This window comes from Bordetella holmesii, assembly GCF_020735985.1.
Lineage (GTDB): Bacteria > Pseudomonadota > Gammaproteobacteria > Burkholderiales > Burkholderiaceae_B > Bordetella > Bordetella holmesii.
On sequence record NZ_CP085973.1, the window covers coordinates 3,473,917 to 3,586,588 of the forward strand.

The 112,672-nt window shown below is 62.9% G+C and carries 103 protein-coding genes, 7 pseudogenes and 2 riboswitches (1 of these 112 cut by a window edge); of the genes and pseudogenes, 61 read left to right on the top strand and 49 right to left on the bottom strand.

Annotated features, from left to right (window positions below; all coding sequences use genetic code 11):
• Positions 1-155 precede the first annotated feature (155 nt).
• The gene (gene katG, locus LK440_RS16745; RefSeq protein ID WP_005017175.1) at positions 156-2,411 is read left to right on the top strand and encodes a catalase/peroxidase HPI; all 2,256 of its coding nucleotides are present in this window, start codon (positions 156-158) and stop codon (positions 2,409-2,411) included.
• 138 nt (positions 2,412-2,549) lie between these two features.
• Here katG and yidC read toward each other — a convergent pair whose 3' ends face one another.
• The 4 genes from yidC to rpmH form a co-directional block, all read right to left on the bottom strand.
• A complete protein-coding gene (gene yidC, locus LK440_RS16750) occupies positions 2,550-4,238 on the bottom strand; it encodes a membrane protein insertase YidC (protein WP_005017172.1) in 1,689 nt (562 codons plus the stop codon).
• A 41-nt stretch (positions 4,239-4,279) separates the two neighbouring features.
• The gene (yidD, locus tag LK440_RS16755; RefSeq protein ID WP_005017170.1) at positions 4,280-4,567 is read right to left on the bottom strand and encodes a membrane protein insertion efficiency factor YidD; all 288 of its coding nucleotides are present in this window, start codon (positions 4,565-4,567) and stop codon (positions 4,280-4,282) included.
• Positions 4,564-4,935 (bottom strand): ribonuclease P protein component, encoded by a 372-nt coding sequence (locus LK440_RS16760; RefSeq protein ID WP_005017168.1) that lies wholly within the window; start codon positions 4,933-4,935, stop codon positions 4,564-4,566. Before LK440_RS16760 ends, yidD begins: the two co-directional genes overlap by 4 nt.
• Before the next feature lie 121 nt (positions 4,936-5,056).
• Positions 5,057-5,191: a 50S ribosomal protein L34 gene (rpmH, locus tag LK440_RS16765; RefSeq protein WP_005017166.1), complete on the bottom strand. Its 135-nt coding sequence runs from the start codon at positions 5,189-5,191 to the stop codon at positions 5,057-5,059.
• 545 nt (positions 5,192-5,736) lie between these two features.
• On the opposite strand from rpmH, the gene dnaA reads away from it, so the two are divergent.
• The 6 genes and pseudogenes from dnaA (at position 5,737) to LK440_RS16795 (ending at position 13,339) form a co-directional block, all read left to right on the top strand.
• On the top strand, positions 5,737-7,194 hold the full coding sequence (dnaA, locus tag LK440_RS16770) for a chromosomal replication initiator protein DnaA (protein WP_005017163.1): 1,458 nt from the start codon (positions 5,737-5,739) through the stop codon (positions 7,192-7,194).
• Positions 7,195-7,196: 2 nt separating this feature from the next.
• Positions 7,197-8,306 carry a DNA polymerase III subunit beta gene (gene dnaN / locus LK440_RS16775; RefSeq protein WP_005017160.1) on the top strand — a complete coding sequence of 370 codons (1,110 nt, stop codon included), beginning with the start codon at positions 7,197-7,199 and terminating at the stop codon, positions 8,304-8,306.
• Between the two features lie 79 nt (positions 8,307-8,385).
• Positions 8,386-10,839 carry a DNA topoisomerase (ATP-hydrolyzing) subunit B gene (gyrB, locus tag LK440_RS16780; RefSeq protein WP_005017157.1) on the top strand — a complete coding sequence of 818 codons (2,454 nt, stop codon included), beginning with the start codon at positions 8,386-8,388 and terminating at the stop codon, positions 10,837-10,839.
• A gap of 550 nt (positions 10,840-11,389) precedes the next feature.
• On the top strand, positions 11,390-11,620 hold the full coding sequence (locus LK440_RS16785) for a BLUF domain-containing protein (RefSeq protein ID WP_017685324.1): 231 nt from the start codon (positions 11,390-11,392) through the stop codon (positions 11,618-11,620).
• A complete protein-coding gene (locus LK440_RS16790) occupies positions 11,611-12,159 on the top strand; it encodes an EAL domain-containing protein (RefSeq protein WP_131285635.1) in 549 nt (182 codons plus the stop codon). Before LK440_RS16785 ends, LK440_RS16790 begins: the two co-directional genes overlap by 10 nt.
• Positions 12,160-12,216: 57 nt before the next feature.
• Positions 12,217-13,339: pseudogene (locus LK440_RS16795) on the top strand (IS3 family transposase).
• Between the two features lie 212 nt (positions 13,340-13,551).
• Here the strand turns inward: LK440_RS16795 and ribB are convergent.
• The 3 genes from ribB to LK440_RS16815 all read right to left on the bottom strand — a co-directional run bounded on the left by ribB (position 13,552) and on the right by LK440_RS16815 (position 16,389).
• The gene (gene ribB / locus LK440_RS16805; protein ID WP_005017154.1) at positions 13,552-14,220 is read right to left on the bottom strand and encodes a 3,4-dihydroxy-2-butanone-4-phosphate synthase; all 669 of its coding nucleotides are present in this window, start codon (positions 14,218-14,220) and stop codon (positions 13,552-13,554) included.
• Positions 14,221-14,318: 98 nt separating this feature from the next.
• Positions 14,319-14,464, bottom strand: a riboswitch (FMN riboswitch).
• A gap of 151 nt (positions 14,465-14,615) precedes the next feature.
• Positions 14,616-15,836, bottom strand: coding sequence for an ISL3 family transposase (locus LK440_RS16810; RefSeq protein WP_005011985.1), 1,221 nt, complete (start codon positions 15,834-15,836; stop codon positions 14,616-14,618).
• Between the two features lie 25 nt (positions 15,837-15,861).
• Positions 15,862-16,389, bottom strand: a complete 528-nt coding sequence (locus LK440_RS16815; RefSeq protein ID WP_005017145.1) for an SET domain-containing protein — start codon at positions 16,387-16,389, stop codon at positions 15,862-15,864.
• Positions 16,390-16,505: 116 nt separating this feature from the next.
• Between LK440_RS16815 and LK440_RS16820 the strand changes: the two genes are divergently transcribed.
• The gene (locus LK440_RS16820) at positions 16,506-17,432 is read left to right on the top strand and encodes a bestrophin family protein (RefSeq protein WP_005017142.1); all 927 of its coding nucleotides are present in this window, start codon (positions 16,506-16,508) and stop codon (positions 17,430-17,432) included.
• Here the strand turns inward: LK440_RS16820 and LK440_RS16825 are convergent.
• On the bottom strand, positions 17,420-17,899 hold the full coding sequence (locus tag LK440_RS16825) for an Lrp/AsnC family transcriptional regulator (RefSeq protein ID WP_005017139.1): 480 nt from the start codon (positions 17,897-17,899) through the stop codon (positions 17,420-17,422). The two genes, LK440_RS16820 and LK440_RS16825, sit on opposite strands and share 13 nt — an antisense overlap.
• 101 nt (positions 17,900-18,000) lie before the next feature.
• On the opposite strand from LK440_RS16825, the pseudogene ilvB reads away from it, so the two are divergent.
• A pseudogene (gene ilvB, locus LK440_RS16830) lies at positions 18,001-19,828 on the top strand (biosynthetic-type acetolactate synthase large subunit).
• Positions 19,829-19,862: 34 nt separating this feature from the next.
• On the opposite strand, the gene LK440_RS16835 reads toward ilvB, so the two are convergent.
• Entirely contained in the window at positions 19,863-20,627 is a 765-nt protein-coding gene (locus LK440_RS16835; RefSeq protein ID WP_101558050.1) for an SDR family oxidoreductase, read from the bottom strand.
• Between LK440_RS16835 and LK440_RS16840 the strand changes: the two are divergent.
• Positions 20,627-21,480: pseudogene (locus tag LK440_RS16840) on the top strand (IS3 family transposase). The gene LK440_RS16835 and the pseudogene LK440_RS16840 sit on opposite strands and share 1 nt — an antisense overlap.
• A 94-nt stretch (positions 21,481-21,574) precedes the next feature.
• On the opposite strand, the gene LK440_RS16845 reads toward LK440_RS16840, so the two are convergent.
• The 7 genes and pseudogenes from LK440_RS16845 to LK440_RS16875 form a co-directional block, all read right to left on the bottom strand.
• Positions 21,575-23,002 (bottom strand): aldehyde dehydrogenase family protein, encoded by a 1,428-nt coding sequence (locus tag LK440_RS16845; protein ID WP_005017132.1) that lies wholly within the window; start codon positions 23,000-23,002, stop codon positions 21,575-21,577.
• An 88-nt stretch (positions 23,003-23,090) separates the two neighbouring features.
• Positions 23,091-23,891 (bottom strand): SDR family oxidoreductase, encoded by an 801-nt coding sequence (locus tag LK440_RS16850; RefSeq protein WP_005017130.1) that lies wholly within the window; start codon positions 23,889-23,891, stop codon positions 23,091-23,093.
• Positions 23,888-24,449: pseudogene (locus tag LK440_RS16855) on the bottom strand (ABC transporter permease). Before LK440_RS16855 ends, LK440_RS16850 begins: the two are co-directional and overlap by 4 nt.
• A gap of 9 nt (positions 24,450-24,458) precedes the next feature.
• Complete coding sequence (locus LK440_RS16860) at positions 24,459-25,229, bottom strand: ABC transporter ATP-binding protein (protein ID WP_005017126.1); 771 nt, start codon at positions 25,227-25,229, stop codon at positions 24,459-24,461.
• Entirely contained in the window at positions 25,229-26,284 is a 1,056-nt protein-coding gene (locus LK440_RS16865) for an ABC transporter substrate-binding protein (RefSeq protein ID WP_005017123.1), read from the bottom strand. Before LK440_RS16865 ends, LK440_RS16860 begins: the two co-directional genes overlap by 1 nt.
• A gap of 78 nt (positions 26,285-26,362) precedes the next feature.
• A complete protein-coding gene (locus LK440_RS16870) occupies positions 26,363-27,583 on the bottom strand; it encodes an ISL3 family transposase (RefSeq protein ID WP_005017122.1) in 1,221 nt (406 codons plus the stop codon).
• A gap of 129 nt (positions 27,584-27,712) precedes the next feature.
• Positions 27,713-30,349: a DNA topoisomerase III gene (locus LK440_RS16875; RefSeq protein WP_005017120.1), complete on the bottom strand. Its 2,637-nt coding sequence runs from the start codon at positions 30,347-30,349 to the stop codon at positions 27,713-27,715.
• Positions 30,350-30,412: 63 nt separating this feature from the next.
• Between LK440_RS16875 and LK440_RS16880 the strand changes: the two genes are divergently transcribed.
• The 3 genes from LK440_RS16880 to LK440_RS17925 all read left to right on the top strand — a co-directional run bounded on the left by LK440_RS16880 (position 30,413) and on the right by LK440_RS17925 (position 32,322).
• Entirely contained in the window at positions 30,413-31,120 is a 708-nt protein-coding gene (locus LK440_RS16880) for a DUF2157 domain-containing protein (RefSeq protein ID WP_005017119.1), read from the top strand.
• An 81-nt stretch (positions 31,121-31,201) separates the two neighbouring features.
• Positions 31,202-32,152, top strand: coding sequence for an IS481-like element IS481 family transposase (locus LK440_RS16885; RefSeq protein ID WP_005016594.1), 951 nt, complete (start codon positions 31,202-31,204; stop codon positions 32,150-32,152).
• A 41-nt stretch (positions 32,153-32,193) separates the two neighbouring features.
• Positions 32,194-32,322: a hypothetical protein gene (locus LK440_RS17925; protein WP_256374646.1), complete on the top strand. Its 129-nt coding sequence runs from the start codon at positions 32,194-32,196 to the stop codon at positions 32,320-32,322.
• Here LK440_RS17925 and LK440_RS16890 read toward each other — a convergent pair.
• The 8 genes and pseudogenes from LK440_RS16890 to LK440_RS16925 all read right to left on the bottom strand — a co-directional run bounded on the left by LK440_RS16890 (position 32,286) and on the right by LK440_RS16925 (position 41,474).
• Complete coding sequence (locus tag LK440_RS16890) at positions 32,286-34,223, bottom strand: polysaccharide biosynthesis protein (RefSeq protein WP_005017117.1); 1,938 nt, start codon at positions 34,221-34,223, stop codon at positions 32,286-32,288. The genes LK440_RS17925 and LK440_RS16890 overlap by 37 nt on opposite strands.
• Positions 34,224-34,609: 386 nt before the next feature.
• Positions 34,610-35,203, bottom strand: coding sequence for a sugar transferase (locus tag LK440_RS16895; RefSeq protein ID WP_005017115.1), 594 nt, complete (start codon positions 35,201-35,203; stop codon positions 34,610-34,612).
• Positions 35,200-36,387: a DegT/DnrJ/EryC1/StrS family aminotransferase gene (locus tag LK440_RS16900; RefSeq protein WP_005017113.1), complete on the bottom strand. Its 1,188-nt coding sequence runs from the start codon at positions 36,385-36,387 to the stop codon at positions 35,200-35,202. The genes LK440_RS16895 and LK440_RS16900 overlap by 4 nt, the downstream gene beginning before the upstream one ends.
• Before the next feature lie 4 nt (positions 36,388-36,391).
• Positions 36,392-37,645 carry a glycosyltransferase family 4 protein gene (locus tag LK440_RS16905; protein ID WP_005017111.1) on the bottom strand — a complete coding sequence of 418 codons (1,254 nt, stop codon included), beginning with the start codon at positions 37,643-37,645 and terminating at the stop codon, positions 36,392-36,394.
• Between the two features lie 24 nt (positions 37,646-37,669).
• Positions 37,670-38,752: a non-hydrolyzing UDP-N-acetylglucosamine 2-epimerase gene (gene wecB, locus LK440_RS16910; RefSeq protein WP_005017108.1), complete on the bottom strand. Its 1,083-nt coding sequence runs from the start codon at positions 38,750-38,752 to the stop codon at positions 37,670-37,672.
• Positions 38,749-39,842: pseudogene (locus LK440_RS16915) on the bottom strand (DegT/DnrJ/EryC1/StrS family aminotransferase). The gene wecB and the pseudogene LK440_RS16915 overlap by 4 nt, the downstream one beginning before the upstream one ends.
• Before the next feature lie 7 nt (positions 39,843-39,849).
• Complete coding sequence (locus tag LK440_RS16920) at positions 39,850-40,422, bottom strand: acyltransferase (protein ID WP_025341272.1); 573 nt, start codon at positions 40,420-40,422, stop codon at positions 39,850-39,852.
• Between the two features lie 5 nt (positions 40,423-40,427).
• A complete protein-coding gene (locus LK440_RS16925) occupies positions 40,428-41,474 on the bottom strand; it encodes a Gfo/Idh/MocA family protein (protein WP_005017099.1) in 1,047 nt (348 codons plus the stop codon).
• 523 nt (positions 41,475-41,997) lie between these two features.
• Here LK440_RS16925 and LK440_RS16930 point away from each other — a divergent pair.
• From LK440_RS16930 to LK440_RS16950, 5 genes are all read left to right on the top strand, one after another.
• Positions 41,998-42,669 carry a response regulator transcription factor gene (locus LK440_RS16930; RefSeq protein WP_005017097.1) on the top strand — a complete coding sequence of 224 codons (672 nt, stop codon included), beginning with the start codon at positions 41,998-42,000 and terminating at the stop codon, positions 42,667-42,669.
• Positions 42,656-45,145 carry a sensor histidine kinase gene (locus tag LK440_RS16935; RefSeq protein ID WP_005017095.1) on the top strand — a complete coding sequence of 830 codons (2,490 nt, stop codon included), beginning with the start codon at positions 42,656-42,658 and terminating at the stop codon, positions 45,143-45,145. The genes LK440_RS16930 and LK440_RS16935 overlap by 14 nt, the downstream gene beginning before the upstream one ends.
• A gap of 115 nt (positions 45,146-45,260) precedes the next feature.
• A complete protein-coding gene (locus LK440_RS16940; RefSeq protein ID WP_005017092.1) occupies positions 45,261-46,370 on the top strand; it encodes an ABC transporter substrate-binding protein in 1,110 nt (369 codons plus the stop codon).
• A gap of 14 nt (positions 46,371-46,384) precedes the next feature.
• On the top strand, positions 46,385-48,154 hold the full coding sequence (locus LK440_RS16945) for an ABC transporter permease (RefSeq protein WP_005017089.1): 1,770 nt from the start codon (positions 46,385-46,387) through the stop codon (positions 48,152-48,154).
• Positions 48,147-49,220 (top strand): ABC transporter ATP-binding protein, encoded by a 1,074-nt coding sequence (locus LK440_RS16950; RefSeq protein ID WP_005017086.1) that lies wholly within the window; start codon positions 48,147-48,149, stop codon positions 49,218-49,220. Before LK440_RS16945 ends, LK440_RS16950 begins: the two co-directional genes overlap by 8 nt.
• Positions 49,221-49,277: 57 nt before the next feature.
• On the opposite strand, the gene LK440_RS16955 is transcribed toward LK440_RS16950, so the two are convergent.
• Entirely contained in the window at positions 49,278-51,449 is a 2,172-nt protein-coding gene (locus tag LK440_RS16955) for a malate synthase G (RefSeq protein ID WP_005017084.1), read from the bottom strand.
• Positions 51,450-51,660: 211 nt separating this feature from the next.
• On the opposite strand from LK440_RS16955, the gene glcC reads away from it, so the two are divergent.
• Positions 51,661-52,419, top strand: a complete 759-nt coding sequence (glcC, locus tag LK440_RS16960; RefSeq protein WP_032826921.1) for a transcriptional regulator GlcC — start codon at positions 51,661-51,663, stop codon at positions 52,417-52,419.
• A gap of 143 nt (positions 52,420-52,562) precedes the next feature.
• On the opposite strand, the gene LK440_RS16965 is transcribed toward glcC, so the two are convergent.
• The 3 genes from LK440_RS16965 to LK440_RS16975 all read right to left on the bottom strand — a co-directional run bounded on the left by LK440_RS16965 (position 52,563) and on the right by LK440_RS16975 (position 55,476).
• Positions 52,563-52,943 carry a DUF4148 domain-containing protein gene (locus LK440_RS16965; protein ID WP_025341271.1) on the bottom strand — a complete coding sequence of 127 codons (381 nt, stop codon included), beginning with the start codon at positions 52,941-52,943 and terminating at the stop codon, positions 52,563-52,565.
• Positions 52,944-53,277: 334 nt separating this feature from the next.
• Positions 53,278-54,201 (bottom strand): 4-hydroxybenzoate octaprenyltransferase, encoded by a 924-nt coding sequence (ubiA, locus tag LK440_RS16970; RefSeq protein ID WP_005017078.1) that lies wholly within the window; start codon positions 54,199-54,201, stop codon positions 53,278-53,280.
• 75 nt (positions 54,202-54,276) lie between these two features.
• Entirely contained in the window at positions 54,277-55,476 is a 1,200-nt protein-coding gene (locus LK440_RS16975; RefSeq protein WP_005017076.1) for an aminotransferase-like domain-containing protein, read from the bottom strand.
• A 141-nt stretch (positions 55,477-55,617) separates the two neighbouring features.
• Between LK440_RS16975 and LK440_RS16980 the strand changes: the two genes are divergently transcribed.
• From LK440_RS16980 to clsB, 9 genes and pseudogenes are all read left to right on the top strand, one after another.
• Entirely contained in the window at positions 55,618-56,106 is a 489-nt protein-coding gene (locus LK440_RS16980; protein ID WP_005017074.1) for a GAF domain-containing protein, read from the top strand.
• Between the two features lie 274 nt (positions 56,107-56,380).
• Positions 56,381-57,188 (top strand): annotated as a pseudogene (locus LK440_RS16985) (dihydrodipicolinate synthase family protein).
• 170 nt (positions 57,189-57,358) lie between these two features.
• The gene (locus LK440_RS16990) at positions 57,359-58,981 is read left to right on the top strand and encodes a GMC family oxidoreductase (RefSeq protein ID WP_005017068.1); all 1,623 of its coding nucleotides are present in this window, start codon (positions 57,359-57,361) and stop codon (positions 58,979-58,981) included.
• Positions 58,982-59,074: 93 nt separating this feature from the next.
• Positions 59,075-60,355, top strand: a pseudogene (locus LK440_RS16995) (putative Na+/H+ antiporter).
• 176 nt (positions 60,356-60,531) lie between these two features.
• Positions 60,532-60,846, top strand: coding sequence for an FmdB family zinc ribbon protein (locus tag LK440_RS17000; RefSeq protein ID WP_005017066.1), 315 nt, complete (start codon positions 60,532-60,534; stop codon positions 60,844-60,846).
• Between the two features lie 2 nt (positions 60,847-60,848).
• Positions 60,849-61,484, top strand: coding sequence for a DUF502 domain-containing protein (locus LK440_RS17005; protein WP_005017064.1), 636 nt, complete (start codon positions 60,849-60,851; stop codon positions 61,482-61,484).
• A 41-nt stretch (positions 61,485-61,525) separates the two neighbouring features.
• Entirely contained in the window at positions 61,526-63,316 is a 1,791-nt protein-coding gene (gene aspS / locus LK440_RS17010; protein WP_005017062.1) for an aspartate--tRNA ligase, read from the top strand.
• Between the two features lie 115 nt (positions 63,317-63,431).
• On the top strand, positions 63,432-64,292 hold the full coding sequence (locus LK440_RS17015; RefSeq protein WP_005017059.1) for an endonuclease/exonuclease/phosphatase family protein: 861 nt from the start codon (positions 63,432-63,434) through the stop codon (positions 64,290-64,292).
• The gene (gene clsB / locus LK440_RS17020) at positions 64,289-65,500 is read left to right on the top strand and encodes a cardiolipin synthase ClsB (protein ID WP_005017054.1); all 1,212 of its coding nucleotides are present in this window, start codon (positions 64,289-64,291) and stop codon (positions 65,498-65,500) included. Before LK440_RS17015 ends, clsB begins: the two co-directional genes overlap by 4 nt.
• Before the next feature lie 5 nt (positions 65,501-65,505).
• On the opposite strand, the gene LK440_RS17025 is transcribed toward clsB, so the two are convergent.
• The 4 genes from LK440_RS17025 to LK440_RS17040 all read right to left on the bottom strand — a co-directional run bounded on the left by LK440_RS17025 (position 65,506) and on the right by LK440_RS17040 (position 69,750).
• Entirely contained in the window at positions 65,506-66,378 is an 873-nt protein-coding gene (locus LK440_RS17025) for a DMT family transporter (RefSeq protein WP_005017051.1), read from the bottom strand.
• A gap of 10 nt (positions 66,379-66,388) precedes the next feature.
• Complete coding sequence (locus LK440_RS17030; protein WP_005017050.1) at positions 66,389-67,741, bottom strand: MFS transporter; 1,353 nt, start codon at positions 67,739-67,741, stop codon at positions 66,389-66,391.
• Between the two features lie 87 nt (positions 67,742-67,828).
• Complete coding sequence (locus tag LK440_RS17035; RefSeq protein WP_025341269.1) at positions 67,829-68,398, bottom strand: SRPBCC family protein; 570 nt, start codon at positions 68,396-68,398, stop codon at positions 67,829-67,831.
• Between the two features lie 107 nt (positions 68,399-68,505).
• Complete coding sequence (locus tag LK440_RS17040; RefSeq protein WP_005017044.1) at positions 68,506-69,750, bottom strand: O-antigen ligase family protein; 1,245 nt, start codon at positions 69,748-69,750, stop codon at positions 68,506-68,508.
• A 217-nt stretch (positions 69,751-69,967) separates the two neighbouring features.
• Here LK440_RS17040 and rfbB point away from each other — a divergent pair, with 217 nt between their 5' ends.
• From rfbB to LK440_RS17070, 6 genes are all read left to right on the top strand, one after another.
• Positions 69,968-71,026: a dTDP-glucose 4,6-dehydratase gene (gene rfbB, locus LK440_RS17045; protein ID WP_025341268.1), complete on the top strand. Its 1,059-nt coding sequence runs from the start codon at positions 69,968-69,970 to the stop codon at positions 71,024-71,026.
• A complete protein-coding gene (gene rfbD / locus LK440_RS17050) occupies positions 71,023-71,922 on the top strand; it encodes a dTDP-4-dehydrorhamnose reductase (protein ID WP_005017039.1) in 900 nt (299 codons plus the stop codon). The genes rfbB and rfbD overlap by 4 nt, the downstream gene beginning before the upstream one ends.
• Positions 71,919-72,800: a glucose-1-phosphate thymidylyltransferase RfbA gene (rfbA, locus tag LK440_RS17055; protein ID WP_005017035.1), complete on the top strand. Its 882-nt coding sequence runs from the start codon at positions 71,919-71,921 to the stop codon at positions 72,798-72,800. The genes rfbD and rfbA overlap by 4 nt, the downstream gene beginning before the upstream one ends.
• Positions 72,797-73,369 (top strand): dTDP-4-dehydrorhamnose 3,5-epimerase, encoded by a 573-nt coding sequence (rfbC, locus tag LK440_RS17060; protein ID WP_005017033.1) that lies wholly within the window; start codon positions 72,797-72,799, stop codon positions 73,367-73,369. Before rfbA ends, rfbC begins: the two co-directional genes overlap by 4 nt.
• A 78-nt stretch (positions 73,370-73,447) precedes the next feature.
• Positions 73,448-74,452, top strand: coding sequence for a lipopolysaccharide heptosyltransferase I (gene waaC, locus LK440_RS17065; protein WP_005017030.1), 1,005 nt, complete (start codon positions 73,448-73,450; stop codon positions 74,450-74,452).
• 72 nt (positions 74,453-74,524) lie between these two features.
• Positions 74,525-75,736 (top strand): 3-deoxy-D-manno-octulosonic acid transferase, encoded by a 1,212-nt coding sequence (locus LK440_RS17070; RefSeq protein ID WP_005017029.1) that lies wholly within the window; start codon positions 74,525-74,527, stop codon positions 75,734-75,736.
• Positions 75,737-75,744: 8 nt separating this feature from the next.
• Here LK440_RS17070 and LK440_RS17075 read toward each other — a convergent pair whose 3' ends face one another.
• Genes LK440_RS17075 through LK440_RS17085 form a run of 3 tightly spaced genes read right to left on the bottom strand, consistent with a single transcriptional unit; the run spans position 75,745 to position 77,534 of the window.
• The gene (locus LK440_RS17075; protein ID WP_005017028.1) at positions 75,745-75,909 is read right to left on the bottom strand and encodes a hypothetical protein; all 165 of its coding nucleotides are present in this window, start codon (positions 75,907-75,909) and stop codon (positions 75,745-75,747) included.
• Positions 75,910-75,921: 12 nt separating this feature from the next.
• Positions 75,922-76,710, bottom strand: coding sequence for a type III pantothenate kinase (locus LK440_RS17080; RefSeq protein ID WP_005017027.1), 789 nt, complete (start codon positions 76,708-76,710; stop codon positions 75,922-75,924).
• Positions 76,707-77,534 (bottom strand): biotin--[acetyl-CoA-carboxylase] ligase, encoded by an 828-nt coding sequence (locus LK440_RS17085; RefSeq protein ID WP_005017025.1) that lies wholly within the window; start codon positions 77,532-77,534, stop codon positions 76,707-76,709. The genes LK440_RS17080 and LK440_RS17085 overlap by 4 nt, the downstream gene beginning before the upstream one ends.
• Positions 77,535-77,665: 131 nt before the next feature.
• On the opposite strand from LK440_RS17085, the gene LK440_RS17090 reads away from it, so the two are divergent.
• The 10 genes from LK440_RS17090 to lipA all read left to right on the top strand — a co-directional run bounded on the left by LK440_RS17090 (position 77,666) and on the right by lipA (position 86,204).
• Positions 77,666-78,754, top strand: coding sequence for an MlaE family ABC transporter permease (locus LK440_RS17090; RefSeq protein WP_005017024.1), 1,089 nt, complete (start codon positions 77,666-77,668; stop codon positions 78,752-78,754).
• Positions 78,754-79,581, top strand: a complete 828-nt coding sequence (locus LK440_RS17095) for an ABC transporter ATP-binding protein (RefSeq protein ID WP_005017022.1) — start codon at positions 78,754-78,756, stop codon at positions 79,579-79,581. Before LK440_RS17090 ends, LK440_RS17095 begins: the two co-directional genes overlap by 1 nt.
• The gene (locus tag LK440_RS17100) at positions 79,568-80,494 is read left to right on the top strand and encodes an MlaD family protein (protein WP_005017020.1); all 927 of its coding nucleotides are present in this window, start codon (positions 79,568-79,570) and stop codon (positions 80,492-80,494) included. Before LK440_RS17095 ends, LK440_RS17100 begins: the two co-directional genes overlap by 14 nt.
• A 4-nt stretch (positions 80,495-80,498) precedes the next feature.
• Positions 80,499-81,089, top strand: a complete 591-nt coding sequence (locus LK440_RS17105; protein ID WP_227944746.1) for an ABC-type transport auxiliary lipoprotein family protein — start codon at positions 80,499-80,501, stop codon at positions 81,087-81,089.
• A gap of 31 nt (positions 81,090-81,120) precedes the next feature.
• The gene (locus LK440_RS17110) at positions 81,121-81,768 is read left to right on the top strand and encodes an alpha/beta hydrolase (protein WP_005017017.1); all 648 of its coding nucleotides are present in this window, start codon (positions 81,121-81,123) and stop codon (positions 81,766-81,768) included.
• Positions 81,769-81,904: 136 nt separating this feature from the next.
• Entirely contained in the window at positions 81,905-83,176 is a 1,272-nt protein-coding gene (locus LK440_RS17115; protein WP_025341266.1) for a D-alanyl-D-alanine carboxypeptidase family protein, read from the top strand.
• Between the two features lie 95 nt (positions 83,177-83,271).
• On the top strand, positions 83,272-84,138 hold the full coding sequence (locus LK440_RS17120) for a D-amino acid aminotransferase (protein ID WP_005017012.1): 867 nt from the start codon (positions 83,272-83,274) through the stop codon (positions 84,136-84,138).
• 54 nt (positions 84,139-84,192) lie between these two features.
• Positions 84,193-84,468 (top strand): YbeD family protein, encoded by a 276-nt coding sequence (locus LK440_RS17125; RefSeq protein ID WP_005017011.1) that lies wholly within the window; start codon positions 84,193-84,195, stop codon positions 84,466-84,468.
• Positions 84,469-84,477: 9 nt separating this feature from the next.
• Positions 84,478-85,149, top strand: coding sequence for a lipoyl(octanoyl) transferase LipB (gene lipB / locus LK440_RS17130; protein ID WP_005017008.1), 672 nt, complete (start codon positions 84,478-84,480; stop codon positions 85,147-85,149).
• 53 nt (positions 85,150-85,202) lie between these two features.
• Positions 85,203-86,204 (top strand): lipoyl synthase, encoded by a 1,002-nt coding sequence (gene lipA, locus LK440_RS17135; protein ID WP_005017005.1) that lies wholly within the window; start codon positions 85,203-85,205, stop codon positions 86,202-86,204.
• Positions 86,205-86,251: 47 nt separating this feature from the next.
• On the opposite strand, the gene LK440_RS17140 is transcribed toward lipA, so the two are convergent.
• On the bottom strand, positions 86,252-86,815 hold the full coding sequence (locus LK440_RS17140) for a cob(I)yrinic acid a,c-diamide adenosyltransferase (protein WP_005017004.1): 564 nt from the start codon (positions 86,813-86,815) through the stop codon (positions 86,252-86,254).
• Positions 86,816-87,001: 186 nt separating this feature from the next.
• On the opposite strand from LK440_RS17140, the gene LK440_RS17145 reads away from it, so the two are divergent.
• Positions 87,002-87,307 (top strand): copper-binding protein, encoded by a 306-nt coding sequence (locus LK440_RS17145; RefSeq protein WP_005017000.1) that lies wholly within the window; start codon positions 87,002-87,004, stop codon positions 87,305-87,307.
• 62 nt (positions 87,308-87,369) lie between these two features.
• On the opposite strand, the gene hslU is transcribed toward LK440_RS17145, so the two are convergent.
• From hslU to LK440_RS17170, 5 genes are all read right to left on the bottom strand, one after another.
• Complete coding sequence (hslU, locus tag LK440_RS17150; RefSeq protein ID WP_017685724.1) at positions 87,370-88,704, bottom strand: ATP-dependent protease ATPase subunit HslU; 1,335 nt, start codon at positions 88,702-88,704, stop codon at positions 87,370-87,372.
• Between the two features lie 11 nt (positions 88,705-88,715).
• On the bottom strand, positions 88,716-89,270 hold the full coding sequence (gene hslV / locus LK440_RS17155; RefSeq protein WP_005016994.1) for an ATP-dependent protease subunit HslV: 555 nt from the start codon (positions 89,268-89,270) through the stop codon (positions 88,716-88,718).
• A 152-nt stretch (positions 89,271-89,422) separates the two neighbouring features.
• Positions 89,423-89,887: an RNA polymerase-binding protein DksA gene (dksA, locus tag LK440_RS17160; RefSeq protein WP_005016992.1), complete on the bottom strand. Its 465-nt coding sequence runs from the start codon at positions 89,885-89,887 to the stop codon at positions 89,423-89,425.
• Between the two features lie 121 nt (positions 89,888-90,008).
• Complete coding sequence (locus LK440_RS17165; RefSeq protein WP_005016990.1) at positions 90,009-91,118, bottom strand: CobW family GTP-binding protein; 1,110 nt, start codon at positions 91,116-91,118, stop codon at positions 90,009-90,011.
• A 359-nt stretch (positions 91,119-91,477) separates the two neighbouring features.
• Positions 91,478-91,978 carry a Fur family transcriptional regulator gene (locus tag LK440_RS17170; RefSeq protein WP_017685723.1) on the bottom strand — a complete coding sequence of 167 codons (501 nt, stop codon included), beginning with the start codon at positions 91,976-91,978 and terminating at the stop codon, positions 91,478-91,480.
• Positions 91,979-92,195: 217 nt separating this feature from the next.
• Between LK440_RS17170 and LK440_RS17175 the strand changes: the two genes are divergently transcribed.
• The 6 genes from LK440_RS17175 to LK440_RS17200 all read left to right on the top strand — a co-directional run bounded on the left by LK440_RS17175 (position 92,196) and on the right by LK440_RS17200 (position 98,487).
• Positions 92,196-92,909 carry a metal ABC transporter ATP-binding protein gene (locus LK440_RS17175; protein WP_169512618.1) on the top strand — a complete coding sequence of 238 codons (714 nt, stop codon included), beginning with the start codon at positions 92,196-92,198 and terminating at the stop codon, positions 92,907-92,909.
• Complete coding sequence (locus LK440_RS17180; protein WP_005016979.1) at positions 92,906-93,781, top strand: metal ABC transporter permease; 876 nt, start codon at positions 92,906-92,908, stop codon at positions 93,779-93,781. The genes LK440_RS17175 and LK440_RS17180 overlap by 4 nt, the downstream gene beginning before the upstream one ends.
• A 2-nt stretch (positions 93,782-93,783) precedes the next feature.
• Complete coding sequence (locus tag LK440_RS17185) at positions 93,784-94,791, top strand: metal ABC transporter substrate-binding protein (RefSeq protein WP_005016977.1); 1,008 nt, start codon at positions 93,784-93,786, stop codon at positions 94,789-94,791.
• On the top strand, positions 94,752-95,417 hold the full coding sequence (locus tag LK440_RS17190; RefSeq protein ID WP_005016975.1) for a DUF1007 family protein: 666 nt from the start codon (positions 94,752-94,754) through the stop codon (positions 95,415-95,417). Before LK440_RS17185 ends, LK440_RS17190 begins: the two co-directional genes overlap by 40 nt.
• On the top strand, positions 95,414-96,355 hold the full coding sequence (locus LK440_RS17195; RefSeq protein WP_005016972.1) for a nickel/cobalt transporter: 942 nt from the start codon (positions 95,414-95,416) through the stop codon (positions 96,353-96,355). Before LK440_RS17190 ends, LK440_RS17195 begins: the two co-directional genes overlap by 4 nt.
• Positions 96,356-96,441: 86 nt before the next feature.
• Positions 96,442-98,487, top strand: a complete 2,046-nt coding sequence (locus tag LK440_RS17200; protein ID WP_005020238.1) for a TonB-dependent receptor domain-containing protein — start codon at positions 96,442-96,444, stop codon at positions 98,485-98,487.
• Positions 98,488-98,492: 5 nt separating this feature from the next.
• On the opposite strand, the gene xerC is transcribed toward LK440_RS17200, so the two are convergent.
• The 5 genes from xerC to LK440_RS17225 are packed head-to-tail and all read right to left on the bottom strand — an operon-like array spanning position 98,493 to position 102,824.
• Positions 98,493-99,461 (bottom strand): tyrosine recombinase XerC, encoded by a 969-nt coding sequence (gene xerC / locus LK440_RS17205; protein WP_005016969.1) that lies wholly within the window; start codon positions 99,459-99,461, stop codon positions 98,493-98,495.
• Positions 99,462-99,467: 6 nt separating this feature from the next.
• Entirely contained in the window at positions 99,468-100,136 is a 669-nt protein-coding gene (locus tag LK440_RS17210) for a DUF484 family protein (protein WP_005016967.1), read from the bottom strand.
• 24 nt (positions 100,137-100,160) lie between these two features.
• Complete coding sequence (gene dapF, locus LK440_RS17215) at positions 100,161-101,057, bottom strand: diaminopimelate epimerase (protein ID WP_005016964.1); 897 nt, start codon at positions 101,055-101,057, stop codon at positions 100,161-100,163.
• Between the two features lie 22 nt (positions 101,058-101,079).
• Positions 101,080-101,973: a lysophospholipid acyltransferase family protein gene (locus tag LK440_RS17220; protein WP_005016962.1), complete on the bottom strand. Its 894-nt coding sequence runs from the start codon at positions 101,971-101,973 to the stop codon at positions 101,080-101,082.
• On the bottom strand, positions 101,970-102,824 hold the full coding sequence (locus LK440_RS17225) for a lysophospholipid acyltransferase family protein (RefSeq protein ID WP_025341263.1): 855 nt from the start codon (positions 102,822-102,824) through the stop codon (positions 101,970-101,972). The genes LK440_RS17220 and LK440_RS17225 overlap by 4 nt, the downstream gene beginning before the upstream one ends.
• A 278-nt stretch (positions 102,825-103,102) precedes the next feature.
• On the opposite strand from LK440_RS17225, the gene metK reads away from it, so the two are divergent.
• Positions 103,103-104,266, top strand: coding sequence for a methionine adenosyltransferase (gene metK, locus LK440_RS17230; protein WP_005016955.1), 1,164 nt, complete (start codon positions 103,103-103,105; stop codon positions 104,264-104,266).
• Positions 104,267-104,320: 54 nt separating this feature from the next.
• Here the strand turns inward: metK and map are convergent, their stop codons facing one another.
• Positions 104,321-105,085 carry a type I methionyl aminopeptidase gene (gene map / locus LK440_RS17235; protein ID WP_005016952.1) on the bottom strand — a complete coding sequence of 255 codons (765 nt, stop codon included), beginning with the start codon at positions 105,083-105,085 and terminating at the stop codon, positions 104,321-104,323.
• On the bottom strand, positions 105,082-105,294 hold the full coding sequence (locus tag LK440_RS17240; RefSeq protein ID WP_005016951.1) for a ParD-like family protein: 213 nt from the start codon (positions 105,292-105,294) through the stop codon (positions 105,082-105,084). The genes map and LK440_RS17240 overlap by 4 nt, the downstream gene beginning before the upstream one ends.
• 226 nt (positions 105,295-105,520) lie before the next feature.
• On the opposite strand from LK440_RS17240, the gene LK440_RS17245 reads away from it, so the two are divergent.
• From LK440_RS17245 to metF, 5 genes are all read left to right on the top strand, one after another.
• Complete coding sequence (locus LK440_RS17245; protein ID WP_005016949.1) at positions 105,521-105,742, top strand: DUF1289 domain-containing protein; 222 nt, start codon at positions 105,521-105,523, stop codon at positions 105,740-105,742.
• Positions 105,743-105,809: 67 nt separating this feature from the next.
• A complete protein-coding gene (locus tag LK440_RS17250; RefSeq protein ID WP_005016947.1) occupies positions 105,810-106,853 on the top strand; it encodes a glycosyltransferase family 4 protein in 1,044 nt (347 codons plus the stop codon).
• A gap of 54 nt (positions 106,854-106,907) precedes the next feature.
• A riboswitch (S-adenosyl-L-homocysteine riboswitch) is annotated at positions 106,908-107,015 on the top strand.
• A gap of 98 nt (positions 107,016-107,113) precedes the next feature.
• Positions 107,114-108,535 (top strand): adenosylhomocysteinase, encoded by a 1,422-nt coding sequence (gene ahcY / locus LK440_RS17255; RefSeq protein ID WP_005016945.1) that lies wholly within the window; start codon positions 107,114-107,116, stop codon positions 108,533-108,535.
• A gap of 62 nt (positions 108,536-108,597) precedes the next feature.
• Positions 108,598-108,933: a phage holin family protein gene (locus tag LK440_RS17260; RefSeq protein ID WP_005016943.1), complete on the top strand. Its 336-nt coding sequence runs from the start codon at positions 108,598-108,600 to the stop codon at positions 108,931-108,933.
• The gene (gene metF / locus LK440_RS17265) at positions 108,933-109,775 is read left to right on the top strand and encodes a methylenetetrahydrofolate reductase [NAD(P)H] (RefSeq protein ID WP_005016941.1); all 843 of its coding nucleotides are present in this window, start codon (positions 108,933-108,935) and stop codon (positions 109,773-109,775) included. Before LK440_RS17260 ends, metF begins: the two co-directional genes overlap by 1 nt.
• Before the next feature lie 53 nt (positions 109,776-109,828).
• On the opposite strand, the gene LK440_RS17270 is transcribed toward metF, so the two are convergent.
• Positions 109,829-110,818, bottom strand: a complete 990-nt coding sequence (locus LK440_RS17270; protein ID WP_005016939.1) for a tripartite tricarboxylate transporter substrate-binding protein — start codon at positions 110,816-110,818, stop codon at positions 109,829-109,831.
• A 276-nt stretch (positions 110,819-111,094) separates the two neighbouring features.
• Between LK440_RS17270 and LK440_RS17275 the strand changes: the two genes are divergently transcribed.
• The 4 genes in view from LK440_RS17275 to LK440_RS17290 are tightly spaced (at most 35 nt apart) and all read left to right on the top strand, a layout consistent with a single transcriptional unit that may run on beyond the window.
• Entirely contained in the window at positions 111,095-111,352 is a 258-nt protein-coding gene (locus LK440_RS17275) for a hypothetical protein (protein WP_005016938.1), read from the top strand.
• A gap of 35 nt (positions 111,353-111,387) precedes the next feature.
• The gene (locus tag LK440_RS17280; RefSeq protein WP_076879514.1) at positions 111,388-112,152 is read left to right on the top strand and encodes a DUF692 domain-containing protein; all 765 of its coding nucleotides are present in this window, start codon (positions 111,388-111,390) and stop codon (positions 112,150-112,152) included.
• Positions 112,116-112,388, top strand: coding sequence for an HvfC/BufC family peptide modification chaperone (locus LK440_RS17285; protein ID WP_005016932.1), 273 nt, complete (start codon positions 112,116-112,118; stop codon positions 112,386-112,388). The genes LK440_RS17280 and LK440_RS17285 overlap by 37 nt, the downstream gene beginning before the upstream one ends.
• Positions 112,351-112,672, top strand: partial view of a DoxX family protein gene (locus LK440_RS17290; RefSeq protein WP_005016929.1) — the 5' portion only. It continues 158 nt past the right edge of the window; the window shows 322 of its 480 coding nt (coding positions 1-322); it begins with the start codon at positions 112,351-112,353; the stop codon falls past the right edge of the window. The genes LK440_RS17285 and LK440_RS17290 overlap by 38 nt, the downstream gene beginning before the upstream one ends.

A 112,672-nucleotide genomic window follows, 5' to 3' on the forward strand; every position in this document is an offset into this window, starting at 1 on the left:
ATAGTCAGCCGCATGCGAGATGTCCGATCGTAAATTCAGGTCGGACCTGGCACATCGCGGTCGTCCTTGCTCGCACGGCATGATCTGCATGCCTGGCGTCCAGCAGGATGCGCGTAGTTTCCAGCGGCAGATGCTATTTTTCTGAAGGAGTGAGCATGTCAAACGAGGCAAAGTGTCCTTTCAAACATACCGCCGGGGGCGGTACGACGAATCAGGACTGGTGGCCGAAACGACTTCGCCTGGAGTTGCTCAGCCAACATTCCGAGAAATCCAATCCCATGGACCCGGGCTTTGATTATGCCCAGGCGTTCAAGAGCCTTGACCTAGCGGCAGTGAAGAAGGATCTTGCCGACCTGATGAAGGATTCACAGGATTGGTGGCCGGCCGACTTTGGGCATTACGGGCCCCTCTTTATTCGCATGGCCTGGCACAGCGCCGGCACTTACCGGATTGGCGATGGCCGGGGAGGCGCCGGACGCGGGCAGCAGCGTTTTGCTCCGCTAAACAGCTGGCCGGACAACGTCAGCCTGGACAAGGCGCGCCGCCTGCTGTGGCCCATCAAGCAGAAGTACGGCAACAAGATCTCCTGGGCCGATTTACTGATACTGACCGGCAACGTCGCGTTGGAGACCATGGGATTCAAGACTTTCGGCTATGCCGGTGGTCGTGAAGACACCTGGGAGCCGGATCAGGACGTCTACTGGGGCAATGAGCGCACCTGGCTGGGCGGTGATCTGCGTTACGGCAAACAGGCCGGCGGCAAGGAAGAAGGCACGGTGGTGGCCGATGAAGATCTGCATGGCAAGGAAAGCAGCCGTACGGATGGCGAACGTAATCTGGAAAACCCGCTGGCCGCCGTGCAGATGGGCCTGATTTACGTCAATCCTGAAGGCCCGGACGGCAACCCCGATCCCATGGCCTCGGCTCGCGATATCCGCGACACCTTCGCCCGCATGGCGATGAACGACGAAGAAACGGTCGCCCTGATTGCGGGCGGTCATACCTTTGGCAAGACGCATGGCGCAGGTCCTGCCGACCACGTCGGCGCCGAGCCTGAAGCCGCCGACCTGGAAAACCAGGGTCTGGGGTGGAAGAGCAGCTTCCGTAGCGGCAAGGGCGGCGATACCATCACCAGCGGTCTGGAGGTCACCTGGACGTCGACGCCGACTCGCTGGAGTAATAATTTCTTCTGGAATCTGTTCGGCTACGACTGGGAGCTGACCAAGAGCCCGGCCGGCGCGCATCAGTGGATTCCCAAGCACGGTGCCGGTGCGGGCTCCATACCCGATGCGCATGACCCGACCAAGCGCCACGCACCGTCCATGCTGACGTCGGACATCGCGCTGCGGGTAGACCCCGCCTACGAGAAAATCGCCCGGCGCTTTTTCGAGCATCCCGACGAATTCGAAGAAGCCTTTTCCCGCGCCTGGTTCAAACTGACCCATCGCGACATGGGGCCGCGCGCGCGCTATCTCGGCCCGGAAGTCCCGACTGAAGAACTGATCTGGCAAGATCCCATCCCCGTGGCCGATCATCCGCTGGTCGATGACAAGGACGTCGCTGAACTCAAGCAGAAGGTGCTGGCGTCGGGTCTGTCGGTGTCAGAGCTGGTGGCCACGGCATGGGCGTCGGCCTCGACCTTCCGCGGGTCGGACAAACGCGGCGGCGCCAACGGGGCTCGCATCCGGTTGGCGCCCCAGAAAGATTGGGCGGTCAACCAGCCGGAACAACTGGCCAAGGTCATCAAGGCGTTGGAGGACATCCAGGCGGATTTCAATGGCAAGGGCGGCAAGAAGATTTCGCTGGCCGACCTCATCGTCCTGGCCGGCTGTGCGGGTGTGGAACAGGCGGCCGAGAAAGCCGGTCACAAGGTCACGGTGCCGTTTGCTCCCGGCCGCATGGACGCCTCGCAAGAGCAGACCGACGTCGAGTCTTTCGCTGCGATGGAGCCGCTGCACGATGGCTTCCGTAATTACCTGAAAGGCCGCTATGACATTCCGGCTGAACATTTGCTCATCGATCGCGCGCAACTGTTGACGCTGACCGCGCCAGAAATGACGGTGCTCATCGGTGGTTTGCGTGTCCTCGATGTGCGCAGCGGCAAAGACAAGCATGGCGTCTTTACGGATCGACCTGGCGTGCTGAGCAATGATTTCTTCCGCAATCTGCTCGACATGGGCACGGAGTGGAAGCCGCAGACGCCAGCGCGTGAGGCTTTCGATGGCCACGACCGCAAGACGGGCAAGGCCAAGTGGACCGCCAGCCGCGTGGATCTGGTTTTCGGTGCGAATTCGCAATTGCGCGCGCTGGCCGAGGTCTATGCCAGCGATGACGCGAACAAGAAGTTCGTGCACGACTTCGTGGCCGCGTGGAACAAGGTGATGAACCTGGACCGCTTCGACCTGAAGTAAACCGTATGTGTGATCAGACCCCCGGGGTTAGTCTTTGGACTGACCCGGGGGTTTTTTTGTGCGTATGGCGGCAAGCCGGAAGCCGCAACGCAAACGGCCGCGCATAAAGCGCGGCCGTTTGCGGGGAGCGTAGCGGAATCAGCTGCGCTTGGCGGGCGCCGTTGCGCGGCGCGCGATGCTGCGCGTGATGCTCCATTGCTGCAGAATGGACAAGGTGTTGTTCACGCACCAGTACAGCACCAAGCCTGCCGGGAAGAAGAACATCATCCCGCCAAAGACCAGAGGCATGACCATCATCACCTTGGCCTGGACGGGGTCCGGAGGCGTGGGGTTGAGCCTGATCTGCAGGAACATGGTGCCCATCATCACCGCCGGCAGGATGAAGTAGGGGTCGCGCACGGACAAGTCGTGGATCCAGAGAATCCAGGGGGCGCCGCGCATTTCTACGCTGGCCAGCAGCACCCAGTAAAGCGCGATGAACACCGGAATCTGAACCACCATGGGCAGGCAGCCGCCCAGCGGGTTGATCTTTTCCGTGCGGTACATCTCCATCATGGCCTGGTTGAGCTTCTGGCGGTCATCGCCGAACTTCTCTTTCAGGGCTTGCAGGCGCGGGGCGACCTGCTTCATGCGGGCCATCGAACGATAGCTAGCTGAGGCCAGGGGATAGAACACCGCCTTGATGATCACCGTCAGGGCCACGATGGTCCAGCCCCAGTTGCCCAGCAGGCTGTGCAGCCAGGTCATCAGGGTGAACAGCGGCTTGGCGATGATGGTCAGCCAGCCGTAGTCGACCACCAGTTCGAGGCCGGGAGCGACGGCAGACATCGCCTTCTGATCTTGCGGGCCGACCCACAACTGGGCTTCGGACGATGCGCTGGCGCCCGGCGCCACCTGGCCGAGGGCTTCGATGGAGCGCGCGGCGAACAGATTGGGCTGGACCTGCAGCAGCTCGTTGGTCCGGGGCTTGCCTTGCTGCGGCACCCAGGCCGTGGCGAAGTAGTGCTGAACGATACCGATCCAGCCGTTGTCCGCCTGCTTGATGTAGCTGGCCTTGTTCTTGGCAATATCACCGAAGGTGATCTTCTGGAACTTGTCCTGCTCGGAGTACACCGCCACGCCGGTGAAGGTGTGATAGAAACTCGAGGTGCCGGCGGGGTCGTTGCCGTCGCGCTCGAGTTGCATGTAGACCGAGGGGCTTTGCGGCGTGTCGCTGACGTTGGTCACGTCGTGGCGCACGTGGATGTCGTAGCTGCCGCGATCCAGCGTGTAGGTCTTGCTTACGCGCAGGCCGCCGGACTCCGCTTCGAAGCGGATCACCAGCTTGTCGCCGGAGAGTTCGCGATCGGGCGTGGTGATGGCAAAGGGCGTCAGGTGCGTGGGGAAGCTTTGCCCCGAGCCAATCAGCCCGGTCTGTGCTGTATACGTCAGATCGGCGGAACGATCCAACAGCACCATGGGCTTATCGTTGTCGGCGCTGGCGGGATACTTGAGCAGTTCGGCTCGCACCAATTGGGCGCCCGTCGTGCTGAAGGTCAGGCGAAGGACGTCGGTCGTGACGACCACTTCCTTGGCTTGAGCAGGCACGACGGCCACGCTGCCGGGCACCGAGCCAGGAGCGGCCGCCGCCGTTGGCGCACTGGGCACCGAGGGCGTGGAGGCGTCATTGACCACAGGGGTCGCGGGATTGGCGGGCGCCTTTTGTTCGGCGCTGGCCGGGGCGGGGCCAAAAAGCGACGGCTTACCGTTATGGATCTGCCAGTTGTTCCAGAGGAGCAACAGCGAGAAGGAAAAAATCATCCAGAGGACAGTTCGTCGAATATCCATGGTGCCTGAGGAAGAGTGGCGGGACAGCAAAGCCCGCCAGTTTAACTGCAATCGTGTCCGGTACGGGGATGGGTGTCGCAGCAGCCACCGCTCCGGGTTTTTTTTGCCTGGCCAGGTTCTGGAACGGGATCCAGCCCGCCGGGCGACCAAGGATGGCAACGGCCGATGCGGCGTGCCGCCAGCCACAGACCGCGGCGCGCGCCGTGGCGTTCAATCGCCTCGATCGCGTAGGCCGAGCAAGTGGGCGTGAAACGGCATTGGCGACCGATCCAGGGGCTCAGGAAAAATCGGTAAAACCGGATGGGTGCGATCAGCAACGCTCGGATCATCGCGCAATACGTCCGAAATGTGCGTCGGCCTCGCTGCGTGCCGCGCGCTTCAGAGCCGTCAGGGACACAGGGCCCACCTTGCTGTGCAGGCGTACGACATAGTCTTGTGCAGGTAAGGCCAGGCGCTGGTGCCGGAAGGCTTCGCGCAAGACGCGTTTGATCGCGTTACGGGTACTGGCCAGTGCCGCATGCCGCTTGGCGATGACCAATCCCAGACGCGCACAGGAACTCTGCCCGCCAGTTGGCGAGGCAGGAGCGGCGCTCACAATGAACATCGCCCCTCGGGCCAGACGCCGACCTTTCAAGGCGGCGGCAAACTCGGAGGGGCGATGCAAGCGCGCCTCCGCGGGAAGCGTGGCGCACGACATGACGGACTGTATCGAAGAGTCGTCCGATTGCCGGAGGGAAACAGGCTTCAGGCTGGGCGTAACGCCGTCGCCAGGGGCTTGTCGTGATCCGGGCAAAAGGTCGAGCAGCGATGCGCCGGGCTTAGACGGCCAGACGCTTGCGGCCCTTGGCGCGACGAGCGTTCAGGATGGCGCGGCCGGCGCGGGTCTTCATGCGCAAGCGAAAGCCGTGGGTGCGCTTGCGACGGGTGACGGAAGGTTGGTAGGTGCGTTTCATGGACGATCCACAAAAAGAACAAAGTCAGTAGGAAGCTGCCTGGAGGTTCCTGGTTGCAATGACCCGGGCGGGTATCCCGACGCCGGCACGAGGGCTGGCCATGGGACGGGGCTCGAGGCTGGGAACATTACATGGCGCTCGCCGAGCCGGTCAAACAAGGTGTTGGTGCAAAAGGGGCCGGAGTGAGGTCCGGTGTTGATTCCTGGCGGAACCCCTCGCTGCGTACAAAACTATGGGTGACAGCTCTGCGGCACCCCCGAAGTGAAAAATCAATCGGGCAGGCATAAGTTCTGCTTGCCCGACCCATTCACCACATTGGGGCGTAACGCTTGCGGCTAAGCCCCTGAGATACTGAGGTTTTCGCCGCTTCCCGTGCAGTTCCAACGGAACCTTCTGACAGGCAGAATTCGGAAAAGCCCACCATTTCAGCAAGTTTTCCCAGTCTTGTCAATCAGTTAGGCGCTGGCCTAGCGGCAGAGGGGCGCCGGGGGCTGTGGATAACTCATGCCCAAAAGCGGTAGAATCGAGGTTTGAACAAGAGCGACATGAAAGAATTCTGGCAGACCTGCGTCAGTCGTCTTGAGCAGGAACTCCCCCCCCAACAAATCAGCGCGTGGATACGACCGCTGGTGCCGCTTGCCTATGACGAAGAGCAGGCGGTGTTGCGCGTGGCTGCCCCCAATCGCTTCAAGCTGGATTGGGTGCGCAAGAACTTTTCGCATCAGATCGAGGCGCTGGCTACCGAGTGGTATCAGCGTCCGGTGCAGGTGCAGTTCGAATTGCCCAGCCATAGCGCAACGCCACGCATGTCCATGACGCCACGTGCGTCAGCCCCTTCTACTGCGGTGCCTGCTCAGGCGGCCGCGCCTCAGGTCGCGCCTGCCATGCCGCCAACTGCGGCGCGCGTCGAGGTGGCGCCGCCGCCCGCGCCGCCGGTGCAGGTTTCGGCGGCTGCCGATGCAGCCAATATCGTGTATGAGCGTTCGCGCTTGAATACCGATCTGACATTCGAGAATTTCGTCACGGGTAAGGCCAACCAGTTGGCGCGCGCGGCCGCCCTGCAGGTAGCCGAGAATCCCGGGACCTCGTACAACCCGTTGTTCCTGTATGGCGGCGTGGGGCTGGGCAAGACCCACCTCATCCATGCCATTGGCAATGCCATGGTGGCTGCCGGGACCGGGGTGCGCGTGCGCTATGTGCACGCGGATCAATACGTCTCCGATGTGGTCAAGGCGTATCAACGCAAGGCCTTCGACGATTTCAAGCGCTACTACCATTCGCTGGATTTGCTGCTGATCGACGATATTCAGTTCTTCTCCGGCAAGAACCGCACCCAGGAAGAGTTTTTCTACGCCTTTGAGGCGATGGTGGCGCAGCGCAAGCAGATCATCATCACCAGCGATACCTATCCCAAGGAACTCTCCGGCATCGACAGCCGGTTGATCTCGCGCTTTGACTCGGGACTGACGGTGGCCATCGAGCCGCCGGAGCTGGAGATGCGCGTGGCCATCCTGCTGCGCAAGGCAGAATCCGAAGGCGTACCCATGCCCGAGGAAGTGGCGTTTTTCATCGCCAAGCATTTGCGCAGCAATGTGCGCGAACTCGAAGGCGCCTTGCGCAAGGTGCTGGCGTACGCACGCTTTCACGGACGCGATATCCTCAACGTCGATGTCTGCAAAGAGGCGCTCAAGGATCTGCTGTCCGTGTCCAACGGACAGATTACAGTCGAGAACATCCAAAAGACCGTCGCGGATTTCTACAAGATAAAAGTGGCCGACATGTATTCGAAACGCCGGCCCGCGAATATTGCTCTGCCGCGTCAGGTCGCCATGTATCTGGCCAAAGAGTTGACGCAGAAAAGCCTGCCCGAAATCGGTGATCTGTTCGGTGGCCGGGATCACACCACGGTGCTGCACGCGGTGCGCAAGATTTCCGACGTCCGCGCCAAGCAGGCCGAGCTCAACCATACCCTGCACGTGTTGGAACAAACTCTAAAAGGATGACCATGCAACTCGTACAAACCACACGCGATGCATTGCTGAAACCGCTGTCGACTGTGGCGGGCATCGTTGAACGACGCCATACCCTGCCCATCCTGGCGAACATCCTGATGCGCAAGGAAGGCAACAAGGTCGCCTTCATTGCGACCGACCTGGAAGTGCAGATCACCACGCATGCCGATTTCGGCGTCGGTGCGGATAACGAGTCCACCACGGTGGCCGCGCGCAAGTTGCTCGACATCCTGAAGGCCCTGCCGGACACGGGCGATGTCAGGCTGGCGCTGGCGTCGAACAAGCTTTCGGTGCAGTCGGCCAAGAGCCGCTTTGCCTTGCAGACGCTGGCCGCCAGCGAGTTCCCGACCGTGGCTCAGCCTGAAAACTGGGATGTCTCGCTGAGCATGCCGCAGCGCACGTTGCGTCACCTTTTCAACATGGTGCATTTCGCCATGGCTCAGCAGGACATCCGGTATTACCTCAACGGGATGTTGCTGGTCTTCGAACCGGGCCGCGTGCGTGCCGTTGCCACCGACGGGCACCGTCTGGCCCATTGCGCCACCGAGGCCGATGGTATTGCCGAGCGCCATGAAGTCATCGTCCCGCGCAAGACCGTGCTGGAGATGCAGCGTCTGCTGGAAGACTCCGACGAGGCGGTGTCGATCGATGTGGCTCCGGGTCAGATCCGTTTCCGCTTTGGTGACGTCGAGCTGGTCTCCAAGTTGGTCGAGGGCAAGTTCCCGGACTTCTCGCGCGTGATTCCGACCAACTACACGCGTCACTTCTCCGTCAGCCGCGAGGCCCTGCAAGGCAGCCTTCAGCGCGCAGCCATTCTGACCACCGACAAGTTCAAGGGCGTGCGCCTGCAACTCGGTGAGAATGTCATGAAGATCTCCTCTTCCAACGCCGAGCAGGAAGAGGCGCAGGAAGAAATCGATATCGACTATGGTTACGAGGCCCTGGACGTCGGTTTCAACGTCAGCTATTTGCTGGACGTGCTGGCCAATGTCAAAGTGGAAAACGTTCAGTGGTCGGTGATGCCGGATGCCAACGCGTCGGCCTTGATCACCCTCGCAGGCGACGATCAGTTCAAGTACGTCGTCATGCCCATGCGGATCTGATCCGCATCGCGTGGGTGTCGCCCGCTGGGGCTTGCGCCAGCGGACCGGCCGTGAGGCCGCCTTTTTTTTGAACACAGATATGTCAGATCAACAGAACACCACTCCTGAGAACAGCGGCTACGGCGCCGATTCGATCAAGATGCTCAAGGGGCTGGAGGCCGTGCGTAAGCGTCCCGGCATGTACATCGGCGACACCTCCGATGGCACCGGCTTGCATCACATGGTGTTCGAAGTGGTTGACAACGCCATCGACGAAGCCCTGGCCGGTTACTGCGACGACATCGTCGTCACCATCCACACCGACAACTCGATCTCGGTGACGGACAATGGCCGCGGCATTCCGACGGATATCCACAAGGACGATGAGTTCGGCCGCAGCGCCGCGGAAATCGTCATGACCGAGCTGCATGCCGGCGGCAAGTTCGACCAGAACTCGTACAAGGTCTCCGGTGGCCTGCACGGGGTGGGCGTGTCCTGCGTCAATGCGCTGTCCGAGTGGCTGCGCTTGACCATCCGCCGCAACGGTCAGGTGCACGAGATGGAGTTCCGCCAGGGAGAGCGTGTCGCTGCGCTGGCGGTGACCGGCACGACCGACAAGCGCGGCACGGAAGTGCGCTTTCTGGCCGATCCCGTCATTTTCAACAACATCGAGTACCACTACGAGATCCTGGCCAAGCGTTTGCGCGAGCTGTCCTTCCTGAATAACGGCGTGAAGATCCGCTTGGTCGATCAGCGCCAGGGCAAGGAAGAGAATTTTGCATTCTCGGGCGGCGTCAAAGGGTTTGTCGAGTACATCAATCGTGCCAAGACGGTGCTGCATGCGAATGTTTTCGCCGTGAGCACCGAGTCGTCGGCCGGCGGTGTGCCGGTGGGTGTCGAAGTGGCGATGCAATGGAACGACAGCTACAGCGAAAGCGTGCTGTGCTTTACCAACAATATTCCGCAGCGTGATGGCGGCACCCATCTGACGGGTCTGCGCGCGGCCATGACGCGCGTGATCAACAAATACATCACCGACAACGAACTGGCCAAAAAGGCCAAGGTGGAGACCACTGGCGACGATATGCGCGAAGGTCTGGCCTGCGTGCTGTCGGTGAAGGTGCCTGAACCCAAGTTCAGCAGCCAGACCAAGGACAAGCTGGTTTCCAGCGAGGTGCGGCCGGCTGTCGAAGACGCAGTGGCTCGTTCGCTGGAGACCTGGTTGCTCGAGCACCCCAACGATGCCAAATCGTTGTGCGGCAAGATCGTCGAGGCTGCCCGCGCGCGCGAAGCTGCCCGCAAAGCACGCGAAATGACCCGCCGCAAGAGTGTGCTCGAAGGTGCCGGCCTGCCCGGAAAACTGGCGGATTGCCAAGAAAAAGATCCTGCCCTGTGCGAGCTGTATATCGTCGAGGGTGATTCGGCAGGCGGCTCGGCCAAGCAGGGCCGGGATCGCAAGTTCCAGGCCATTTTGCCGCTGCGTGGCAAGGTGCTCAACGTCGAGAAGGCCCGCTTCGACCGCCTGATCGCCAGCGAGCAGATCGCCACGTTGATCACCGCGCTGGGCACGGGCATCGGGCCGGACTTCAATATCGAGAAGCTGCGCTATCACCGCTTGATCATCATGACCGACGCGGACGTCGACGGCGCGCACATCCGTACCCTGCTGCTGACCCTGCTGTATCGCCAAATGCCTGAATTGGTGACCCGTGGCCACATCTATATCGCGCAACCGCCGCTGTACAAGGTCAAGGTCGGGCGCGAAGAGCGCTACCTGAAGGACGAGGTCGAAGAGGCCAAGTTCATGCTTCAGTTGGCGCTCAAGGATGCCGAACTGCTGCCGCGCCAGGGGGCTACCCCTATCGCCGGCGAAGCCTTGGGTGAATTGGCGCGTCAGTATGTGCTGGCCGATGCCGTGATTTCGCGTCTGGCGCGCGTGTTCGATGTCCCCGCGCTGTCGGCGCTGGCCGAGGGCGTGGAGATCAATCTGGACGACCAGGCGAACGCCGAGGTTTCGGCTAAGCGCCTGCACGATGCGCTGCACGACGCCACCGATCTGAACGGCGTGGAAGTGGTGGCAGAATTTCTGGAAGAGCACGACAAGTACCGTCTGGTCATCCGCCGCATGCATCACGGCAACGTGCGCATCAGCATCATTGATGCAGACTTCGTGCGCGGCGCGGACTACGGCATTCTGACCAAGTCGGCGCAGACCTTCCTGGGCCTGATCGGTCCAGGCGCCATCGTGGCGCGCGGTGAAGGCGATAAGCGCAAGGAACAGTTCGTTTCGGACTTCCGCGAGGCCATGCAGTGGTTGCGCAACGAAGCCGAACGCGGCCTGTCGAAGCAGCGCTATAAGGGCCTCGGTGAAATGAACCCCGAGCAGCTGTGGGAAACCACCATGGATCCCACCGTGCGGCGTTTGTTGCGCGTGCAGATCGAGGACGCCATTGCGGCCGACGAGGTCTTCACCACGCTGATGGGCGACGACGTCGAACCGCGCCGCGCCTTCATCGAAACCCATGCGCTTTCCGCGGGCAACATCGACGCGTGATGCGTGTGGGGGTTGGGGAATAGTTGCCCAACCGGCATAAGATAAGCTGGCCAGTGTTCTGCAAGTAAAAAGCGGTCTACTTTTTAGTAGCCGCTTTTTATATGGTCGCGATATTGTGCCTATTCTGTTTGAGCCAAATGCTGAGATAGATTCGAGTTCAGTTCGTCTCGGGCCGTCCGGGGCGTTGCCGCAGATACGGCGAGTAGTTGCGGGGAGTCCAGCGTTGGCGAAAAGGGCTGCCGTTGCTGCTCTTTTCTGTTGGTGGCTCAGGTGGCCGACGGGTCCCTGCTCGGCTGGCGAGCGCGTCGGATACAGAACTTCTGCGTCGGAAAACACTCCAAACATAGAGGCGCCGTGATGGATGACATCTCACTGCGCGCCTGTGCTTCGGCGTGTGCCGATCGCTGCGGGCCGGCGAGTTCGCAGGCTCGTGGCCCCCCCCCGCTCATTGCCGAGCCGCAACAGCCAGGCGCATGCCGCACCACTTGGCCGCTTCGGTGTTCTGACCCGAAGGTTTTGAATTGAGAGCGGCGTTGCAGGAGTGCGCAGCATGTTATCTACATTGATTTATCGCAGCCGTGCCATTGGGGCCATCGGCCCGCAAGCTTTGCAAGAACTTTTGGCCCTGGCCAAGCAGCGCAATGCGTCGCTGAGCGTTACCGGTATTTTGTTGTTCGACGGCATCCACTTCGTCCAGTTACTGGAGGGAAGTGACTACGCCGTGGCCGAGCTTTTGATGCCATACAGCGCGATCCTCGGCATGACAATGTCGTGCTTCTGATGCGAGACCAGGGGCCGTCGCGCCGCTTCGAAGGCGACTCGATGGCCCTGCTCGATCTGCGCAAGCTGAGGTCGCCCCAGGTCTCGTCCCTCATCCGCCAGAAGATGAACTCGCGGGCAAGGCTTGCCAGTAGCGATGATCGTGTGGTGAAGATCCTGGAGTGGTACGCCCTCTCGGCCGGAACCGGGCACATCATCGAGGGAGATGCCGCACACAACTGGCGATTTGTGGAGCATGAGTTGGCGTCGGCCCCGCCGGACGCGGATTTGCCCAGCTTGGAGTATCCATTCGCACTGCAACCCATCGTTGACCCGATGCGGCGTGAGATCACCTCCTTCGAGTTTTTGATTCGTAGTCAATCCGGAGGCTCGCCGGAACAGTTGTTCACCGGCTTGGCGCCGGCACAGCGCTATCTTGCGGATCTGGAGTCCAAGGCTTCGGCGTTTCAATTGGCGCGGCGCCTGAGCCTGGACGGGGTGAAGCTGTCGGTCAATCTGTTTCCGATGTCGTTGATCGGTGCCGTTTCAGCGGTGGACTGACCTGCTCCCCGTGATTAGTACGAAATCGATGTAGAGTCCGTTCCCAAAGGAATGGCAATGAAGAAACGATTTACGGAAGAGCAAATCATCGGCGTGCTCAAGGAAGCCGATGCAGGTGCCAAGCCCGCAGAGTTGTGCCGCAAGCACGGAATCTCCGAGGCAACGTACTACAACTGGAAGGCGAAGTTCGGTGGCATGACGGTGTCGGACGCTCAGAGGCTCAAGGAGCTGGAGCAGGAGAACAACAAGCTCAAGAAGCTGTTGGCCGAGTCGATGCTGGACAAGGCGGCGCTTCAGGATCTGCTAAGCCGAAAGTAGTCAGCCCGCAGGCCAAACGCGAGGCGGTCAGGACATTAATGACCGAGCGCAGCATGGGTGTTACCCGGGTCTGTGGGCTGGTAGGAATTTCGCGGTCGCTGTTTGCCTACGAGAGCACACGCTCAGGCGATGCTGCGCTGACCGAGCGCATGAAAGAGATGGCAGTGGCGAAACGACGCTACGGCTATCGGAGGATCCATGTGCTCTTACGTCGCGAAGGCTGGCAAGCAAATCACAAGCGAATCTGGCGGCTGTACAGTCTGGCAGGGTTAAGCGTGCGAAAACGAAAGCGTAAGCGAATCGCGGCGACCGAGCGCGTGGTTCGCCCAGCGGCAATCGCGCCGAATCAGAGTTGGTCAATGGACTTTGTGGCCGACGGCCTAGCCTATGGCCGCCGATTCCGCTGTTTGACTATCGTCGATGACTACACTCGCGAATGCCTGGCCATCGAGGTCGATACGTCGTTGCCGGGACTGCGTGTTGCCATGGTGCTGCAACGGCTGGCGGAGATGCGTGGCCTGCCGCGATCTATTACCGTGGACAACGGGCCAGAGTTCGCCGGAAGAGCCTTGGACGCCTGGGGGCCTACCAAGCAGGCGTAAAGCTGTCGTTTATTCGGCCGGGTAAGCCGGTGGAGAACGCTTATATCGAAAGTTTCAACGGCAAGTTCCGCGACGAATGCCTTAACGAGCACTGGTTCTTGTCCCTGCGACAGGCTAAAAGCTTGATCGAAAACTGGCGAGTCGAGTACAACACCGATCGGCCTCACAGCGCGCTCGGATATTTAACGCCGGCGCAATTCGTGCAGGCTCATCAGAAAGAAGGTCTTTTACCCCTGGGCTCTATGTCGGTGCCGTACTAAATCTGGGGGCAGGTCAAAGACATCCGCCCCCTGATCGAGCAGCAGCCTACCCGCTGCGAGGCCGATGGCCGGCACGTCGATACCGAGGGCTATACGGTCGAGGACTTCGGTTTGCCCTTGAATCTCATGCTGGCTTGCGGTGCGCGCTGGGTGCAGGGGGATGCCCGCGCCTGTCTGCGCCGGCTCGCGGCCGGCGCCTGACGGCTGCCTTCTCAGGCGGCCAGAACCGCCTCGGGCTGTGTGGCGCGTAGATGATCGGCCAGCTCCGCAATGGTCAGCGCCACCAGGCCGTGGGCGGCGGCATAGCGCTCCAGCGCGGCGCCGCGCATCATCGTGCCATCGGCATTCATGAGTTCGCACAGTACGCCAGCAGGCGGCAGGCCGGCCAGTCGGGCGAGGTCGACCGACCCTTCGGTGTGGCCGCGTCGCGCGAGCACGCCGCCGGCCTGGGCCCGCAAGGGAAACACATGGCCTGGGCTGACGACGTCGCCGGCCTGAGCACCGGGCGCGATGGCCGCGCGTATCGTGGTGACGCGGTCCACGGCCGATACGCCGGTGGACACGCCGCTGGCCGCTTCGATGGACACCGTGAACGCGGTGGCGTAGCGGCTCTGGTTACGTTGCACCATGGGGGCCAGCTCCAGTTTATCCAGCGTCTGGCCGGGCAGGCACAGGCAGACGATGCCACTGCCATCGCGGATCAGTTGGGCCATGACGGGCACGGTCAGCTTGTCGGCGGCGACGATGAGATCCGCTTCGTTCTCGCGATCGAAATCATCCATGAGAATGATGGAACGGCCCAGGCGCAATTGATGCAGGGCGCGCTCGAAGCGCATAGCAAAGGGTTGGGCAAACAGCGGGGAAACGGTTTGATTGGACATTGAAACGCTCTCGCTAGAGTAAAGGGGCGAAAAACGTTTCAGGGCTACGACAGCCAAACGCAATACCGCCAGGACGCAGTCCCGAGCGGGTTGGGCCGGCACATCTTCTTGCATCCGGACTATGACCGTCGGCCCTGGCATCTCACCAGATCTGCTGACCCCGGCTCATGCCGGGCGCTCGCGGGCTCGCCGCATTGCGCGGCATACCGCCGGTGGGGAGTTTCACCCCGCCCTGAAGACGTACTGCAATGCCGTGTTTTCAGGACACGGCTGCGCAGATTGTACGCCGCTGGGCGCGCGAGGAAAGCATAACCATATGACCGGCTGCCGCGTGCTGCGGCGGCACCCGGATCAGGCCGGATCGGCCGCCTTTTTCTTGCCCGTTTTCTTTTGGTTCATCGAGGAATACCGGGGAATGCAGACCGGATCTTGAGGAAGAAGTACTCCTGATCGCGGTAGCCGTAGGCGCGGCGCTTGATGACTTTGATGGTGTTGTTGATGCCCTCGACGATGCTGGTGTTGAGCCGGTGGCGACAGCGAGACAGAATCCCGTGCAGATAGGCTTTTAGCTTGAGCGCGAAGTGAGCCAAGGCGGCGATGCCGCTGCCCTGAGCCTGTTGCAGCCAGTGATCCCATGCCTGGCGGGCGTAGCCGGGGTGTTGGTAGAACCACAGCTGTTTGAGCTCATCGCGCATCAGATAAGCGGTGAGCAAGGGCTGGTTGGCCTGGAGCAACTCGTCCAACTTTACCGATTGGCACGGATCGAGGTTTTTGCGATTGCGCAGCAGTAGCCAGCGACTGGACTTGATCACCCGGCGGGCCGGCTTGTCGTGCCGCAACTGGTTCGCTTGGTCTACACGCACCCGGTCTATCACTTCACGGCCGTACTTGGCCACGACGTGGAACAGGTCGTAGACGATCTCGGCGTTGGGGCAGTTGGCCTGGATCTCCAGCTCATAGGCCGTCGTCATGTCGATCGCTACGGCCCGGATCTGCTGGGCAACTCCTGTTGGCAGTTGTTCGAAGAAGGCTCTGGCCGTCTCGCGCGAGCGGCCATCACCGATCCATAGCACCTGACGGCGGATCGGATCGACAACGACCGTGGCATAACGATGGCCCTTGTGTAGAGCGAACTCGTCCATCGCTAGGTAGTGGATCTGGCTCCAGTCCGGCTCTTGGATCGCCCGTCGCAGCAGGGCCTTGTCCAGCGCCTTGACCGTGTGCCAACCCAGTTGGAAGAAGCGCGCCACGGCCAGAATGTTGCTGGACTCAAGCAACTGGCTGACCGCCTCGGCCAGCCGGTCGGTCACTCGCTGGTAACGGCCCAGCCAGCTCAGCCTCTCCAGATGCGGTCCACCGCACTGCTCGCACCAGACCCGCCGACGCGGCACTACCAGCGTCACTCGCAGCGCCATTAGCGGCAGATCCCGCACCCGGCGCGTGGTCGTCTCATGCACCTGCCGACATCGGTTGCCGCAGTGCTCGCAGTGCATCGTTCGCGCTGAAGGCTTCAGGTAAATCGTGACCGTCCGGCTCTCACCTTCAGGCCACACGACCCGCTCCACCCGATAACCTTCCCACCCACCCAACCTCTCGATCGTCTTGCGGTCCAGCATGATCCCGGCCTTGATCCTTGAAAAATCAAGGATCAAGCGTAACGGCAATCAAGCACGGCTCCACGCTATTCCGCGATGAACCTTTCTTTTTGGGCAGCGCGAGCATGGTGCCGCGACAGTTTTCCGTGCCGCACCGGCACCCATAGCCCTGCTTGAGCGCTTTGGTGATCCTGCCGTCGAGCACTAGCCCATAGTCATAGGACAGTTCTTCGCCGCGGGAGATGTCGCGCAACGCCACGATGTAGACGCGCTTGCCGTGGCGGCCCTCCTGCGCTTCGCAGTTGGGTGTGCAGGAGTGATTGATCCAGCGCGCATCGTTGCCCTGATCTCCACCATCGATGACTTTGCCCGAGCTCAAGGCAAAGAAAAAGGTATGAAAAGGATCGTCGGGATTGGTCGGGTGGCGCCGATCGGCCTCGGCAGCGCTGATGCGTTGGCCGCCATACTCGATGATGCGCGTGCCAGCCGGGATCTTGCGCGCGGCGAACACGCCATTGCCATGCAGCTTGGAGCGGCGCACGGCGTACCAGGGTTTTACGGTCTCGATGGTCATGGAGTCGGGGCTTGTTTTGCAGGAGGCAGCGAAAGTGCGACAAAGCGCAGGGCATTATATCGACCGCATCAAGACAGGCGTATAGTGGGCGCCCGTCCTGTCTGCTCCGTTGTTTCATGATTGTCCGCCCGCGTCCTTCAGCACTGGCCCTGCTCTTCATTCTGCGCGGCTCCGTGCTGCCACGCATCGCAGGCAAACTGCTTTTCATGATCGTGGCAGGTTGCATCATTGCGGCGATCCATGCGGCCGGCTACTTCAACCCCGGGCATCTGAGCGCGGTTCCATTTTCGCTGTTCGGCCTGGCGCTGTCGGTGTTTCTGGGCTTTCGCAACAACGTCTGTTATGACCGTTGGTGGGAAGCCCGCAAGCAATGGGGCGAACTCATCGTGCAGTTGCGCGCATTGTCGCGCGAAACCCGCGTCGCCTGGGATACGCCGTTGCCGGTGGAAGACGCCGACGTGCAGCGCCAGATCCGACGCCTCATCGCTTTCCCGCATGCGCTGGCTGCCCGCCTGCGTCAGCAAAGTGAGATCGATGCCGTCAGGCCTTGGCTGGATACCGGTGATCTCGCCAGGCTCGAGGGCCGCCGCAATGTGCCGGACGCCCTGCTCGGTCTGGTCAGTCAGACCTATCGCGAGGCGCTGAGAGCAGGACGTTTCGGCGAGGTGATCTATCAGGGCCTGATGCTTCGTCTGGCAGCCTGCGGTGCCGTGCAGGCAGCCTGCGAACGTATCCGTTTTACGCCCACCCCCTTTGCCTACTCATTGCTGCTGCATCGCACCGCCTGGATTTTCTGTCTGCTGCTGCCGTTTGGGCTGGTCGGCACATTGGGCAGCATCATGCCGCTGGCCGTGGCCATCATCGCCTACACGTTTTTTGGCTTGGATGCCCTGGGTGACGAGCTGGAGGAGCCTTTCGGGCTCGATGACAACGACCTGCCCCTCAATGCCATGGCACGCCTTACGGCCATCGACCTTCTCGAGAGCATGGGCCAGACCGAGCTGCCCGAGCCGCTGGTCCCGCAGCGCTATCAGCTGGACTGAGCCGGCGGCAGGTTCAATGGCAGGCGGGCCTCCTTGAGACTGCGCAGCACGAAGCCGGATTTGCTGTGGCGAATGCCCGGAATCCGGTAGAGACGCTCGCGCAGCAGGCGTTCGTAGTCGCGCGTGTCGCGCACCGCGATGCGAATGTAATAGTCATAGTCGCCCGAGACCAGAAAGGCTTCCAGCACTTCCGGGATTTCGGCCAGTGCCCGTCCGAATTCGTAGAGCGTCTCTTCGCTGTGGTTCTCGAGCGTGACGTGGACGATGACCGTGTCGGTGTAGCCCAGCTTGGCCGGATCCAGGTCGACGGTATAGCCGCGGATGACGCCGGCGGTTTCCATGCGCTTGATGCGGTTCCAGCAGGGGGTCGAGGACAGTCCGACGGCTTGTCCGATATCGGTCAGATTGGCGCGCGCATTGTCCTGCAAGGCCTTGAGAATGGCCAGATCGAATTTGTCCAGATTCATTTTCTTTGAATCGACATTTAAAAGGATAAGTTTACTTCTAATTGCCGAAGTCTGTGGAAAAGAAGATAAAAATTCTGCCGAAAGTCCCATAAGATGGTGGCATGAATGATCGCCTCCACGCCCAGGCCCTCGCCGCTCTCGACACCGCTGACGCTGTCGTGCCCCCTGCTCCTTCCAGCGCCGTCAACGGCGCCCAGATTCTGTTGCAGACGTTGATCGATCTGGGGGTGGATACGGTCTTTGGTTACCCCGGGGGGGCGGTGTTGCCGCTCTACGATGCGCTGCACGCCGAGCCGCGGCTGCGGCATGTCCTGGTGCGTCATGAGCAGGCGGCGGTCCATGCTGCGGAAGGCTATGCGCGTAGTACCGGTCGCACGGGGGTTGTCTTCGTCACGTCCGGCCCGGGCATGGCGAACACCACTTCCGGCTTGCTCGACGCCATGTGCGACTCCATCCCGGTGCTGTGCGTCAGCGGCCAGGTGGCTACCGGCGCCATTGGCACGGATGCCTTTCAGGAGTGCGATGCCATTGGCATTTCGCGGTCGGTCACCAAGTGGAACACGCAGATCCGGCGCTGCGAGGATGTAGCTGATGTGGTGGGCCGCGCTTTCACGCTCACGCGCCAAGGACGTCCTGGGCCCGTGCTGGTGGATTTTCCCAAAGATGTACAGTTGGCACGTCCCTGCGGCGAGCATATCGAGCCCAGCTCGGCTCAGGTCGCGGCGTTACGGGCCCGGCGCCAGGCGGGCAAAACGGCATTGCGTCTGCCTGCTGGCGCGTTGCGCCGCGCCGCGGCCATGATCGCCCAGGCGCGTCGGCCCGTTTTCTATGGCGGTGGCGGTCTGATCAATTCCGGCAGCCAGGCCTGCGAGGTTTTTACCGAGTTGGTGCGCAAGACGGGATCGCCCTGCACGTTGACGCTCATGGGGTTGGGGGCTTTTCCGGCGTCGGACCCGCAATTTGTCGGCATGCTGGGTATGCACGGCACGCTCGAGGCCAACCTCGCCATGCATCATGCCGATCTGGTGGTGTGTATCGGTGCGCGTTTCGATGATCGCATCACGGGCAAGCTGTCGGAATTCTGCCCCCATGCACGCAAGATCCATGTGGATATCGATCCTGCGTCGATCAACAAGGTGGTGCGGGTGGATGCCGCGCTGGTAGGAGACTGCCTGCCCATGCTGCAGGCGCTGAGCGCCGAACTGGATGCGCTGTCGATGCCAGCGCAACGCCTGACAGACTGGTGGCAGCGCATCGAGGGCTGGCGCAAGCGCGATTGCCTGGCCTGGCCTGGCCTGGCAGCCCCAGCCCGACGCCATTTTGCCTCAGCAACTGATGGCCCGGCTCAACGCCGCGCTGAGTGCCCGCGATGCCATCGTATCGACCGACGTGGGCCAGCATCAGATGTGGGCTGCGCAATACCTGCGTTTTGACCGGCCGGGCCATTGGCTGACGTCGGGCGGAGCCGGCACCATGGGATATGGCCTGCCGGCAGCCATCGGCGCGCAGATCGCACACCCGGACAAGACGGTGGTGTGCGTCAGCGGCGACGCCTCGGTGCTCATGAACATCCAGGAGTTGTCCACCGCGATGCAGCACTGCGCGCCAGTCAAGGTGGTGCTGTGCAACAACGGTTATATGGGAATGGTGCGGCAGTGGCAGGAGCTGATCCATGGGGGGCGCTACAGCCACAGCTACAACGCCTCCTTGCCGGATTTCGTCGCCCTGGCGCGTGCCTTCGGCTGGGGGGCGGCCCGGGTGGAGCATCCGGATGAGTTGGATGCCGCACTGGCTCAATGACTGGCCCACGATGGGCCGTTCTTTCTGGACGTCACCGTCGCGGCTCAGGAGAACTGCTTTCCGATGATGCCCGCGGGCGAAGGCCATCATCGCATGATGCTGGCCAGCGGCAAGTGGTTCGAGGAGTGAGCAGCCCGGCCGGGCGCGATGCCCGGCTCCGGACTTACACGCAACGCCCGCCGTCGACCTCCAGGCATGTGCCCGTGATGAAGGCCGCTTCGTCAGAGGCCAGATAAAGGCAGGCGTTGGCGATGTCCTGCGGGGTCGAGAAGCGACCCAGCGGGATGGTGCCCAGGAATCGCTTGCGGTTCTCCGGCGTGTCGGGCACGCCCATGAAATCCGCCAGCAGACCCGTCGCACCAATGACGGGGTTGACGCAATTCACACGGATGTTGTCCGGGCCTAGTTCGGCCGCCATGGACTTGCTGGTCGTGACGACGGCGCCCTTGCTGCCGTTGTACCAGGTCAGACCCGGACGCGGCCGGATGGCGGCCGTCGATGCAATGTTGATGAAGGAGCCGCCGCCATGGGCGCGAAAGTGCGGCACCATGTGTTTGGCCGTCAGGAAGATGCTCTTGACGTTGATGGCATAAATGCGGTCGAACTCTTCTTCTTCGACCTCCAGCATGGGGCGGTTGCGATGCGTGGTGCCGGCGTTGTTGACCACCGTATCCAATCCGCCGAACGCCTTGATCGTGGCCGCCAGCAGCGCGGCGACGTCGTCGCTGCGCGAGACGTCGGCGCGTACGAAGACCGCACGTCCGCCGGCGTTGTTGATTGCTTCTGCCACACGCTTGCCACCGGCTTCATTGATATCGGCGACCACGACGTTGGCGCCCTCACGCGCGAACGTCGTGGCGATGCCTTTGACCTGCTCCCCGTGATTAGTACGAAATCGATGTAGAGTCCGTTCCCAAAGGAATGGCAATGAAGAAACGATTTACGGAAGAGCAAATCATCGGCGTGCTCAAGGAAGCCGATGCAGGTGCCAAGCCCGCAGAGTTGTGCCGCAAGCACGGAATCTCCGAGGCAACGTACTACAACTGGAAGGCGAAGTTCGGTGGCATGACGGTGTCGGACGCTCAGAGGCTCAAGGAGCTGGAGCAGGAGAACAACAAGCTCAAGAAGCTGTTGGCCGAGTCGATGCTGGACAAGGCGGCGCTTCAGGATCTGCTAAGCCGAAAGTAGTCAGCCCGCAGGCCAAACGCGAGGCGGTCAGGACATTAATGACCGAGCGCGTGGTTCGCCCAGCGGCAATCGCGCCGAATCAGAGTTGGTCAATGGACTTTGTGGCCGACGGCCTAGCCTATGGCCGCCGATTCCGCTGTTTGACTATCGTCGATGACTACACTCGCGAATGCCTGGCCATCGAGGTCGATACGTCGTTGCCGGGACTGCGTGTTGCCATGGTGCTGCAACGGCTGGCGGAGATGCGTGGCCTGCCGCGATCTATTACCGTGGACAACGGGCCAGAGTTCGCCGGAAGAGCCTTGGACGCCTGGGCCTACCAAGCAGGCGTAAAGCTGTCGTTTATTCGGCCGGGTAAGCCGGTGGAGAACGCTTATATCGAAAGTTTCAACGGCAAGTTCCGCGACGAATGCCTTAACGAGCACTGGTTCTTGTCCCTGCGACAGGCTAAAAGCTTGATCGAAAACTGGCGAGTCGAGTACAACACCGATCGGCCTCACAGCGCGCTCGGATATTTAACGCCGGCGCAATTCGTGCAGGCTCATCAGAAAGAAGGTCTTTTACCCCTGGGCTCTATGTCGGTGCCGTACTAAATCTGGGGGCAGGTCACCTTCGCCAAACCCCGAACCGGCGCCGGTTACGATGGCGGTTTTTCCTTGCAGATGCATGTCGTCTCCTCGTTGTGAGTCAGTCGTGCTTGATGGCGATGGTCTTGAGTACGGTAAAACTGTAGAGCGCCTCGAACCCTTTCTCGCGCCCATGGCCGCTGGCCTTGACGCCGCCAAATGGCAGCTCCACGCCGCCGCCGGCGCCGTAATTGTTGATGAAGACCTGGCCGCTGCGGATCTTGCGTGCCAGCCGAAGCTGACGGGCTCCGTCGCGAGTCCAGATGCTGGCAGCCAGGCCGTATTGCGTGGCGTTTGCAATGCGTATGGCGTCGGCGTCGTCATCGAAAGGAATGGCCACCAGTACAGGTCCGAATATCTCTTCCTGAGCCAGCAGGTGATCAACCGGCACATTCGACAGCAGCGTGGGCGCCTGGAAGTAGCCGTCGGCACCATCGATTACGGTGCCTTGTGCGGCCGTGGCGATGCCGTCGGCTTCGGCCTGACGCAGAAAGCTTTGCACGCGTTCGAGCTGGCTCTTGCGAATCAGGGGGCCGCAATCCAGATCCAGGCCGGCAGGCCCGGCGCGCAAGGCCGAGAAGGCCTTCGACAGCCGCTGCATGACCTCGTCGTAGATGCTGCGCTGGATCAGGATCCGGCTGCCTGCCGAGCATGTCTGGCCGGCGTTTTGCACGATGGCGTTGACGGCGACCGGAATCAGGGCATCGAGGTCGGCGTCGGCGAAGACGATTTGCGGCGACTTGCCTCCCAATTCCAGCGTGGCCGGAACGTGGTTCTCGGCAGCGGTCTGCGTCACGAGGATGCCCACGCGCGGCGAGCCCGTAAAGGAAATGTGATCGATGCCCGCGTGGCGCGCCAGTGCATCGCCGGCTTCGTGGCCATACCCGGTAATGATGTTCAGTGCGCCAGGCGGCAGGCCGACATCGGCGGCCAGTTCGGCCACGCGCAGCAGCGACAGGCAGGCGTCTTCGGCGGGCTTGACCACGCAGGCATTGCCCGCGGCCAGCGCGCCGCCGACGCTGCGGCCGAAGATCTGCAGCGGGTAGTTCCTGGGGACGATGTGGCCGGTCACGCCGTGCGGTTCGCGCAGCGTCAGCACGGTATAGCCGTTCTGGTAGGGAATGGATTCGCCCATCAGTTTGTCTGCCGCACCGCCGTAGAACTCGAAGTAGCGTGCGATGGCGGTGACGTCGGCGCGTGCCTGCTTGATTGGCTTGCCGCAGTCGCGTGACTCGATCTGGGTGAGCTCGTCGTGATGTTCGAGAATCTTCAGCGACAAGGCCAGCAGGATGCGGCCACGCTCGGCGGCAGACATGCTGCCCCAGGCGCCTTCGTAGGCCCGCCGCGAAGACTGCACTGCACGGTCGATATCGGCGGCGTTGCCGCGTGCGATCTGCTCGAAAACCACGCCGGTGGAGGGATCGACGACGTCGATGGAGTCTTGCGTCGAACCGGCGACAAACCGGTTGTCGATGAAATGCTGCTTCATGCCTGTCCACCCTTTTTAGAAGAATATTGAGAAAAAGCCACAGCAGGATCAAAGCATCGCTGCCGCCAGAAGCTGGCGGCCAACCGCCTCAGAACTGGATCGAAAGCCCCCCGTCGACGGCCAGCACCTGGCCGTTGATGTAAGCGGCCGCGGGCGATGCCAGAAAGACGGCCGCACCGGCGATTTCATGCGGTTGGCCCCAGCGCCCCATGGGATTGCGCGCGGCCATGCGGGGCCCCGCGATGGGGTCGTTGACCATGGCCGCATTCGTTTCGGTGGCAAAGGTTCCTGGGGCGACCGCGTTGCTCGTGATGCCAGCGGCGCCGAACTCGGCTGCCAGCGCACGCATCATGCCCGTCAAACCCTGTTTGGCCGCGGGGTAGACCGCGTCGCCGGTGCGGGCGAGTTCGCCGGCGACCGATGTGATGGCGATCAGGCGGCCATTGCCCTGGCGCACCATGCGCTCGGCGGCGAGCTTGGCCAGCATGATGCCGGCGACCAGATCGGTGTCGATGAGCTCGCGGATCTGCACCAGGTCCAGCTCGCGCAGAGTTTTGCGGTTGCGCGCACCGACGTTGTTGACAAGGATGTCCAGTCGTCCGTGGCACGCATCGATCTGCGAGAAGGCTTGCTGCATGGCCTCTGCGTCGGCCACGTCAAAGGGCAGTGCCGAGGCGGCCATGCCGCGCTCGCGCAATTGGCGTGCGGCGGCCTCGGCGGCCGGTGCCGTGCGGCCATTGATGAGCACGTGTGCGCCGCTGCCGGCCATCGCGCAAGCGATCTCCCAGCCCAAGCCCCTGGCCGAACCGGTAATCAAGGCCACTTGGCCAGACAGCGAGAACTGCTGCAGATAGGACTGCGAGGGTGATGGTGTTGAGGCGGACATCATTCGCGGAATTCAGGGGCCCAATGCAGCAGTCTACGCTCTAACCACGTGACGCAATAGACCAGCAAAATGCCAACCACCGATAGCAGGGTCACCGCGGCGAACATGTCCGTGGCATTGCGTGTAGCCAGCGCGGTAATCATCAGATAACCCATACCGGTAGTCGAGCCGACGAACTCGGCCAGTACCACACCGATCAACGCGAAGCTGATCGCGTTGGGCAGCGAAGCGAATGTCCAGGCCGCTGCTCACACCGACGGCCAGTCCGACGAGCGTAGCCTGCAGGGTGAGCCATAGATGCGGCCAGACCGATTGCGGCCCGGGCTGCAGCCACTGCCAAAGGCGCACGGCCACACGTGAAGGCTGACTGATGAAGAACGGATCGAAAAGCGTGTTCTGTACAAACCACGGAATGCGGGTCAAGCCCTCCCAGGCCCCCAGGATGATGGCGAGGATCAGGACCTGCCAGGCGGTAATACGCAGACGGCGCGAGACAGCGTGGCGGCGCTCCTGCCGCAGGTATTGCGTTGCCGCGGGAGAGGCTGTGGCGGGATGTGTCATCAGGCAGCTTTATGCGGCAGCGCGGAATTGCTGGCCCAGTACGGCCCACAGGCTTTGTACGTGGGCGGTGAATTGAGGCGTCTCGCGCAAGGTGAAAACATCGCGGGGATGTTCGATGATGATGCGTTCGTCGAGGAGCACGCGGCTCGGTGGGCCCGAGAGCACGATGACGCGATCCGACAGCGTGATGGCCTCATCAAGATCGTGGGTCACCATGACGATGGTTTGGCCAAGGCTGCGCCAGATCTCGCCCAGCTCGCGGTGCAGATGGGTCTTGGTATGGGTGTCCAGCGCGCCAAAAGGCTCATCGAGCAGGAGAATGCGCGGTTCCACGGCCAAGCTCATCAGCAAGGCCACGCGGCGGCGCATGCCGTCGGAGAGTTGGTGCGGATAGGCGTGCGCGAAGTCTTCCAGGTGGCCCAGTTCCAGCAGGCGCTTGACGCGTGCGGCGATTTCGTCGGCGCGCACACCCATGAAATCCAGCCCCAGTGCGACGTTCTTGCTGACGGTATACCAAGGCAGCAGTGTGTCTTTCTGGAAGATGTATCCCAGCCGCGGCGGCACTTTACCCTGCACAAGCTGGCCGTCGACATGGATCCGCCCGCTCGACGGCGGCAGAAAGCCGGCCATCATGTTCAACAGCGTGCTTTTGCCGCAGTCGGACGGACCAACGATGGAGACGAACTCGCCCTGCTCGATGTCGAGGCTGACATCGCCGACGGCATGCGTGCTGCCCTGCCGGCCGTGATAGACCTTGCCGACATGCTCGAGCCGTATCATCAGAGGCCCCTGGCCTTGCGCACGAAGCTCATGTCCACGCACAGCGAGTACGGCGCGCGCTTGAGTTCTTCGTTGGAGAATTGCCGGCCGTCGCCCATGATGCCCAGCAGGCGTGCATAGGCGTCTTCGGTGATGAGGTTGTCCTTCAGGAACACGCTGTTCTGATAGACACCGATCGTTTTTTCGATGGCCGCGCGCGGAAAGGCGTTGAGGTAGTCGGCGTAGATGGCGTCGGTCACTTCCGCGGCGCTGTGCGTGCTGATGAAGTCCTGGGCCTTGACCAGCGCGCTGACGAAGGCCTGTACCACTTCGGGACGGCGCTCGACGGTATCGCGCAGCGTCAGCGCGGCAATGCCGGGCACGTCACCACCCATGAAGGCCTGCCAGGAGGCATCGGTGGTCGCATCGAAAATCGGCACGCCCCAGCCTTCCGCCTTGGCCTGCTCCATCATGGACATGGTGGCCATGCTGGCCGAGACCGATCCGGTCTTCAAGGCGCCCAGCATCGTGGCCAGATCTCCTAGCGGACGGATATCCACTTTGTCGCCCACGCCGGCCTTCTGCATCAGATAGACCGCCATGAGCCAGGTGCTCGATTGCGGCTGCGTCGCGCCCATGCGCTTGCCGGCCAAATCTTTCAGTTCACGTACCTTGCCGCTGTCGTAGTCTTCTTTGCGTACGATCACATTGGCATAGGTGAGTTTGCGGTCGAAGCCGAAGATCAACGTCGCCGGCTTACCCGCCAGCGTCAGCGCGGGTGCGGCAGTGGCGGCGGTGGCGGCGGTGGCACCGAACAGGATCTGGCCGGCGGCCAGCAATTGGTTGGTGCGCGGGCCGCTCTGGGAATTGAGGTACTCCACGTCCAGGCCGTTGGCGCCGAAATAGCCTTTTTTCAAGGCGACATAGCCCGCGGTGAAGAAAGGATCGATGCTGCCCTGGCCGTAGACGGCTTTGCCGAGCCGGGGCTGCGCCAGCGCGGGTAGCCCGATGAGCGATGTGGCGGCCGCGCCGGCCAGCAACTGTCGGCGGGTCAGCCCATGAGACGGAGAAGTCATGTCGTCCTCGTTATTTTGTGATGGCGTAGCGGGTGCCGCCAACGATACATCAGTCATCGGCAGACGGAAAAAAAAGGTTCATCGAGGAATACCGGGGAATGCAGACCGGATCTTGAGGAAGAAGTACTCCTGATCGCGGTAGCCGTAGGCGCGGCGCTTGATGACTTTGATGGTGTTGTTGATGCCCTCGACGATGCTGGTGTTGAGCCGGTGGCGACAGCGAGACAGAATCCCGTGCAGATAGGCTTTTAGCTTGAGCGCGAAGTGAGCCAAGGCGGCGATGCCGCTGCCCTGAGCCTGTTGCAGCCAGTGATCCCATGCCTGGCGGGCGTAGCCGGGGTGTTGGTAGAACCACAGCTGTTTGAGCTCATCGCGCATCAGATAAGCGGTGAGCAAGGGCTGGTTGGCCTGGAGCAACTCGTCCAACTTTACCGATTGGCACGGATCGAGGTTTTTGCGATTGCGCAGCAGTAGCCAGCGACTGGACTTGATCACCCGGCGGGCCGGCTTGTCGTGCCGCAACTGGTTCGCTTGGTCTACACGCACCCGGTCTATCACTTCACGGCCGTACTTGGCCACGACGTGGAACAGGTCGTAGACGATCTCGGCGTTGGGGCAGTTGGCCTGGATCTCCAGCTCATAGGCCGTCGTCATGTCGATCGCTACGGCCCGGATCTGCTGGGCAACCCCAGTTGGCAGTTGTTCGAAGAAGGCTCTGGCCGTCTCGCGCGAGCGGCCATCACCGATCCATAGCACCTGACGGCGGATCGGATCGACAACGACCGTGGCATAACGATGGCCCTTGTGTAGAGCGAACTCGTCCATCGCTAGGTAGTGGATCTGGCTCCAGTCCGGCTCTTGGATCGCCCGTCGCAGCAGGGCCTTGTCCAGCGCCTTGACCGTGTGCCAACCCAGTTGGAAGAAGCGCGCCACGGCCAGAATGTTGCTGGACTCAAGCAACTGGCTGACCGCCTCGGCCAGCCGGTCGGTCACTCGCTGGTAACGGCCCAGCCAGCTCAGCCTCTCCAGATGCGGTCCACCGCACTGCTCGCACCAGACCCGCCGACGCGGCACTACCAGCGTCACTCGCAGCGCCATTAGCGGCAGATCCCGCACCCGGCGCGTGGTCGTCTCATGCACCTGCCGACATCGGTTGCCGCAGTGCTCGCAGTGCATCGTTCGCGCTGAAGGCTTCAGGTAAATCGTGACCGTCCGGCTCTCACCTTCAGGCCACACGACCCGCTCCACCCGATAACCTTCCCGCCCACCCAACCTCTCGATCGTCTTGCGGTCCAGCATGATCCCGGCCTTGATCCTTGAAAAATCAAGGATCAAGCGTAACGGCAATCAAGCACGGCTCCACGCTATTCCGCGATGAACCAAAAAAATGCCCGGCGAACCAGGCATTTCGGGTTAATACTGAGCCGATCAGCCGGCTGTTTTCTTGGCGGCCGCCTTTTTGACAGCGGTCTTGGTGGCTGTTTTCTTGACGGCTGTTTTCTTGGCGGGCGCTTTCTTGGCTGCCGTTTTGGCTGCCGTTTTGGTTGCTGTTTTGGTAGCCGTCTTAGCAGCTGTCTTGCCCGCCGTTTTGGCTGCGCCACGCGCCGGCTTGTCGCCGCGTGGCTCGAACTCGAATCCGATCTTGCCGTCAGGCTGGCGCACGAGGAAGGCCTTGAACTTACGATTCGTGCGGCTGGAGACGAAGCCGTCGAGCAGATCGCTGCGGCCGTCAGCCAGAAGCTTGCTCATTTGCTCGCGCGAGATCTCCTGTTGCAGGATGACCTTGCCGGAGCGGAAGTCGCAGGTCTTCTGCGGGCCGACGGACTTTTCGCAGACATAGCTCATGCCATGCTCGAAGACGCGGGCGGAGCACTTCGGGCACGCGCCGACAGGCGTATGGCCGCTGAAATCCACCGGCTCGTTGTCGTCTTCGTCGTTCTGGCCAAAGTCGAACTCGAGTTTGTATTCATCGCTGATGCGCAGGATGGCCGCAAACGGCCGGCCCATTTTGCTGATGAAGCCTTGCAGAGGACCGATTTCGCGTTTGGCCAGCAACTCTTCGACCTCGGGCAATTCGAAGGTGCGTCCGCCCGGATGCTTGCTGATCGAAAAATCGCATTGCGTGCAGGCAAAGCGACGATAGTTCTCCTTGACCACGCCGCCGCATTTCGGACATGGCGTTTGCAAAGTAGCGTAATCGCCGGGCACGGTATCGCGCTCGTATTCCTTGGCGCGCTTGACGATGACCTGCGTCATTTGCGCGATTTCGCGCATGAAAGCTTCGCGGTTCAGGCCGCCCTGCTCGATCTGCTTGAGCTTGTGCTCCCATTCGCCGGTCAGTTCGGGCGAGGTCAGTTCGGTGACGTCCAGACCCGAGAGCAGTGTCATGAGCTGGCGTGCTTTGGCCGTGGGCACCAGCTCACGGCCTTCGCGTCGCAGATAGCTTTCGTTGAGCAGGCCTTCGATGATGGCCGCGCGGGTCGCTGGCGTACCCAGACCGCGCTCGGACATGGCTTCGCGCAACTCTTCGTCGTCGACCAGCTTGCCCGCGCCTTCCATGGCCGATAGCAGCGTGGCTTCGTTGTAGCGTGCCGGCGGCTTGGTGGCCAGCGCCTCGGCGCGCACCTCTTCGGTACGTACGGTTTCCCCGTCGGCTACCGGCACCAGATTGGCGTCTTCGCCCTGAGCTTCCTTGCCATAGACGGCCAGCCAGCCGGGCGACACGAGGACCTTGCCGTCGGTTTTGAAGCGGTGGCCCTGCACTTGCGTCAGGCGGGTGGTGACCCGGTATTCGGCAGCCGGGAAGAACACGGCCAGAAAGCGCTTGAGGACCAGGTCGTAAATCTTGCCTTCGGCCTCGCTCAGATCATGCGGGATCTGCAGCGTCGGAATGATGGCAAAGTGATCCGACACCTTCTTGTTGTCGAAGATGCGGCGATTGGGCTTGACCCAGTCGTTGCTGACCACCGTGCCGGCATGGCGCGACAAGCCGCCGACGGCGTGCGAGCCGCCTTCGGCCAGGGCACGCATGGTTTGCCGCACGGTGTTGAGGTAATCCTCGGGCAGATAGCGGGAATCGGTACGCGGATACGTCAGGGCTTTGTGCCGCTCGTAAAGCGTCTGAGCCAGGGCCAGCGTGGTCTTGGCCGAGAAGCCGAAACGGCCGTTGGCCTCGCGCTGCAAGGAGGTCAGATCGTAGAGCGCCGGCGACATCTGGGTCGAAGGCTTGGACTCCTCGGTTACCTGGCCGGATTGCGCGCGGCAAGCGGCCACGACACTTTGTGCGGCGGCCTGCGACCACAGGCGGGATTCACGCTTTTCGGGGTCGCGCTCGTCCTTCTTGAAGTCCGGATCGATCCAGCGCCCTTCGTACAGCCCGGCGGCGGCCACGAAGGTGGCGTGCACCTCCCAGTAGTCACGCGAGACGAAGCTGCGGATGCGATTTTCGCGCTCGGCAACGATGGCCAGTGTCGGCGTTTGCACGCGGCCGACCGGGGTCTTGAAAAAGCCGCCGTCCTTGCTGTTGAAGGCCGTCATGGCGCGCGTGCCGTTGATGCCCACCAGCCAGTCGGCCTCGGCGCGCGAGCGGGCAGCGGCCTCCAGCGGCTTGAGTTGCACGTCGTCGCGCAGATTCTCGAACGCCTCACGGATGGCCGCCTGGGTCATGGATTGCAACCACAGACGCTGGATGGGTTTTTTTACACCGGCGTACTGGATGATGTAGCGAAAGATCAATTCGCCCTCGCGGCCCGCGTCACACGCATTGATGATGGCATCCACATCTTTGCGTTTGGCCAGCCGCACGAGCAGCTTGAGGCGCTCGGCGGATTTCTTGTCCGTCGGCCCCAGTTCGAAGGCCGGGGGGATCACCGGCAGGTGGGTGAAACTCCATTTACCCTTGACCGGGTCGTTGGGTGCCACCAGACTGAGCAAATGCCCGATACTGGAAGCCAGTACGTAACGTTCGCTTTCAAAATAGTCACCTTCGCGCGCAAAGCCTCCCAGGGCGCGTGATATATCCAGTGCTACCGAGGGTTTCTCGGCAATGATCAGCGTTTTGTTCATGAGTATCCAGTGGCGGCAGTCCCGCCTTAATTAGCGCGGATGATAAGAGGGGAGATTCGCGAGATGCAAGTCGGCACCACTCAACAAGCGGGATCGGAACTTCATGCATGGCGTCAATTTCTCGGTCGGACTACGCTTTGGCTGGCAGTTTTGCTGCTGGGCAGCGGGGTGATCTGCTGGGTAGCTGCCAACTGGCCCGGCATGACCGTCATTCGTCGTTTTACTCTGGCGCAAGGCCTTTTAACCATCTCGGTGCTGCTGAGTGTCTGGCTGGCTCTGCGCCTTCGGGGGACGGAACGCATGCGGCAACGCGCCGCGGGCGCCGTGCTCACGCTGTCCGGCCTGTTGCTGGGCGCCCTGCTGGCGCTACTTGGGCAAACCTACCAGACGGGCGCCGATACGTGGGAGCTTTTTGCCTGGTGGGCGGTGTTGATGCTGCCCTGGGCGCTGGCGGCCGGCACCCAGATACTTTGGTTGCTTTGGTGCCTGGTCGTCAATGCCGCACTGGCTCTGTGGATCGGTGAGCATCTGCTCGTGTGGTGGGAACAGCTATCCGACCCCGCTTTTATTGCGTTGGTCATGGCCCTGGCCAATCTCATCATGCTGGGCATTTGGGAGGCGGTGGTGCGCTGGCGCCACATCCAGACACGCGTGGGGCCGCGGGTATTGGCGTTTCTCGCCTTGACCGCCCTGGTGCTGCCCTTGCTGCTCGGCGATGTCTTCATTGGCGGACAGGGTAAGGTAACCGGACTAGCTGTGAAGATTCAATAGGTTGTATGCATGGTTCATCCGAACCGGATTTGAGAAACTGGAAATCGCCAACCCCCCAGTTCACTCAAGGAGCCCGGCCGGATGAACACCCATAAGCATGCCCGATTGACCTTCCTACGTCGCCTCGAAATGGTCCAGCAATTGATCGCCCATCAAGTTTGTGTGCCTGAAGCGGCCCGCGCCTATGGGGTCACCGCGCCGACTGTGCGCAAATGGCTGGGCCGCTTCCTGGCTCAGGGCCAGGCGGGCTTGGCCGATGCGTCCTCGCGCCCGACGGTCTCGCCCCGAGCGATTGCGCCGGCCAAGGCGCTGGCTATCGTGGAGCTGCGCCGCAAGCGGCTGACCCAAGTGCGCATCGCCCAGGCGCTGGGCGTGTCAGCCAGCACCGTCAGCCGCGTCCTGGCCCGCGCCGGTCTGTCGCACCTGGCCGACCTGGAGCCGGCCGAGCCGGTGGTGCGCTACGAGCATCAGGCCCCCGGCGATCTGCTGCACATCGACATCAAGAAGCTGGGACGTATCCAGCGCCCTGGCCACCGGGTCACGGGCAACCGACGCGATACCGTTGAGGGGGCCGGCTGGGACTTCGTCTTCGTGGCCATCGATGACCACGCCCGCGTGGCCTTCACCGACATCCACCCCGACGAGCGCTTCCCCAGCGCCGTCCAGTTCCTCAAGGACGCAGTGGCCTACTACCAGCGCCTGGGCGTGACCATCCAGCGCTTGCTCACCGACAATGGCTCGGCCTTTCGCAGCCGCGCCTTCGCCGCGCTGTGCCATGAGCTGGGCATCAAGCACCGCTTTACCCGACCTTACCGCCCACAGACCAATGGCAAGGCCGAACGCTTCATCCAGTCGGCCTTGCGTGAGTGGGCTTACGCTCACACCTACCAGAACTCCCAACACCGAGCCGATGCCATGAAATCCTGGCTACACCACTACAACTGGCATCGACCCCACCAAGGCATCGGGCGCGCTGTACCCATCTCCAGACTCAACCTGGACGAATACAACCTATTGACAGTTCACAGCTAGGCGTGCCGCCACAGCCAGATACGGACGAGGTGGCGCGGTGCATGGCCCGACTTCTGGACGACGGCCACGCCTATGCCGGCATGCGCCAGGCCGCCCACGATACGCAGCGGCGCTTCTTCAATACGGCACTTAATCACCGTCGGCTGGCCGAGCTGCTTGCCTCGCTGTAGCCTTGCGGGCTGCTTCGGGGGTGAACACCGACGCAGCCGTTTTCAACCGGCGTGTACTCTCGCACGATTTGGCGCAGGAGGGTTACGATACTGTGCACGTCGCCGGCCTGCAGAGTGCTGTCTAGCAGGCTTAACTGGCTCATGAGTGTCTCGTAGGGGATGTTGTATTCTGTTGCGCGCATGATGCGCGGGTGCAGGGTCGGTTGCGAGTTGTCGCCGATGAGTAGTTCTTCGTACAATTTTTCGCCGGGACGCAGACCAGTGATGCGGATTTCGATATCGCCATCGGGTTGGTCGGTATTTTTGACGGTCAGGCCGTAGATGCGGATCATGCGCTCAGCCAAGTCCCGAATGCGCACCGGCTCGCTCATGTCGAGCACGAAAACCGAGCCGGATTCGCCCATAGCGCCGGCTTGTAGGACCAATTGGGCGGCTTCCGGAATGGTCATGAAATAGCGTGTGATTTCGGGGTGGGTCAGCGTGATGGGACCGCCATCGAGGATCTGGCGCCGGAAGAGCGGCACCACGCTGCCCGAGCTTCCGAGTACGTTGCCGAAGCGGACCATGGAGAAGCGGGTCTGGTCTTGCACTTGGGCATGGGCCTGAAGCACCAGTTCGGCTAGGCGCTTGGAGGCCCCCATGACGTTAGTGGGGCGGACGGCCTTGTCTGTGGAAATGAGCACGAAGTCCTGTACGCCCGCCTGGATGGCGGTTTGGGCGATGCTCAATGTGCCGTAGGCATTGGTGCGTATACCCTCTTCAACATTCTGCTCGACAATGGGGACATGCTTATAGGCGGCCGCATGGTAGATGGTCTGCACGTTATGCCGGCGCAACTGGGCCAGGCAGTGGTTAGGGTCACGTACCGAACCCAGCACGCCAATAATGTCGATGCTGGGGTAGCGCAGACGCAGATCCTGTTCAATGGTGTAGAGCGCCGGTTCAGAGATCTCGAGCAGGACCAGTTTGCTAGGTCTGAGAGCCAGGATCTGTCGGCAAAGTTCGGCGCCTATCGAGCCGCCAGCACCGGTGACCATAACGCTGCGATCCGTGACGCACTGACCCAGCAGGGATGTGATTGGAGCTACGGGATCTCGGCCCAGGAGATCTTCGACCTGCACGTCGCGCAATCGTACGCCGTTGGCCGGATCGATGAGCTCTCGCATGCTGGGCACCAGACGAATGCGCAGCCGATAGGGTTCGGCGGCTTCGACGATGGCGCGGATCTGGGGGGGCGTGGCCGAAGGAATGGCGATGAGCAATTGCCGCACGTTGTGACGGTCGATCAGGCGCGAGAGCTGCTCCGGGGGATAGACGCGCAGGCCAGACACCACCAGACGATGTTTGCGGCGATCGTCGTCCAGCATGGCGACCGGGCGATAGTAGGGCCCGGCTCGCAACGCGGCTGCCAGTTGCGAACCCGCGCCGCCGGCGCCATAGATAAGCACTGGGATGCGGGGATCGGCCATGTGGTGGTCGGCCGGAAACAGCAGCTTGCGGGCGAACAGCCGGATACCGATCAGGCCGACCAATGCCAGCGCGGCGTAAATGACCAGCACGCCGCGTGACAGCGTGGACAGTTGCAAAAAGGTGTTGCCTGCCGTGACCACCATGACGGAGACCAGGATGCCGCCCAGGATGGCGGCGACCACCCGCTCGCTCATGTAGCGCAGGATGTAGAAATAGACGCCGAAGGCGCCCAGGGCAGCGAGCCCCCCGGCACAGGCAAGCAGCGACAGAAAGAAGTATTGCTGGGTGACGAAAAAGAGTTCGAACCGTAGCCAAAGAGCGCAATGAAAGGCGAACAGCAGGATGACTGCGTCGAGCACGATGGCCAGCAATTGCTTGACGGCTCGTGGCAGATCGACAAACAGGCGCCTGACGGGATACGGAAGAATCATCAATAGGTCGTGCGATTAAGGGTGGTGAGGCAGCAATTTTAGCGATAGCTCGGGTTGCAGGTGCTTTGGGCGCCAACGCTCCAGCCTACATGAAAACGCGTCGAGCACAGCGCCCAGGGTTGCGAGCGGCGCGAGTCAAACCCGCTTGGGTGCTGCAACCGGGCGAGGGGGGTAGTTGAGTGCAACGGTCCTAAGTTGGAGGATATATGGATGTTGCCCGATACGTCGGGGTGGGCACGCCACCGATCATGCCTGAAAGTTGGCTGAAGGTGCGACGGTATCGATGAAAGGCCGTCTCTACGTCGCAGGAAAGCAGCCCAGCCGAGACCCGCGCTCGCCCGGTCGCCTCCCGTCCCTGAATACGATAGCCCGGTGGTCGCCCTGCATCAGCGGCCTAGGCTGATAACGGTCCGCACGATAATGGCCAAATCGCCGAGAAAGGATTGTTCTCGGACATAGGCTACTTGCAGCTTCAGTTTTTCGGGGAGAATGACGTCCCGATAGGTTGCTTCCGGATCCGCCGAGCCGCCAAGCAGTTCATTCTCATTGCGAAAGTGAATCGAGGCCGGATCAGTGATGCCGGGCCGCACGGAAAGCACGATCGCGGCGACCTCGTCCGGATAGAGGGCGACATAGCGCGCGACTTCCGGCCGCGGCCCAACAAGGCTCATCGTGCCCTGCATGACGTCTATCAACTGGACCAGTTCGTCGAGTTTCCAGCGCCGTATCAGCGCCCCGACCCGGGTGATGCGTGCGTCGGCTCCGATGGTGATCTGGCTGACCTGCGCCGGCTGCCGGTCGGTCATGCTGCGCAGTTTGTGGATGCGAAAGGGCCGCCCCTCGCGGCCTATGCGTTCCTGCCGAAAGAATACCGGTCCGGGGCTGTCGAGCTTGATGGCCATGGCCACCAGCAACAGCAGCGGCGACAGCAGCAGCAGCCCGATCAGTGAACACAGCAGATCGAAGGCGCGCTTGATCATTGCCCGAGCAGTTCACGCACCGTTCGGGTCACTTTCTCGACTTGGGTCTGACTCATGCGCGAGTACAGAGGCAGGCTCACCATGGTCTCGAAGGCGTTTTGCGAATGAGGGAACATCTCTGGCGTGAGCTGGTAGCGGTCACGCCAATACGGCTGAAGATGCAGGGGCACATAGTGCACGCTGCAGCCTATGCCGCGTTCCGTCATGCGCACGATAAAGCTGTCCCGATCGATTCCCGCCTGCGGCAGCAGGCGGATGACATATAAATGCCAGGCGTGCTCGTCGTCGGCGCGGTGGGCTTGGCCCTGCACGTCAGGCGTGCGGCCCGGGCAGGCCGGCAGAATGGCAGGCAGATCGCAGAACGCCTGGTCATAGGCTGCGGCAATGCCCGCTCTGCGATCGCGCATGGTCTGGACACGGCGCAACTGCACGCGGCCCATGGCCGCGGCCATGTCGGTCAGGTTGTACTTGAAGCCGGGCGCCACGATTTCGTAGTACCAGGCAGGTTTCTCGGAGGTGAAGCGGTCGAACGCATCGCGGTCTATGCCATGCAGGCGCATGACGCGGCAGCGTTTGGCCAGCGCGGGGTCCCGCGTGACGACCATGCCACCTTCGCCGGTGGCCAGCGTCTTGGTGGCATAAAAGCTGTATACCGTCAGGTCGCTTTGCAGCGTGCCGATACGCTGGCCCTGCCAACTGGCGGGCAAGGAATGGGCGGCATCTTCGATGACGCGCAAGCCATGCCGACGCGCGATGTCCAGAATACTGTCCATGTCGCAGGACAAGCCACCGTAATGCACCGGGATGATCGCGCGGGTGCGCGGCGTGATGGCGCGCTCGATGGCTGCCGGCGAAATACACAGCGTGGCCGGGTCGATATCCACCAAAACGGGTTCGGCGCCCAGGTAACGAGCCACTTCCGCGCTGGCGGTGAAGGTGTGGGTCGTGGTGATGACTTCATCGCCAGGGCCCACGCCTATGGCCTCCAGCGCCAGATGCAGGCCGGCCGTTGCGGAGTTCACGGCGATGGCCTCTACGCCGTGGCCCAGGTAGGCGGCGAACTCCTGCTCGAAGGCTTTGGCGTTGGGACCGGTTGTGAGCCAACCGGAGCGCATGGCGTCGGCGACGACCTGGATCTCTTCCTCGCCGATGTCCGGCAGCGCAAAGGGTATGAAGTCGCTCATGGGTTCACTGTTTGGTGGGAGCGGGTCGCGCGAGCGCCGCATCGAGGAATTGCTGCGCGAGCACCGGGTAGTCGTGGTGATCCAGAACATACTGGCGGCCTCGCTCGCCCATCTGGCGGCGTTCGGCCAACGGGGTGTCGCGCAGGCGCAGGATGGCTTGAGCCAGCGCCTGAGGGTCCTCGGCAGGCACCGATACGCCGCATGCCGCGTCCCCGACGATATCATTGCCGCTGGCTATGGCCTGGATGACGGGGCTGCCCGCCAGCATGTAGTCAAACAGCTTATTGGGGCTGACGCCGAACTGGAACAAGGGGCTGCGCCGCAGGCCAATGTAGGCGGCATCGACATGGGTCATCACGGCCTGCACGGCCGGGCGCGGCACGGGGTCGGCGAAGGCGATATGCTGCAGCCCCAGCTCCCGAGCCTGGGCTTGCAGCCGGGCCTTGTCAGGTCCGCTGCCCAGCAGGACCAGGCCAACTGGCGTCTGGCGCAATTGCGCCATGGCCAACAGCAACATGTCCAGCGCATTTGCATGACCATGTGTGCCGGCATAGAGGACGATGAAATCGCACTGCTCCCGCAGCTGCATGATCTGGGCGCGTACGCGCAGATAGTCCGCATTGCTGAAATCGGGCGCGCTGTACTCGGCCACCGGCACGCCGTTGGGCACATGCGCGTAGCGCGCCGGATCGAGCCCTCGGCTGTGCATGTGGGGTAAGGCACAGGGGAGCATGGAGACGGTCAGGTCGGCATGCCGGTAGGCATAGTCTTCGGCGAACTGCATGCTAGCGATCATGGGGTGCCAGGCGCCGAACCCTCCCAGCAGTTTCGGCGTCAAGGGCCACAGATCATGGACCTCGAAGATCAGGCGGGCGGCGGTCAGGCGTGCCAGGCGTGCGGCCGGCAGAATGTCGTACGGGTGGGTGGACGAGGCAACGACGACGTCGGGCCGCCAGCCGTGCAGATCAGAGGGAAGGCGATACAGCCGCGCACTGAACTGCAGCATATTGAGCAGGCGCCGGACCCCATTGCCCTGATAGGGCAGCGTGGCATACCAAAGGTATTCGATGCCTTCGATCCATTCGCGTGTCAGCCGGCCCCGGGTCTGGGGCGCATGCGCGCGCACGTGCGATACATTGGCCGCGGCAACCTTGACCTCATGCCCTTGAGCCAGCCATTCGCGCCCGAAGTAATACGGGCGGAACTCCATGCCGTAGCGCGGCGAGCCTGCATAATGATTGATCAGGAGAATGCGCATGGTGGACGGCCCGCAAGCGCTGGCTTATGCCAGCGCGTCGGCGATCTTGCGCGCGGCTTGTCCGTCGCCGTAGGGTTGAACGTCCTGGGGCGTTTCGTGCAGCGCACGCTCAGCCGCATCGACGATGTCCTGCTCGCGGGTGGGCGGCGCCAGCCGGTTCCAGCCGGCATCGACCAGTTCGGTCCATTCGGTTTCGTCACGCAGCGTCACGCAAGGCACGCGGTGGAAGAAGGCTTCCTTTTGCACGCCGCCTGAGTCCGTGGCGATGAGCGCGGCGTACTTTTCCAGTTGCACCATGTCCAGGTAGCCCACTGGATCGATCAGCTGTACCCGCTGCGCCAGGGCGTCGAGCAGGTTCAAGCGTTGCAGGATGCCGCGCGTGCGGGGATGTAGCGGCCACACCACGGCACGCTCGACAGCCAGGGCCAGCAAGGCATTGACGATGACGTTCAGGCGCTCCGGGTGGTCGGTATTCTCGGCGCGATGGATGGTCGCCAGGATATACCCGCCGGCCGTCAGGCCCAGTCGGGCCAGCAGGCCACCATCCTGTGTCACACGGCGGCCGTGATGCAGCGCCACATCGAACATGACGTCTCCGACCTGAACCACGCTGTCGCCGCGGATCCCTTCGGACTGCAGATGCCGGCTTGCGCTATCGGTGGGCGTGAACAGCCATGTCGAGACGCGGTCAGTCAGGATGCGGTTGATTTCTTCGGGCATGCGCATATTGAAAGAGCGCAGGCCCGCTTCTACGTGAGCGACCGGAATATGCAGCTTGGCTGCCGCCAGCGCTCCTGCCAGCGTCGAGTTCGTGTCGCCGTAGACCAGGACGATGTCGGGCTGCTCTTGCTGCATGACACGTTCGAGCTCGATGAGCATGCGTCCGGTCATGTCGCCATGGCCGCCGCCGTGGATGTCGAGGTGATGCGCTGGCGGTTGCATACCCAGCTCCTCGAAGAAAACATCCGACATATTGGCGTCGAAATGTTGTCCGGTATGAACCACGACTTCTTGCAGGCCAGGGTGGGCGGCGATGGCCGCCGAGACCACGCTGGCCTTGATGAATTGGGGCCGAGCCCCGAGAACGGTAAGTACCTTTTTGCTCATTGCAGCGCTTGTTTGAGAGCGGACACGATCTGGTCCTGCGTGGCCTGGTCCAGGTCGGGATGCATGGGCAGGCTCATGACCGTGGCGGCCAGCGTGTCGGAGACGGGCGTGTCGCCGGCGGCAAATTGGGCGTACGCGGGCTGAGCGTGGATGGGGCGTGGATAGTGCACGGCCGTCGGAATGCCCGCGTCCTTGAGCTTGGCGATGACGTTGTCGCGATCGGGCACCATGACCGTGAATTGCGCCCAGACGCTGTCACGGTCGGGACGCACGGTTACGGTGCGGGCGCCGGCCGGCAGATCGGCCAGCAGCGCCTGGTAGCGCGCGCCGATGCGCAGGCGTTCCTGCACTTCCCAGTCGAATCGTTCCAGCTTGCCGAGCACGACGGCGCATTGCAGGGTGTCCATACGGCCGCCCACGCCGATGCGCGTGTGATAGTAGCGGCCGGACTGGCCGTGTACCCGGATCTCGCGCATGGCCTGGGCCAGCGCGTCGTCGTTGGTAAACAGGGCGCCGCCATCGCCATAGCAGCCCAGCGGCTTGCTCGGGAAAAAGCTGGTGCAGCCGATGGTCGACAGATTGCAGCTCTTTTTGCCCTTATAGGTTGCACCAAAGCTTTGCGCGGCGTCCTCGATGACCGGGATGCCGTGCTTGTCGGCGATGGCATTGACCTCATCATGTCGCCGCACTGGCCGTAGAGCGATACCGGAATGATGGCCTTGGTTCGCGGCGTGATGCGCGACTCGATATCCGCGACCTTGATGTTGCACGTGTCCGGTTCGACATCGACGAAGACCGGTACCGCGCCCAGCAAGGCGATCACCTCGGCGGTTGCCACGAAGGTAAAGGACGTGGTGATGACTTCGTCGCCGGCCTTCACGCCCAGGGCCATAAGCGCGATGAGCAGGGCTTCGGTACCGGAGGCGACCGTGACGCAATGCTTGGCGCCGGTGTAGGCGGACAAGGCGGATTCCAGCTCTTTGACTTCGGGGCCCATGATGTACTGCCCGTGGTCCAGCACTTGCTGTATCCGCGTATTGATCGGGTCGCGCAGGGCCTGGTACTGCTTCTTCAGGTCGATGAATTGCATGGTGGACTCAAGCCAGTTGGCAGACGCCGTTTGTGAGGATGTAGTGCTCGCCGGTATGCGCGCAGGTGGCCTGGCCATCGCCGCTCAGGGGCAGATCAAGCTGTTCGCCGTGACGGCTCATCCAACCAATCTGCCGGGCGGGAACGCCCACCATGAGCGCGAAGTCGGGGACATCTTTGTTGACCACCGCGCCGGCGCCGATGAAGGCATAGCGGCCGATGGTCGCGCCGCAGACGATGGTGCAGTTCGCACCCAACGTAGCGCCCTGTTTGACCAGGGTGTCGCGGTATTCGCTCTTGCGTTCAATGGCCGCGCGCGGGTTGTAGACGTTGGTGAAGACCATGCTGGGGCCGCAGAACACATCGTCTTCGAGGAAGACGTTGTCATAGACCGAGACATTGTTCTGGATCTTGACGCGGTTGCCGATGCGCACGCGATTGCCCACGAATACATTCTGGCCGAGCGAACAGTTCTCGCCGATCTCGGCGCCGCCGCAGACATGAACCCAATGCCAGACGCGGGTCCCCGCACCGATGCGGGCGCCTTCGTCGACGATTGCACTTGGATGGATACTCATGATGGATGTCAATCCAGGGGCAGGGGTACGCGCACGCCATCGCGTGCCGAACGGTACATGGCGGTGAGCAGCGCAAGCGACTGCAGCCCTTCGCGGCCATCGGTTTCCGGTTCGCACTCGCCTCGCAGGGTGCGGATGACGTTGTCGTAATAGAGCGGATGACCGAAGCCATAGACCGAGGTGGTCTCATAGCTGGCTTCCCGCACGTTGTCGTCGTCCGGATGCGGTTCGGCGAATTTCCATTCGTCGATGCGGTTAACGGCCACGCCGCCCACCTTGGCCGTTCCCTTTTCACCCAGGATGGTGATGGAACCTTCGAGGTTCTGCGGGTAGGTCAGCATGGTGACGTTGATGGAACCCATGGCGCCATGGCGCCAGCGCAGGGCGGTCACGCCGGTGTCCTCGGCTTCGATGCGACGCGCCAGGGTGCCCGTGTACGAGTAGACGCTTTCGACGGGTCCGATGATCCAATCCAGCAAATCCACATAGTGGCTGGCCTGGTTCATGAAGGCGCCGCCGTCCCATTCCCATTTGCCGCGCCAGCGGGCAGCGTCGTAGTACTCCTGGGGGCGGGTCCAGAACACGTTGACCGTCACCATGTAGATGCGGCCGAAGCGGTTTTCCTCGACTGCGCGCTTGAGTAGTTGCAGCGTGGCGTTGCGGCGGTTCTGCTTGACCACGAAGAGGCGCACACCGGCCTCGTCGCAGGCCTTGACCATGCGTTTGCCATCTTCCCAGCGGGTTGCCATGGGTTTTTCGCTCACCACATGACGGCCGGACTGCGCCACTTCGATCGCCTGCCAAGGATGCAGGCCCGAAGGTGTGGCGAGGATGACGGCGTCGGCGGTGCTGTTGGCCAGCATGTCCGTCAGCGAGGCGTAGGGCGTCGCACCGGTGGCTTGCGCAGCGGCTTTCAGGGCCGCCGGGTCGGTGTCGCACACCTCGACCAGTTCGGCGCGATCATTGTGTTGGGCAATAGCGGCGATGTGGTTCTTGGAAATTCGCCCACAGCCAACTAAGGCAAAACGGATTTTGCGGTCTGATATAGGGGTCATTTTTGTGAGAATTTGCGCGCGTTGATTGTTATAGATGTTGTAGGTTTAATCCGGCGCATCAACAGCTGATATTGCACGGAATAGCAATGAATATTACCATGAATCCAGAAATTCTCCCAAGACTAGTGGGCTTTTCCCTATTGACTGAATCTTCGAAGAAATATTCTTCTTATTGGGTCTGCCGCGTGAGGCGATGAATTCGCAAACTGAAAAATTACCGGATTATTAAATGTCAATGAGATTTGTTTATGTTTTATGTTTCAAATTTTGAAGCTGACTAGGGTTTTCCCTTGCTGGTTTGCGCGATTGACATAATCCGTAGCAAGTCCGCTGCCCATGGCCGCGTCGTATTCTGGAAATGAGAGTGCCGGTCATCCATGACTGGACGTCGCGCTGGAGTCGCCGCGCAGCCCGTATACCTGTGCGTCTTTCGTGCGTGCCGTGTGCGACGGTTGAGCGGCTGGCACGTGAGGCCGCACGGCTACACTCGCGATCGTGCGAACAAAAACAAAAGCGAGGAGATATGCGCATTCTGCTGGTCGAGGACAATCCCGACCTGGGCGACGCTGTGGAAAGCAAGCTGCGCAATGCGGGACATAGCGTGCGCTGGGTGCGCGATGGCTTGGCGGCCGTGCAATGGGGTGGCGCGCAAGCCTGGGACGCCGTGGTGCTGTACATCACCTTGCCAGGCAAGGACGGCTATGCGGTACTCCGGGAGTGGCGCGCAGCGGGGCTGGAGGCACCCGTATTGGTCATGACCGCGCGGGCGGAGATCGAAGACAAGGTCGACATGCTGGATCTGGGCGCTGACGACTATCTGGTCAAGCCCTTCGACCTGCGTGAACTGGAGGCACGCCTGCGCGCTCTGATGCGCCGCCCGACGGGCCAGACTTCGAGCGTGGTCGTGCTGGGTGATCTGAGCCTGGACATGTCGGGTCGAACCGTGACGATCAATGGCCAGTTGCTGGAGCTTGGACGGCGCGAGTTTCGCCTGCTGGAGATTCTCCTGACCCGGCAGGGGCAGACGGTGGCCAAGGAACGGTTGATGGCACAGTTGTTCGATGCCGAGGATATCTCGCTCAATGCTCTGGAGTTGCTGATTTCCCGGCTGCGCAAGAAACTCTCGACGGCCTGCATAGAGATCGTGACGGTACGAGGCGTCGGCTACCAGGCGCGCACAGATGCGTCGACATGATGGTTTTTCCATCCGCCGGCGGGTGTTCATGTTGGCGCTGCTGTTGCTGGCCTGCGCCTCGATCGCGTTGTTTTTCTTTTTGCGTGCCTACGCCGGTCGCGCGGCAGAACAGGCTTTCGATCGTCTGCTCGCGGCCTCGGCGCTGACCATCGCCGGTTCGGTGCAGATCGATGACAACGGCGTCACGGTGGAGCCACCGTTTTCTTCCCTGGCCATGCTACCCGTGAGCGAAAGAGTGTTCTATCAGGTGCTCAACGGCAGCGGGCACGCCATTACGGGCTATGCAGATCTGGCGCTGGCTTTGCCGCTGGCCGACTCCGCCGTGCCGCGCTTTGCCTACGAGCGCTACCATGACGACGCCATACGGGTGGCTACGGTCGGCAGGTTGGTGTCGGCCAGCCAGCACGCGGGGTGGGTTACGGTACGAGTGGCAGAGACGCTCGGTTCGCGCCAGGCGCTGGCCGCGGAAATACTCAATCGCAGCCTCTGGCCGTTGCTGGCGGTGGTGGTCGTGGCGCTGGCTCTGCTCTGGTTCGGTATTCAGCGGGCGTTTGCGCCGCTGGCCGTCGTTGAGCGGGAGTTGCGCTTGCGTGCCCCGGATGATCTGGCGCCTTTGCGTGCTCCGGTTCCCAGCGAAGTCCGGCGTCTTTCCGAGGCGTTGAATGCCTTCATGCACCGGTTGTCGACGATGATGGATAACCTGAACACCTTGGTGGCGGACGCCGCGCACCAGGTGCGTACTCCGTTGGCGTCTTTACGTGCGCAGGCAGAGGTCGCGCTCGAGGAGCAGGATGCGGCGCGCTTGCGCGAACGCGTTGCCCGTATTCACCAGAATGCGACCCAGGCCAGTCAGCTGATCAATCAGCTTTTGATGGATGCCACGATTGCCCATCGTCTTGGCAGCGGGGAACGAGCCGCCGTCGGCGTGGTGGAAACCGTCAACGAAACCCGACGCCGTATCGGGCCACTGGAGGCGCAACGCGTGCGTATCGCCATCGCGCCGCAAGTCCGGCGCGCGCGCGTCATGGGTGATCGCGTTGCGCTGCGCGAGATGCTGCGCAATTTGGTGGATAACGCCTTGCGCCATGCGCCGGCATCGCTGGTCGAGATTCAAGTCACCCCCGTGTCGGCGTATCGTGTGGCGTTGACGGTGTTGGATCGTGGGCCCGGCATTGCCGAATCCGACAAGGAGCGGGTGCAACAGCGGTTTGAGCGGGGTAGCAGCGATCAGCCAGGTTCGGGGCTGGGCCTGGCCATCGTGCGCTCGGTGGCCCAGGCTCATGGCGGCTCGCTCTGGCTGCAGGACAGGCCGGGCGGTGGTCTGCAGGCGCGCGTGGTCTTGCCCATGGCACGCGGCCGCGGCGCGGGCAAATTGGCCGCCGCGCTGCTGGCCTGCCTGTGCCTATGGTCTGCATCGCCGCCGTCGCCAGCGCAGGCGGCTGGCGTGGTGCAGGAGACCCGGTATCCCGCACCACGTCCCGGCGGGCGCGTCTTGACCGTGGCAGGCCCGACCGACACGCCGGTCATCGCACCATTGATCAGCGGCTTTCAGGCACAGCGTCCGGATGTCACCGTGGTGTACCGCGAGATGAACAGCCGGGAGCTTTACGACGAGGCGGTGGCCGGGCAGCTCAAGGACGTGGACGTGCTCATCAGCTCGGCGCCTGACCTGCAGATACGGTTGGCCAATGACGGATTTGCGCTCAGTTACGCATCCCCCTATGCCCGTGATCTGCCATCCTGGGCGGTCTGGCGGGATGAGGTCTATGGATTTACGTTCGAGCCGGCCGTCATCGTCTATAACCCGCGTCGATTCACCGAGGCGACCGTGCCCCGCACGCGCCGTGCGTTGCTGCGTCTGTTGGAAACGGAAGGCGCCAGCCTGCGTGGCCGGGTTGCCACGTACGATATCGCCATTAGTAATGTGGGTTATGTCCTGGCCGAGCAGGACGAGATGGTGTCCTCCGCGTTTTGGGGGCTGGCCAATGCCTTGGGCAGGGTGGGAGTACGCCTGGCGCCCACCAGCGGTGAACTGCTTGACGCCTTCGAGCGCGATGAGTTGGACCTGGGATACAACCTGCTGGGCTCTTATGCCTTGGCGCGTCAGGCCGCCGGTGGCGCCATTTGGGTCGTGCTGCCCCAGGATTATGTGCTGGTGTTGGCGCGTTCGGCGCTGATCGCGCGCTCGGCCCCCAACCCCGATCTCGGACGGACCCTGGTGGATTGGTTGCTGTCACCGGCTGGCCAGCAGGTCGCGGCCAACCATGCGGCATTGGGCGCGCTGGTGCCTGGCACACCGGGTCCGTGGACGGCGCAAGCCTTGCAGCCGCAGGCGCGCGGCATCGTGCAGCCCATCGCGCTGAGCCCGGCCTTGCTGGTGGGGCTGGATCAGCAGCGGCAGGCCCGCTTTGTGCAAACCTGGATGAGGCTGGTGACGGATACGCCCGAAAGAGTGGACGGGGCGGCCAAACCCTAGGGATTTCCTGAGGCCGATCCGAGTGTGATGACAGGACGCGGACAGATTGCGTCTCCTAAGATGCAATCAGGCTGGTCCAAGAGCCAGTTTCATCATTCCAACGGAGAAGACAGCCATGTTTGCCAAGTCATGCTTGGCCGCCACGATGGCGGCCGCCTTCACGCTCGCCGCCGGCGCGGCTGGCGCACAGGTGCCAGAAGGTTATCCGGCCGACTATCAGAAGATCATCGACGGTGCCAAGAAAGAGGGTAAGGTCGTGATCTATTCCACGACCGACACCAAAGCCGCCGCGCCTATCATCGCCGGCTTCGAGGCAGCCTTCCCGGGTGTGAAGGTCGAGTACAACGACATGAACAGCACCGAGCTGTACAACCGGTATATCAGCGAGCAGGCCTCGGGCAGCGGCAGTGGTGACGTCGTGTGGAGTTCGTCCATGGATTCGGCGTTGAAGCTGGCCGTGGACTACGCGTTGAAGTACCGCTCGGCGGAAGCCGGAAAACTGCCGGACTGGGCGGTCTGGAAAGACTCGGCCTATGGCACGACGTACGAGCCCGCGGTGTTCATCTACAACAAGCGACTGATCCCGCAAGGCGAGGTGCCGAGCACGCATGCCGAGCTGGCCAAGCTGATCGCCAGCCAACCGGAGAAATTCAAGAATAAAGTCACCACTTACGACATCGAGAAGTCGGCGGTGGGATTCATGCTTGGCGTGCAGGACAAGGCCAATGATCCGCATTACTTCGACACGCTGCGCGATACCGCCAAGGGGGGGCTGGTTGTACAGTCTTCGACCGGCACCATGATGGAACGGGTCTCTTCAGGCGAGAACTTAGTCGGCTACAACATACTTGGGTCATATGCCGAGGCGCGCGCCAAGAATGACGCCTCCCTGGGCATCGTTTACCCCACGGATTACGCCCTGGTGCTCTCGCGTGTGGCCTTCATCAGCAAAAAAGCCAAGAACAAGAACGCCGCCAAGCTCTGGATGGACTATCTGCTGTCCAAGAAGGGTCAGGAAATCGTGGCCAATCGCGCGGAGATGGCCTCCATCCGTGATGACATCGATGGCGATAACGATGTGGATGGCATGACCAAAAAGCTGGGGTCGGCGCTCAAGCCCATTCCGGTCAATGACAGCCTGCTCGAGTACCTCGAGCAGAACAAGCGCCTGGACTTCATCAAGCAGTGGCGCGCACCGAAAGGTGGCGAGCCTCCCTATCTTTGAAGACAGGATCTTCCATGCAGTCATTGCGCAGAAAATGGCAATCCCTGCCGCGCGGCGTTGTCGTGCTGCTCACGACACTGGCCATCTATGTGCCGTTGTCGTTCATCATCGTCCAGAGTTTTCTGTCGGCGCCTTTCTTTTCTCCCGGCAAGCATTTCAGCCTGGGCGCATTCCACTTCATTTTTGACGACCCGGCTTTTTACAAAGCCCTCAAGAGCGGCTTCATCCTGGCCTTCGGTCTGGCCGCCATCGCAATTCCGCTAGGCGGCATGCTGGCCTTTCTCATGGTGCGCACGGACTTGCCCGGCCGCCGCTGGATAGAGCCGCTGATCCTGGTGCCGGTGTTCGTCTCACCCATGGTGTTGGGATTCGGGTATGTCGTCGCCGCCGGCCCGGTCGGGTTCTTCTCGCTGTGGGTGCAACAGATACTGGGCGTGGTGCCCTGGAATATTTATTCGCTCACCAGCATCGTCATCATTGCCGGTCTGACGCATGTGCCGCACGCCTATCTTTATATTTCTTCGGCGCTGCGCAGCATGGGGTCCGACGTCGAGGAGGCGGCGCGGGTCTGTGGCGCCTCGCCCTTGCGGGTGATGACGTCGGTGAGTCTGCCCATGGTCCGCCCGGCGATGCTGTACGCCACGGTGCTGCTCTTCTTCCTCGGCCTGGAGGTGTTCGGGCTGGTGCTGGTGTTGGGCGACCCCGAAGGTAATCTGGTGCTGGCGACGTATCTGTACAAGCTCACCAACAAGTTGGGCATTCCTTCCTACCATCTGATGGCGGCCGTGGCGGTGGTTCTGATTGCCATGACGATCCCGCTGGTCATGCTGCAGCGTCGTCTGATGCGGACGGCCAATCGCTTTGTCACCATGAAAGGCAAAGCCTCTCGCGCGCGTGCCTTGCCTCTTGGGCGTTGGCGGTGGTTGGCCGGTGGCGTGGTGGCGGTCTGGCTGTTGGTGACCATCATCGTGCCGTTGATCGGGGTGCTGCTGCGAGCCTTCGTGTCGAACTGGGGCATGGGCGTGTCGTTGCTGGACGTCTTGTCGCTGGACGCGTTTCGTACGGTGTTCTCCCAAAGCAACCTGATCCGGGCCATCATCAATTCGGTGGCCGTTGGTGTGCTCGGTGGTGCGCTGGCCGTCTTTTGCTACTTGTTTATCGGCCTGGCGATGCACCGCAAGCCGGATAACGTGACCCGATTTCTGGACTACAGCGTGCTGGTGCCGCGAGCGGTGCCGGGGTTGTTGGCCGGCCTGGCGTTTCTGTGGGTGTTTCTGTTCGTGCCCATGTGGCTGGACAACGCATTGGAGGATGGCTGGCTGTCCGCGCTGCCTTTCGCTGAATGGTTGCGGGATAACTTCATCGAATGGCTGCGCGCCATGCGCAGCACCATTTTCAGTGTGTGGTTGGCCTATACCGTGGTCTGGATGGCCTATGGCCTGCGCCTGATTTCGTCGACCTTGCTGCAAGTCGGCCCCGAGCTGGAAGAGGCCGCGCGCAGCACTGGTGCGTCGCGTGCCCAGGTCACCCGCCATGTGACCGTGCCCCTGGCCAAGTACGGCCTGATCGGATCCTGGCCGTTGATGTTTCTGGTCTTCGAGCGCGAGTACTCCACGGGCGTTTATCTGCTCTCGCCAGGCACCGAGACCATAGGCTCCATGCTGGTGTCCTTGTGGGCTTCCGGCGCCATCGATATCGTCGCCGCGCTTTCCTTTATCAATATCGTCCTGGTCGTGTTCGGGCTGGGCGTCGCTCTGCGTTTCGGAGTCAAACTTCATGATTGAGCTTTCCGTCGAAGATCTGCATCTGGACTACGGCGACAACCCTGTTTTGAAAGGGGTGTCGATGGATTTACGCCAGGGCGAGGTGGTCTCCCTGCTGGGACCATCGGGCAGCGGTAAGACGACGTTGCTGCGCGCGGTTGCGGGCCTGGAAGGGCCCAAGGCTGGCCGCATCCGTATCGGCGAGCGTGTGGTGTACGACGGCGGCTCGCGCCAGGAGGTCCCGGCCGAAGACCGTAATCTGGGGCTTGTATTTCAGTCCTATGCACTCTGGCCGCACAAGACGGTGTACGACAACGTCGCCTATCCTCTGAAGCTGCGCGGTGTCCCGGGCAGCGAAGTGCGCCAACGTGTGGCGGATGTGCTTGAGCAGCTCGGACTGGGCAAATTAGGGCAACGCCATCCGCATCAGCTCTCAGGAGGCCAGCAACAGCGTGTGGCCATAGGGCGAGCACTCGTCTACAGTCCGCCCGTCATTCTGCTGGACGAGCCGCTTTCCAATCTGGATGCCAAGCTGCGTGAGGAAGCGCGAACCTTCTTGCGTGAACTCATCGTCAGGCTGGGATTGTCGGCCCTGATGGTCACGCACGACCAAAGTGAAGCGATGGCGATCTCGGATCGCATCCTGCTGTTGAACAACGGCAAGATAGAACAGCAGGGTACGCCGCAGGAGATGTACAGCACGCCGGCGACACTGTTTACGGCCGAGTTCATGGGCAGCAACAATCGCCTCGAGGGTCGTGTGGTCGAGTTGCGGGACGGTCGCGCCCGCATCGAAGGCGCGGGGTGGACGCTGTGGGGCCGGGCCGCCGAGGGTGTGTCCGCCGGGCAAGACGCCACGGCGGTGATCCGCGTCGAACAGTTGCGCCTGCAGGACGACGCGGATGGCAACCATCTGGATTTGCCGCTGACGACCAGCATGTATCTGGGCGATCGTTGGGAGTATTTGTTTCGCGCCGGCGGCTCTGATGGCTTGTCTCTGCGAGCCTATGGACCGCAAGGGCGCGAGGCAGGGAAGTATCGGCTGGCTTTGCCGGCCGACAGCCTGTGGATCTTTCCGCGCAGTTAGGTAGGAGCCAGGCATCAGGCCGGCTGTGCCGGCCTGATGCTTTCGAGGGCTGAACGTTCAGCTCTCATGAGCGGCCTTGAAGGCCTGGCGGAACTGGTGCAACAAGGGTTCGGTGTAGCCGTTGGGTTGCTCCAGCCCCTCGAAGACCAGCGCGGTGGCGGCCTGATAGGCGAGCGAGCTGTCGAAGTGGCCTGCCATGGGGAGGTAGTCGGGATCGGCGGCGTTTTGCTGGTCCACCACCGCTGCCATGCGCTGGAAGGTCTGTTCGACCTGCTCATGGCTGACCACACCATGCAGCAGCCAGTTGGCGATATGCTGGCTCGAGATACGCAGAGTGGCCCGGTCTTCCATGAGGCCGACATCGTTGATGTCGGGCACCTTGGAGCAGCCCACCCCTTGGTCCACCCAGCGCACGACATAGCCCAGAATGCCCTGCGCATTGTTGTCGAGTTCGCGCTGGATGTCGGTGGCGCTCCAGGTGCTGGGGTCGCCCAGCGGGATGGTCAGCAGGCCAGCGAGCAGCTCATCGGCCACGTCGGCCAGGCGAGTCTTCTCCAGCGCTTGCTGCACCGCCTGGATGTCCACTTGGTGATAGTGAAGGGCGTGCAGCGTCGCCGCGGTCGGCGAGGGCACCCATGCCGTATTTGCACCTGCCTTGGGATGGGCGATTTTTTGTTCCAGCATGGCGGCCATCAGGTCCGGCATGGCCCACATGCCTTTGCCGATCTGAGCACGCCCGCGCAGCCCGCAATCCAGGCCTACCAGCACGTTGCTGCGTTCGTAGGCGGCGATCCAGGCGCTTGACTTCATGTCGCCCTTGCGCATCATCGGGCCGGCGTGCATGACGGAGTGCATTTCGTCCCCGGTGCGGTCCAGAAAGCCCGTATTGATGAAGGCGACCCGATCGGCGGCCGCGCCGATGCAGGCCTTCAGGTTGACGCTGGTGCGGCGCTCTTCGTCCATGATGCCCATCTTCAGCGTATGGCGTGGCATCTGCAGCAGATCTTCGACGCGGGCAAACAGCGTGTCGGCGAAAGCGACTTCCGCCGGACCATGCATCTTCGGCTTGACGATGTAAATGGAACCCTTGCGGGAGTTGCGTTTCTGTTCGAGGTCGATTTTGGCGGCCAGAGACGTGATGACGGCATCGAGGATCCCTTCAGGAATCTCTTGGCCATCACGATCCAGGATGGCCGGATTGGTCATCAAATGGCCTACGTTGCGTACAAAGAGCAGCGACCGGCCGGGCAGGGTGAATTCCGTGCCGTCAGCCGCGAGATACTCGCGGTCCGGATTCATGCGGCGTGTGAAAGTATGCCCATTCTTGCTGACGGTTTCGGTCAGATCGCCGCGCATCAGGCCCAGCCAATTGCGATAGATGTGCGTTTTGTCCTGCGCATCGACGGCGGCGACGGAGTCTTCGCAATCCATGATCGTGGTCAGGGCGGCTTCCATGAGCACGTCCTTGATGCCGGCCGCGTCGGTCGCGCCGATGGTGTGCTGGCGATCGATCTGGATCTCGAAGTGCAGGCCGTTGTTCTTCAGGAGGATGGCCGATGGCGCGCTCGGCTCGCCCCGATAGCCCTGGAGCTGGCTCGGGTTCCTGAGCGCGGTATCGCCCTGGGCCGTGGTGACGATCAACTGACCGCCGCGCAACAGATAGCCCGTGGCCGCACGGTGCGAACCGCGGGCCAGGGGCGCTGCGCTGTCGAGGAAGTCGCGGGCGCGTTCGATGACGGCCTGGCCGCGTTGGGGGTTGTAGGTCGAGCCTGCCGGGCCGACGCTGTTGGCAATGGCATCGGTGCCATAGAGGGCGTCGTACAGGCTGCCCCAGCGGGCGTTGGCCGCGTTCAGGGCATAGCGCGCATTGGACATGGGCACCACCAGCTGCGGGCCGGCCTGGCGGGCGATTTCGTCATCGACGTTTTCGGTACGCACTCGTACGGCAGCGGGGGTGTCCTGCAGATAGCCGGTTTGCTTCAGAAAGCTGCGGTAGGCGGCCGGGTCGCGCACCGGGCCGGCGTGACGGCGGTGCCATGTATCGAGTTCCGTTTGAAGACGGTCACGCTCGGCCAGCAGCTTGCGATTCTGGGGTGCGAGATCATGGATGAGAGCGGCAAAGCCCTCCCAGAAAGCCTTGCTGTCGACGCCGCTGCCCGGCAGGGCTTCGTTTTCGATGAACTGATAGAGGGAGGCCGCCACCTGCAGGCCAGCGATGCGTTCGGTCATGATGTCGCTCTGCATAGTCAAAAAGGGATAGCCAGATCATCGGCCCTGCAGCGTGCGCTGTCCATACGCGGCGCAGCTGGTCATACCAGTTTGTGCACTGCCGTATTGGTATAAAAAACGTTTTTATGGTTTTATTTCAGTTAGTTGAATGTTTATGGAGTCCGGGTGCGACAGTGGTCCGGAACTGGTCATACCAGTGATCAATCTACAGATGGACGAGGTCGGCAAACGGCAGCCCGTGGGCGAGGGCGTGGCGCATCGTATCGAGCAACTGATCGTCGACGGTGTGCTCAAGGCGGGTCAGCCGCTACCTTCGGAGCGGCGGCTGACCGCAAAACTCGGTGTATCCCGAAGCGCCTTGCGCGAAGGGCTGCAACTGCTGCGTGCCCGGAACATCATTCACACCGAGCAAGGACGCGGGTCTTTCGTGGCGCAGATTGCCAAGGTCGATGCCGGGCCGCTGGTGCATTTGTTTCATTCGCAGCCGCGCACGCTCTACGATCTTTTGGAGGTCCGAGCCTTGCTCGAGGGCGAGTCGGCGCGTCTGGCGGCCATTCGTGGCACCGAAGCGGATTTCATTCTGATCCGGCGGCGCTACGAGGCGATGGTGGCGGCGCACCTGACACCGACGGACAGCGCCACGCATGCGCATCTGGACCATGCCTTTCATCTGGCGATCTGCGAGGCGTCGCACAATGCGGTGCTGGTCCACACGTTGCAATCGTTGACCGACCTGATGCTGGGCTCGGTTTTTGCTTGTGTGAACAATCTCTATCACCGCGAGCCGCACAAGCAGCAGATCGATCGCCAGCACACGCGGCTGTTCGATGCAGTGATGGGACGTCAACCCGATCAGGCGCATAACGCTGCCACCGAACATGTCGACAGCGTGCGGCAAAGCCTCCACGAGATCGAGCAGGAGGGCGAGCGCCTGGTTCGGGCGACCTTGCGGCTGGAAGGCTGGGCCTGAAAGGCGCCCGACCATGGCCGGGATGAAATGCCGGCTCTAGATGGCCTACGCCCGCCAGGCGGGCTGCGTTAAGCAACTCACGAGGCGGGCGTCGACCTTGGGAAATCTGGGCGCCGGGGCGGGGGCTGAGCCGGCGCGGCTGATTAACCGTTCAGGGGCGGGTAGTCCAGGTTGCCGTAGGTCACCAGACCTTCAGCCTTGGCCTGAGCCAGATCCGAGCGCACTTGAGCGCGGCTGACGTGGCTGTCTACCGTGGCGGCAACCGGCGGATAGTCCAGGTTGGCCGTGGTCACCAGACCTTCACTCTGGGCTTGAGCCAGTTGGTCCTGAACCTGAGCCGAGGACAGCGAGCCATGTTGGACGATGGCAGCCGGATAGGCTTCTTCACCGAAGGTGTACTGACCATCAGTCTTGGCTTGAGCCAGTTCGGCCTGCACTTGAGCGCGGCTGGGTTCGACATCAGCAGCTTGGGCACCGGCCATCACAGCCATGGAAAGCATTACAGCAGTAGCGAGCGACTTCATGGTAATTCCTCCGTGTTAGTCAAGGATCGAAACCGGGGCGGGTGTTGCTGCCTCTGTTTGTTTCCCGATGACTTCATTGTCTGCCTGTTCGAACCTGGGATAAACCCTAGATATCAGAAAACATTATTCCATTTTCACTAGTAATCAATGTTTTGAAACACAAATGATCCCATCAATGGGGATATTACCGGCGCGTGACTGTGCTGCCTGTCAAGGCGGCAAGGGACAGACGCGAGAGGAGAGGTCGCCGGCGCGCGGCGGTGCAGGCTAGACGCGGCAGCCCGTGCGAGTGCCGTGTTTGCGTCGGCCGCCTGGCGGGCGGCCCGGGCCGCCGTTAGAGCAGGGTGCCGGCCAGCGCCGAGGCGATCAACAGTGCGCCCGTCCAGAGGTTGGCGCGAAACAGCATGAAATTGCGGTCCGGGCGCTGAAGGTCGAAGGTGACCAACTGCCAGGCCAGATGCAGGGCGACCGCAGCCATCCCTACAAAATATCCCCATCCCAGAGCCATGGCGTAACCGCCCCAGGTCCATAGCAGGGCACTGGCCACGTAAAAACCGCTGATCCAGACTTTGCCCTGCGCACCAAAGCGCATGGCGGTGGAATGCAGACCCAGCTTGAGGTCATCGCGTACGTCGACATAGGCATAGATGCTGTCATAGCCGATCTGCCAGAGCGCCGCACCCAGCCACATCGCCACTGCGGCCAGTGGCAGGTCGTTCTGAGTGTCCGTCCAGGCCATGAGCATGCCCCAGTTGAAACACACCCCCAGCACTGCCTGCGGCCAATATGTCACTCGCTTGCAGAAGGGATAAATGAAGACGAAGGGCAAGACACCCAGCGCCCACCAGCGGCTCAGGTCGTTGATGAAAAACAGCAGCGAGGCGCAGACCAGCAGTTGGCCCAGAAGAAACCATATGGCCTGTCGCATGGTGAGCTGGCCGCTGGTCAATGGCCGGAACCGCGTGCGCTCGACATGTTTGTCGATGTCACGGTCCCACATATCGTTGACCGTGCAACCGATGCCACGCATGAGCAGGGCGCCCAGCGAGAAGACAATGAGCCTTTTGAGGTCCGGCAGACCTCCGGCGGCTTGCACCAGCGTGGCGATGCAGGGCAGCAACGTCAACCAGGTGCCGATCGGGCGGTCAAGCCGGCAAAGCCGTGCATACGGCCGCCAGGAGCGGGGCAGCCAGCGCTCGACCCAGTCGTCAAAGACGATGTCGCTGAGGTCGGTCGGGCGGGTAGCTTGGGCGTTCACGGAGTGTACTGTCGATAAAAAAGAAGGGCGCGGCGGGATGTCCGCCGCGCCCGACTATACCGCATGCCTGAAGGCTCAGACGTATTTGTGCAGCAGCTTGCCAAGGATGGCAATGCCAGTGTTGATCTTGTCTTCGGGCACGGTGGCAAAGCTCAGACGCAGTGTATTGGCTTGTGGTTTGCCGGCGTAGAAGGGGGCGCCGGGCACGAAAGCCACGTTCTGTTCGACCGCTTCGGCCAGCAGGCGCGCGCTGTCGATATGCGCCGGCAGCGTCACCCACAGGAACATGCCGCCTTCCGGCACGGTCCAGCTCACGCCGTCTGGAAATTCGCGTTTGATGGCTTCCATCATGCAGCGGCCCTGCGTGCGGTAGATTTCGCGCACTTTGGGCAGATGCTCTTGCAGGAAGCCGTCCTTGACGATCTCGTAGATGGCCATCTGCGTCAGAGTCGGGGTATGCAGATCAGTGGCCTGTTTGGCCTGCACCAGTTTGTCGATGATGGCGCGCGGCGCCGCGATATATCCCAGGCGCAGGCCCGGCGCCAGTACCTTGGAGAAGGTGCCCAGCCGGATCACGGTGGCTCCTACGGCCGTCCCCAGGGCCAGCAGGCCGGGCTGAGGCTGACCGGCATAGCGCAGATCGCCGTACGGATCGTCTTCGATGATGGGCAGGCCCATGTCGGCGGCGCGCGCGACCAGTGCTTCGCGACGTGCGCGATCCAGCGTGCGGCCAGTGGGGTTCTGGAAATTGGGCAAGGCATACAGAAAGCGTGCGCCGGCAGCCAGTTCGGGTGTGATCGCCTCAGGGATCAGACCACCTTCGTCGGTCGGCACCGGGACATAACAGGGCTGATACAGGCTGAAGGATTGCAGCGCACCCAGGTAGCTGGGGTCTTCGACCAACACCTTGCTGTCTTTGTCGATGAGGACTTTGCCCAGCAGGTCCAGCGCCTGCTGCGAACCGGAGACGATCAGAATCTGGTCGGCGGTAACGTGGGCGCCGGCGCTGTTCAGATCCTGCGCCACCCATTGGCGCAAGGGGGCGTAGCCTTCGGTCGGACCATACTGCAGGGCCGCGCGACCGTTGGTGGCCAGCACCTTGTCGAACGCCGCACGGACCACTTCGACCGGAAAGCCGCCGGGAGCCGGCAGGCCGCCCGCAAACGAAATCACCTCGGGACGTTCAGTGACTTTGAGGATTTCGCGGATGGCGGAACTGGTCAGTTGCTGGGCGCGTTCCGAGAAGGAATACGCGGGTTCGAAGGGCTTGTCCATGGGGGGGCGGGCTTGTAGAAAGAATGGAGACGTGCTTGCACATTTATTGTTGCACAAGCCGGCGTGGCGCCCGGGCGGCAGCCTAAAATCACCGGGCACGATTTCTTCCGGTACAGTTAATTTTAATTACATATACGCGTCATGTTCCAGGCCGCCCCCCTCTCGACTGCTTCCAAACCCCAGTTCTACCGCGAGTTGGTCGCGCAGGCGCAGGCGCTGCTCGCCGGCGAATGCGACCGCATTGCCAACGCCGCCAACCTGGCCGCGCTGGCTTGGCAGGCCTTGCCGCAGATCAACTGGTGCGGGTTTTACTTTTTTGACGGTCAGGAGCTCGTACTCGGGCCTTTTCAGGGCAAACCCGCCTGCGTGCGCATTGCCTTGTCGCGCGGCGTCTGCGGCGCGGCGGCCAGCCAGCGCCAGACCCAGGTCGTACCCGATGTGCATGCCTTCCCCGGCCATATCGCGTGTGATGCCGCCTCGCGTTCAGAAATCGTCGTGCCCCTGGTGCTCGACGGGCAACTGTTAGGCGTCTGGGATGTGGACAGCCCCGTGCCGGGTCGCTTTGATGACGACGACAGGCAAGGCATGCAGGCGTTGTGTCAGGTCTATCTCGACAGCCTGGCGCGTTGACAGCCGGCGGGGCGCAGCGTAGATTTAGCCCCGCGAATTTCTTTTCTATTTTGTCCATGAACCAGGCCATTTCCCTCGTTTGCCCGCAGCGCGCGTCTTGCGTGTTGGCAGCGTTCGGCCTGAAATCCAAAAAACAGCCGCTCATCTGACCGGAGCATGCTGTTCCGTCAGATGGGCGACGGAACAGCGGCAGATCTGGCTGCGCATCCCCTGCGCAATCCCCCTTCCCCTCGACATCGCACTTCTGTACGGGCTCAAACCGAAGGAGTGATTTATGTCGTCCGTTGTTCAAACCGAAACCGCCACCGCCGTGGCTACCCCCGTTTCCTTCCATGGCGTCTGGCTGCCCTTGGTGACACCGTTTCACGAGGACGGCCCCGATTTGTTCGCGCTGCGGCGGTTGATGCGGCACTATCTCCAGACCGGCATCGACGGTGTGGTGGTCTGCGGCAGTACTGGCGAGGCCGCAGCCATGGACGAGTACGAGCAGTTGGCGGTGCTGGATACCGTGCTGGACGAGGCAGGGCCATTGCCCGTGGTCATGGGATTGGCGGGAAACCATCAGCGTGAGGTGCTGCGCCGGCAGGCGGTATTTACCTCGCGGCCGCTGGCCGGGCTGTTGACCCCGGCGCCGTATTACGTGCGTCCCGGCCAGGTGGGGCTGGCGGACTACTTTCGAGCGCTGGCCGATGCCAGCGCCGTGCCGCTCATTCTCTACGACATCCCGTACCGGACGGGCGCGCAGATCGAGACGAGCACGTTGCTGGCGCTGGCCGAGCACCCCAATATTCGCGCCATCAAGGATTGCGGCGGCTCATGTGCGCGCCGATCTCTTCGTGGCCATGTACCAGGCCATGCAGGCGCAGCAGGTGGGCGTGGCGCGTCAAATTTTCCATGCCCTGGCGCCGATGATCCGCATGGTCTTCGCGGAACCGAACCCGGCGCCACTGAAGGGGTTGCTGGCACGCCAGGGCTTGATGCATGAGACGCTGCGCGCGCCGATGGCGCCGGCCAGTCTGGCCCTGATCGTGCAATTGGAGGCAGCGGTGGACGAATTACAGCGGCGCTACCCCGGCAATTGAATGCGCATCATCCGACAGGCCCGGGCACGTGCCTGTCGGGAAGACGACACGGACAATGGCCCGTCCTATGCCAGTGGGGACGATACGGGTTGGCAGCGGCAGCCGGGTGTTCTACAACTGCCGCATAAAGACGCTTGCGTCGCATACCAATTCCCGGAGACAGACTGCTCATGAGTGCGCCCGCCGGTACCAATGACATGGTTTTTGATTACATCATCGTGGGTGCGGGCTCAGCCGGTTGCCTGCTGGCCAACCGGCTCTCGGCAGATCCCCGCGTCAACGTCCTTCTGCTCGAGGCGGGGGGGAAGGACAATTGGCACTGGATCCATATCCCGGTGGGCTATCTGTATTGCATCGGTAATCCGCGCACGGACTGGTGCTACCGCACGCAGGCCGATCCGGGTCTGGCCGGCCGCAGCCTGGGCTATCCTCGCGGCCGGGTGCTGGGCGGCAGCTCCGCCATCAACGGCATGATTTACATGCGTGGTCAGCGCGCTGACTACGACGGCTGGGCAGCCCTGGGGAATCCGGGCTGGAGCTGGGATGACGTGTTGCCTTACTTCAAATCTTGCGAAGATCATCATGCGGGCAGTAGCGAGTTCCATGGCGCGGGAGGGGAGTGGCGGGTCGAGCGCCAGCGCTTGTCCTGGGAATTGCTGGATGCGTTCCGGGACGCGGCTGCCCAGGCCGGCATCGCGCCCGTGCAGGATTTCAATCAGGGCGATAACGAGGGCTGCGATTATTTCGAGGTCAATCAGCGCCGCGGCGTGCGCTGGACGTCGGCCAAGGCGTTCTTGCGGCCTGCCCGCAAGCGCCCCAATCTGCGTGTCATGACGGGTGCGCGTGTCGAGCGTGTCGTGTTCGCACAAAAGCGCGCCGCGGGTGTGCAATTCGTGGATGAGGGTGGCCAGCGCCGTGTGGCGCAGGCGCGCGGCGAGGTGTTGCTGTCGGCCGGAGCCATCGGCTCGGCGCAACTGCTGCAGGTCTCGGGGGTAGGGCCCGCCGCGCTATTGCAACGCCTGGGCGTGCCGGTCGTGCACGATGCGCCCGAGGTCGGGGCTAATTTACAGGATCACCTGCAATTGCGCCTGATCTATCGGGTGTCCAACGCCAAGACACTCAATGCCATCGCCGGCAAGTGGTGGGGCAAAGCCATGATGGCCGCGCAATATGCATGGTCTCGCAGCGGCCCGCTGAGCATGGCGCCATCCCAGCTTGGCGCGTTCGCACGGTCAAGCGTCGCGCAAGCTCGCGCCAATGTGCAATACCATGTGCAACCCTTGTCGCTGGAGCGGTTTGGCGAGCCGCTGCATGCGTTTGCGGCGTTCACGGCCTCGGTCTGCAACCTGCGGCCCACCAGCCGTGGCAGTGTGCGTGTCGTGTCGGCCGACGCGCAGATCGCCCCGCAGATCCAGTGCAACTATCTCTCCACACCAGAAGACCGGCAGGTTGCGATCGACAGCATCCGACTGACCCGCCGCATCGTCGCACAGCCCGCGCTGGCAGGGTATCGTCCCGAGGAATACAAACCTGGCTTTCAGGCGCAAAGCGCCGCGGATCTGGCGCGCGCAGCCAGCGAAATCGGGACCACGATCTTCCATCCGGTAGGCACTTGCCGTATGGGCAGCGAGGCGGCGGCCGTCGTCGATGCACAACTGCGCGTCAGGGGGGTGACGGGCCTTCGGGTGATCGATGCCTCCATCATGCCGACCATCACCTCGGGCAACACCAACTCGCCGACCGTGATGATCGCGGAAAAGGGCGCGGACATGGTGCGTCGCGCCCGTGTCTGAGGCGCTGCTTGCAGGGCCCTGCGTTATATTGCGCAGCTTATTCAACAAGCGCCGGCTGCGGTTTGTGGTCGCCGGCCTGTTCGCAGAGTACGCATGATTCAGCCTATCGAAATCGTCGCCACCGTGCTGTTTGCCGTGGCTGTGCTGCATACTTTTTCCGTGCCGGTTTTTGCCCGGCTCGCGCATCGCGACGGCGCGCACGCCGGGCTGTGGCATCTGCTGTCGGAGGTCGAGGCGGTCTTCGGCGTCTGGGCGTTTGCGCTCATCGTGATCATGGCGGCCATGTAAGGCAGCCAGGCTGCCGTCCATTACATGGATACGCGCAACTTCACCGAGCCCTTGTTCGTCTTTGTGATCATGGTGGTCGCTTCCAGCCGGCCCATCCTGGATCTGGTCGGAATGGCGGTGCGTATGGTGGCGCGCTTGTTGCCGGTACGCCGCGAACTCGCGACGTTTTTCGTGCTCATGTCGATCGTGCCATTGGGCGGGTCCTTCATCACCGAGCCGGCGGCGATGACGCTTGCCGCGCTGCTTCTGCGGGACGGGTACTTCCGGGTCCATGGGCATGATGGCTTCAAGTACCTGGCCCTGGGTGTGTTGTTCGTCAATGTCTCCATCGGAGGCGTGTTGACCTCCTATGCCGCCCCACCGGTGCTGATGGTCGCCTCGACATTTGGCTGGGATACGGTTTTCATGGCCACGCATTTCGGCTGGCGCGCCGCGCTTGCCGTCTGCCTCAACGCGGCTGTGTTGACGGTCATCTGCCGCCAGGCCTTGCTGGCCAGCAGCCAAGGTTCCAGCGCCAGCTCCGTCAGTGGTGTCGACGGCATGCGCGCCCGCGTGCCGGCGCTGGTGATCGCCGTGCATCTGCTGTTTCTTATCGGTGTCGTGCTCACGGCGCATCATCCCGCCGTTTTCCTCGGGCTATTGATGATGTTCATCGGTTTTTCGGAAGCCTACAAACGGCACCAGAATCGTTTGCTCATCAAGGAGGGGCTGATGGTCGGTTTTTTTCTGGCCGGGCTGGTGGTTCTGGGCGGACTGCAGAAATGGTGGTTGCAGGATTTGCTGGGTGGGTTGTCGCCCACCGTCCTTTTCTGGGGTGCTACGGCGCTGACGGCCATCACGGACAACGCCCCGCTGACCTATCTGGGTTCCCTGGTCGAGGGTAGCAGTGCCGACTGGCGCTACATGCTGGTGGCCGGCGCAGTCACCGGCGGCGGACTGACGGTTATCGCGAATGCGCCCAACCCGGCCGGCTTTGCCCTGCTGAAGAATCACTTCCCCGACGGCAGCATCTCATCGGGAAAGCTGTTCCTCGCCGCCTTGGTTCCTACGCTGGTGGCCGCCGGAATGTTCCTGTTGCCGGTATAAAAAAGGGCCCGCATCACACGGGTTGGCATGAACCCGCACCGGGTCCGCTTTTAAAAACCGCTAAAATTCAACACGTTCCCGTATTTTTTGCGGCTGAGCCCGGATGGTTTCGCATCGTCGACGCGAAGCAGTCCGGGCCGGATTCATTCGCCAGTGAGGCTGGGAGTCCTCATTTCATGCCTATTTACGCTTATAAATGCAGCAGCTGTGGTTTCGCGAAAGACGTTCTGCAGAAGATATCCGACGCACCGCTGACCGATTGTCCTGAGTGCGGCAAGAGCAGCTTTACCAAGCAGGTAACCGCTGCAGGGTTTCAACTCAAGGGTTCGGGCTGGTATGTGACCGACTTCCGCAATAACAGCTCGGGCAACGCCCCTGCCGCGAAGGCCGCCCCCGCAGAAAGCGGCGCTGCGGCTGCCGATACGTCGAGCGCCAGCGCGCCGGCGAGCACGCCGGCGGCGGCGCCCACGACGCCTGGCGCGACGACCTGATCGTGTTCAAGAAGTACTTCATTGCCGGTCTGCTGATCTGGGTGCCCCTGGCCATTACGATCTGGGTCCTGGGCCTGCTGGTGACCACCCTCGAAGGCTTTGTCCCGGGATTTTTGTCCTCCGAATCGTTGTTCGGGCTCGATATCCCGGGTTTCCGCTTCGTGCTGGTGATCGCGGTGGTGCTGCTGACCGGCGTGCTGGCCGCCAATCTGTTGGGGCGCAGCCTGTTTGATCAGTGGGAGCGTATCCTTGGCAGGATTCCGCTGGTACGCTCGATCTACAACTCGGTCAAGCAAGTCAGCGACACCGTCCTGGCACCCAATGGCAGAGCTTTCCGCCAGGCGGTATTGATCCAGTATCCGCGCGCCGGCTCCTGGACCATCGCGTTTCTGACGGGCGCGCCCAGTGGCGAAGTCGCTTCTTATCTGCCGGGAGAGCATCTGAGCGTCTACGTGCCGACGACGCCCAACCCGACCTCGGGCTTTTTTCTCATGATGCCGCGCGACCAGGTCATCGATCTGGATCTGACCGTCGATGCAGCACTGAAGTACATCGTTTCCATGGGTGTCGTGGCGCCGCCGGACATCACCGGCATGCACCCCCACCCACCGGCAGAGGCGCCTCGCGCCGAGCCTTAACCTTTTTTGCGCTCACAAGCCTATCAACGGAGTTATCCCGCATGCGTACCTGCTATACCGGCCAGGTTTGCCGTGACCATCTCGGCCAGACTGTCACCCTGTACGGCTGGGTGAACCGCCGCCGCGACCACGGTGGGGTGATTTTTATCGATTTGCGCGATCGCGCCGGCCTGGCTCAGATCGTGTTCGATCCGGACAATGCCGACGCGTTTGGCACCGCTGAGCGTCTGCGCAACGAGTTCTGCGTGCGCGTGACCGGCCTGGTGCGTGAGCGTCCCGCAGGCACCACCAACGCCGAACTGGCCTCGGGCGAGATCGAGGTATTGTGCCGCGAGGTCGAGATCCTGAACGCGTCGGTGACGCCGCCCTTCCAACTCGATGACGACAACCTGTCGGAAACGACTCGTCTGACGCACCGTGTGCTGGACCTGCGCCGCCCGCAGATGCAGCGCAACCTGATGCTGCGCTATCGGGTCTCCATCGAAGTGCGCAAATTCCTGGATCAACTGGGCTTCATCGACATCGAAACGCCGATGCTGACCAAGAGCACGCCCGAAGGTGCCCGCGACTATCTCGTGCCTTCACGTGTGAACGCCGGTCATTTCTTTGCTCTGCCTCAGTCGCCGCAGCTGTTCAAGCAGATGCTGATGGTCTCGGGCTTTGACCGCTACTACCAGATCACCAAGTGCTTCCGCGACGAGGATCTGCGCGCTGACCGCCAGCCGGAGTTCACGCAGATCGATTGCGAAACCTCCTTCCTGACCGAGACCGAGATCCGTGCCATCTTCGAGAGCATGATCCGCCACGTCTTCAAGGTGGTGCAGGACGTCGATCTTCCCGAGTCCTTCCCCATGATGACCTGGACCGAGGCCATGGCGCGCTACGGTTCGGATAAGCCCGATCTGCGCGTGAACCTCGAGTTCACCGATGTGACCGACGTCATGCGTGACGTGGACTTCAAGGTCTTTGCCTCGGCGGCCACCACCGCAGGCAGCCGGGTGGTTGCTCTGCGCGTGCCGGGCGGCGCCGAGCTCTCGCGCAGCGAGATCGATGCCTACACCCAGTTCGTCGGCATTTACGGAGCCAAGGGCCTGGCCTATATCAAGGTCAACGAAGCGGGCAAGGGCCGAGAAGGATTGCAGTCGCCGATCGTCAAGAACCTGCACGACGCCGCGCTGGCCGAACTGGTCAAGCGCAGTGGCGCCCAGGATGGCGACATCATCTTCTTTGGTGCCGATCGTGCCAAGGTCGTCAACGATGCCATCGGCGCGCTGCGCGTGAAGATCGGCCACAGCGAGTTCGGCAAGAGGACAGGCTTGTTCACCGGGGGCTGGCGCCCGCTGTGGGTGGTGGATTTTCCGATGTTCGAGTACGACGAAGAAGAGGGCCGCTACACCGCAGCCCACCATCCGTTCACCAGCCCCAAGGACGGCCACGAGAACTTCCTCGAAACCGATCCGGGCAAGGCGTTCGCCAAGGCCTACGACATGGTGCTCAACGGTTGGGAAATCGGCGGCGGCTCCGTGCGTATCCACCGCGAAGAAGTGCAGAGCAAGGTCTTCCGCGCACTGAAGATCGGCGCCGAGGAGGCCCGGGAGAAGTTCGGCTTCCTGCTCGATGCGCTGCGGTACGGTGCGCCTCCGCACGGCGGTATCGCATTTGGCCTGGATCGTATCGTCACCATGATGACGGGCGCCGAGTCCATCCGCGACGTGATCGCCTTCCCGAAGACGCAACGCGCTCAGTGCTTGCTGACGCAAGCGCCTTCGTCGGTTGATGACAAGCAATTACGCGAGCTGCATATCCGCCTGCGCAATACCGAAGTGAAATGAAGTAAGCTCAGGGTGCGGCGCCGCGTGATGTGGCGCCGCGTCGGCCCGAGGCCTCAGGAGGGTCCGGGTCGTGCTTGCCGATACTCCTTTCAGATGATGAGGCGCCATACGGTTTATGTCGCTTATTCGCGTCGTCAGCTACAACATTCACAAGGGGCGTTCGTCCCTTGGGCGCCATGAGTCGTTAAACGACCTGCGCCTGGGCCTGTACGGCCTGCGTCCCGACCTGGTGTTTCTCCAGGAAGTTCAGGGTCGCAACGAAACATCCTCCATGCTTCACGCCCAGCATGAGTCACTGGGCGCTGCGCTGCATCTGAACGTCGCCTATGGGCGCAATGCCGTGCGCGATGCCACGGATCACGGCAATGCGTTGCTGTCGCGCTATCACATACTCGACCATTTCAACCAGGACATCTCCGATCACAAGCTGGAGCAGCGCGGGTTGTTGCATGCCCGTATCGACGTCGGCGGCACCGAGGTGCATTGCCTGGTCGTGCATTTGGGCTTGTTTGCCAGCAGCCGCCAGCGGCAGATCCAGGCGCTGATCGAACGCATACGTGCCGAAGTGCCCGATGGCGCCCCCCTGCTCATTGCCGGCGACTTCAACGATTGGGGCGACAAGCTGGCGCCGCAGTTCGTGCAGCAGCTGGGTTTGTACGAGGTGTTCTCGCATGCGCCGCGCAGCTCGGGCGGTGAACTGCCGCGCCTGAGGGATTCCATGCGCCGGCTCAGCGACGTCCTGCGCGGGGTGCCGGGAAACAGTGCGGTCATAGAGCGCAGCAATCAACTGGGTATGGGGGGCGCGTATTGCCCCTTGCCGCCGCCGCGCACATTTCCGGCGCTGTTCCCGTGGTTCCGCCTCGATCGCATTTATCAGCGCGGTTTTGCCGTGCGCAGTGCACGCGTTCTGCGCGGCCGTCAATGGGCGCGCCTTTCCGATCATGCGCCGCTGCTCACGGAGCTCGAGTTGCCGTGAGGACCGACACGGCCCGTCTGTCCTGGACGGACGGCAATGCCATAGACTTGCTGCAAAATGGCGCGGATTTTTTCCCGGCACTGTGTGCGGCCATCGACCAGGCCAGCGTGAGCGTGCACCTGGAGACCTATATCTTCATTCTGGACCGCACCGGCCGCCAGATACTGGATTGCCTGGAGCGGGCCGCACAGCGTGGGGTGAAGGTGCGGGTCGTGCTCGATGGCTTTGGCAGCGCCACCTCGGCACCCGAGGTGATGCAGCGCATCCACGACGCCGGTGGGCATTGCCGCGTGTTTCGACCCGAGCCGCGCTGGCTGGGCCGCTTGAAATTCTCGCGCAACCGCTTGCGCCGCCTGCACCGCAAGGTGACCGTCATCGACGCGGCCATCGCATTCGTGGGCGGCATCAACATCGTCGACGACTACGATGACCTCGACCCGGACGATGATATTCCCGGCCCGCGCTTTGACTTTGCGGTGCGAATCGAGGGGCCGCTGGTGCCGCAGATCATTTACGCTCAGGATCTGCTGTGGGTGAGATTGAGTTGGGCTCGACTGCGGCGTCATCCGTCGGATTGGCGCCGCCTGCGGTTACGACGGCCGCATCCGCAGCATGGCCGTGCCTGCGGCAGCCTGCGCGCTGCGCTGGTGTTGCGCGATAATTTGCGCTTTCGGCAGACCTTCGAGCGTGCCTATCTCAACGGCATCGAGCATGCCCGGCACGAGGTCCTGATCGCCAATGCGTACTTTTTCCCGGGTCGGCAATTCCGGCGTACGCTGGCCCAGGCTGCTGGCCGTGGCGTGCGGGTGCGGTTGCTGCTGCAGGGCAGGCCGGAGTACTACCTGCAGTATTTCGCCAGCCGTTCTCTTTATGATCAGTTGCTGCGCGACGGCATCGAGATCTATGAGTACATGCCAGCCTATCTGCACGCCAAGGTGGCGGTGATAGATGACATTGCCACGGTAGGTTCCTCCAATCTGGATCCGTTCAGCCTGCTATTGGCGCGCGAGGCCAACGTTGTGGTGGACGACCCGGCGTTTGCGCACGACCTGCAGCAACGGTTGGAGCGGGCCATTGCCGATGGCGGCCAGCTCATACGGCCCTTGGACTACCGGCGTCGCAGTTGGATGTGGCGGGTGGTCGATGTCCTGGCCTACACCGCACTGCGCGTAGGCGTGGCCCTGACGGGCCGAGCCGACAAGTTCTGAGCGCCTCAGCGCTTGCGCGGCGCAACCAATCCCAACGCAAGTGCGGTGCCAGCCAGAATGATCGCCGCGCCGGTCAGCATGCTTGGCGTGAGCGCTTCGCCCAATAGCGTGACCCCCCAGAACACACCAAACACCGGCACGAGGAACGTGACGCTGACCGCGGCCGTCGGGCCCAGTACCAGGATCAGGCGAAAGAAGACGACATACGCCGCCCCGGTGCACAGGACAGCGAGCAAGACCGTGGCGATCCAGGCTTGCGAGGAGACGGCTTGTTCGGGCCAATGGGCGATGGCCAGGGGCAACAGTACCAGCGATGCACTGAGCATGCTGCCGGTGGCGTTGGCCAACGCGTCCACGCCGCTCAGAAAGCGTTTGGTCCAGTTGGCAGCGACGCCGTAGAAAAGCGGTGCGGCAAGGGCGGCGAGAACCGCGGGGCCGCTGCCGCCCTCCTGGAACTGCAGCTTGTCCCATACCAGCACGAGATTGCCCACAAAGCCTATTGCCAGCCCCAGGATGCGCATGGCGGGAAGCCGGTCGCGCAGCCAGAGCCAACCGATCACCGCGCCCCAGACTGGCGTGACGGCGTTGGCAACCGACAGAAAGCCTGCGCCTAGCGAGATCGAGGCATAGGCATAGAGCAGAAAGGGCAGGGCGGCGTTGAACAGCCCAACCCCAAAGATGGCTTTCCAGTGCCGCGCCATAATGCCCAGGCGGCCGCGCAGGATGGCCAGAGGCAGCAGCACCAGCGCGCCCAACCCCACGCGCAGTTCGATGAGCGGCGCGGGCCCGAATTCCGGCACCGCAACGCGCATGAACAGGAAAGATCCGCCCCAAACGGCGGCCAGTGCAATCAGTTCTAAGAGTTCTCGGCGTTGCATGGCGGGGGAATCAGGACCGGCGGGTGATGACGTTCTTCATCTTGATGCGATGAGCGATGACGGCGGTAACCAAGGACAGGGCCAGGCACAGCGTCAGGCCGATGCGCACACCGATGAGGACCGAGGTATGAGAGATCGCGATGCCGACCAGCGCGGTGCCGGCGGCGCTGCCCACGGCCCGCGTGGTTTGCACCAGGGCCGAAGCCACACCCACATCGCGGCGGTCGCTCAACATTTGCATGAATAGGGTTAGATTGGGCAGCAGAAACCCGAGCGCGGTTCCGTTGACGGCAAAGGCCGCGACTATCCACCAGGTGGCGGTGCCTTCGCCCGTAGCCAATACCATGGCCGATCCGGCTGCAAGCAACAGGCCGCCGAAGACCATCAGCCGTTGCGGCTCGGCCTGCTTGGGAAAGAGGCGGCCGTTGATGATGCTTCCCAGCGAAATGGCGGCCACCAGCGGCGTGAGCAGCAGGCCGGCCTCACTGGGGCTGTAATGCAGCACCTGCTGCAGCAGCAGCGGGCTGTAGAACACCAGGATGAACATGGTTGCGCCCACCGCGACGGCGGCCATGTTGAGCAGGCGCGGCTCGGCGCCAGCCAGAATGCGCAAAGGAAAGATAGGTGAGACCACGCGCCTTTCGTGAGGAATGAGGCAGCAACCGGCCGCCAGCGCGGCCAGTGCCAGGCCCGCGGCCAGCTTGGGCCGGGCACTGTCGCCGGGGGCGAATGCCAATTCCATGGCTGCCAGGGGTGCGGCCACCAACACGATGAGCAAAAATGCGCCGAGCCAATCGATGCGGCCGGCCTTGGCGTGCGCGGGGGCGATACGTGGGAAGTAGCGTGCCAGCAAAAACAGCGCCGCGACGGCCGCAATAGGGGCGATGAAAAAGGCCGCGCGCCAGCCCAGCGCCTGAGTGGCCGCGCCGCCCAGCACCGGCCCGATGCCGCTGGCCATGGCGAACGCCGCCGATACCAGCGCCATCCAGCGGACCCGTTCGCGAGCATCGGGAAAGAGGTCGGCAGGCGCCGCAAAGGCCGTGGCAATCATCATTCCGCCGCCAACCCCCTGTAAGGTTCGAAAGGCGATCAACTGCCCCATACTCTGGGACAGGCCGCAGGCAATCGAGCCCAGTGCCACCAACGACACGGAGACCAGCATCAGGGGTTTGCGCCCGAACATATCACCGAGGCGACCAAAGATGAGGATGGAGGCCGCGGTGGCCAGCAGGTAGCCCGTGCCCACCCAGGCGTACAACGCCATGCCGTTGAGTGCTTCGGCGACCCGCGGCAGGGTGGTGCTGACGATGGTTGAGTCGAACGCCACCAGCACGACTGTGGCGGACACGCCGGCCATGGCCATCAGGAGGTCGCGCCGGGAATGCGGGGAAGTTTCTGAGTCAGAGGAAGGAGCAGTCATGCCGGCAAGAATATCACCGGCAAGCGTCTGCTATTTGAACAGCGTGTGATACCCCACCAGCATCACGACTACCGCCAGCGCCATGACCCAGGACCAGCGTGAGGAGGACAGGCCGCGGGGTTCTGCAGCGGGCGGCGGCGGGGGCGGGGCCTGGCGAGGCACGCTGGCCAGGTGATCGCCGAACGCCGTGAAGAACCGATCGATGATCTTGCCTGCGGCCTTCAGGATTGCAGGCTCACCCAAGGCGGCCAGCTTGCCGCCGGCTGTGGCCGTCACGACATAGGAAATACGGGTGCCATTGTCCTTGGGGCTCAAGCGCACGTCTGCCGTGCCGATGGCAAGTCCGGCCGCCGCGCCCTTGCCATCGAAGGCCAGCGAGCAACATTGCGCGGCCTCGGCATCCGACACCAGGACCTCACCCGCGTACTCGGCATCCAGGCCGCCGACCTTGGCACGCACGGTAATGGCGTACTCGGTGTCAGTAACGCGGCGGACATGGATGCATCCCGGCAGGCAACGCTGCAGCACGCCCGGGTCAAAGAGGGCAGCCCAGGTTTGGTGCGGCGTTGAAGGAACCCATTGTGCATCGGTGATGCGCATGGCTGTCTCCTTGCTGTGTGGCGATCCCAGCATCCGGGCCCGGCTTCTACGGCCAGGTCGTTTGACCTATTGTGCTACCAATCACCGCCAAACGCCATGCCCCGGTTTTACTCGGTGCCCTTGTGGTGGAGCCGCGGATCGGACAGTACGGCGAACAGCGCCACAAGAACCGCGTAGAAGCCGATGGTGCGCATACCTCGGAACATGAGTTCGGTCAGGCCAAAGAGCGCAAAGCCCAGGCAGACAGCCACCCCCATGGCCGCTGCCGCGCGCACGGCCTGAGGCAGAGTCCGCTGCAGGCGACGCACAAACAGCAGGGCAGGCATGCCGTAGAGCAGGACGAGCGCGATACCGCCCGGAATGCCATAGAGCGCCAGGGATTCCAGCAAGTCGTTGTGGGGCTCGCCGAAATGCTCGGCGACGTGCGGCGAGATGGTGTTCCGCGCGGCCAGCTCTTGCAGGCGGGGAGCAAAGCCCGTCGGCCCACTTCCCTTGATGGGATCGTCGAGCATCATGGCCCAGGCGGCGCGCCAGAGCTGCAAACGAATGCAGACCGATGTGTTGCTGTTGGGCGCGGTCTGGCATTCGCGATACTGAGCCACACCCTGATCGACCCGGCCACGCAGAGCGGGGCTTGTCGAGCCCAGCGCCACCAGCGCGGCCAGGATGCCGATGGCTGTCGCCACCAGGCGCGCCGGATGGCGAATGCGTGCGTAGACGGCCAGCGCCAGAAGGATGAACACCGGCAACGCCACCCAGCCGCTGCGCGTCTGCGTGAGGATAAAACTGAGAAAAGTCACCACCAGCGTCAGTAGTTTGACGGTGTTCTCCCATCGGGCATGGCGTGTCAGGCGCCAGCTCAGTGAGAACAAGGACAGCACCGCGAGCAGCAGCAAGAGGTTGCCATACCCGACCGCGTTGTACTGGTCGGTCAACGGACGTTTGGTCAGATCGCTTCCTACCAGGCTGAGCAGCGTGATGGTGCCGGCCCATCCGGCTGCCAGTACGCCCCAAAGCGTCTGCTTCAGGCGTTCGGGACCGATAGCCTGCATGGCAGCGAGCAGCAAAGGCACGCCGACGGCCAGGCGCAGACCACGTTCAACAGCGGAGCTGCTCCAGCCCGCATGCAGGGCACTGTTTAGCAGCGCCACGGCCAGTGGAGCGCAGGCCGCGAGCATGAGGCTGCGATAGCCGCGCAGCGCGATGGGCTGCGCGGCGGTGGCACATATCGGTAGACAGAGAAGAAGGGAAAGATAGAACGCCGCACTGCCGCCACCGGAGGTGGTCAGCAACAGCGTGGGGATAGCGGTGATGGTTGCGATCAGCAGCCAGCAAGAAAAACGGTTAAACATCGATGTGGTGCGTGCCCGCGCATTGGGCCAGCCGGAAAAAAGGTCAGCTGCATTTGCAGCGGGGCCGGATTATAGGGAATCGTGCCTGCAATGCTCATTAACCGGTTAGCGCGTCCGTCCGAATGCGAATCGGAGGCCCCAGCAGGGGGCGCACGAGGCTCTGGCTACAATGATCGTCTGCGGCCGGTCCGGTCGCGGTCTTGCCGTACACGCCTTTATGAAAATCCTGATTACCGGCGGCGCCGGTTTCATCGGTTCGGCGCTGATTCGCCACATCGTCCGTGACACGCAGGACAGCGTGGTCAATGTCGACAAGCTCAGCTATGCCGGCAACCTTGCCTCCTTGCAGGAATGCGCCTCGCACCCCCGCCACAGCTTCGAGCGTGTGGATATCTGCGACGGGGCGGCCCTGCAGGCGGTCTTCGAGCGTCATCGTCCCGATGCCGTCATGCATCTGGCGGCGGAGTCGCACGTGGATCGATCCATCGATGGTCCGGGGCAGTTCATACAGACCAATCTGGTGGGCAGTTATGTCCTGCTGGAAGCCGCCCGGACGTATTGGGCGGGCCTGCCGCAACCTGCCAGGGAGAATTTCCGTTTTCTGCAGGTATCGACCGATGAGGTCTACGGCGATCTGGGCCTGCGGGCGGGGCGTTTTATCGAAACCAGTCCGTACGCGCCGAGCTCTCCGTACGCGGCCAGCAAGGCCGGCGCCGACCACTTGGCCCGCGCCTGGCATCGCACGTATGGTCTTCCGGTCGTGGTGACCAACGCGTCGAACAATTACGGCCCGTGCCAGTTTCCCGAAAAGCTGATTCCGCTGATGCTGGTGTCGGCGTTGCGAGGGTGGCCGCTGACCATCTACGGGGCAGGGGATCAAGTGCGCGACTGGATCTACGTGGAAGACCATGCCCGGGCGCTATGCGCGGCGCTGCGTCTTGGTCGGCCCGGGCAAACCTATAACATCGGTGGCTCCTGTGAGTTGCGCAATCTGGAGGTCGTGCAGCAGTTGTGCGATCTGCTGCAGGTGCTGCGACCGCCGAAGATGGGGCATTACCGGGATCTCATCGCGCACGTGGCTGACCGGCCCGGACATGACCGGCGTTACGCGCTCGACAGTGGCAAGGCCGCCGCTGAGCTGGGCTGGACGCCGCGTGAAGACTTCGGCAGTGGCCTGGCCAAGACGGTGGCCTGGTATCTCGACAATCCCGAGTGGATCGCGGATGTGGAAAGCGGCGCTTATCCGGCGCGCTGGACAGGCGCGAACGCTTCATGAAACTCCTTCTTCTGGGTAAGGATGGTCAATTGGGCCGGGCGCTGCGGCGCGCGCTGGCACCGCTGGGCGAGGTGTTGGCGGTGGGGCGCGATTCGGGACTGGATCTCGCGGATCTCGATGGCTTGCGGCGGCTTGTGCGCGCAGCCGGACCTGATGTCGTCGTCAATGCGGCGGCGTTCACCGACGTGGATCGGGTCCAGGCCGAGCCCGAACTGGCGCTGCGCATCAATGCCGAGGCTCCCGACCTGCTGGCGCGCCATATGCGCGCCAGCAGGGGCTGGCTGGTGCATTACTCCAGCGAGTACGTGTATGACGGCTCGGGACAGCACTGGCGAGATGAAACGAGCCCGGCTGCACCGCTGAATTGCTATGGCCAGAGCAAACTGGCCGGTGACGAGGCCGTGCGCCAAAGCGGCGTGCATCATCTGTTGCTGCGCACCTCCTGGGTATATGGCCTGCACGGCGCAAATTTCCCGCGTAGCGTGTTGCAGATGGCGGCCCGTCAACCGCAGATGCGTATCGTTGATGATCAGATCGGTGCGCCCACCAGTGCGGACCTGATCGCCGACGTCACGGCGCAGGCCTTGCGTCAGGCGCGCTTGCAACCCGCCGTCAGCGGTCTGTATCACCTGGCCGCTGCCGGTGCAGTGTCCCGGCATGCCTATGCGCAATACCTGGTTGAACAGGCACGTCGTCTCGGCTGGTCGCTGGGGGTGCAGACCCTGCACGCCATCTCCAGCGCCGATTATCCTCAGCCGGCTCTGCGGCCCTTGAACTCACGTCTGGATTGTGCGCGGCTGCAAGCCGTGTTTGGGCTGCGCCTGCCAGACTGGCGCGAAGGCGTGGACAGGCTGTTGGCGGATTGGTGGGCCTGCCCCTGGAGGCGCGACGCATGATCAAAAAAGGTATCGTCCTGGCCGGCGGCACCGGCAGCCGCCTGTACCCGGCCACCTTGGGCCTGTCCAAGCAGTTGCTGCCGGTGTATGACAAACCCATGATTTATTACCCGCTGTCGGTGTTGATGCTGGCGGGCATACGCGAGATTCTGCTCATCACGACCGAGTCCGACCTGCCCGCCTTCCAACGGCTGCTGGGCGACGGTGCGGCGTTCGGGTTGAATCTGAGCTATGCCACCCAGGCCGCGCCGCAGGGGCTGGCTCAGGCCTTTCTGATTGGTCAGCACTTCATCGGCCAGGACCCGGTTTGCCTCATTCTGGGCGACAATATTTTCTACGGGCACCATTTCATCCCGGTGTTGCAGGCTGCCGCCGCGCGCACACACGGCGCCACGGTATTCGGCTATCAGGTCCGCGATCCTCAACGCTATGGCGTGGTGGCTTTCGATGCGCAGCAACGCGCCATCAGCATCGAAGAAAAGCCGCTGCGGCCGCGCTCGAACCATACCGTCACAGGCTTGTATTTCTATGACAACGACGTCATCGACCTGGCACGCGGTCTGAAACCTTCGGCGCGCGGCGAACTGGAGATTACCGATATCAATCGGCTTTATCTGGTTCGCGGGGACCTGAGGGTAGAGCTTCTAGGCCGCGGGTTCGCGTGGCTGGACACCGGCACGCATGAGGCCTTGATGGAGGCTGGCCATTTCGTCAACACCATCGAGCAACGCCAGGGTCTGAAGATCGCCTGCCTGGAAGAGATCGCCTATCACGCCGGCTGGATCGACGCCGAACAACTGACGCGTCAGGCGCGTCGCATGGGCGATAACGGTTATGGGCAGTATCTGCTGCGCGTGTTGCAGGAGTCACGTTCATGAATATTCGTCCCACCGCCTTGGCAGGCGTGTTATTGATCGAGCCGCACATGCTGGCCGATGACCGCGGCTGGTTTGCCGAGCGGTTCCGGCAGGACAGGTTCGAGGCGGCGCTCAACGCCACCGGCCAGGCTCTGCCTGGTGCCTTCGTGCAGGAGAATCATTCCCGTTCGGGGCGCGGTGTCTTGCGTGGCTTGCACTACCAGTTGGCGCCGCAAGCGCAGGGCAAGTTGGTCAGCGTAGTGGCTGGAGAAGTGTTCGACGTGGCCGTCGATGTGCGTCCCGGTTCGGCCAGTTTCGGTCAATGGATCGGAGTGACGCTGTCAGCGGCTGATGGCCGCAGCCTGTGGATCCCAGCCGGTTTCGCGCATGGCTTTCTGTCATTGGCCGAAGGCAGCGAAGTGCTCTATAAGGTCACGGCCTACTACTCGGCCAGCCACGAGCGCGCCTTGCGCTGGGACGACCCCGCCATTGGTATACGCTGGCCCGCCGCGCCCGCCTTGATGTCGGCGCGCGACGCGCAGGCCCCTGGGCTGCACGAGGCCGGCAGGGATGGCCAACTGCCTGTCTGAGCAGCGCCTTCGCTAATTGATGTAAATTCCGAGGGTTTACAAGATCCAGCGCCCGCCTCCCGGGTGCGCCCAGCGTTGATGCCTACCCGCATATTGATCGTTCGCACGTCGTCTTTGGGCGATCTGGTGCACATGCTGCCCGCAATTTCTGATATTGCCCGCCATGTGCCCGATGCCCAGATAGATTGGATCGCGGAAGAAGCATTTGCCGAAATCCCTGGCTGGCATCCGGCCGTCCGCCATGTCATCAAGGTGGCTCACAGGCGCTGGCGCAAGGCCTGGTGGTCAGAGCAGGTGCGTGCCGAGCGCAAGGCTCTGGCCGAGCGTCTGCGCAGCGAACCCTATGACATCGTGCTCGACATGCAGGCCTTGCTGAAATCGGCCTGGCTGGTGCGCCAGACCCGCGGGGTGCGTCATGGCCTGGATTGGCGCTCGGCACGCGAGCCGCTGGCCTCGCTGTTTTATAACGTGCGGCATCGGGTTGAGTTCTGGCAACCGGCCGTGATCCGGCAACGCAAGCTGGCGGCGCAGACCTTTGGCTACACCTATGGCGGCGCGCCGGATTTTGGCCTGCAGGGGTTTTTCTCGCAGCCGGCCAGCCCGCCTGCACCCGAAGCGGGCCGCCGCCTGCACCATGTGGACAATGATCGCGGTTATGCGGTGATCATGCCTTCGGCAAGCCGTGAGGACAAGCTCTGGCCCGAGGACGATTGGCGCGCGGTTTTCCGCCGTCTGCAGGAGGCGGGGTGCACGTTGCGCCTTCTGGCCGGCAACGACCAGGAAGCCCAACGTGCCCGCCTTCTGGTGGCCGGCATGGAAGGGGTGGAAGTGCTGCCGCGCATGGATCTGACGTCGGTGGCCCGGGTGTTGGCCGGCTCACGTCTGATGGTGGGGCTGGACAGCGGCCTGACCCATTTGTCCGCGGCGCTGGGCCGTCCGACCATTGGTATTTATCGTGCCTCCACCCCGGTTCGCACGCCGCTGGTGGGGTCCAACTACACCGCCAGTCTTGGTGATCGCGGCGCCGCTCCCTCTCGTGAGGCCGTCATGGCCGCGGTCGAGCAGGCGTTGGCGGCGCGCTGAGAAGGGGCGGGCGTGCGTCGCGGTCTCTACACAGCACTGTTTTGCCTGGCCGCTCCAGTCTTATGGCTGGGCATGTGGCGGCGCTCCAGGCGCGTACCGGGCCAATGGGAAGTCCTGGCGCGCACGCGGTTTGGCCATGCCGAAGGCGAGGTGATGCGCGGCGCGGTATGGGTGCATGCGGTCAGCTTGGGCGAGACCCGTGCCGCCCAGCCTCTGGTAGCGGGGCTGCTGGCGCAAGGCTTGCCTGTCTTGCTGACCCACATGACCGCTACCGGGCGGGCCGAAGGGGCGCGCCTTTTCGGCGAGGCCATTAGCCAGGGACAGTTGCGCCAGGCCTGGTTACCCTATGATTTCCCGCGGGCCTGTCGGCGTTTCTTCGACCTTTATGCGCCGCGCTGCGGCCTGATCATCGAGCGTGAAATCTGGCCCAATCTGCTGGCTGCTGCCCGCGCGGCCAACGTGCCCATGGCACTGGTGAGCGCACGGTTCTCGGCGCGTTCATTGCGCGCGTCGTTGCGCATGGGCCGGGTGATGCGTGAGGCGATGGCGGGTCTGCAGCAGGTACTGGCGCAGACCCCCGCCGATGCCCAGCGTCTGGCCGCCGCGGGTGCTCGGGCGGTGACGGTGACAGGAAACCTGAAATTCGATGTCGATCTGCCGCCGGCGCAATGTCGTGCCGGCCATGCATGGCGCGAAGCAGTGGGGCGTCCGGTGGTGGCGATTGCCAGCACCCGCGAGGGTGAGGATGCCCTTTTTCTGCAGGCCATGCGCACGCTGGCTGCCCCCCGTCCCCTTTATCTTTTGATCCCGCGCCACCCGCAGCGTTTTGACCAGGCCTGGGAGCAAGCGCAGACTGCCGGGTTCAAAACCGTGCGCCGCTCGGCCTTGCAGGCCGTGCCCGGCTCGGACATCGACGTGGTGGTGGGCGACACGCTCGGCGAGATGCCGCTTTATTACGCGGCTGCGGATGTGGCCATCATCGGTGGCAGTTTCGTGCCGCTGGGCGGGCAGAACCTCATTGAGGCCTGTGCGGTCGGCACGCCGGTGGTCACCGGCCAGCATACGTTCAATTTTGAGCAAGCCACCCGCGATGCCATCGAGGCAGGCGCGGCTGAGCGCGTCCACGACGCCCGCCAGGCCTTGCAGTTGGCCGACCAATGGGTGGGCGACCCGGCTTTGCTGCAGCGCCGTGCCTGCGCGGCGCGTACATGGACGCAGGATCACAAAGGCGCCGTCGCGCGCAGCCTCGCCGCCCTGCAAGACATGCTGGCGGCGCAGACCTAGTGCGGCCGTCAATCCTGGCGCTTGGGTGCCAGGCTGACTTGGCCGGCGTTGAGTTGCTGGGTCAGGCGGCGCGGATCACGTCCTTCGTCATCGGGACGCGGCCCCAGCCAGCCCTGTCCCAGGCCATAAGCCCAGACGTTGGCCAACAACAGTACGAGAAACAGGATGCGCATCGGGATCCTTGGCTAGTGGGCGGCTGTCGCAGCGGCCAGCGCGGCCAGACCGTCGAGCACGGGAGCTTTTAGGAAGGTCGGCGTCGAGACGGCCCCCAGACTTGCCCCCACCAGACGCAACAAACGCTCTATCTCGGGCTGGACCTCGGTCCAGCCGCCGCCGGCGACATAGACCTCGGGTGCCTTGCCATACCGTGCATGGCCCGCCAGCCACTGCCTGACGAGTGCTCCGGCCTGTGCGGCGGCGATGCCGGTGGCGATCGCTTCATGGGTTTCGGTCGGGTAAGGGGTGACAGGCCCTTCGGCCAGCGGCAGATTGGCCGTGCCGTGGACCAGCGAGCCACGCATCATGGCCGGGCCGGGCAGGATGAGGCCGCCGGCGAATTCGTTATCCGGGCCCAGCGTATCCAGCGTGGTTGCGGTGCCGAAGGAGGCCAGCAACGCGGGCGGATGCCCGGCGGGCAAGCGCATGTGCAGGCCCAGCATGGCTGCCCAGCGATCCGCGCCCAACTGGTCCTGATGGCGATAGGCATTGGTCATGCCTAACACGTCGCGTTGCGGGCGTTTCCACTCGATGGCACAGCCCTTCATCGCCGCGGCGATCGCCGCACCGCGCTGCGCACCGGCGACATTGACGCCGATGGCACGCACGGGTTTGTGACGCAGCGTCTGCAGCCAGGCCCCCAAGGCCTGCAGATCCAGATTATCGAAGGCCACGGGCTCGGGTTCGCGCGCACCGCTGTCGAGATGGAGCCAGCCAAGCTTCAGGCGGCTGTTGCCGGAGTCGATCAACAGGATCATGGCTGAGGGCGCACCGAAATTTCGCCGGCAGTCACCGCCATCAGACCGTGATCGCACTGGACCTGCAGCCGGCCCAGTACGTCAACGCCGGCGGCTTGGCCGCCGTACAGCACCTCGCCGCGATCGATCACGTTGACGCTGCGGCCGTGCAGCGCATCGGCCTGGGCATAGCGCTGGACGAAGGCGGCAAAGCCGTGCTGTTCGAGATCCGCGACGGCTTGCTGCCAGGCTAGCGCCGTGGCTTGCACGATGTCGGCCGCGTCTCGGACCCGGTCCTGGGCGTCGACCTGGGACCAGTCGGCAATGGCGCGCTGCAGATTGGCCGAGAGCATGTCGGCGTCGCGCAGGTTCAGACCCATGCCGATGACAACGGTATGGCCGTTGCCGTCGGGGTTGCGCGTGGTCTCGGCCAGTACGCCGGCCAGTTTGGCTTCATGCCACTGGACGTCGTTTGGCCATTTCACGCAGACACCGGTTTGCGCGCTCAAATGCCGCAAGGCTTCGCACGCCGCCAGCCCTGCCATGGGCGAAAGCGCCGGCAATTGCGGTGCTGGCAAATGCACGTCGAACGCGCACGAGAACATCAGCGTGGCGCCGCTGCGGTTTTTCCAGGCGCGTCCGGCGCGGCCTCGGCCGGCCTCCTGCAGATGCGCACCCAGCAGCCAGGGCTTGGGTGTCTGACTCTGGCGCGCGCGCGCCAGAAGATCGGCATTGGTCGATCCGGTGCTGGCCACCCATTGCACATGGGTGAATCCGGGCAGACGCGCGTGAACGGCGCGTTGCAGCGTATCGGGCGCGGGCAGGTCTAGGGCGTGGACGGGCATGATGGGCGGAATTGTAGGGCAACGAGCGCTGTCATCTGGGCGCTATATGATGTGTAACGGCTAGAATCACTATTTTTCATCCCGCCATGCACCAGCAACGACAGCCCGACCGCGATTGCCAGGCGCCTCCCATGCGCAGGGAGGGTGCCGTGGTGTACCTGGCAGGAGACTGGAGCCTGCAGGCGCTCGGCGCTCGTGGGCAGGTTCAGGCCCGCCGCGACGCCCTGGCGCAAACCGACGGCAATACGCGGTGGGATTTGCGAGGCATCGAACGCCTGGACACCATCGGCGCCAACGTGCTTTGGCGCGCCTGGGGCGAGCGCTTGCCCGACCGCCTGCGCCTGACAGAAGGCCAACGCGAGGTTTTCGACACCCTGGCCTCCAATCCGGGTGGCGCGGCGCCGCCCGAGCCGTCCGCCGATGCCCTGGGCTGGTTGGCCGCGCTCGGCCAGGCCATGTTCGACGCCGGCAACAACGGCATGCGGCTGGTCCGCATGCTGGGCCAACTGATGCTGGATTTCGTCGGACTCGTACTGCGCCCCTCGCGGGGCCCCTGGCGTGAGATCTCCGCCCAGGTCTACCGCACGGGGGCACAAGCCCTGGGCATCACCGCGCTGGTCGGTTTTCTCATTGGTGTGGTGCTCTCTTACCTGTCCGCGCAACAACTGCAAATCTTCGGTGCCGATCGCTTCATTGTGCGCCTGTTGGGCGTGTCCATCGTGCGCGAGCTGGGCCCCGTTCTTGCCGCCATTCTGGTGGCCGGTCGTTCCGGCTCGGCCATCACGGCTCAGATCGGCGTGATGCGTGTCACGCAAGAGCTCGATGCGATGAGCGTGATGGGTATTTCGCATAGCCAGCGGCTCATCCTGCCGCGCGTGGTCGCCCTGGCGCTGACCATGCCCCTGCTGGTGCTGTGGACCGACGCCATGGCGTTGATGGGCGGGATGCTGGCCGCGCAGATGCAGTTGGGCATTTCAGCGCAATGGTTCATCGAGTCGCTGCCTGGCGCCATCACCATCACCAATTACTGGATAGGGATTTTCAAAGGGGTGTCGTTCGGCGTCCTGATCGCGCTGGTCGCCTGCCATTTCGGGCTGCGCATCAAGCCGAATACCGAAAGTCTTGGACGCGGCACGACCACTTCCGTGGTCACCTCCATTACCGGGGTCATCCTGGTCGACGCCCTGTACGCCGTGATTTTCAGCCAGATGGGGATCTGATGGATACTCCCCTGATCCCTGAGGATTGCCTCACCCTCACGCCCGTGATCTCGGTCTCGGGTCTGCGCACGGCCTTTGGCGACCATGTCGTGCACGACAACCTCAATCTGACCGTCTACCCCGGCGAGATACTCGTGCTGGTGGGAGGTTCGGGTTCAGGCAAAACGGTGCTGTTGCGGGAGATCATCGGATTGAGCCAGCCAGCCCGCGGCGAGATCCGCATCCTGGGACGAGATATCACCACGCTGAGCATGCGGGAGCGCCGGCGGCTGTCCGAGCGCTGGGGCATGCTGTTTCAGGCCGGTGCGTTGTTTTCTGCCTTGTCCGTGTTCGACAACGTCGCTTTGCCCCTGCGCGAGCTGCGCACGCTGCCCGAGGATCTGATCCAGGATGTCGTAATGTACCGCCTGGCCATGGTTGGCCTGAATGCGGGCGACGCCCTCAAGAGTCCCTCGGACCTGTCTGGCGGCATGATCAAGCGCGTGGCGCTGGCACGTGCGCTGGCGCTGGACCCGGAGCTGCTCTTTCTCGATGAGCCGACGGCGGGTCTCGATCCGCTGCGCTCTGACGAATTCGTCGATCTGGTGCGCAGCCTGCACCGGCAACTCGGCTTCACGGTGGTCATGGTGACCCACGATCTCGATACGCTGCTGGCGCTTGCCACGCGCGTGGCGGTGCTGGCCGACAAGCGTGTCATCGCTTGCGCCTCCGTTGCCGAGATCCTGAAGATCGACCACCCTTTCATCCAAAGTTTTTTCCTGGGCGAGCGCGGCCGTCGCGCGCTTGGGGATCTTGCACCAAAGGAAGCAGGCAATGGAAAACCGTAGTCATGCCTTGCTGGCGGGAGTCTTCACTCTGGTATTGCTCGTGGCCGCCGCGCTGGTGGCGATCTGGGTTGGCCGCGACCGTTCGACGGTCAAGGTCTACGACATCGTCTCTTCGGCGTCGGTCAGCGGCCTGACGGCGCAGTCGACCGTGCGCTATCAGGGTGTGCCGGTGGGCAAGGTCCAGTCGCTGATGCTCGATGCGCATCGGCCCGGGCAGGTGCGTATTCGCATTGGCGTTTCACCGAATACGCCGATCACCGCCTCGACCTGGGCGGAAGTGGGCGTGCAGGGGGTGACCGGCCAGGCCACTATCGAGCTGCGTGACAACGGCGGGTCGACCGAGCTGTTGGTGGCCCGTGGCGATCAGCCGCCCGACATTCCCCTGAGGCCGGGACTCTTCGACCGCCTTGAGCAGCGGGGGTCTGCCTTGCTGGCCAAGGTCGAAACCACGGCCGAAGAATTGCGGCATCTCATGAGTCCAGCCAATATCGAGGCGTTGAGCCTGACGCTTAAAAATGCCGCCGACATCAGCAGTCAGCTCAAGGACGCCAGCCGTGACCTCGCCCCGGCCATGCGCAAACTTGGGCCTTTGGTCGACTCGATGAATAAGACATCGAGCGAGGCAGCCGCGCTGATGCAATCCGCCAACCAGTCGCTGGCGCGTCTGAATGCGCCCGACGGTCCTCTGTCGACCGCAGGCCGTAGCCTGCAGGAAATCGCGCGAGCAGCGGCGCGGCTGGATCGTGAAACCTTACCGGCCATGACGGATATGGCCCAGTCGGTCACCGGCGCGGCGCGCAGCGCTCAGTCCGCTTTACGGCGGGTGGGTGATACGCCCCAATCTATTCTGTTCGGCCCCGCGCCTGTCGAGCCCGGTCCGGGCGAGCCCGGTTTTGCCGGATTTAGGAGATAAATCCATGAAGAGAATCTGCCTCATGGCGGTGCTGGCCTTGGTCCTGGGCGGTTGCAGTGTGGGGCGCGTGGCACCCCAGGCTGCGTTGTTTGACCTTGGGCCGGAGCCGACCGCCAGCGTGCAACTGCCAGCGCGCGCGCCTATCGTCCTGGCCTTTTCGGCCGCGCCTTCGCTCAGCGATACGGGAGTGATCTGGCGAGTCGCCGACAGCACGGCGCCCAAGGCCTATGCGGGCTTTCGCTGGAGCGAGCCGCCAGCCAGCCTGGTTCGCCAGCGTCTGCAGGAAAGACTCTCGCACGAAGGTGCCGTGCTCAGCGATGGCGGTGGCACCGGGGCACCACAACTGCGCGTCACCCTCACGCGCTTTGAGCAGGTCTTCGCTGCCGATGGATCATCCAGCCAGGGACAGGTCGTGTTGCAGGCCGTCGTGTTGCAGGATGGCAAGATTCTGGGGCAACGGCGCTTCGCTGCCGAGGCGGCCGCGCCATCGCAGGACGCCAGCGGCGGTGTCGCGGCTTTGCGTCTGGCCACGGATTCCGCGGCCGAGAGTCTGGCGGCCTGGCTGCCCACGGTACTGCGTCCCATCGCCCGTTAACATCGCGTTTTGCTTCTGTCCGGATCGCCCCATGCTTGCACACACCGACATCCTCGCGTTTACCGGCGAGGCCGGGCGCATTGAATGCGCCGTCGATTACCCCGATGGCGACCCCAAGGGCTGGGCGCTGGTGTTGCACCCGCATCCGCTGCACGGCGGCGCGCGTGACAACAAGGTGGTCACCACGATAGGCCGGGCATGCACGAGTGCCGGGCTTGTGGTGGTGCGCCCCAATTTCCGGGGTGTCGGTGCATCCCAAGGCGAGTTCGACAGCGCGGTCGGCGAAACGGCCGACATGCTGGGCCTGATTCCGCAGATCCGTGAAGCCCTGCCCGGGTTGGCGAACGCACCCTGGGTGCTGGGCGGCTTTTCCTTTGGCACGGCCGTGGCCGCGCAAGTCTACGCCACGCTGGCCGAGCAGCAGGCGTCGCCCGCGGCGCTCATGTTGATGGGCCCTGCGGTGGGGCGGTTTCAATTCCGCGAGGTCGAGCTGCCTGAAGAGACGCTGCTCGTACATGGCGAGATCGACGAAGTCGTGCCGCTTGCCGAAGCCATGGACTGGGCGCGGCCGCGCAACTTGCCCATCGTCGTGATTCCCGGTGCCTCGCATTTTTTTCACGGCAAGCTCATCACCTTGCGCAACTTGGTCGCACAACGGCTGAAGCTGGCATTGCGCTGAAATTTTCCGCACGTTGCATCAGGTTGCATGTTCGCGGCGCGTGAGGAACGTTTCGCGTTCGAGACAGTCGGATAGGCTGCCTATAATTGTTGTGGCCGCCGTGCGCGCGGCCGGCCCTCTCTGAACTTCATAGCCGATAAAGACCTTGTCCCAATCTGCCCTTGCTCCTACCGTATTTTCCCGTCGTGTGATTTCGAGTGCCGTGCTGGCTGTCATGTTGGCCGGCTCGATGCCTGTCATGGCGCAGCAACAGACGCCGGCGGCCGTCTCGCCTGCGGCCTCCATGTCCGCGCCGGCCACGGCAGCGGTGGCAGATTCCGTGGTCGCCGTCGGCGACTTGGCTTCGGTGCCCGCACCGACGGTTGCGGCGCGCGCCTGGATCACGGTCGATGTCAACAGCGGCCAAGTGCTTGCTGCTTCCAACCCCGATCAGAAAGTCGAGCCTGCCTCGCTGACCAAGATCATGACGGCGTATGTCGTGTTCAACGCCCTCGACGAAAAACGTCTGACGCTGGAGCGGCAGGTGCCGGTGTCCGAGCACGCCTGGCGCACGGGTGGCTCGCGCATGTTCATCGAGCCGCGCAAGCCGGTCACCGCCGACGAGCTCATCCAGGGCATGATCGTGCAGTCGGGCAATGACGCGTCCGTGGCGCTGGCCGAAGCCGTGGGTGGCAGCGAGACGGCATTTGCCGCTCTCATGAACGAACAGGCCGAGCGCCTGGGAATGAAGGGCACGCACTTCATGAATGCGACCGGGCTGCCGGATCCGCAGCACATCACCACGGTGCGGGATCTGGCCACGCTGGCGACCCATCTGGTGGCCGATCATCCCGAGTACTTCCACTACTACAAGCAAAAGAGCTACACCTACAACAAGATCACTCAGCCCAATCGCAATCGTCTGCTTTGGGCCGATCCCTCGGTGGACGGCATGAAAACCGGCCATACCGATTCAGCGGGTTTTTGCCTGGTGTCGACCGCCCTGCGCGGCGATCGCCGTGTGCTGACCGTGCTGGTGGGTGCCGACAGTGAGTCCACCCGGGCCGAAGAAAGCCTCAAACTGCTGAACTGGAGCTTCCAGAACTTCGATACGGTCAAACTCTACGACAAGAGCCAGCCTGGTCTGGATGCGCGTGTCTGGGAGGGCAAGGCCGAGAACGTCAAGCTCGGGCCGCCCAACCCCATCTGGCTGGCCGTGCCGCGTGGCAAGGGCAGTGAGATCAAGCCCGTTGCCCAGCGGACCGATCCGCTGGTCGCGCCCTTGGTCAAGGGCCAGCAAGTCGGCATGCTGCAATTGACCCTCGATGGCAAGGTTCTGCGTTCCGAGCCGTTGGTCGTTCAAGAGGATGTCGAGCGCGCCGGTTTCTTCGGCCGCATGACCGATACCGTCAAGCGCTGGTTCCAGTAAAAAGTCCGCCCGCGCGGGTGTAAGCTATGTCCGACATGTGAGTGGCGAACGGAAATCTCCGTTCGCCAGGGTCATCTTCCTTCTAGGAGCTTTTCATGATTCCGGGCATGCCGGGCGAGAGCCTGGTGTATCTCAATGGCGAGTTCACCCGCGCCGACCAGGCCAAAATTTCGGTCCTGGATCGCGGTTTTATTTTTGGCGATGGTATCTACGAAGTCGTGCCTGCCTACCAGGGCAAGCCCTTCCGCATGGCCGAGCACTTCCAGCGTCTGGAGCGCAGCCTGGCTGCCATCCGCATCCCCATGCCAATGGATCGCGCGGCGCTGACCGCCGTGATCGAGCGGCTCATTGCTGCCGCTCCCAGCCCGGATTGCCTCGTCTATCTGCAGATCACGCGTGGCGTGTACAAACGCGACCATGCTTTTCCCGCGCAGGCCATCACGCCCACCGTCTTCGCCATGGTCACGCCGCTGGTGCCGCCTTCGGCCAAGCAACGCGACCAGGGCGTGGCCGTGATTTCGATCGAAGACGAACGCTGGCTGCATTGCGAGATCAAGTCGGTTTCGCTGCTGGGCAATGTGCTGGCCCGCCAGCAGGCGGTCGAAGCGGGCGTGGATGAGGTGATTCAGTATCGTGACGGCTTTCTCACCGAAGGCTCGGCCAGCAATATCTGGATTGTGCGCGATGGCAAGCTTCTGGCCCCGCCGAAGAACAACCTCATTCTTGAAGGCATCCGCTACGGCCTGATGGCGGAGCTGGCCGAAGCGGCCGGTGTGAGCTTCGAGGCGCGTCGCATAGCGCGGGCCGAAGTCGAAAGCGCCGAAGAAGTCCTGGTGACATCGGCCACCAAGGAAGTCCTGGCCGTGACACGCATTGATGGCAAGCCCGTGGGAGACGGCAAGCCCGGACCCATTTATCGTCAATTGCGCGCGGGTTATGATGCCCGTATCGCCGCGCTCTGATCGCGGCCTCAGGCCGGATGGCCGGCGTGCCATCCGGCGGTAAGGCGAACGCTGATGATGAACATCCCTCCCGAAGATTCTCTTATCGAATATCCGTCTGACTTCCCCATCAAGGTGATGGGCAAGCAGCATCCGGATTTCGCCCAGACCTTGACCGGCGTCGTGCTGCAGTTCGACCCCGACTTCGATCCGGCTTCCGTCGAGATGCGGCCCAGCAAGGGCGGCAACTATATGGGGTTGACGTTCACGGTGCGCGCCGTCTCGCGCGAGCAGCTCGATGCGCTGTACCGGGCGCTGCATGGCCACCCTATGGTGTCCATCGTCCTGTAAGCCGTGGGTATGCCCGTCGACATTGCTTGGCTGGACCCGGGCGCGGCCTACGCGCCGGTCTGGCAGGCCATGCAGGCCTTTACCGCGAGTCGATCGCCCGTCACGCGGGATGCGATCTGGATGTGCGAGCATGCCCCGGTGTACACCTTGGGTCAGGCCGGGCGTGAAGAACATATCCTGAATCCCGCGGGTATCGAGGTGGTGCGCTGTGATCGCGGTGGCCAGGTGACGTATCACGGCCCCGGACAGATCGTGGCGTACAGCCTGTTCGATCTGCGCCGGGCCGGCATGTATGTGCGCGACTATGTGTTCTTGCTTGAAGAGGCGGCCATTGCCGTGCTGCGGCAAGCGGGGATCACGGCCGTGCGCCGCACGGGAGCGCCGGGCGTCTACGTCGAGCAGTCGGATGGCCGCGCCGCCAAGATCGCCGCGCTTGGTATAAAAGTACGCAATGGATGCGCCTACCATGGCATGGCCTTGAACGTGGCCATGGATCTGGCGCCATTTTCCGGTATCAACCCCTGTGGCTATGAAGGGCTGCGCACCACGGACATGGCGTCCTGTGGCGTATCCTGTAGCCCACGCGAAGTGGGGCAGGCGCTGGCCGATGAGCTGGTCGCACGCCTGAGCCGTTTTTGCGCGCAGACACCTGCGGCGGGCGCGCCGGTGACGGGGGAGTAGAATGCCTTTTTTGTTCCTGGCCGTCACGCCCGCGGCGGCCCAGAGGGTGCCCCATGTCCACGCCGCTTGATGCCAGTCAGTCCTCGAACGACACCAGCACCTCCGCTGTGTCTGCCTACGATCCTACGCAAAAGCAGAAATCGCAGGCCAAGACGGCTCGCATCCCCATCAAGATCGTCCCTGCCGAACGTCTGAAGAAGCCCGAATGGATCCGCGTGCGCGCCGCCGCGCCGGGCTCCCGGTTCTACGACATCAAGCGCATCCTGCGTGAGCACAATCTGCACACCGTCTGCGAAGAAGCTTCCTGCCCCAACATAGGCGAGTGCTTCGGCAAGGGTACGGCCACCTTCATGATCATGGGTGACAAGTGCACGCGGCGCTGCCCCTTCTGTGATGTGGGCCATGGCCGCCCCGACCCCCTCGATGCGCAAGAGCCTGAAAATCTCGCTCGGACCATCGCGGCGCTCAAGCTTTCGTATGTGGTCATCACCTCGGTGGATCGCGATGATCTACGTGACGGCGGTGCGGCGCATTTTGTCGAATGCATCACTAGAATTCGTGATCTCTCGCCCTCCACCCGCATCGAGGTGCTGGTGCCGGACTTCCGCGGCCGCTTGGATCGCGCGCTGGGCATCCTGAATGCCGGTCCTCCGGACGTGATGAATCACAACCTCGAGACCGTGCCGCGTCTGTACAAGCAGGCCCGGCCGGGTTCGGATTATATGCACTCGCTCAAGCTGCTCGCTGATTTCAAGCTCCTGCATCCGGATGTGCCCACCAAATCCGGCCTGATGCTGGGTCTGGGCGAAACCGACGAAGAAATTCTTGATGTCATGCGTGACATGCGGGCGCATAACGTGGACATGATCACCATCGGACAGTATTTGCAGCCGTCCGAGCATCATCTCCCGGTGCTGCGTTATGTGCATCCCGATACGTTCGCCATGTTCGAGCGCGAGGCCTACGCCATGGGCTTTAGCCACGCGGCTGTGGGCGCGATGGTGCGATCGTCCTATCACGCCGATGAACAGGCTCACGCCGCTGGCGTCAACTGACCTGCGCCAGCCCCATGCGACATCGCCCCACGGGGCGATGTCGCATTTCAGTCCGGACTGACACGTGAGTGTCGGCTGCTCCAGTAGACGTCGGTCTGGCCGGCTGCCTGGTTGAGATAGCGCGCCAGGACGAACATAAGATCAGAGCTGCGATTCAGGTATTGCCGCAAGGGCGCGTTGACGGCGGCCTGGGCTGACAAGGTGATGACCGAGCGCTCTGCGCGCCGCGCGGCCGTGCGGGCGAGATGGGCCAGCGCCGAGGCCCGTGATCCACCGGGCAGGATGAACTCGCGCAACGCCGGCAACGCCGCGTTGTAGAAGGCCAGCCGAACATCCAGAAAGGCCACCTGCGCTTCGGACAGCGCAGTATGACCCGGGATGCAGAGTTCCGCGCCCATGTCGAACAGATCGTGCTGCATGGTCAGCAAATCGGCGGACACCTCCTCAGGCAGTGGTTCGCAACGCAGCAGCCCCAGTGCACTGTTGAACTCATCGACATCGCCCAACGCGACGATACGGGCATCATCCTTGGCGACGCGGCTGCCGTCGCCAAGCCCGGTGGTGCCATCGTCGCCGGTGCGGGTGGCGATGACGGAGAGGCGGTTTGCCATGGGTAAGTCCTTGCGGGGTTAAGGCGGGGGAATCCCCCCGGAAGTCCGCTATTCTAGGGTGTGCAGTGGATTGACATGACTGTTGCGAATCGCATTGCTTGGCAGCGTTTCGTGCGGATTGCGGGAGCCGCGTTCGCGGTATCCTGGCGTTGAGGGTCCACACAGGGCCCGGCAGGAGGTAACACTATGGCGTTTTCACGCAAATACACCATGTCCATGGCCATGACGACGGCCATGGCCTTTGTCAGTCTGGCCAGCCCGCAGGTGTTGGCGCAAACCGCTCAGGCCAGCGGTGAAGTCCGACGCGTAGACGCGTCGGCCGGCACGGTCACGCTCAAGCACGATGCGATCAGTGCCCTTGATTTGCCAGCCATGACGCTGGTCTACCAGGCTGCCCCTGCGCTGCTGAACCATCTCAAGCCGGGCGACAAAGTCAGATTCACGGCCAGCCGCAAGGATGGCAAGTACGTGGTGACCGAAATCACGAAGTAGTTCCGGGCAAAAGAAAAACCCTGGCTCGTTGCGAAGCCAGGGTTTGGAGGCAACGATGCGCGTCAGAGTACGTAGCGGGCCAGATCCTGGCTTGCTGCGGCTTCCGAGAGTTGAGTCTCGACGTAGGCCGCATCGATCCTGATGGCCTGACCGCCGTTGGCGGCCGCATCGAAAGACAATTCTTCCAGCAGTTTTTCCATCACGGTGTAAAGCCTGCGGGCGCCAATGTTTTCCGTGCGCTCGTTGACCGAGAAGGCCAGCTCGGCCAGACGTTTGATGCCGTCCTCGGTGAACTCCAGCTGCACATCTTCGGTGGCCAGCAGCGCGGTGTATTGCTTGACCAGCGAAGCGTCGGTTTCCGAGAGAATGCGCACGAAGTCCTCGGCCGAGAGCGAATCGAGCTCGACCCGGATGGGGAAGCGGCCTTGCAGCTCGGGGATAAGGTCCGAGGGGCGAGACAGATGAAACGCCCCCGATGCGATGAACAGGACGTGATCGGTGCGCACCATGCCGTAGCGGGTGTTGACCGTCGTGCCCTCGACCAGCGGCAACAGATCACGCTGCACCCCCTGGCGCGAAACGTCGGCGCCACCGCTTTCCTGGCGTGCTGCGATTTTGTCGATTTCGTCCAGAAAGACGATGCCGTTTTGCTCAACATTGGCGATGGCTGCGGCGCGCAGGTCGTCTTCGTTGACACGCTTGCCCGCCTCTTCGTCGATGATCAGCTTGAAGGCTTCCTTGACCTTGATCTTCTTGGGCTTGGTCTTGTCGCGTGACAGGCCGGCGAACATGCCGCGCAGCTGCTCGGCCATTTCTTCCATGCCAGGCGGCGTCATGACGTCCATTTGCGGCATGGGCTGCGCGATGTCGATCTCGATTTCGAGATCATCGAGCGATCCCTCGCGCAGCCGCTTGCGGAATGTCTGCCGCGTAGCGTTGCTCTCGTCGCGTTGTGGCTCGCCCATGGCATTGCGCGCCGGAGGCACCAACGCATCGAGGATGCGATCTTCGGCGGCGTCCTGAGCGTGGCTGCGCACACGGCGCATTTCGATTTCGCGAGTCTGCTTGATCGAATATTCGGTCAGATCGCGGATGATGGTGTCGACGTCACGGCCCACATAGCCCACTTCGGTGAACTTGGTGGCTTCAATCTTGATGAAGGGAGCGTTGGCCAGCTTGGCCAGGCGGCGGGCGATTTCTGTCTTGCCCACGCCGGTCGGGCCGATCATCAGGATGTTCTTGGGATGAATCTCATGGCGCAGCGGTTCGGCGACCTGCTGGCGGCGCCAGCGGTTACGCAAGGCCACGGCAACCGCACGTTTGGCGCGATTCTGGCCGATGATGAATTTATCGAGTTCGGAGACGATCTCTCCGGGTGTCATGTTCGATGCGGACATGGCTTGGGTCCTCAGGCGGGGCGGGTCTGGCCGCCAAGCGTCTCAATCACGTGATTTTGATTGGTGTAAATGCACAGGTCGCCGGCAATCTCCAGCGACTGCTTGACGATGACCTCGGGCGGCAGCTCCGTGTTGCGCAGCAACGCCAGCGCGGCCGATTGCGCGTAGGCGCCGCCGGAGCCGATGGCCGCCAGACCATGCTCGGGTTCGAGTACGTCGCCATTGCCGGTAAGCACCAGCGTGTGGTCGGTATCTGCCACGATCAGCATGGCCTCGAGGCGTCGCAGAACGCGGTCGGTGCGCCAGTCGCGCGTGAGCTCGACTGCGGCACGCATCAGATGGCCTTGGTGTTTTTCCAGCTTGGCTTCAAAGCGCTCTTGCAGCGTGAAGGCATCGGCAGTGGCGCCGGCAAAGCCTGCCAGGACCTTGTCATGGTAGAGGCGGCGTATCTTGCGAGCCGTGCCTTTGATGACGATATTGCCCAGGGTCACCTGGCCGTCTCCGCCCAGTGCGACATGGTTGCCGCGGCGGACGCACACAATGGTGGTGGCGTGAAATTGTTCCATGCTTTCCTTCCTTTGAAGGATCTATCTGGGGGCACCCGTCCTGCTTTTCAAGGCGGGGATTGATGAAGCCCGTTTTTCTCCGGCGACGAGCAAAGAAAAAGGGCCATGCCGGTTTGCACCCGCATAGCCCTTCGGGCAGCCTGGCAGAAGGCTCAGTCGCCGTATAGCTTCTGACGCATTTCGCGGCGCTCTTGCGCCTCCAGCGACAGCGTGGCGGTCGGGCGAGCCAACAGGCGTGGCACACCGATGGGTTCGCCGGTTTCTTCGCACCAGCCATACTCGCCGCTGTCGATGCGGGCGATCGCCTGTTGCACCTTCTTGAGCAGCTTGCGCTCGCGGTCACGAGTGCGCAATTCCAGAGCGTGTTCTTCTTCGATGGTCGCGCGGTCGGCCGGGTCGGGGACGAACTGGGTTTCGCGCAAGTGCTCGGTGGTTTCCCCGGCGTTGGCCAGGATGTCCTGTTCGAGTTGTTTGAGCCGCTCTTTGAAGAACGCCAACTGACGCTCGTTCATATAGTCGGACTCCGGCATGGCCAGCAATTCTTCTTCGCTGGGCAGATCAATCGCCGTATCGCTCGTCGACTTGCTTGATTTCTTGGTTGCTGCCTTCGTAGCCATGAAAACACTCCACTATGAATCGATCCGTAGCGGCACCCTGGGTGCCGCCCGGCAGGCCGGTTGTGTACTGGCGCTAAGGTTTTCCTTGCAGTACGGTTCGGGGTCGGTCCGGGATGGGCTTTCAGCCCACCAGGCACTGTTCGAGGCCGCGGGTGAAAATCTCCTGCGGCAGTTTGCGGCCGATGAAGACCATCTTGGTCGACGGCTTTTCGGCCGCCGTCCAGGGTTTGCCGGGTTCGGCGCCCATCATCATGTGCACACCCTGGAACAGCATGCGGCGATTGATGCCCTTCATGTACAAGATGCCCTTGTAACGCATCAGGTCAGGGCCGTATACCTGCACCACTCCCCCCAGGAATTCTTCCAGACGAGCCGGATCGAAGGGTTTGTTGGAGCGGAACACGAAAGCGCCGATCTTGTCGTCGTGCTGGTGATGATGATGGTGGTGGGCGTGGTTGCAATGCGCGCCGCAGTCACCGTCGTGATCATGATCGTGATCGTGGCCATGGCCGTGATCATGATGATCGTGGTCATGCTTGGCATCCGGGTGCTCATCGGCCAGAAAGTCCGGGTCGATGTCCAGGATGGAGTTCAGGTTAAAGCCGCTGATGTCGATGATGGACTTCAGTTCGACCTCGCCGAAATGCACCGGCGTGATCGGCGCGCGCGGATTGATGCGCAGCAGCCGGGCACGCAGGGCTTCGTAGTCGGCGTCGTTGACCAGATCGCGCTTGGACACCAGGATCCGGTCGGCGAAACCGACCTGCTTCTGGGCTTCGGGCTGGGCGTCCAGCGTCGCCATGCCGTGCTTGGCATCGACCACCGTGACCACCGCATCCAGGCGGTAATACTCGGCGATATCGTCGTCCATGAAGAAGGTCTGGCAGACGGGGCCGGGGTTGGCCATGCCCGTGGTCTCGATGATTACGCGCTCGAACGTGAGCTGGCCCGCTTCGCGCTTGACGCGCAACTCGTTGAGCGTGCGCATCAGATCGCCGCGCACGGTGCAGCATACGCAGCCGTTGGACAGCTCGATGATTTCCTCATCGCTGTCTTGCACCAGCAGATCGTTGTCGATGCTCTCGGGCCCGAATTCGTTTTCGATGACCGCAACGCGGCGACCGTGAAACTCGGTAAGAATGCGTTTGAGCAGGGTGGTCTTGCCTGCACCGAGAAAGCCGGTGAGGATGGTGACGGGAACCATTTTGTCCAAACTGCGCGAGGTGTTCATGGCGATGCTGGATGCTTAAATCGGCTGCGAAGTGGGCAAAGTGCTTGCCCGACGGGCGTTTGCCTGTCGGTAGAGCCGCCGCCTGCGGCTGGCTGGGCGAAGGGATCTCCCTGCGCGATTCCAGCCCTCGCCTGCGACGTAATATGCGGCAACTCGCGGCTTGAGTTGGGGCTGCCGAGATGGTCTGCTCAGAGCAGCCAATCGCGACCGGACGCAGGATTACAGCACAGTCGGCTGCCAGGGGCAAACCCCGTAACAGCCCTAGCGTCCTTTTTGGCGCAGATCGCGGCCCTTAGGCAGCCAATCTCGGGTAGTTCCCGCAAATGGGGGCAAAGCCCGCCATTGCAAGAGGGGACGGACTAGTGGTGGTGATGGTGCCCATGCGCAGGGGGAGCATTTTTCTGGCATTGGGGGCACAGCGCGCGGATTTCGGTCTCGTGCGTAGCCAGGGCGAACCCGGTCTGGGCCACGCGCTCGGCCAATTGCCGGCTCATGGCCGGGTCGCTCACCTCGGCGACGGCACCGCAACCCGTACAGACGACTAGCAAGTCGTGCGGAGCGCCGGCCGCATCGTGGCAGGCCGTCCAGGCATTGACCGCGTCAAGACGGTGAATGAGCCCTTCGTCCATGAGGAAGTCCAGCGCGCGGTAGACCGTGGGGGGCGCGGCGCCCGGATGCACGGCGCGCATGGCGTCGAGCAGCTCATAGGCTTTGAGACTGCGCCCGTGGGTGAGCAGCAACTCCAGGACTTTGCGCCGGATGGGAGTCAGCCGGCGGCCACGTTCGGCGCAGAGCGATTCGGCCAGGCGGAGTTGCTCGCCGACGTCGTCGGCGCGGCTGTTGCGGGCAGGGGCTGACATATCAGAGGGACCGGGGCGGTTCAGGAATGAGGCGAAGGTATCAGAAAACTTCGCGCAGCGGGGCCGGTCACCATATTTGGTATGATATAACATATTAGAACTAGCATCGCACTTGCTTTATGTCCCTGTTTTCTTCCTCCTCTCTTCTACGCCATGGCGTGCTCTGGCGCATGGCGTGGGCGGTGGCGGCCAGCCTTTTGATCTGGAGCCTGCTCGCATGGGCCATGTTCTGAGACCGGCGGCCATCGAGCTCGAGGGCGCCTCCTTCGGCTGGCGCGGCCAGCCGGCAGTGCGAGAGGTCAGCGGCCGCTTTGCGGCGGGCTGCATGACGGCCATCGTCGGGCCCAATGGCGCGGGCAAGTCCACGCTGGTCAAGGGATTGGCCGGCGTCCTGGCACCCATGACTGGACAGGTGCGGCGCGATCCGGCGTCCGTCGCCTGGCTGCCTCAGGCGGCCGAACTGGACCGGGATTTCCCGATTTCCGTGCTCGATGCCGTCGTGCTGGGGGGCTGGCGCCGCACCGGCGCCTGGCGGGCCGTGTCTGGCGACGAGACAGCCCGCGCCCATCTGGCGTTGCGCCGGGTCGGGCTGGAGCAGTTGGCTGCACGGCCCTTGCAGGCCTTGTCGGGCGGGCAACTGCAGCGGGTTTTGTTTGCGCGTTTGCTGATGCAGGATGCACCGATTCTGGTGCTCGACGAGCCTTTCGCGGCGGTCGACGGGCAGACCACGCGCGTGATCATGGCGCTGTTGTGCGCCCTGAATGCCGAAGGCCGCAGCGTCATCGCGGTGTTGCATGACATGGCGCTGGTTAAAGAGTATTTCACCCAAACGCTGCTGTTGTCGGGACGGGTGCTGGATTGGGGCCCCACGGCCACGGTGCTGGCGCCCGAGCGCCTTGCGCACGGTCAACTGCATCTGGGGTATACATGAGTCTGTGGCAAGCGCTGGCCGCGCCGTTCTTTGACTTTGGTTTCATGCGGCGAGCGCTGGCCGGCGCCGTGGCGCTGGCGTTTGGTGCCGCGCCCCTGGGCGTGTTTCTTGTCTTGCGGCGCATGAGCCTGATGGGTGACGCCATGTCGCACGCCATTTTGCCTGGCGTGGCCGCGGGCTATCTGCTGGCAGGGCTGTCGCTCGGCGCCATGATGGCCGGAGGCATCGCCACCGGCTTGGCCGTGGCGCTTTTGTCCGGACTCGTGACACGCTTGACGCCCCTGCGTGAGGACGCCAGTTTCGCGGCGTTCTATCTGATCTCGCTGGCGCTGGGCGTGCTGCTGGTGTCGCTGCGCGGCTCCAATGTCGATCTCCTGCACGTGCTGTTCGGCACCGTGCTGGGTCTGGGCGATGACGCACTTTGGCTGGCTGGCATCGTCAGCACGCTGACCTTGTTCGGTCTTGCGTTGCTGTACCGATTATTGGTGGCCGAGTGTTTCGACCCAGGGTTTCTGCGGGCCGCCGGCGGCCGTGGCTGGCTGGCGCATTTTGGTTTCCTGGCGCTGGTCGTCGTGAATCTGGTCGCAGGCTTTCAGATACTGGGCACCCTGATGGTGGTGGGCATGATGATGCTGCCTGCGCTGGCGGCCCGTTTCTGGGCGCCGCGGGTGGCCACGCAGATGCCGCTGGCCATCGGCCTGGCTGCTCTGGCCTCGTGGGTCGGTCTGGTGGCGTCCTTCCATCTCGATCTGGCAGCCTCGCCGGCCATCATCCTGTCGGCCGGACTGATCTATCTCCTTTCCTTGATGCTCGGCCCGCAAGGCGGCTTGTTGCGCCGCAAGCCTGGGCGGGTCTTTTCCAAAGAGGTGTGACTATGAAGCCTGTCTGGGCACGTTGTGCATTGATTGCCGCTCTGTCGATTCTGCCTGCGGCGGCAGTCTTGGCTGCGCCACTGAAGGTAGTGACGAGTTTTTCGATTCTGCAGGACATGACCCGCGAGATTGGCGGCCCGGACGTCGAGGTCCAGACTCTGGTCGGCGCCGACGGTGATGCGCATGGTTTCGAGCCCAGCGCGGCCGATTCGCGCAAGCTTGCTGGGGCCGGGCTGTTGGTCGTTAACGGTCTGGGTTTCGAGCCTTGGCTGGACCGCTTGGTGCAGGCGTCGGGTTTCAAAGGGCAGCAGGTCATCGCCTCCGAAGGCGTCAAGCCGCGCGCGTTTGCCCAGGCCGCAGGCGGCGATCATGATGACGACCACGACCACGACCACGACCACGACCACGACCACGACCACGACCACGACCACGACCACGACCACGACCACGGCCACGCACACTCTCATGGTCATGACCATGGGACGCAGGACCCGCACGCCTGGCAGGATCTGCGCAATGGCATGATTTACGCCCGCAACATCGGCCGCGCCCTTGCTCAGACCGATCCCTCCCACGCCGAGCGCTATCGCCAGCGCACGGATGCCTACGTCGCAAAACTGCAGGCATTGCAGAGCAAGGCCGTGCAGACCTTCGCTGCCATCCCCGAGGCGCGACGCAAGGTGGTCAGCACGCACGATGCTTTCGGGTATTTTGGCGACGCCTATGGAGTGCGCTTCGTCCCCGTGTTCGGTTTGTCGACGATGTCGGAACCCTCGGCTGCGGGTTTTGCCGCAGTCATCGAACGGGTCAAACAGGAGCAGGTGCCGGCCATATTTATCGAGAATATCGGCAACTCCCGCCTGGCCGAGCAGATCGCACGCGAGTCGGGCGCCAGGCTGGGTGGTACGCTTTATTCCGATGCGTTGGCCAAGCCGGGCCAGCCCGGGGCGACCTATCTGGGAATGTTTGAATGGAATGTGCAGCAATTGGCCGCAGCCTTGCGGCCCTGATCTTGGCGGCAGTGCCGTTGACGGGCTGGGCGCATCCGCATATGTGGATAGACGCGCAGGCAGAAGTCATCTTTGACGCACAGGGCAGAGTGTCTGCCCTGCGGCAGACCTGGCAGTTCGACGAAATGTTTGGCGCTTATGCGACCCAAGGGTTGCCTCGCGAAGGCGATGGCGGCCTGGCGGCCAGCACGCGCAAAAGCATGGCGCAAGATTGGATGAAGGCGTTGGGCGAGCCCATCTCGCACTACTTCACTCGCGTCACGCATGGCGGGGCGCCGTTGGCGTTTGGCGCACCGGTGGACAGCGATGTGCGCTGGGACGGCCAGCGTCTGTCGCTGTCTTTTACGTTGCCACTCAAACACCCGGTCGCGCCGGGCGCGGACGGACTGAGCATCGATATCTTCGACCCCACGTATTTCGTGGCTTACGCCTTCGACGCGCCGCAAGCCTGGCGGCTGACTGATGCGCCCGCCAACTGCCGGCAGACCTACCGGCCGCCACAGGCGTTGGATTGGAAGACCATGCAACAGTTGGCGTCGATCCCTTCCGATGTAGACACCTTGCCTGATGAGCTGTTTGCCATCACCAAGGGGTTGACGCACCGCAATGAGTTGCGCTGCTCATGAAGGGTAGGGCGTGGCTGGCCGTTGTGTTGACAGCGGCGTTGCTGCTGACGGGCGCGTCTGCCTGGGCGCAGTCCCATCCCTTTGCCGTGCCCGAGAGCGCGCCGCCGTCAACGGGCTGGCTGGCGCAATGGTTTGCCCAGATCTCCGTCTGGCAGTCTCATTTCTATCGCCAGTTGACGGCGGCCGTGCGTGCCTGGCAGCACGAGGGTTCGTGGGTACTGGTTGGCCTTTCTTTTGCCTACGGCGTATTTCATGCGCTGGGGCCGGGCCATGGCAAGGCCGTCATCTCGGCGTTCGTTCTGGCCAATCATCAAAGCGCGCGCAATGGCGCCATCCTGGCCTTGATGTCCGCGCTGCTGCAGGCGGTGGTGGCGATTCTGATGGTAGCCATACTGGCAGGTCTGTTCAACGTGACGGCCCACGTCATGAACGCGGGCACGCAATGGCTGGAGCTCGCTTCGCACGGACTGATCGTGGTGCTGGGTGCGTGGTTGGTGTGGGCCAAAGCCCTGCGCCCTTGGTTCCTGGCCGAGCAAGGTGGCAGCCGGCATTTGCATCACGCTACGTGCGGATGTGGGCACGTGCCGCCTCTGGCGCTGATGGCCGGCCGCTTGGATTGGCGGCGAGCGTGGACGGCGATTGCGGCGGTGGGCCTGCGTCCGTGCAGTGGCGCGCTGATCGTCCTGGTTTTCGCGCTGTCGCAGGGAATATTCAGCGCGGGCGTGGTCGCGGCCATGGCCATGGGCCTGGGCACCGGGCTGACCGTGGCTGTGTTGGCCATGATAGCGGTGTGGTCGCGCGACGCGCTGACGGCTTCGTCACGGTTGTCGCCGCCGTTGGTGGCGCGCTTGCGTTACGCCGTTGAAGCGCTGGCTGCGCTGGCGGTGCTGCTGCTGGGCATACTACTGCTGGGCGGGCAGATCGCCAGCGGCGGCTGAATTTACCGCACCCCTCTTGCCTAGTTTTTGATATGTTATATCATTCTGACCCTTAACTGAAATGATATAACATTAGGAAAAGAGGAATGAAGTTCTCCCCGCGCCCATGTCATGTCGCGCTCGTCATGGCGTTTGCCTCCCCCGCCGGTCTGGCTCAGACCGGCGAAACGGCCGCCACGACGTTGAATCCCATTGCCGTCTCGGCCGATCTGCTTGGACAGGATCCGAGCAACACGGCGCTGCCGGTCACCGTTGTTGATGGGCAGGAGCTTGCGCAGCGCCGGCAGGGCACGCTGGGCGATACGCTCAATGGTCTTCCTGGTGTGCACGCCGACACCTTTGGTGGTGGGGCCAGCCGACCCGTCATTCGTGGTCAGACGGCCCCGCGCGTGAGCGTGCTGTCCGATGGCTCGCAGTTGATGGATGCATCGGCGATTTCACCGGATCACGCCACCACCATAGAACCTTTGCTGGCTGATCGCATCGAGGTCCTGCGCGGTCCGGCTACGCTGCGGTATGGCGGGGGGGCCATCGGTGGCGTGGTCAATGTGTTGGACAAGCGCATCCCTACTGAAAAACCAGAGTCCGGCCTGTCGGCCGAGGCAGAGTTGCGTGCAGCCACGGGCACCAAAGAGCGCGCCGGCGTCATCGGTATCACCGGTGGCACGGACGCGTTCGTGGTTCGTGTAGAGGGCCTGAAGCGGCGCAGCAGCGATTACGACGTGCCCGATTGGCCGGGCGGCAAACTAGCCGGCTCGTATAGCGAGTCTACGCAGGGGTCGGTCGGGATGTCGTGGATAGGCCCGCGCGGCTACATTGGCGTGGCGTTCACGCACATAGATAGCAAGTATGGGCTGCCAGGGCACAACCACGAGTACGAGAGTTGCCACCCTCATGGTGACCATCTGCACTGCGGCGGACACGATCATGACGACGATGATCACGGGCACGATCACGATCATGCCGCCGGCGGAGATATTCCCTACGTCAAGTTGCGCAGCAATCGGGTCGATCTGCGCGCCGAGTATCTCGATCCCTTGCCTGGGTTCAGCAAGCTGCGTTTTCGCAGCGGCCTGACCGACTATCAGCATGACGAGATCGAGGGCGGCGCGGTGGGGACGCGCTTCAGAAATGAAGGCATCGACGCCCGGCTGGAGCTGGAGCATAAGCCGTGGATGGGACTGCGTGGCGTCATCGGCGTGCAGACGGCCTTCAGCGATTTTCGCGCCGACGGCGAGGAGGCATTCCTGCCGCGCAGCAAGACGCGCGCCAATGGAATTTTTCTGCTCGAAGAATATCGTCTGGCCGACTGGCGTTTTGAGGCCGGTGCACGTCAGGACTGGCAAAGCGTTTCACCGGCAGGCCACCTCGAGAAGTCCCGGCTGTCCGGCACGTCGTTGTCGGCTGCGGCGATCTGGGATTTCGCCCCTCGCTATTCGTTGGCATTGTCGGTGTCGCGCTCGCAACGTCTGCCGTCGGCGCAGGAGCTCTACGCCGACGGCGTGCATCTGGCCACCAACACCTACGAAATTGGCAATGCCAGGTTCGATCGCGAGACGTCGCGCAATATTGATCTGACCTTGCGCAAGCACGAGGGCGACACGACGTTGAGCCTGAGCGCATTCCACAACCGGGTCAAAAACTATATATACGCCGATACGCTGGATCGTTTCGAAGACTTCCGCCTCATTGAGTACTCGCAGCAGGACGCAGAGTTCACCGGCGTGGAAGGCCAGATCAATCATCAGTTCTCGCCGTTGTTCTCTGCCGGCGTGTTTGGCGATTATGTGCGCGGCAAACTGACGGGCGGCCAGGGCAATCTGCCGCGTATCCCCGCGGCACGGCTGGGTGCGCGCGCCAACGTCAAATGGCAGCAGTGGTCCGCAGGGGTGGAGTATACTTATGTATTCCGCCAGAAAGACATCGCCAGCTATGAGAGCGAAACGCCGGGTTATTCACTGGTCAACGCCGTGGTCAGCTATCGCTTCAAGGCCGCTGGCGCGCAGTATGACGTTTATCTGCGCGGCAACAACCTGTTGGACAAGCTGGCCTATAACCACGCTTCGTTCTTGGCCACCTCGGCGCCGCTGCCCGGGCGCTCGGTATTGCTGGGCGTGCGGATGACGTACTGAGACGCTCAGTCTTTGCCGCCAGGCTTGCGGTTGGCGCGTGGGTGGGCCTGGTCATAGACTTTGGCCAGGTGCTGGAAATCCAGCCGTGTGTAGATCTGGGTGGTGGCGATGTTGGCATGCCCCAGCAACTCTTGCACGGCGCGCAGATCCTGCGCGGATTGCAGTACATGGCTGGCAAAGCTGTGGCGCAGCACATGGGGGTGGACATGCGCCGGCATGCCTGCGGCTTGGGCCAGCCGGCCCAATTGCTGTTGCACCACGCGCGGCGAGATGCGGGCGCCGCGCGCGCCCAGAAAAAGCGCGTGCTGATCGGCCGCCGGTGTGGTGGCTGCCAACAACGTGCCGCGCGCCGCAAGCCATTGATCCAGCGCATCCAGCGCGGCCTTGCCCACCGGCACGGTGCGCCGTTTACCGCCCTTGCCCAGCACAATGACTTCTGCCTCGGCCCGATCAAGCCAGCCGCGCGGATCCTCACCCGCATCACGCTGATAATGCGTATCGAGTCCCACCAATTCTGACAGGCGCAGGCCGCTGGAATAGAGCAGTTCGAACATGGCGTGATCACGCAGGCCAGCCGGGTCGCGGGCCAACGTTGCCGGCGCGTGGTCTAGCAATGCTTGAGCCTGATCCACAGACAAGGCTTTGGGTAACGCCCGGGGCGCTTTGGGGGCCCGGACGCCGGCTACCGGGTTGCTCGGCAGCCCCGCTTGCGGCGCCCACCAATGATAGAAACCCCGCCAGGCCGCCAGCCGGCGCGCCAGACTGCGCGGCCCCAGGCCTTGAGCGTGCAGGCGAGCGATGGCTTGGCGGATGTGGCCCGTCGACAGGGCGGCCAGCGGCACGCCATGCTTTTGCGCGACGTCTGCCAGGCATTGGAGATCGCGGCGGTAGGCCGAGAGGGTGTGCTCGGCGTAGCGCCGTTGCGTCTGCAAATGCCGCAGCCAGGCAAAGAGTGGCGCGGCATCCTCGGTCATAGGGCCTCAGGCCAGACGATGCAGCGCGGCCGAGGCGAGCTGGCCGATGGTTTCGAGAAACGCAGTACCCATCTCGGGCGTAAAGCGCGCGGCGTCGTCGGAGCCCAGAATCAGCAGGCCGACGCTGGGGGCGTCTGCCTGCAGCCGCAGCGCCACCAGAGCCAGCGACTTGGGGGTGCTATCGAGCCAGCGGACAGCCTCGAACCCGGTGTCATTGCCGCAATAGGGCGTTTTCAAGCTATCGGCAAAGGTACGGGCGTCGTCGGAGACGGCTGCACCATAGCCGTGTTGGCCCTCGGCCGGCAGGCCGGGCAGATTCCACAGACGCAAGCCGGCGTGATCCAGATTGAACTGCTCGGCCAGGCCCAGTGTGATCTCGGCCGGCAGGCGTGCTGCGTCGGTTTCGCGCAGCAGGCGAGCCGACCAGGCGGTCACCTGCTGGGCGATGGTCTCGTTGTCGCCGGCGTTACGCACCAACTCATTGAGACGCCATTCGAGGCTGCGATTGCGCTCGCGCAGCGTGAGAATCTGCCGCTCGGCCAGCGATATCGCCCGCCCGCCATGGGGGTTGGGAACGTGCAGATTGGCGAACACGGTCGGGTGCTCATCGAAGAACGCCGGGTGTTCCTGCAGAAAATGCGCAATATCCTGCGCGCTGGGATCGTTGGTGGTCATGTCGCCTTGATGGATGCGTTGCGCTCAGCGATTCAGCGCCATGGAAAAGACCAGTTTGTCGATATCGATCTGGCCATGGAATACGGACTGGGCCGGGCCGGTCATGCGCAGTTGGGCGCCGTCCCAGGCAATGGTCAGCACGCCGCCGCGGGTTTGCACGCGCACGGGACTGTCGAGCAGGCCGCCGCGGATGCCGGCAGCCACGGCCGCGCAGGCCCCGGTGCCGCAAGCCAGGGTCTCGCCCGCGCCGCGTTCGTAGACGCGCAGCGCGATGGCGTGGCGGTCGATGATCTGCATGAAACCGGCATTGACGCGGCGCGCAAAGCGGGGATGCGATTCGATTTGCGGGCCCAGACGGGCCACGGCTGCTGTGGCGACATCGGCGACCACCTGCACGGCGTGCGGGTTGGAAATGGCCACGGTCGAGATTTCCACCTCGGCGCCGTCAAGCGGCAGGGTGTAGAGCGTATCCTGCCCCTGCGAGCGCTGGGTCAGGCCGTGGGCATCGAAGGGTAGCGCCGCCGGATCGAAGCACGTCGATCCCATATCCACGGTTACCTGTCCGTCTTCGCTTTCGTCGAGCAGAATGACGCCGCTGACGATCTCCGCGCGCAGCGGGTTCTTCTCGCTCAAGCCCTGCTCGTGCACAAAGCGCACGAAGCAGCGCGCGCCGTTGCCGCAATGCTCGACCTCGCTGCCGTCATTGTTGAAAACCCGGTAGCGAAAGTCGGCGTCGGGGCGGGTAGGCCGCTCGACCAGCAATATCTGGTCGGCGCCGACGCCGAAATGCCGGTCGCCCAGAGCGCGCGCGCGCTCCGGCGTCATCTCGATGGTTTGGCGAACGCCGTCGAGCACGACGAAGTCGTTGCCGGCGCCATGCATTTTGGTGAAGTTCCAGATCATGCCGGGATTATCACCCATTCCCAACCATCTGGCAGCCGGGCTAGTAGAGCTTGGGCGAGCCCTCGGGGCGTGTTTTGAAACGCCGGTGCACCCAGTAGTACTGGCTGGGGCAGCGGCGGATCCAGCTTTCTAACTCGCGGTTCAGGCGCGCCGTCGCATCCTCGAGGCTGTCTTGGCCGGGGAAATCGGCCAGCGGCGGGAGGACTTCGACGTGATAGCGGCCGGAGGCTGGGTCCCAGAAGTCGAGGATGGGCAGCACGGCGGCATTCCACTTGCGCGCCAATTGCGCTGTCGCGACCAGCGTGGCGGCGGGCACGCCAAAAAAGGGCACGAAGGCCGAGCCGTTGCGGCCGAAATCCATGTCGGGCAGGTAATACACGGGCCGGGCCTGGCGGAAATGGCGTATCAGGTCGCGCACTCCATCTTTGCGGCTGACAAGGAAAACCTCGTTGAATCGCATGCGGCCGGCCCGCACGATGGCATCGACGGCCGCGTCGCTTTGTGGCGTGTACATGGTCGCGCCACTGGGAACTTCCATGGTCAGGCGGGTGGCGGCGACATCCAGTCCGATGAAATGCGGTGCCAGAAGAATGACCGGCCGTCCGGAGGCGGCCAGCATATTGATGGTGTCGGCGCCACTGACGGTGACCATCTCGCGTATGGCATCGGGGCTGCCGTACCAGAGTACTCCCCGGTCGACGATGGATTGGCCCAGCGCGCGGAAGTGTTCGCGGGTCCAGCGCTGCCGCGTCTGCGGGCTTTCGTCGGGGAAGCAGATTTCCAGGTTGCGCCGCACGATATGGACACGCGATTTGGCCAGATGCAGGGCCAGCCAGCCTGCGCAGGCGCCAGCACGCTGCCGCGCTCGGGGACTCATGCCGGCGAACCAGCGCAGCAGCCCGGTCAGGGCACGGGTTTTGAAATCGGAACTCATGGGGCTGTGGGGGCGGGGGGTGCGCCGCGCGGGGTCTTATATCGGTTATAGCCCCAGAGATACTGATCGGGGCAACGGCGGATCAATGCTTCCATGCTGTGGTTGAGCAGCGTGGCCTGAGCCTGAGGGTCGTCGGGCAGCGGTTCCGGTACCCGAACAAAGTGCAGTTGCCAGCCTTGGCCACGGGGCAGGCGCTGCGCCGCGCAAAGTACGATGGGCACGCGCGTTTGCCCGGCGAGTTTGCCGGGCAGGGTGACCGTGTAGGCCATGCGGCCAAAAAACGGCGCCCAGACGCCTTCGCCCTGGCCCGGCGCCTGATCGGGCAACAGTCCCACGGCCTCGCCGCGACGCAGAGCGCGCACGAATTCGCGGACACCCTGCATATTGGCGGGAACGGCGCGTACCGCCGAGTTGTTGCGCGCGGTCTCCAGCAAAGGAGCCAGAATGGCCTTGCGCGGCGGGCGAAACATGACCGTCAGCGCGACCTTCTGCGCCAGATAGCGGGCCATGACCTCAAAACAGCCCAGATGCGGCGTGAGAAATACCGTGCCGCGTTGCTCGGCCAGGGTCGTCTCCAGGACGGCGCGGTTCGCCTCGTCAAGATGGATGCGGTTCAGACTGTCTTTTTCGCGAAACCAGATCCAGGGTGATTCGAGCATGCTCGCGCCGATCTGGCCGGCCGCGCGGCGCGCGAACGCCGCCTGCGGGTAACCCGCTTGCGCGGCATTGGCTTTGAGGCGCTGCCGGTATTTGCCTGGCCAGGCATAAGCCAGCTTGCCCAGACTCCGCCCGAACGCCTGCAGTACAGGCAGCGGCAACAGGGCAATGAAGCGGAAAAAAGCGAGCAGCATGTAGTCGTTGTCGAAAACGGCGCGGCAGGCCCGTGGGTCCGTCCGCAAAAACGCTACGGCCAGCAGGGTTGCTTCGCCCGGATACCCATTTTCGCCTAAAATGCCTGAAGTCGCTGAGTTAACCGACAACTTGCGGAGCGACGTTGCAGCTTGTGCTGCTTCAAATCCGCTAAAGCGTCGCGCCCAGATGCCCTTCTTGCCAGGAAGATCCGGGGCGCAACGCGCCTCGTTCAACTTGAGGGCCGGCTTTCGGCCGGACATGTACGTAAGGACGCATCGTGGCTAATAACGATTTTCTCTTCACCTCCGAGTCGGTCTCGGAAGGCCACCCCGACAAGGTCGCCGACCAGATTTCCGACGCCATCCTCGACGCCATCTTCACGCAGGATCCCAACGCGCGGGTCGCAGCCGAAACCCTGTGCAATACGGGTCTGGTCGTGCTGGCCGGAGAAATCACCACCAGCGCCAACGTCGATTACATCCAGGTCGCGCGCGACACGATCCGCCGTATCGGCTACGACAATACCGACTACGGTATCGACTACAAGGGTTGCGCGGTGCTGGTCGCCTATGACAAGCAGTCGCCCGACATTGCTCAAGGTGTGGACCGCAGCTCCGAGGACTACCTCAATCAGGGCGCCGGCGACCAGGGGTTGATGTTCGGCTACGCCTGCGATGAAACGCCCGACCTGATGCCCGCACCGATCTGGTACGCCCACCGCCTGGTGCAGCGTCAGAGCGAGCTGCGCAAGGACGGCCGCCTGCCGTGGCTGCGTCCCGACGCCAAGTCGCAAGTCACCTTCCGCTATGTCGACGGCCGTCCGGTCGAAGTCGACACCGTGGTGCTGTCGACGCAGCACGCGCCCGAAATCGAGCAGTCCGCCATCCACGAGGCGGTCATTGAAGACATCATCAAGCCTTGCTTTCCCGACGGCCTGATCACGCCCAAGACCAAGTTCCTGGTCAACCCGACCGGCCGCTTTGTCATCGGCGGGCCGCAAGGCGATTGCGGGCTGACGGGCCGCAAGATTATCGTCGACACCTATGGCGGCGCCTGCCCCCACGGCGGAGGCGCTTTTTCGGGCAAGGATCCGTCCAAGGTGGATCGCTCGGCGGCTTACGCGGCCCGCTATGTGGCCAAGAACGTCGTGGCCGCCGGCCTGGCGCGTCAGTGCCAGGTGCAGGTGAGCTATGCCATCGGCGTGGCCGAGCCCATCAACATTACGGTTTACACCGAAGGCACCGGCGTGATCCCCGATGACCAGATCGCCAAGCTCGTGCGCGAGCACTTCGATCTGCGCCCCAAGGGCATCGTCAACATGCTCGATCTGCTGCGCCCGATCTACACCAAGACGGCCGCCTATGGCCACTTCGGCCGGTCCGAGCCGGAGTTTTCCTGGGAAGCCACCGACAAGGTTCAGGCACTCAAGAAATCTGTCTGAGGTGCTGCATGCAAAACCCCCTGGCCTTGAGTCAGGGGATTTTTTTGGGCAGTACTACTTGCGTTTTTCGTCGGCGCGCAGCGTCAGCACACGTACGCCGTGAGCCGTGACAGCGACCGTGTGTTCGAACTGCGCCGAGAGTTTGCCGTCCTCGGTCACGACGGTCCAGCCATCATCTTCGGTGCGCACGTCTGCACGTCCCTGATTGATCATGGGCTCGATGGTAAAGACCATGCCTTCACGCAGCACCAGGCCCGTGCGTGGCCGGCCCCAATGCAGAACCTCGGGCGCTTCATGCATCTCGCGGCCTATGCCGTGTCCGCAATACTCGCGGACCACGGAATACCCATGCTGGCGTGCGTACTGCTCGATGGCATGGCCTATGTCACCCAGCCGGGCGCCGGGCCGCACGGCAAGAATGCCACGCCACATGGCTTCGTAGGTTACCTGCACCAGACGTCGAGCCGAGGGCTTGACCTCTCCCACCAGATAAGTCTTGCTGGAATCGGCGATATGGCCATTTTTCTCCAGGGTGATATCAAAGTTGACGATATCGCCATTGCGCAGGACATCGGCTGTCGACGGCACGCCGTGGCAGACGACCTGGTTCGGTGACGCGTTCAGCGCATAGGCATAGCCATACTGCCCCTTACTGGCCGGCCTTGCCTTGAGCTCCTGCACAATGAACTGCTCGACAAGGTCGTTGACCTGCATGGTGGACATCCCGGCCAGCGGCAGCGAGTCCAACCGACCGAATACGGCGGCCAGTAGCCTGCCCGACTCGGCCATCAGGGCGATTTCGTCCGGGCGCTTGATCATGCTGCGGCCTCTTGCAGCGCAGGGGTTTGAACCCCGGCGGCACGCAACTGACTAGCGAGTACTTCGTTAAAGGACAGCGCCGGGTTCAGCTCGCACAACATGCCGATCTTGATCCAGAACGCGGCCTGTGCATTGATGGAGCGGCATGTCACCGAGCTGGCCTTGCGGATCTGGTCGTGCAATTCATCGTCGATGTTTACGATGCCCATCGGTTTCTCGATATATGATTCATATATAAATCATATTATCATTAACACGGACTCGGGTTCATCCGTGGGCCGCAGGCGAGGGCGGGCAGGGGCCGGCTCTGCTCTGTTGCTCCTGGATCTCTAGCTCATAGGGCCGCGACTGGGGGCTTTCCAACGGTGGCGTAATCGCCAGTCGGCGATAGGGCTATGCAAAAAGGGACATAGGCCCGGTGCTAAGCTTGCGCCCATGAGTAGCCGTGAAGATCCGACCGAACCTGCCCCGTCTGGCGTTTTTGCCGCCACCGACTCGCCCTGCGTGGCCGTGTGCTCCACATTGTTTGACGACATTTGCCGAGGGTGTGGCCGCACGGCCATGGAAGTCGCCAACTGGGTCTTCATGACCGAAGAAGAAAAGCGCGACGTCTGGGTGCGCATTCGCGCTCAGGGTTATCCCCGGCGCAACAACTGAGCGCCTGTCTTGGCCCTGTCATACGTGGCGGGCCTAATCGACCCCATCGTCTCCTTGGGGTTTTGGCATGCGTATCGCACTGGTAACGGATGCCTGGCATCCACAGGTCAATGGCGTGGTTCGCACCTGGACGGCCATGTGCACGCTGCTGCGCGCCTGGGGTCATGAAGTCCGGGTCATCAGCCCTGAAGGCAGTCGCACCGTACCTGCGCCTTCAGAGCCGGACCTGCGGCTGTGTCTCACTCCCCGGCGGCAATTGCGGCGCCTGCTGCAAGGATGGGTGCCCGACGCCTTGCATATCGCCACCGAAGGCCCGCTGGGCCTGGCCGCGCGCAGCATGGCGCTCAAGCGCGGCTGGCGGTTCACGACCTCGTTTCACACCATGTTCCCGGATTATCTTCAGGCGCGCATGGGGATACCCGCGGGCTTGCCGTGGCGATACATGCGCTGGTTCCACCGCCCTTCTCAGCGCGTGCTGGTGCCCACGCCCACGGTGGCTGATGTCGTCGCCGCGCGCGGTATCGGCAACCTGAAAATCTGGTCGCGCGGTGTCGACGCGACGCACTTCCAGCCGGTGGCTTCGGAATTGCTGGCCCATTTGCCGCGTCCGATCTGGCTGTCCGTCGGGCGCGTAGCGCGGGAAAAGAACCTGGATGCCTTTCTGGCGCTGGACCTGCCGGGCAGCAAGGTGGTGGCCGGCGCTGGCCCTGACCTGGCCCGGCTGCGCCGCCAGTTTCCCGAGGCCCACTTCCTGGGCGCGCAGGGCGACGCGCAATTGCCCGAGCTCTATAGCGCGGCCGATGCGTTTGTCTTTCCCTGTTTGACCGACACCTTCGGGCTGGTCATGCTGGAGGCCATGGCCTGCGGCACACCGGTGGCCGCCTTTCGCAGCGAGGCGCCCCTGGCTGTGGTGCGTCAAGGCCAGACCGGCGTGCTGGACGACGACCTCGCCCGCGCCTGCCTGGCCGCGCGCCAGCTTGACCGTCGTACGGTGCGCGACTGGGCGCTGACACGCAGTTGGGATGCTGTGGCGCAGGATCTGCTCGCTGCGCTGGTGCCCATCGATGGCATGGCAGCGCAAAGTACGCCTGAACAAGCCCTCGGCGTCTGATGCCCGCCGCATGGGGCTTCCCGCCTGCTTGTCCGACCCGCTACAATGCCGCTCATCCTTGAGGAGCGCTGCGACGAAAGCCGGATATACGGCTCGCCAGGCTCAGGGATCGTGTCCAGGCGCCGCCCCATGTGCGGCGCTTTGCAACGGCGCTCACCTTAGCCGCTAGGCCGGCAGGGTGATGGCGCCATGGTTTCATGGTTCTTCACGTCGGTCGGCCAGTGTGCGCCGTTCATCTTTTTTACGTGGAGATCTACACCGTGAACGCAGTGTCCGATAAAGGCTTTTCCGATTACATCGTCGCCGACATGGGTCTGGCAGGCTGGGGCCGCCGTGAGCTGGCCATCGCCGAGACCGAAATGCCGGGCCTGATGGCCATTCGCGAAGAGTACGCGGCTGCGCAGCCCTTGAAGGGCGCGCGTATCGCCGGCAGCCTGCACATGACCATCCAGACTGGGGTGCTGATCGAAACTCTGGTTGCTCTGGGCGCCGAAGTGCGCTGGGCGTCGTGCAACATCTTCTCGACCCAGGACCACGCCGCTGCCGCCATCGCCGCAACGGGCACGCCGGTGTTCGCCATCAAGGGCGAGACCTTGCAAGAGTACTGGCAGTACACCCACAAGATTTTCGAGTGGCCGCAAGACCGTCATGCCAACATGATTCTGGACGACGGTGGCGATGCGACGCTGCTGCTGCATCTGGGCACCAAGGCCGAGACCGACATTTCCGTGCTGGATAAACCGGGCAGCGAAGAAGAGCGCGTGCTGTTTGCCGCCATCAAGGAAACGCTGGCGCGCGACCCGAAGTGGTACTCCACCCGTCTGGCGCAGATCAAGGGCGTGACCGAAGAGACCACCACGGGCGTGCATCGTCTCTATCAGATGTCGCAAAAGGGTGAATTGGCCTTCGCGGCCATCAACGTCAATGATTCGGTCACCAAGTCCAAGTTCGACAACCTCTACGGATGCCGCGAGTCGCTGGTCGATGGCATCAAGCGCGCCACCGATGTGATGGTGGCAGGCAAGATCGCCGTGGTTGCCGGCTATGGTGACGTGGGCAAGGGTTGCGCCCAGGCACTGGCTGCGTTGCGCGCACAAGTGTGGGTCACGGAAATCGACCCGATCTGCGCCTTGCAGGCTGCCATGGAAGGCTTCAAGGTCGTCACCATGGAGCAAGCTGCTGCGCACGCCGATATCTTCGTCACCGCAACGGGCAACTACCACGTGATCACCCGCGCCCACATGGACGCCATGAAAGATCAGGCCATCGTCTGCAACATCGGTCACTTCGACAACGAAATCGACGTCGCCGCGATCGAGCAGGATTGCCAGTGGGAAGAGATTAAGCCTCAGGTCGACCACGTGATCTTCCCGGACGGCAAGCGCATCATCCTGCTGGCCAAGGGCCGTCTGGTCAACCTGGGTTGCGCCACCGGCCACCCCTCGTTCGTGATGTCCTCGTCGTTTGCCAACCAGACGATCGCACAGATCGAGCTGTTCACGCGCAACGAGCAGTACACCAGCGGCCAGGTGTATGTACTGCCCAAGCATCTGGACGAGAAGGTCGCCCGTCTGCACCTGAAAAAACTCGGCGTGAACCTCACCACGCTTTCGCAAGAGCAGGCGCAGTACATCGGCGTGCCGGTCCAAGGCCCCTTCAAGCCGGGCCATTATCGCTATTGATTGCAGCGATGTTGCACAATAGGGGTGGCTGTTGAGGCCACCCTTTACTAAAGGAGATCGATATGACTTTGATTCTGGTCTGGGTTCTGAACGCGGTGGCGCTGCTGGCCGTGGCGTATCTTTTGCCTGGCATTGCCGTGGCCAGCTTCGGTTCGGCGCTGTTGGCCGCACTGGTTCTGGGCTTGTTGAACATGCTGGTCAAGCCTGTATTGGTCGTGCTGACGTTGCCTATCACTATCGTCACGCTCGGTCTCTTCCTGATTATCCTGAACGCTTTGTTGTTCTGGCTGGCCGGTTCGATTCTGCGCGGCTTCCAGGTCAACGGCTTCTGGTGGGCCGTGGCGGGTGCGATTCTCTACAGCATCATCTCGGGCCTGCTGTCCTATCTGATACCTTGATGACTGACACAACCTCTCCCGCGTTCAGCCTGGAGTTTTTCCCGCCGCGAGATATCGCGGCCCAGGAAAGGCTGGTGCGCGCGGCCAAGCAGATGCTGGCGATTCAACCACGCTATGTCAGCGTGACTTTCGGCGCGGGTGGCTCCACGCGCGCCGGTACTGAAGACACCGTTCGCACGTTGACCAACCTCGGCTGCGATGCGGCGCCACATCTGTCTTGCATCGGTGCCTCGCGCGAGCAATTGCGCGAGATCCTCAACAATTACCGCCAGGCCGGGGTGCGCCGCGTGGTGGCTCTGCGCGGTGACTTGCCCTCGGGAATGGGGGGCGATGCCGGCGAGCTGCGTTATGCGAGTGAACTGGTGCGTTTCATCCGCGAGGAAACCGGCGATTGGTTCCACATCGAAGTGGCTGCCTATCCCGAGATACATCCGCAGGCAGCCAGCCCCACGGTCGACCTCGACCATTTCGTGGCCAAGGTCCAGGCCGGCGCCGACGCGGCCATCACGCAATACTTCTTCAACGCCGACGCCTACTTTGACTTTGTCGACCGGGCGCAGGCGCGTGGCGTGAGCATTCCTATCGTGCCGGGCATCATGCCCATCACCAACTACAGCCAGCTTTCGCGATTTTCGGAAATGTGCGGCGCGGAACTACCGCGCTGGATACGTCTGCGACTGGCGGAGTTTGGCGACGACAAGGCGTCCATCCGTGCTTTCGGCCAGGACGTGGTGACCGAGCTGTGCCAGACCTTGCTGGATACCGGCGTGCCGGGCCTGCACTTCTATACCCTGAATCAATCAGAAGCGATCCTTGGTATCTGGAAGAATCTGCAGCGCTAGGCAATAAAAAAACGGCACCCGAACGGGTGCCGCCTTCGGGCCGGCGTACAACCTTATTGAGGTTCGATGCCGGCTTTTTTCATCATGCCGCCCCACTTGGTTGTTTCCGACTGCAGCCAGCTATGCAGTCCCTCGGGGGTCTGCTTGGCCGCAGGCACGATCTCGGCGCCCAGTTCATTCATCTTGGTGGCAAACGCCGGATCCTTGAGCGCAATGCGCAAGGCTTCGTTGATGCGGTCGATCTGGGCTTTAGGCGTGCCCTTGGGCGCGTAGATGCCATGCCAGACCATGACTTCGAATCCCTTCAAGCCGCTTTCCTCCAGGGTGGGCGCATCCGGCAGCGACTTGATGCGCTCCTGCGTGGTGACCCCGTAGAGTTTGACGCTGCCGCCTTTGATCTGCGGAAGCGTTTGCGTGGTCTGATCGCACAGCATATCCACCTGTCCGCCCAGCAGGGCGCTCATGGCAGGCGCCGTGCCGGCGTAGGGGATTTCCGTGAACTGTGTGCCCAGGGCATCCTGTAGCAGCGTGCCGCATAGTTGCGACACGGCGCCCGGTCCGGCATTGGCGAGGTTGATTTTGTTGCCGTTGGCGCGAGCATAGGCGATGAAGGCGGGCATGTCGGCGGGCGGCAGGCTCTTGCGGCCCATGAGCGTCATTGGCACATCGGCGACCTGGCCGACGTACTCGAAATCCTTCAAGGGGTCGTAGGGCAGTTTCTTGTACAGTGCCGGGGCTGTAGCCATTCCATTGTGGTGAATGAGCAGCGTATAACCATCTGGCTGGGCTCGCGAGACAAACGAAGGACCGAGCGTGCCGCCGGCGCCGGTGCGGTTCTCGACCACGATGGGCTGGCCTAATGTTTTGCTCATCGATGCGCCCAGTGAACGGGCCACCACATCCGTGGGACCACCGGCCGCGAAAGGCACGACCAAAGTCAGGGCGTGCGCGGGGAAATTCTTGTCTTGGGCATGAACGCTCATCGAGAGCAGACCGCCCAGGGCCAGCAGGGCCGCACGGCGACCGACGGGGGTACGTTTCATCAGGGTCTCGCTCCTTTTTTTGTGGCCGTCACCGGCAGCGATCCTTATGAGCGCGCTGGCCGTGGCGGTAACCGCATAGTGTGCGTGGCCGCAGCCCACCTGGGTATTCGTGATTCTTGAAAGCCCACTTCGGCATGGCGAAACCGCGTCAGGCAGAGCGCCCGTCCGATATTGGGCATATGCGCTACCCATGCCGGGATACGGGTGAGAGCATCGGGCTGACATTTCCATGTCAGCTCTGTGCCAATCCGGTGCAGCTCATCAAGGAGTCCATTAATGTCCTCTTCCCCCGTCTACCTGAAGACCATTGCCGCCCTGGCCACGTCGCTGGTGGCGTCGATCGCCTCGGCCGAAGGCGCGGATCAGTCCTGCGGCGCAGGCGCTTGCGGCAAGAAAGAAACGTCTCAGCCTAAGGGCGATACTGGCAGCAAAGACAAAAATGGCCAGCACACCGCTGGCAGCAGCACTTCTTCCACGGCAGAGCAGCCGGATGCCGGCTGCGGCAAAAAGGATGCTTCGTGCGCCAAGCACTAGCGACTCCCCACGTCGGTCTTGGTTACCGGCGTGAAATGTCCACGTGGGATATGTCCGCCGTCCAGGCGGACTTTTTCGAGGTAGTGCCTGAAAACTGGCTGCGCCGCGATCGGGCGCCATTGCATCGGCTATTGGCCAGCGGCCGCAGTATTGCCTTGCACGGGGTGTCGCTCAATCTTGGCGGAGACTCGGCGTTGGATCCAGGATTTCTGCGTGCGATCCATGCCTTGATGCAAGAACTGGGCAGTTGCCATTACTCCGATCACCTCGCCGCCAGCGGTGACGCCCATCAGCTCTACGATCTCTTTCCCATCCCCTTCACACAAGCCGAAGTGCGGCGCGTGGCCGATCGGATACGCCACGCGCAGGATATCCTCGGTCAGGCCATGGGGGTGGAGAACAGCACCTGGTACACCAACGTCGGCGAGATGTGCGAGGCGCAGTTTCTGGCCGAGGTGGCCGACCGGGCGGATTGCGCCATCGTGCTCGACCTGAACAATATCGACGTCAACCACAAAAACCACGGTGGCCACGACATCGAAGGGTACGTGAGTCACATCGACCTGTCGCGCGTGAGCTATCTGCATGTGGCCGGTCATGAATTCGACCCGCGGTTTGGCATGTATGTAGACACCCACAGTCGCGGGGTGTCCGCGAGCACCGCGCAGTGGGCTCTCCGTCTGCATGAGCATCACGGGCTGCCCATTCTGCTGGAATGGGACAACGACATACCCGGCGTGCAGGAGATCAATCGGGAGCTCGAATGTCTGCAGCGTTTTATGACTACGTCAGAGGTCTGACCGATCGCGTGCCACCGGGTTACAGCGTCGCCGGCATGCGCGTCTACCGATACCTCGTTTACCTGGGGGCCAGCCAGATGGTGGAGGCGAGCTTTCCGGGCTTGCGACAGGGCCTGGGAGAGCCGGCCTGGCGTGCGCTGATCGAGGGTTTCGTTCGCCAGTCAGCCTGGACGTCGCATTTCTATGGGGATTTACAACATGAGTTTCGGGAATTTCTTGCGCGCACGACAGCTTGAGCCGGCCTTGGCGCTTCTGTTGCTGCGACTGTGGACAGGCCTTGAGTTTGCTCGGGCGGGGTGGACCAAACTGAGCGGCGGCCTGCAGGCGCCAGCCTGGTTCCGCGGATTGGACTTTCCCGTGCCACACGTCTGGCTACCCGCCAACCTGAACTGGGTCAGCGCCGGCGTGCTGGAGTTGGCGCTGGGTGTGGCGCTTATCGTCGGCCTGTGCACGCGCTGGGCCGCGGCCGCGCTGATCTACATCGTTTTCGTTGCCGTCTATTCGGTGCACTTCGATCTCG

What these genes read in the sequence shown, in the direction of transcription:
- LK440_RS17100 (WP_005017020.1), top strand. Translation starts at nt 79,568, where the DNA reads ATGGAAAACCGTAGTCATGCCTTGCTGGCGGGAGTCTTCACTCTGGTA.
- LK440_RS17165 (WP_005016990.1), bottom strand. Translation starts at nt 91,118, where the DNA reads ATGAACACCTCGCGCAGTTTGGACAAAATGGTTCCCGTCACCATCCTC.
- LK440_RS17070 (WP_005017029.1), top strand. Translation starts at nt 74,525, where the DNA reads ATGTGGCGGCGCTCCAGGCGCGTACCGGGCCAATGGGAAGTCCTGGCG.
- LK440_RS16820 (WP_005017142.1), top strand. Translation starts at nt 16,506, where the DNA reads ATGATTGTCCGCCCGCGTCCTTCAGCACTGGCCCTGCTCTTCATTCTG.
- LK440_RS17190 (WP_005016975.1), top strand. Translation starts at nt 94,752, where the DNA reads ATGGAATGTGCAGCAATTGGCCGCAGCCTTGCGGCCCTGATCTTGGCG.
- LK440_RS17220 (WP_005016962.1), bottom strand. Translation starts at nt 101,973, where the DNA reads ATGAGTTCCGATTTCAAAACCCGTGCCCTGACCGGGCTGCTGCGCTGG.
- wecB (WP_005017108.1), bottom strand. Translation starts at nt 38,752, where the DNA reads ATGAGCAAAAAGGTACTTACCGTTCTCGGGGCTCGGCCCCAATTCATC.
- LK440_RS16925 (WP_005017099.1), bottom strand. Translation starts at nt 41,474, where the DNA reads ATGACCCCTATATCAGACCGCAAAATCCGTTTTGCCTTAGTTGGCTGT.
- LK440_RS16965 (WP_025341271.1), bottom strand. Translation starts at nt 52,943, where the DNA reads ATGAAGTCGCTCGCTACTGCTGTAATGCTTTCCATGGCTGTGATGGCC.
- xerC (WP_005016969.1), bottom strand. Translation starts at nt 99,461, where the DNA reads ATGACCGAGGATGCCGCGCCACTCTTTGCCTGGCTGCGGCATTTGCAG.
- LK440_RS17035 (WP_025341269.1), bottom strand. Translation starts at nt 68,398, where the DNA reads ATGCGCATCACCGATGCACAATGGGTTCCTTCAACGCCGCACCAAACC.
- LK440_RS17170 (WP_017685723.1), bottom strand. Translation starts at nt 91,978, where the DNA reads ATGTCAGCCCCTGCCCGCAACAGCCGCGCCGACGACGTCGGCGAGCAA.
- LK440_RS17075 (WP_005017028.1), bottom strand. Translation starts at nt 75,909, where the DNA reads ATGCGCATCCTGTTTCTCGTACTGTTGTTGGCCAACGTCTGGGCTTAT.
- LK440_RS16990 (WP_005017068.1), top strand. Translation starts at nt 57,359, where the DNA reads ATGAGTGCGCCCGCCGGTACCAATGACATGGTTTTTGATTACATCATC.
- LK440_RS16815 (WP_005017145.1), bottom strand. Translation starts at nt 16,389, where the DNA reads ATGACCATCGAGACCGTAAAACCCTGGTACGCCGTGCGCCGCTCCAAG.
- LK440_RS17195 (WP_005016972.1), top strand. Translation starts at nt 95,414, where the DNA reads ATGAAGGGTAGGGCGTGGCTGGCCGTTGTGTTGACAGCGGCGTTGCTG.
- lipA (WP_005017005.1), top strand. Translation starts at nt 85,203, where the DNA reads ATGTCCACGCCGCTTGATGCCAGTCAGTCCTCGAACGACACCAGCACC.
- LK440_RS17240 (WP_005016951.1), bottom strand. Translation starts at nt 105,294, where the DNA reads ATGGGCATCGTAAACATCGACGATGAATTGCACGACCAGATCCGCAAG.
- waaC (WP_005017030.1), top strand. Translation starts at nt 73,448, where the DNA reads ATGCCTACCCGCATATTGATCGTTCGCACGTCGTCTTTGGGCGATCTG.
- LK440_RS16865 (WP_005017123.1), bottom strand. Translation starts at nt 26,284, where the DNA reads ATGACTTCTCCGTCTCATGGGCTGACCCGCCGACAGTTGCTGGCCGGC.
- dnaA (WP_005017163.1), top strand. Translation starts at nt 5,737, where the DNA reads ATGAAAGAATTCTGGCAGACCTGCGTCAGTCGTCTTGAGCAGGAACTC.
- LK440_RS16975 (WP_005017076.1), bottom strand. Translation starts at nt 55,476, where the DNA reads ATGGACAAGCCCTTCGAACCCGCGTATTCCTTCTCGGAACGCGCCCAG.
- LK440_RS17925 (WP_256374646.1), top strand. Translation starts at nt 32,194, where the DNA reads ATGGCCCGACTTCTGGACGACGGCCACGCCTATGCCGGCATGCGCCAG.
- LK440_RS17260 (WP_005016943.1), top strand. Translation starts at nt 108,598, where the DNA reads ATGACTTTGATTCTGGTCTGGGTTCTGAACGCGGTGGCGCTGCTGGCC.
- gyrB (WP_005017157.1), top strand. Translation starts at nt 8,386, where the DNA reads ATGTCAGATCAACAGAACACCACTCCTGAGAACAGCGGCTACGGCGCC.
- LK440_RS16875 (WP_005017120.1), bottom strand. Translation starts at nt 30,349, where the DNA reads ATGAACAAAACGCTGATCATTGCCGAGAAACCCTCGGTAGCACTGGAT.
- LK440_RS16945 (WP_005017089.1), top strand. Translation starts at nt 46,385, where the DNA reads ATGCAGTCATTGCGCAGAAAATGGCAATCCCTGCCGCGCGGCGTTGTC.
- LK440_RS16885 (WP_005016594.1), top strand. Translation starts at nt 31,202, where the DNA reads ATGAACACCCATAAGCATGCCCGATTGACCTTCCTACGTCGCCTCGAA.
- LK440_RS17105 (WP_227944746.1), top strand. Translation starts at nt 80,499, where the DNA reads ATGAAGAGAATCTGCCTCATGGCGGTGCTGGCCTTGGTCCTGGGCGGT.
- LK440_RS17030 (WP_005017050.1), bottom strand. Translation starts at nt 67,741, where the DNA reads ATGGCCATGGCCGGCGTGTCCGCCACAGTCGTGCTGGTGGCGTTCGAC.
- rfbB (WP_025341268.1), top strand. Translation starts at nt 69,968, where the DNA reads ATGAAAATCCTGATTACCGGCGGCGCCGGTTTCATCGGTTCGGCGCTG.
- LK440_RS16810 (WP_005011985.1), bottom strand. Translation starts at nt 15,836, where the DNA reads ATGCTGGACCGCAAGACGATCGAGAGGTTGGGTGGGTGGGAAGGTTAT.
- LK440_RS17015 (WP_005017059.1), top strand. Translation starts at nt 63,432, where the DNA reads ATGTCGCTTATTCGCGTCGTCAGCTACAACATTCACAAGGGGCGTTCG.
- LK440_RS17140 (WP_005017004.1), bottom strand. Translation starts at nt 86,815, where the DNA reads ATGGCAAACCGCCTCTCCGTCATCGCCACCCGCACCGGCGACGATGGC.
- dksA (WP_005016992.1), bottom strand. Translation starts at nt 89,887, where the DNA reads ATGGCTACGAAGGCAGCAACCAAGAAATCAAGCAAGTCGACGAGCGAT.
- LK440_RS17000 (WP_005017066.1), top strand. Translation starts at nt 60,532, where the DNA reads ATGCCTATTTACGCTTATAAATGCAGCAGCTGTGGTTTCGCGAAAGAC.
- LK440_RS16880 (WP_005017119.1), top strand. Translation starts at nt 30,413, where the DNA reads ATGCAAGTCGGCACCACTCAACAAGCGGGATCGGAACTTCATGCATGG.
- rfbA (WP_005017035.1), top strand. Translation starts at nt 71,919, where the DNA reads ATGATCAAAAAAGGTATCGTCCTGGCCGGCGGCACCGGCAGCCGCCTG.
- map (WP_005016952.1), bottom strand. Translation starts at nt 105,085, where the DNA reads ATGATCAAGCGCCCGGACGAAATCGCCCTGATGGCCGAGTCGGGCAGG.
- ribB (WP_005017154.1), bottom strand. Translation starts at nt 14,220, where the DNA reads ATGTCCAATCAAACCGTTTCCCCGCTGTTTGCCCAACCCTTTGCTATG.
- LK440_RS17280 (WP_076879514.1), top strand. Translation starts at nt 111,388, where the DNA reads ATGTCCACGTGGGATATGTCCGCCGTCCAGGCGGACTTTTTCGAGGTA.
- rfbD (WP_005017039.1), top strand. Translation starts at nt 71,023, where the DNA reads ATGAAACTCCTTCTTCTGGGTAAGGATGGTCAATTGGGCCGGGCGCTG.
- LK440_RS17180 (WP_005016979.1), top strand. Translation starts at nt 92,906, where the DNA reads ATGAGTCTGTGGCAAGCGCTGGCCGCGCCGTTCTTTGACTTTGGTTTC.
- LK440_RS16955 (WP_005017084.1), bottom strand. Translation starts at nt 51,449, where the DNA reads ATGACCGAACGCATCGCTGGCCTGCAGGTGGCGGCCTCCCTCTATCAG.
- LK440_RS16940 (WP_005017092.1), top strand. Translation starts at nt 45,261, where the DNA reads ATGTTTGCCAAGTCATGCTTGGCCGCCACGATGGCGGCCGCCTTCACG.
- LK440_RS17095 (WP_005017022.1), top strand. Translation starts at nt 78,754, where the DNA reads ATGGATACTCCCCTGATCCCTGAGGATTGCCTCACCCTCACGCCCGTG.
- yidD (WP_005017170.1), bottom strand. Translation starts at nt 4,567, where the DNA reads ATGATCCGAGCGTTGCTGATCGCACCCATCCGGTTTTACCGATTTTTC.
- LK440_RS16860 (WP_005017126.1), bottom strand. Translation starts at nt 25,229, where the DNA reads ATGATACGGCTCGAGCATGTCGGCAAGGTCTATCACGGCCGGCAGGGC.
- rfbC (WP_005017033.1), top strand. Translation starts at nt 72,797, where the DNA reads ATGAATATTCGTCCCACCGCCTTGGCAGGCGTGTTATTGATCGAGCCG.
- LK440_RS16785 (WP_017685324.1), top strand. Translation starts at nt 11,390, where the DNA reads ATGTTATCTACATTGATTTATCGCAGCCGTGCCATTGGGGCCATCGGC.
- LK440_RS16850 (WP_005017130.1), bottom strand. Translation starts at nt 23,891, where the DNA reads ATGATGTCCGCCTCAACACCATCACCCTCGCAGTCCTATCTGCAGCAG.
- LK440_RS17145 (WP_005017000.1), top strand. Translation starts at nt 87,002, where the DNA reads ATGGCGTTTTCACGCAAATACACCATGTCCATGGCCATGACGACGGCC.
- LK440_RS17125 (WP_005017011.1), top strand. Translation starts at nt 84,193, where the DNA reads ATGATGAACATCCCTCCCGAAGATTCTCTTATCGAATATCCGTCTGAC.
- LK440_RS17085 (WP_005017025.1), bottom strand. Translation starts at nt 77,534, where the DNA reads ATGCCCGTCCACGCCCTAGACCTGCCCGCGCCCGATACGCTGCAACGC.
- katG (WP_005017175.1), top strand. Translation starts at nt 156, where the DNA reads ATGTCAAACGAGGCAAAGTGTCCTTTCAAACATACCGCCGGGGGCGGT.
- dapF (WP_005016964.1), bottom strand. Translation starts at nt 101,057, where the DNA reads ATGGGTGATAATCCCGGCATGATCTGGAACTTCACCAAAATGCATGGC.
- LK440_RS16905 (WP_005017111.1), bottom strand. Translation starts at nt 37,645, where the DNA reads ATGCGCATTCTCCTGATCAATCATTATGCAGGCTCGCCGCGCTACGGC.
- LK440_RS17185 (WP_005016977.1), top strand. Translation starts at nt 93,784, where the DNA reads ATGAAGCCTGTCTGGGCACGTTGTGCATTGATTGCCGCTCTGTCGATT.
- hslU (WP_017685724.1), bottom strand. Translation starts at nt 88,704, where the DNA reads ATGTCCGCATCGAACATGACACCCGGAGAGATCGTCTCCGAACTCGAT.
- LK440_RS17200 (WP_005020238.1), top strand. Translation starts at nt 96,442, where the DNA reads ATGAAGTTCTCCCCGCGCCCATGTCATGTCGCGCTCGTCATGGCGTTT.
- LK440_RS17120 (WP_005017012.1), top strand. Translation starts at nt 83,272, where the DNA reads ATGATTCCGGGCATGCCGGGCGAGAGCCTGGTGTATCTCAATGGCGAG.
- aspS (WP_005017062.1), top strand. Translation starts at nt 61,526, where the DNA reads ATGCGTACCTGCTATACCGGCCAGGTTTGCCGTGACCATCTCGGCCAG.
- rpmH (WP_005017166.1), bottom strand. Translation starts at nt 5,191, where the DNA reads ATGAAACGCACCTACCAACCTTCCGTCACCCGTCGCAAGCGCACCCAC.
- LK440_RS16930 (WP_005017097.1), top strand. Translation starts at nt 41,998, where the DNA reads ATGCGCATTCTGCTGGTCGAGGACAATCCCGACCTGGGCGACGCTGTG.
- LK440_RS17080 (WP_005017027.1), bottom strand. Translation starts at nt 76,710, where the DNA reads ATGATCCTGTTGATCGACTCCGGCAACAGCCGCCTGAAGCTTGGCTGG.
- LK440_RS17040 (WP_005017044.1), bottom strand. Translation starts at nt 69,750, where the DNA reads ATGTTTAACCGTTTTTCTTGCTGGCTGCTGATCGCAACCATCACCGCT.
- hslV (WP_005016994.1), bottom strand. Translation starts at nt 89,270, where the DNA reads ATGGAACAATTTCACGCCACCACCATTGTGTGCGTCCGCCGCGGCAAC.
- LK440_RS17225 (WP_025341263.1), bottom strand. Translation starts at nt 102,824, where the DNA reads ATGCTGCTCGCTTTTTTCCGCTTCATTGCCCTGTTGCCGCTGCCTGTA.
- LK440_RS16825 (WP_005017139.1), bottom strand. Translation starts at nt 17,899, where the DNA reads ATGAATCTGGACAAATTCGATCTGGCCATTCTCAAGGCCTTGCAGGAC.
- LK440_RS17110 (WP_005017017.1), top strand. Translation starts at nt 81,121, where the DNA reads ATGCTTGCACACACCGACATCCTCGCGTTTACCGGCGAGGCCGGGCGC.
- metF (WP_005016941.1), top strand. Translation starts at nt 108,933, where the DNA reads ATGACTGACACAACCTCTCCCGCGTTCAGCCTGGAGTTTTTCCCGCCG.
- lipB (WP_005017008.1), top strand. Translation starts at nt 84,478, where the DNA reads ATGCCCGTCGACATTGCTTGGCTGGACCCGGGCGCGGCCTACGCGCCG.
- LK440_RS16935 (WP_005017095.1), top strand. Translation starts at nt 42,656, where the DNA reads ATGCGTCGACATGATGGTTTTTCCATCCGCCGGCGGGTGTTCATGTTG.
- LK440_RS17210 (WP_005016967.1), bottom strand. Translation starts at nt 100,136, where the DNA reads ATGACCACCAACGATCCCAGCGCGCAGGATATTGCGCATTTTCTGCAG.
- dnaN (WP_005017160.1), top strand. Translation starts at nt 7,197, where the DNA reads ATGCAACTCGTACAAACCACACGCGATGCATTGCTGAAACCGCTGTCG.
- LK440_RS16980 (WP_005017074.1), top strand. Translation starts at nt 55,618, where the DNA reads ATGTTCCAGGCCGCCCCCCTCTCGACTGCTTCCAAACCCCAGTTCTAC.
- LK440_RS17175 (WP_169512618.1), top strand. Translation starts at nt 92,196, where the DNA reads ATGGGCCATGTTCTGAGACCGGCGGCCATCGAGCTCGAGGGCGCCTCC.
- glcC (WP_032826921.1), top strand. Translation starts at nt 51,661, where the DNA reads ATGGACGAGGTCGGCAAACGGCAGCCCGTGGGCGAGGGCGTGGCGCAT.
- LK440_RS16870 (WP_005017122.1), bottom strand. Translation starts at nt 27,583, where the DNA reads ATGCTGGACCGCAAGACGATCGAGAGGTTGGGTGGGCGGGAAGGTTAT.
- LK440_RS17090 (WP_005017024.1), top strand. Translation starts at nt 77,666, where the DNA reads ATGCGCAGGGAGGGTGCCGTGGTGTACCTGGCAGGAGACTGGAGCCTG.
- LK440_RS16900 (WP_005017113.1), bottom strand. Translation starts at nt 36,387, where the DNA reads ATGAGCGACTTCATACCCTTTGCGCTGCCGGACATCGGCGAGGAAGAG.
- LK440_RS16845 (WP_005017132.1), bottom strand. Translation starts at nt 23,002, where the DNA reads ATGAAGCAGCATTTCATCGACAACCGGTTTGTCGCCGGTTCGACGCAA.
- LK440_RS16950 (WP_005017086.1), top strand. Translation starts at nt 48,147, where the DNA reads ATGATTGAGCTTTCCGTCGAAGATCTGCATCTGGACTACGGCGACAAC.
- LK440_RS17245 (WP_005016949.1), top strand. Translation starts at nt 105,521, where the DNA reads ATGAGTAGCCGTGAAGATCCGACCGAACCTGCCCCGTCTGGCGTTTTT.
- yidC (WP_005017172.1), bottom strand. Translation starts at nt 4,238, where the DNA reads ATGGATATTCGACGAACTGTCCTCTGGATGATTTTTTCCTTCTCGCTG.
- LK440_RS17270 (WP_005016939.1), bottom strand. Translation starts at nt 110,818, where the DNA reads ATGAAACGTACCCCCGTCGGTCGCCGTGCGGCCCTGCTGGCCCTGGGC.
- LK440_RS16895 (WP_005017115.1), bottom strand. Translation starts at nt 35,203, where the DNA reads ATGATCAAGCGCGCCTTCGATCTGCTGTGTTCACTGATCGGGCTGCTG.
- LK440_RS17275 (WP_005016938.1), top strand. Translation starts at nt 111,095, where the DNA reads ATGTCCTCTTCCCCCGTCTACCTGAAGACCATTGCCGCCCTGGCCACG.
- LK440_RS17025 (WP_005017051.1), bottom strand. Translation starts at nt 66,378, where the DNA reads ATGCAACGCCGAGAACTCTTAGAACTGATTGCACTGGCCGCCGTTTGG.
- LK440_RS16890 (WP_005017117.1), bottom strand. Translation starts at nt 34,223, where the DNA reads ATGATTCTTCCGTATCCCGTCAGGCGCCTGTTTGTCGATCTGCCACGA.
- LK440_RS17285 (WP_005016932.1), top strand. Translation starts at nt 112,116, where the DNA reads ATGTCTGCAGCGTTTTATGACTACGTCAGAGGTCTGACCGATCGCGTG.
- LK440_RS16760 (WP_005017168.1), bottom strand. Translation starts at nt 4,935, where the DNA reads ATGTCGTGCGCCACGCTTCCCGCGGAGGCGCGCTTGCATCGCCCCTCC.
- LK440_RS17250 (WP_005016947.1), top strand. Translation starts at nt 105,810, where the DNA reads ATGCGTATCGCACTGGTAACGGATGCCTGGCATCCACAGGTCAATGGC.